The organism is Rhodoferax sp. GW821-FHT10B06 (assembly GCF_059415605.1).
Window position 1 is genome coordinate 57,672 of record NZ_JBWKNO010000006.1, and the last position, 91,256, is coordinate 148,927.

Consider the following 91,256-nt stretch of genomic DNA (forward strand, 5'->3'; position numbering starts at 1 on the left):
TGATCGGCAGCTACCTGTTCGCCATGGGCGTCGGCTCCTACCTGTCGCGCTTCTTCGAACGCCAGCTGCCCGCCCACTTCTTACGCATAGAACTGCTGGTAGCGCTGGTAGGTGGTGCGCTTCCAGCTCTTCTTTTTATAGCAAACGCATATCTGCCCAATGCCTTTCGCCCGCTGCTCTACAGCCTGGTGATCCTGGTCGGCACGCTGGTGGGGCTGGAGATTCCGCTGGTCATGCGCATCCTCAAGCGCAATGTAGCGCTGCGCGACCTGGTGTCGCAGGTGCTGACCTTCGACTACCTGGGCGCTTTGGCTGTGTCGCTGGCCTTCCCCTTGGTGCTGGTGCCCCATCTGGGACTCATACGCACCGGCCTGCTGTTCGGCCTGATGAACGCCACGGTGGCGCTGTGGGCGCTGTGGCTGTTCCGGCACGACCTGCGCCAATTCAAGGCGCACGCGCTGGCCTGCGTGGCGACGCTGGCCGCGCTGGCCGCCGCCATGGCGGCTGCGGACCTGATTACCACCTGGGCCGAAGACAAGCTCTACCAGGACCGCGTGGTCATTGCTCAGACCACACCCTACCAGCGCATCGTGGTGACGCACAGCGCGGGCGAAGGCAAGGCCGGCTACCGCCTGTTCTTGAACGGCAATCTGCAGTTTGCCCAGCGTGACGAGTACCGCTACCACGAGGCTCTGGTGCACCCTGTGATGTCTGCCTTCTCGGCCAGCGGCGCGGCGCCGAAAAAGGTGGCCGTGCTGGGCGGTGGCGACGGCATGGCGGTGCGTGAAATCCTGAAGTACCCCGGCGTGGAAAGCATCACCCTGGTCGAGCTGGACCCGGCCATGACCACGCTGTTCTCCACCCAGCCAGCGCTGGTGCAGCTCAACGGCGGCGCCCTGCTCTCACCCAAGTTGCACATCGTCAACACCGACGCGTTCAACTGGCTGCAAACCGCCACCGAAACCTTCGACGTGGTCATCGTGGACTTCCCCGACCCGACCAATTTCGCCATCGGCAAGCTCTACACCAACTCGTTCTACAGCCTGCTGGACCAGCGCCTGTCGGCCAGCGGCTACGCCGTCATCCAGACCACCTCGCCCCTGGTGGCGCGCAAGAGCTTCTGGACCGTCGCCACCACCATCGAATCTGTAGGCCTGCACACCACGCCCTACCACGCCCACGTGCCCAGCTTCGGCGAATGGGGCTACATCATCGCCAGCCGCCGGCCCTACCGCATCCCCACCACGCTGCCACCCGGCCTGCGCTTCCTCAGCCCGCCCAGCCTGCCCACATTATTCGACTTCCCGCTGGACATGGCCCGCGTGCCCACCGAGGTAAACCGGCTGTCGAACCAGGTGCTGGTGACGACCTATGAAGAGGAATGGGGCAAGGTGGTGGCGCGCTAGAGGCTGGCCATCGCCACCCGTGCTGCTGCTAAGTCCCAGGCCGCTTGGCCCACGGTTTTAAAGACGGGCACGGCAGCTCCTGGGGCGAGTAAAGTGTCCAGCGCGAAGGCCAAATCCCGCACCTGCCCCCAGTCCACGCCAGCCTGCAGCAAATCTCCGGCCTCATGCCGGGCACCACCCAGGTCGTCCACCACGATCTGGCGGCTGTGCAGCAAGGCCGGGGGGAATTCCGCCATGTCCGGCTTGAACGCGCCCACGCCTATGGCCAAGGTCTGCGCACCGATGTGCGCGGGGATCACCGGCGTGCGCGATGTCGTCAGGGCCAGCACCAGGTCGGTCGCTGGCAAGGCGCTTTGCAAGTCATCCACCACCATGGCGGTAGCAACAACTTGCGGATGCCGGGACTGCATAGCGGTGCAGAAGGCCTGCGCCGCCGCCAGGCTACGCCCGGCAATCCAGAACTGGGCGATGCCCAGATGCTCGACCAGCGCGTCCGCATGGGCGGCAGCCTGGGCGCCCGTGCCGATCAGTAGCGCCGTCTTCGGTGTATGCGGCGCCAGCATCTGGATGCCCAGCAGTGTGACAGCAGCGGTGCGGCGCGAGGTGACGGTTGGACCGTCCAGCAAGACCAGGCGGCGACCGGTGGCGGTGTCCATCACCACCACTTCGCCCTGGATAACAGGCAAACCCTGCGCGGCATTGCGCGGGTGGACGGTGACCAGCTTGGTCACGCTGAAGTCGTGCCCCACGGCGGGCATGGCCAACAGCACGCCGCCTTCGGTCATAGGCACGACCAGACGCTCGGGCGCCTGGATCTGTTGCTGCGCCAGCTCGCGCGCGGCCTGGGCCACGGCGGGCACCAGCTGCGCGTAGGGCAAGGCCCGGGCAGTCTGTGCGGCATTCAGTATCTGCATGGCGACCTCAGCGCAAAAAGAAGCCGGTGGGGAATGGGTCCAGCTCTTCCAGCACCCACTGGTGGTGGCCCATGATGTGGGCGCTGCCGGTGACCTCGGTGAGCGCGCCGTCGAAGTCGCCAACCTTTACCGCCTGTGTGACCTTCACCTCGAACTTGCTGCCGACGATGCTGCCGTTCACGTAGTTGGCGCCCAGGGCCAACTGGCCGCGCAGAAATAGCTGGGCCGCCCGACCCGAGGTGCCGGTACCCGTAGGCGAGCGGTCCACCTCGCGGTCGGCAAACACGCAGACGTTGGACTGGTCCACGCCCGCACAGTTGGGTGCGCTGTCGATGATGCTGCCGTAGAGTTGGTCCAGCCCCGGCTCAAGCGGGTGCTGGATCTTCACCTGGGCCATCACTGCAGCCTTGGTTTCGGCGCCCAACTGGATCAGCGGACGGACCAGTTCCGGCTTCACCGTCAAGCCAGCCTGTTCGGCATTCAGGTAGTAATAGAACGCGCCGCCAAACACAATGTCGCCGCGCACCGTGCCAAAGCTGGGGGTCTGCACCTCCAGATCGCGCTGGTAGATGAAGGCCGGCACGTTCTTGAAAGTGACCTTGCCGGCACGCTGGCCGTCCCACTCCACAAAGGCTTCGATAAAGCCGGCAGGCGCGTCAAAGCCTATGCGCGTCAGCGGGCTGGTGCGTTCCACATAGCCCAGCTCCACCAGCACCTTGCCCAGGGCGATGATGCCGTGGCCGCACATATCGCTATAGCCCTCGTTGTGGATGAAAATCACGCCGAAGTCCGCACCCGGCGTGGTGGGCGGCAGCAGGTAGGCGCCGTACATGTCGGCGTGGCCGCGCGGCTCGTTCATCAGGAACTGGCGCAGGTCGTCGCGGTGGGTCTTGAGCCAGGCGCGCTTCTCCAGAATACCGTTGCCCGGCACGGCCGGCATGCCGGACACCAGAATACGCAGCGGCTCGCCGCCGGTATGGGCATCCACGGTCTGGACGCTACGGACTAGATTCAACATGGTGGACTTTCAGTAGAAATTGGGCAAGGCATCTGGTTTTATTTTAACCAAACTGGTTTTAAAATTATGCCAATTCATGAAACACACTGCCCTCCCCGCCACTGAACCCAGCCCGTCACCGCTGCGCGTGCCACAGCTCTACGAACTAGTCGCCGAGCGCATCAAGAAATCCATCCAGGACGGCAGCCACCCGCCTGGCTCGCGCCTGCCGGCCGAGCGCGACCTGGCCACTACCCTGGGTGTGGGCCGCGCCACGGTGCGCGAGGCCATGGGCGAGCTGGTCAACCAGGGCGTGGTGCAGACCAAACCCAACTCCGGCTCCTTTGTGCGCAACAACGCACTGGAAGTGATGCGCAGCATGAAGGTAGCCCCCACCCAGCCCGACACCAGCCCCCTATCCACCCTGGCCGCCCGGCTCGCCATAGAGCCGCTGATTGCCCAGTTTGCCGCCGCCGTGGGCCGGCGCGACGAGGAGATTGAACGCCTGCTGGACCTGATGGAGCGCACCAGCGACCTGGGCGACCCGGCCCAGCGCCGCGACTGGAACGAGGCCGACCGCCAGTTCCACCACCGCATCGCCCTGATGACCGGCAACCCGGTGATGCAGGCCATCGCCCAGGTGGTGGCCGCAGCGGTAGACGAGCCGCTATGGCGCCAACTGCGCGACTACGGCATCCACGACCCGGCCCGTGCCCGGCTGTATGTGTACGAGCACCGGCTGATCTACGAGGCGATTGCCACCGGCAACCAGGACGCGGCCGGCTTCTACGTACGGCAGCACCTGGAGCGGGTGCAAAAGGACATGCTGGCGACCTGAAACCATCTATAACTAGGGTTCAGACAGCCCACAGGAGTCCGTTATGCGCCGCTTCATCTACACACTGCTTACCGCCAGCCTGCTCGCCGCCGGGGCCGCCCACGCCAAGGGCACCATGTCCGAAACCAACTCGGACGACCACCTGAAAGCCGCGCAGGCCGCCATCCAATCTCGCAACTGGGGCCTGGCACAGACCGAGCTGGACACGGCAGTGCGTGCCGACCCGCGCAACGCCGACATCCACAACCTGATGGGCTACACCGCCCGCAAGAGCCCCACGCCGAACCTGGCCAAGGCCTTTGAGCACTACAAGATCGCGCTGCAACTGAACCCCAAGCACCGCGGCGCGCACGAGTACATTGGCGAGGCCTATCTGATGAACCAACAACCCGCCGAAGCCCAAAAGCACCTGGCCGCGCTGGAGCAGATTTGCGGCAACCGCAGTTGTGAAGAATACGAAGACCTGGCCAAGGCGATCTCGGACTACCAGGCCAGCCACCCGTAAATACATCCTCAGGAGCCAACGCCCCGCCCATGCACCGCCGCCAGTTTCTCGCCTCCGCCAGCACCCTGCCCCTGCTGGCTTGCCAAAGCCCATCCGAGATCACGGGCGGCTTCACGGGTATCCACTTCGAGCGTGGCCACCTGCTGCGCAACACCAGCAGCTACCCCGCGCCCAGCATCACCCGCCGCACCCATGTGCTGATTGCCGGCGGTGGCGTGGCCGGGTTGGCGGCGGCGCGGGCCTTGCGCTTGAAAGGTGTTGAAGACTTCGCCCTGCTGGAGCTGGAGGACAGCGCCGGCGGCAACAGCCGGGGCGGCGCGGTAGGCGGTATCGCCTGCCCGCTGGGCGCGCACTACCTGCCCGTGCCCGGCGACGATGCACCCGATGTGCAGGACCTGCTGGAAGAGCTGGGCCTGCGCAAGCGCGTGGCGGGTCGCTGGGAATACGAGGAACGCCATCTGTGCCACAGCCCGCAGGAGCGGCTATACCTGCACGGCGCCTGGCAGGACGGCCTGCTGCCGGTGGCCGGTGTGGGTGCCGACACGCTGTCCCAGTACCAGAAGATGGCCACGCTGGTGGAACAGTTGCGTGCACAGACACACTGGACCATTCCCATGTCAAATCGGCCGCTGGCGCAGGTACAACGTGCGCTGGCAGCTATCACTTTCGCAGCATGGCTGGAGCAGAACGGCCTGAACGACAGCTATCTGCGCTGGTATCTGGACTACTGCTGCCGCGACGACTTTGGTGCGGGTGCCGCTACCGTGTCGGCCTGGGCCGGCATCCACTACTTCGCCAGCCGCCACGGCTTCCACGCGCCGGGGGCGGACAGCGGCGAACGTGACAGCGTACTGACCTGGCCCGAAGGCAATGCCTGGCTGACCCGCCGCCTGGCCGCGCCTTTAGGTGAGCGCTTGCACACCGGCCAGGTGGTGGTGCGCATCGCTGCGACCAAGCAGGGAGTGGAAGTGGATGCCTACAACACCGCCACCCGCGCACTGGAGCGCTGGCAAGTACGCCGCGCCATCGTGGCGCTGCCGGTGTTCATTGCCGCACGCGTGCTGCAGAACCCGCCAGACTTCCTGCGCCAAGCCGCCGCTGCTACCACCTACGCGCCCTGGCTGGTGGCGAACATCCACATTGAGGCGCCGCTGTACGACCGCCCCGGCCCGGCGCCCAGCTGGGACAACGTGCTGTACCAGGCTCCCGGCCTGGGCTATGTGGACGCCATGCACCAAAGCCTGCAGCCGGTGCCCGGCGCCACGGTACTGAGCTACTACCGCGCACTGGGCGATGTGCCGGACGGCCGGCGCATACTGCTGGAAAAACCCTGGGCACAGTGGCGTGATGAGATCCTGGACGAGCTGGCTGCAGCCCACCCGGACATCCGCGGCAAAACCAAGCGCATCGACATCACCCGCTACGGCCACGCGATGGCCATACCCACGCCCGCACTTTCAAGCCAAATCGGCCTACAGCGCACATTTAACCTGCGCGAGCAGCTACAAAAAACAGAGCGTATTACCTTCGCACACAGCGACTGGGCGGGTTACTCGGTGTTCGAAGAAGCCTTCACCCAGGGCCATCTGGCGGGGCTGGCTGGCGCGCTCAGCTAGGCTTTTTGGGGTCGAAATGGGTGGCACCGCTGCCGCCCGCCACCGAGTACAGCGCGCCGGGCGCATTGCGGGTCTGCTGGAACTGCTCCAACGTTTCGCCGCGCATGGCAGCGTAGATGTGCAGATTCGACACGCCCAGCACCGCACCCAGCTTTTCCAGCACAAAGAAGATGGCGCCGTAATGCAGCAGGCCACGCCAGTCGCGTGCGCGCAGCAGGCTACGCTCCTGCTCGGACAGGTCGGCGGCGGCAAAACTGGCCTCGGGGTCGGCCATGAAGGCGGCGCGGTGCGCGGGCTGCACCATGGCGTGCAGATAGCGGTTCAAACGGTAGGCCTGTGCGCTGCGCTGCAGGTCGAATGGGTAGGTGCCCTTGAGCGACTGGGCACCATCCAACTGGCGGGCCATGTGGGCCTGGTGGCGAGCGATCTCGCCGGCCTGCGCGGGGGCGGCCAGATTCTCATAAATAGCGGTGGCAATGCCGGTCATGGACGGCAGGTAGTAGGTCTGGTGCAGCTTGCGCACCTGGCTGGACAAGGCGCCACGCATGGTCAGCCACATGATGACCTCGGCACCCTCCAGGCCACCCAGCTCGGCGTATTCGGCCTGGGTCATCTCGGTCAGGCGCTGCGGGTCGTTTTCAAACATCTCCAGAAAGCGGGCGTCCCAGGCCGGGTTGTTGAAACCGGCGCGCTCACCGTGCACCTGGTGTGACAGGCCACCGGTGGCCACAATGGCCACGCGCAGGTCTTCGGGGTAACTCTCGATGGCGCGGCGCAGTGCCTGGCCCAGCTTGTAGCAGCGGCGTGCGCTGGGTACGGGAAACTGCAGCACGCCCATCTGCAAGGGCACCACCTGCACCGGCCAAGCGGGCTCGTGCGGGCACAGCATGGACAGGGGCGAAAAGCAGCCGTGGTCCAGCGGCTTGTCCTGGAAGAATGACATATCGAACTCATCCGCCACCAGCGACTGGCCGATGTGCGCGGCCAGCGCCGGGTGGCCTGGCACCATGGGCAGGTCGCGCGCGCCGCCGCCCTCGTCGGCCACCTTCCACTCGGGTCCCACGCCCAAGGCAAAGGCCGAGTAGTGGTCGAAGAAGAAGGAGGTGATGTGGTCGTTGTAGATGAACAGCAGCACGTCGGGCTTTTTGTCCTGCAGCCAGGCCTGCACCGGGGCAAAGGCCTCGAAGATGGGCGCCCAGACCGGGTCATCCTGCTTGTTGCGGTCGAAAGCGAAGCCAATCGTTGGCGTGTGGGATGCGGCGATACCGCCAATGATGGTGGCCATGGTTTTCTTTCTAATAAGCGAAGCGCTCAGTGCGCTCTCTGTGATGCGTAGGGAATCGTCGGGGTGTTCACAATGCCGCGGCGGTTCAGCAAAATCGCCAGGCCAGCCAGCACCGCGGGTACGGCCAGCACGGTGAAGATGCCTTCAAAGCCCCAGCCCAGGCTGAGCAGCACGCCGCCAATGGATGAGCCCATGATGCTGCCCAAGCGGCCCACGCCTAGCATCCAGCTCACGCCGGTGGCGCGGGCCATGGTGGGGTAGCAGCCAGGGGCAAAACCGTTCAGCCCGGTCTGCGCACCGCTCAGGCAGATACCCACAGCCACCACCAAAGCGACGATGGAGGCGGACATCAGACCGTTCAGTCCCATCACGACCAGGGCAACAGCCCCCAGGATGTAGGCACCGGCGATAACTTTATTCGGATTCATGCGGTCCATCAGCCAGCCGACCAGCAGCGCGCCCACGGTGCCGCCCAGCTGGAACATGGCCGTCACATTGGCGGCGCGGTCTACCGACATGCCGGCGTCTTTCATCATGGTGGGCAACCAGCTGGTGGTCAGGTAGATCACCAGCAAGCCCATGAAATAGGTCACCCACAGGGTGATGGTGCGCAGGCGAAAGCCCTGGTGGAACAGCACGGCCAGGGGTTGGCGCGCGCCCACGGCGGCTTCGCCGGAGATGAATTCCTGCACGCCGTGCAAGGCGCTTTGGCTGACCTTGGCCAGCACTTTGCTGATCTGGCCCGCGGTGTAGCCGCGCGTCACCATGAAGCGCGCCGACTCAGGCAGGAAGAAGAACAGCATGGGCAGCAGCAGCAAGGGCAAGGCGCCGCCCATCACCAGCACAGACTGCCAGCCAAACGCCGGTATCAGCGCCGCGGCCGCAAAGCCCACCATGGCCGAACCCAGGTTGAAGCCGGTGAACATGATGGCCACCAGAAAGGCACGCCGGCGCTCTGGCACATATTCAGACAGCAGCGTAGTGGCATTGGGCATGGCCGCGCCCAGGCCCAGGCCGGTCAGCAGGCGCAGCAAGGCCATTTCGGTGGGGTTGCGTGCGAATGCGGTAAACAAGGTGCACAGACCAAAGCCCAGCACCGACAACAGCAGCACCTTGCGGCGGCCAAACCAGTCCGACGACGAACCGGCGAACAGGGCGCCCAGCGCCAAGCCGATGGGGGCCGCCCCCATCACAATGCCGAAAGCGGGGCGCGAGATATGCCATTCGGCCAGGATGGACGGGGCGATGAAGCCCATGATGGCCACGTCCATGCCGTCCACGGCGACGATCAAAAAGCACAACACCACCAGCCACCACTGGTTGCGTGAGAGGGGTCTGCTGTTGATGAATTCCCGGACGTTCAGGGTAGGGGCAAGCTGCATGGCGAAAAAAGTCTCCGTTGTAATTTTTGAGAGCTGGCGCTGGAGCCAGATTTGCAAGGACCGCATTCTGGGCAGGCCGCTGACTTCCGCACAGATGCCACGAAACAGGCCGCGATAACCGCTGGCTATCGCGTTTTGCCAATAGGCCGCGAGTCGTTACCATCCGGGCCATGAAACTCACGACGCTACGGGCCCTGATCGCCACCATCGAAGAAGGCAGCCTGCGCAGCGGCGCCAGACGCATGCAGATATCGCAACCCGCCCTGACCAAGATGGTCCGCGAGCTGGAGCTAGAGCTGGCCACCACGCTGCTGGTGCGCACCTCCAAAGGCGTGCTGCCCACGGCCCAGGGCACGGTGCTGTACCAGCGGGCTCTGGCGGTCTGCAAGGAGCTGGGCACGGCGGTGGATGAAATCAACCAGCTGGGCGGCAAGATGGTCGGTTCGCTGCACATAGGCGCAGTGCCACTGGCGGTGATGCTGCTGATTCCTGAAACCCTGCGCACCTTTGGCCGCGAGTTCCCCGAGATCCAGTTGCGTGTCAGCGAAGAGCTGTACCAGGCGCAGATGCAGCGCCTACGTAACGGCCATGTGGACATCGCCGTGGGCGGCATTCCCACCGGGTTGTCATCGGGTGAATTCGTGGTGGAACCCCTGCTGCAAACCAGCATGGTGGTGGTGGTGCGCAAGGGCAGCCCCCTGGCGAGCGCGACCTCGCTGCAGCAGCTGATGGGTGCCAAATGGGTGTACACCGGCGCCTCCAACGACACCGGTTACGCCAAGCTGCTGTTTGAAAGCAATGGCCTGCCCGCACCGCCGGTAGGCGCCATCGTGAACTCCACTCTGGCCCTGTTGTCGCTGGTGGCCACCGGCGACTTCGTGGGACTGATGCCGCAGCAGATCGCCACCCACCCCATGGCCGCACCATTCCTGAGCCTGGTGCCGCTGGCAGAGGGCGGTTTTCCGCTCACTGTGGGCGCCATTGTGCGTAGCGACTCGGTGCTGTCGCCCGCCATACGCCACTGCATTGCCCACCTGCACAGAGCGGCGCACCAGTTGTCACGCCAAAGTGCGGGCACTCTGCTGCCTTAGGGCTGAATCGGCTGCAGGCAGCCCGCCCCCATGACCTGGATCAAATACAAGCTCCGCCAATCCACCTAAGCTGCGGCAGCTTGAAAGGATTCTGAACATGGCACAGCTGGAATGGAGCGACGCACTGGTCTTGGACCTGGCGGAAATGGACCACACCCACCACGAATTTGTAGACCTCTTGGCACTGGTGGAAACCGCGCCGAACGACAGCGTGGTCCGGCACTGGGCCGAGTTGATCACGCACACCGAAGCGCATTTCGGCCAGGAGGACGCATGGATGCGTGACACCGGGTTTTCATCTTCCAACTGCCACAGCCTGCAGCACAAAGTGGTGTTGCAGGTCATGCGCGAAGGTCTGCGCAACGGGCATGACGGCAAGCTGGACGTGGTGCGCGACATGGCCCGCGAGCTGGCCGCCTGGTTCCCTGCCCACGCCCAGTCGATGGACGCGGCGCTGGCCCTGCATTTGCGCGGCATAGGCTACGACCCGTCCACCGGCCAGATCGCCATGCCACAGGCCCTGCCCGAGGCCCCGATACACGGCTGCGGCGGAGCCAGCTGCTCGGACATGGCGCGCCAGGCCGAGACCAGCGCAGCCTAGTAACCATGCCCATCATGTTATGGTTCGAGGTGAACACCCACCCTCGGTAACCTAACTATGTCGGAACCGCAGACGATCACGGATTCTCCGCGCGCAAAAGATACTTCGCTTCAGCAAAACGGTCGCTTGGCTACGCCAATCGCCAGCGCGGCTTTACCCCCGCCACCCACCCTGCCCGCCTGGTTGGAGGCCGGATTGCAATCGGGCGCGGAGCACGTCACCATCCTGGCCCAACGGGCTTACCGATTACACGCCGTTCAAGTCGACACCCCCCTGCTGATGGTGCCCTTGGCCGGACTGAAACGCTTGGAGGTCGATGGCAAGCAGGCCGAGGTGGCGTGTGGTGAGTTTGTCATGCTGCACCATGCTTGCAGCATGGGGGTTGAAAATATACCCCCGCCTGGTACCACGGATGCCTACCGGGCTTGGGCAGTGCCGTTCCCATGGCGAGTGGTAACACTGGCGCGTACCTTGGTGGGCGCGCACAGTGCCACTGCGCCGGCGGCGGCGCTGGCCAAACCCTTCAGTTGCGGGGATTTGACAGCTTTATTGCCTGGCGTACGGGCCTATTTGACCGCCATGTCTCCTGCGGGTTGGGCGCCCGACGCCGCGCAACGTGACCATGCCTTGCTTGGCTTGCTGCTGGCTTTGGTTCGAGCAGGCCATGACCCGTTTTTGTATGCCCAAGACCCATCGGTGGTGGCGCGCATTCGCTTGCTGGTGGCTGCGGCGCCAGAGCGCAACTGGACCTCGGGCGACTTTGAGCTTGCCTTGCATATGAGTGGCGCCACCTTGCGCAGACGCTTGGCACAAGAAGCGACCTCGTTGCGGCACATTTTGCGAGAAACCCGTTTGCTGCACGGCCTGGCTTTGTTGCAGTCCAGCCGTCGCCCGCTCAAGTCCGTCGCTTTGGCTTGCGGCTATCTGTCGGTCGCTAGTTTTAGCCGCAGTTTCATGGCCCAGTTTGGAGTCGAACCCAGCGCGGTATCCAATACCTGAGCGTTTCACGCATTTCTTTGAGCGCCTGGCGTTGGCGAATTCCTGGAACATCAACCCCAACACACGGCATATCACTGTTGCCTGTGTCGGCTTGCGAGATCGGCGATTCAGATCTCGGTTTTTCTACCAGGAACTCTTCATGAAGAAATCTTTTATCCCCTTGCTCTGCGCGTTGGGTTTGAGCGCAGGCGTGTCTTTAAGCGTACATGCTCTGGAGCTGAGCAGTACAGACATCGCCAACGAAAAAACACTGGACAGTGCCCAGGTGTACCAAGGCTTTGGATGCAGCGGCGGCAATGTATCGCCCGCCCTGAACTGGAGCGATGTGCCTGCAGGCACCAAAAGCTTCGCCATCACCGCCTACGACCCAGATGCCCCCACGGGCAGCGGCTGGTGGCATTGGAGCGCATACGATCTGCCCGCGAGCCTGCGCAGTTTGCCAGCAGGTGCAGGCAAACCAGGTGCCTTGCCTGGTGGCGCCAAGCAAGGGCGCAATGACTTCGGCAGCAACGACTTTGGCGGCGCTTGCCCACCCCAAGGGGACAAGCCGCATCGCTACATCTTTACCGTGTTTGCACTGAAGGTGGACAAACTGGAACTACCCGCAGACGCATCAGCGGCCTTGATTGGCTATATGTTGAATGCAAACAAGCTGGCTACCGCCAGTATCACGGCAAGGTTTGGCCGCTAGGGACACCCTGGATCATTCCCTGCGTTCTGCCGATTGAATTCCAATCGACGGTTTGCTGCAGGGCGTTTTGGGCCTGCAGCCAAACCTCGATCTTTGATTGCAGCAGTCGCCGACGGGTAATCCGCCGATCTGAGGCTACGCGGAACGCCGCCGGTGCCTGCACAATGGTGTCATCGCTTGACACCCCCGCAAAGGCAGCACCATGGCAGACGCGCTCATCGCCGTTCCGGTTTACCCTCCTCTAGAACCCTACCGCAGCGGCACGCTGGCGGTGGACGACATCCATACCCTGTACTGGGAAGAATGTGGCAACCCGGACGGCGTGCCCGTGCTGTTTCTGCACGGCGGGCCGGGCTCGGGCATATCGCCCAAGCACCGGCAATTCTTCGACCCTGCGTACTACCGCATCGTGCTGTTCGACCAGCGCGGCGCGGGCCAGTCCACGCCGCTGGGCGAGGTCCGCAACAACACCACCCAGCTGCTGGTGCAGGACATCGAGCAGTTGCGCGAGATGCTGGGCATTGGCAAGTGGCTGGTGTTCGGCGGCTCCTGGGGCTCTACCCTGGCGCTGGCCTATGGCGAAACCCACCCCGAGCGCTGCAGCGGCTTTGTGCTGCGCGGCATCTTCCTTTGCACCCGGGCCGAGGTGGACTGGTTTTTGAACGGCATACGCTGGTTCTTCCCCGAAGCGCATGCGCAGTTTGCCGGCCATATCCCCGAGGCCGAGCGCGGAGATTTACTCAAGGCCTACGTGCAGCGCCTGTTCAGCGATGACCCGGCTGAAAGCCTGGCCGCAGCCCGCACCTGGAGCCGCTATGAAGGCAGTTGCCTGCACCTGCTGCCGCACCCGGAGGTGGCCGATACCTTTGGCTCCGACGCGGTCGCCCTGGGCGTGGGCCGGCTTGAGGCGCACTACATGCGCAATGCGGCCTTTCTGGACGAGAACCAGCTGGTGCGCGACGTGGGCCGCATCCGCCACCTGCCGGCCACCATCATCCAGGGGCGCTACGACGTGGTCTGCCCGCCGCGCTCAGCCAAGGCGCTGCACGCAGCCTGGCCCGAAGCCAGCTTCACGATGGTGGAAGACGCAGGCCATGCGGCGTTTGAGCCCGGCATCGCCAGCGCACTTGTCGCAGCCACCGATCGCTTCAAGCTGACCGGCACGCTATAGGGCTGCAGCGCCCGCCGCCGTTCAGCTACGGCGCGCAGTAAGCCACTGGGTGGACGGCAGGGCTTCGGCCACCACGCGCACTTCGCCGATGTTGCCGAAGAATCCATCCGCGCGATCGCCGTCCCAGGAGCCCGCCCCCACCACCCAGGGAGAGGTGGCGGACAAAGTGGCCAATCCGGGCACATTGCTGGTGTTGCGCAGCACGGGGGCGCCTTCCACATACATCACCGTGTCATGCGTGGCGGGGTCGTTGACGATGGCGATATGCACCCAGGTATCCGCAATGATCTCACCCGACCAGCTAGCCATACCCTCGCGCGACCCGCTGGTGTCGGGCACCACCTCCCACTGCACCTCACGCAGACTGGAGATAGCGAAGAGCATGGGGGGCGACTCTGGATCGCCACCGTCGAAGCCAGACAAATCGCCACGCTTGCCATCGCGGGTCATGATGTTCATCCATGCATGCTTGGCCTTGTCCCATGCCTTGTCGATCTTGATGAAGGCCTCCACCGTATAGCCCGAGCTGGTGAATGTTTGCGCATTGATGGCGGCCGTGGCGTCGGTCAGGAAATAGCTCATGCGTGGCGTGTTTTTATTGGTGTTGATAAACGCCACCGACCCGGGAGCTGCAGACAAATGGTGGTGGTCACTGCTCCACACCACATCGCCTGCCTCCGCGCCCACAATCACGCTGGCATTGAGCTGGTCGCGCTTGAGCGGGTTGGCACCGGTGACATCGGCGATCTGCGTTCCCGGCGCAACGGCCGAGCCTTCGGTGCCGCCAAAAAAACGCCAGTGCGCCACGGTGGAAGCGACCTTGGGGTAGTCGTCCGTATCGCGGGGTGCCACCGGCTGCACAACAGCTGGCTCGGTAAAACCCTGCAACACCAGGGCTTTCGCCTGGTCCACCAAAGACGATGCCACGGTGGCCTTGCCAAGCCCAAAGTTGGGATTGAACCGGGAGAACCGCTTGGCAAAATCCATAGGGATTTCGAAGCTGTGGTTGCTGGCGGTCAACACAGCCTGGTCGAATGCATTCAAGGTGTCCGCAGGCTTCATGGGGACCCAGGGGGAGAACGACAACACCTTGATCAGCTTGTGGGTCAGGTCAAACTCATACAAGCGCATCAGGCCATTGCCGCCCTGGTAGGCCATCTGGTAGTCCACCACCATTTCTTCGACCGCGTTGCCAAAATCGTTCACCTTGGTCAGATGCGCGCCCCCGTGGTGGTGGCCGTTGAGGGTCATGAAAATCTGGTCGTTGTCTCGTATCAATTTCTCCCACAGCATCTTGCCGTAGCCGGTCTCCAAGGGGCTCACGGCGTCGGGTGCAATATTCAACAACTGGTGGTTCACCAAAATGACGGGCAAGCTGGGGTGGGCCGCAATCACGCCCCGCGCCCACGCAATTCCGGCATCAGAAATGCGCCAGGACAAGGACAGCACCAGGAACTGCTGCTCCTGCGCCGTGAAGATGTGGTACTCGTGGAAGCCGGTGCTGTCACGCTCGCCAAAGGTACTTTGGCGCTTGGCGCGCTTGGCACCAAACCATTGCAGATACGGCTCGTTGGCCAGTACGCGCTGGGTGTCCGTGCCGGTGGTTGGGCTGGCATCAAAGTCCACATCGTTCAACACGTCGTGGTTGCCCGCCAGGATCGAATACGGGATCTTGGCTACCTCCAGTACCTGCATGGCGGTATCGGCCACCTTCCATTGCTCGGGCTTGCCCACCTGGTCCACCACGTCGCCGAGGTGGATCAGAAACGGGATATTCAGCTTTTTTGCGTTGTCCGCCACCCATTTGGTTTGTGCGAAATATGGCTCACTGCCGTAGTGCCGCTCGTACTGGCTGCTTTCAGAGGAAGTCGCGTAGCGCGAATAGAACTGGGTGTCGGGCAACACAGCCAGTGCGAAGCTGGAGATCGGGGCAACCGAATCACCGTCACCGCCGCCGCAGGCGCTGAGCGACACACCCGCAGCCAGGGTCGAGGCGGACGCCAGACCCAGCTTCAACACATTGCGGCGCTGCAGCGCACCGCTCGCGTCCGACACACGCTGTGCAAGAGGTTTCGGCAAAAGACTTTTCATGGAACGCATACCCGGTGGTTTGTATGCGCCCAATATATTTACCGAAAATTAAAAAAATATTACAAACCCGTACACAAGACGATTTACCCGCCAATGCGCAAGTAAAGATGGAAGCGGCCCACGCAAGCCGGGCCGTTCCGGGCTGCGCGCGCTATTTCAAGCCCAAGATCCAAGCCGCCAGTTGCCGTGCTTCGGCCTCCGACACCTGGGGGTTGGCCGGCATGGAGTCCATTTGGTCGGTGGGGCCGCCATGGATGATGGTATGGGCCAGCTTTTCCACCATGCCCGACTGGCCTGCGTACTGCACCGCGATGTCTTTGAATGCCGGCCCCACGACAGCCTGGTTGACCGCATGGCAGTCCAGGCAGTTCTTTGCCTGGGCCAGCGCCAGCTCATCGGCCGCGACAGCCAGCACCGGGCCTAACAGCATGCCCACGACCAGCAGCCACTGTTTACGCAATTCCATCTTGATCCCCCCTTTTGAAAACACTGAAACAGCCGGTCCGGTTCAGCTCAGATACGCCGACTCTTTGAACGTCAGATCGGCAGGCCGGCCAATATTCACGGCCCAGTCGGCCATCATGCCGGCCGGCATGGCCTTGGCAAACAGGTAGCCCTGCAGCTCGTCGCAATTCAGCGCCGTCAGCACATCACGCTGGGCGGCGGTTTCCACACCCTCGGCCACCACACTCAGGCCCAGCGCGTGGGCCAGCTGCACCACGGCCGCAACAATGGCACGGGCGTCGGAGCTGCTCTCCAGATCCTGTACAAAAGACTGGTCGATCTTCAGCTGGCTAACATGCAGGCGGCGCAGATAGGACAGGCTGGAATAGCCGGTGCCGAAGTCGTCGATGGACAGCTTGACGCCGATCCGGCCCAGGTTTTCAAAAGCCTTGAACGTGCCTTCCGCATCCTCCATGGCCACGGACTCGGTGATCTCGAAAATCAGCAGCGCCGGGTCTACCGCGTAGCGTTGCAAGGCAAGCTCCACGCGCTGCACCAGATCGTCCTGTCGCAGCTGGTGCACCGACAAATTGATGGCCACGCGTATGCGCAGGCCCTGCGCCATCCAGGCGCGCATCTGCTGGCAGCCTTCTTCTATGACCCAGTTGCCCAGTCGGTTGATCAGGCCAAAACGCTCCGCCACGGGAATGAACACGGCCGGACTGACCATGCCGCGCACCGGGTGGTTCCAGCGCAACAGGGCCTCTACCCCAGTGATGAGACTGCCGCCCGCGCCCACCTTGGGCTGGTAATGCAGGGCCAGCTCACCACCGTTCTCCATAGCCCGGCGCAGGTCGTGCTGCAGCTCGATCTGCTCGCGTATGCCGGCATTCATGTGTGGCTCGAAAAACGCATACGCCGTGCCACCGCCGCGCTTGGCAGCGTACATGGCCGCGTCGGCATGGGCCATCAGCTGGTCGCGCGTGCCGTCTGAGGGGTACATGGCAATACCGATGGAGCAGGACAGGCGCACCTCGTGCTCACCGCCCGTCACCGGCTGGGTCAGCTCGTCGATGATGCGCTGGGCGATCTGTGCCGTGGCGGTGGTGTCCAGCCCGCCCTCCAGCAGCAACACGAACTCGTCGCCACCCACGCGGGCCACGGTGTCCGTGGTGCGGGCCACGCGGGCCAGGCGCTGGGCCATTTCGCGCAGCACCATGTCGCCAAAGCCATGGCCGAAGGAATCGTTGACGGGTTTGAAACCATCCAGGTCCACGAACAGGACGGCCAGCAAGGTGCCGTCGCGCACGCTGCGCTCCACCGCCAAGGCTACCCGGTCGTCGAACAGCAGCCGGTTCGGCAGGCCGGTCAGGGCATCACGGAAGGCCAGTTGCTGCAGCTCGGTATTGGCTTTTTGCAGGGAGGTGGCCAGCACCTCGGTCTTGCTTTGCATGCGCGCGTCGATAACGGAGGTCAGCATGGTCATGGTCAGCAACACCACGGTGGCCACGGACACCAGCAGGCCTAGGCCGTCACCGCCCAGCTCGTTCGCGCTCCGGCACAGCGAACCCAGGGGGAACGACGCCGCCGCCATACCGGTGTAATGCATGCCGCTGATGCCCGCTCCCAGCACCAGTGCAGCCACCAGTTCCCAGCGCCGGGCGGCCCAACCCTTCAGGCCGCGCAGCCAGAAAAAGATCAACAAGGCCACGGCCGAAGCCCCCACTGCCACGGCCACCGAAGCCAGCACCCAGGGCGTGGACCAGCGGATGCCGGGCACCATGTCCATGGCCGCCATGCCGGTGTAGTGCATGGCGCAAATGCCAGCGCCCATGGTGATAGAGCCGCCCAGCAGGCGCGCCATGGTCAGGCGGTTGCGGCTGGCCACATACAGGGCGATCGCCGATACCACCACCGCCGCCACCCAGGACAACGCCGTCACCACATAGCCATAGCCCACGGCAAACGGCAGGCTCATGGCCAACATGCCCACGAAGTGCATGGACCAGATACCTGTGCCCAGGGCCAGCGAACCACCAGCCCACCAGCCTATGCTCAGCAAGCGGTCCTGCACGCGTACACGTTTGGCCAGGTCCAGCGCCACATAGGACGCAAAACTGGCGATCAAATAGGACACCACCACCACCCAAGGGGCATAGCTGACGTCAATAAACGGGGTATCCATGGCGGCCCTAGTGGATAAATGAGGTGCGCCAAAGCGCGCATACGGCCCAGAATTATCCGAGATAGCAAATGCCCTTGTGCGCTCCGTACTACCTATGCGGAGGCACTGTGGGTCAAGGCGCTGCGCCCGGCAATGGCAGATCCAGCACCGCCTCCAGGCCCGGCTGCGCGGGTCGCAAAATGAGCTGTCCGCCATGGGCCTGCGCCACCAGCCGGCACAGGTACAGGCCCAGCCCCACGCCGCCGGTGCCGCGCTGGCGCGCCGCATCGGCCCGGTAGAAGGGTTCGGCCAGTTGGGCCCACTGCACCTCGGCCACGCCGGGTCCATGGTCGCGCACGCGCAACTGCACGCCCTGCCCCACGCGCTGCAAATGCACCTCCACCGGAGCCTGGCCGTGCAATTGGGCGTTGTGCACCAGGTTGCGCAGCAGCAGGCGCAGGCGTGCGCGGTCCAGCGGCCAGGCGGGCAAGCCGGGCTGCAAATGCAGCTGTACGGCCGGATCGGTCACCACCTCCCGCACCAGCGCGGCCAGATCGGTGGGCTCCAGGTACAGGGCCGCATGCGGGCTGGCCAGGCGCTCGCTCTCCAGCAGATCGCTGACCAGGTCGCGCATCAGCGCCAGGTCGCGCAGCAGGGGCTCCCGCAGAGGCTGCAGCTCGGCGGTTTCGGGCAGCAGTTCGGTATTCAATCGCGCCCGAGTCAGGGGTGAACGCAACTCGTGGCTGATGGCCAGCAGCAGGCCGCGTTTGGCCTCCAGCATCTGGTGGATGTCTTGCGCCATGGTATTGATGCGCTGGGCCAAGTCACCTAGTTCGTCCCGGCGGCGCAGCGGTATCGGCTGGCTGAAATTCCCCGAGCCATAGCGCTGCGCACCCAGACGTATATCGTCCAGCGGGCGCAGCAGGCGGCGTACCACCGCATAAGCCACAGCGGTGAGCAGCAGCAAGACACCCAGCGTGCCCCATACGATGAAGTGGCGCGACTGCGGCCAATCCTCCTCCGTCCCGCTCAAGCCCAGGCCTAGCACCACGCGTGTGCCATCGGCGGTGGTGCGCGACAGCAGGCCGGGCTCGCCATCGTCACCATGCCTGCGACCCCAGCCACGGTCGGACTTGCCGGGGTGTGAATCCCAATGTACTTGCGGGCCGTCCAGGCGCACCGACAAAGGCAGGCGCTGCACCAGTGCCTGGGCCCGTTCGATGCTGGGCGGGCTACCCAGATCGGCCACCAAGTGGTCCACATAGTCGGCCAGCAGCGGCCGCGCGGCGGCACGCCAGCCCCCTGAAAAAGCCTGCTGCATGCCGCCCACAAAGGCGACCGACATGGCCAACGCCAGTGCCAGGAACAAGCCCACCAAGCGCCAGCGCAGCGAGTGTTTGAAAGCATGGCGCGCCCTGCGCCAGCGGGCAGGCCGCCTACGCACGAGCCACCGCCAATGAGTAACCGGCGTTACGCCAGGTTTTGATGCAGTCCAGCGGCTCCAGCTTCTTGCGCAGGCGGCTGACCAGCAGGTCTACCGCCCGGGTCTGCAGCTCGGCCTCATGGCCGCGCAGGCGGTTCAGGATGTCATCGCGGCTGAAGACCTTGCCCGGCTCGCGCGCCAGCAGGCCCAGCAACTCGAATTCGGTACTGGTCAGCTCCACCGCCTGGCCGTGGCGCCGCACGCTGCGGGTGTCCAGGTCGATCGCCAGGCCGTCGAATAGCAACTGCTGCAGCGCATCGGGCTGGCGCTGGCGGCGCAGCACGGTCAACAGCCGGGCCACCAGCTCGCGCGGCTCAAAGGGCTTGGGCAGGTAGTCGTCGGCACCCAGCTCCAGGCCGACCACCCGGTCCATCACCTCGCCGCGCGCGGTCAGCATGATGATGGGGATGTCGCTGTCCTTGCGGATGGTGCGGCACAGCGCGAAGCCATCCATCTCGGGCAGCATCACGTCCAGAATGGCGGCGTCCAGCCCGCCCTGGCGCAGCAGTGCCAGCCCGGCGCTGGGCGTCAGCGCGCAGACCAGCTCCAGGCCAAAGCGCTGGAAGTACTGGGCTAGCGGCCCGCCCAGTTCGGCGTCGTCATCGATCAGGAGGATTTTCGGCATACTGGATTCTCTACCCAGGCGTCAGTTAACACGCGCCCCCCCAGAAACACCGCAGAACTGGCTTTGCCAGGCTGCTGGTGGTGTTGCCCCACCTCAGGGGGGTTGGCAAAAGACGCGTAGCGCTGCAGCCTAAGGGGGAACAACAGGCTCATCCGTGGCGCCACATGCCGCCCCGGCGCTGCAAAAAGTCGCGCACCTGCTGCTGCTGTGCCGGGTTGAGCGCGTCATAAAAGTCGGCTGCGGCGGCAATCACCTCGGGGCTCTTGCTGCGCAGGGCGCTGGTCTTTTCCTCCACCATGGCCTGGGCGCGGCTGCGGTTGAACTTCGCGCCGTTGACCAGGTCCAGCATGTCGGCACGCGGATCACCGCCGGCCATCAAGGCCTTGCGCTGCTCCTGCAGCTTGTCGCCGAGCACGCCCAGCAACTGCTTCTGCGCATCGTTCAGCTCCAGCTTCTTGCCGACTTTCTCGATCATCTTGCCGCGCATCTCGGCGCTGCGCTCTTCGGTCATCGGACCGCCGAAGCCGTGCTCTCGGTGGCCCATGCAGGCGCTGAGGCCGCCGGCCAGAATGCCGGCCCCCATCAGGCCAAACAAGCTGCGTTTCAGATTTCTATGGAAGCGAAATTTCATGGTGTGACCCCGTGGTTAATCAAGGCCTCCATGGTGCAGTGCGGTAGCCGGCGGGTCTTCTCGGCGCCGTATCGGTTTGTGTCGTTTTATGTCGCCAGCAACAAGCAACCCATAGGTTTCGCTATATTTTAAAGAGCACCTAGCGCATGTTCCACCTGCGCCAGCGGCCTATTTACCCACTAAGCCAGCTTGAAGGCCGCCACGCTCTGCAACAGCAGCTGGGCCTGGGAATTCAGGCTGCTGGCGGCAGCGGCGCTTTCTTCCACCAGGGCGGCGTTCTGCTGCGTGACCTGGTCCATCTGGGTGATGGCCTCACCCACCTGGGCCACGCCCTGGCTTTGCTCGCCGCTGGCCGAGCTGACTTCGCCAATGATGTCGGTCACGCGGCGGATGGCGGTGACCACTTCGGTCATGGTGCTGCCGGCCTTGGCGACCAAGCTTGTGCCCTGGTCTACCTGGCTCACGCTGTTGTCGATCAGTATCTTGATCTCCTTCGCGGCAGTCGCGCTGCGCTGGGCCAGGCTACGCACCTCGCTGGCCACCACGGCAAAACCGCGCCCTTGCTCGCCGGCACGGGCGGCCTCCACGGCGGCGTTCAGCGCCAGGATGTTCGTTTGAAAGGCGATGCCGTCGATCACGCTGATGATGTCGCTGATCTTCTTCGAGCTGTCGTTGATGCCCTTCATGGTGTCCACCACCTGGCTGACCACCTCGCCGCCCTGCACCGCCACGCTGGAGGCACTCACCGCCAGCTGGTTGGCCTGGCGCGCATTGTCGGCGTTGTGTTTGACGGTGCTGGACAGCTCCTCCATCGAGGCCGCGGTTTCTTCCAGTGCGCTGGCCTGTTGCTCGGTACGGCCGGACAGGTCGCTATTGCCCTGGGCGATTTCGGCACTGGCGGTGGCCACGCTGTCCGAGCCCTGGCGCACATGGGACACCACCGTCACCAGGCTTTCCTGCATGCCCTGTAACGCGCTCAACAGCAGCCCGGTTTCGTCGGTGGAATGGGATTCGATGCGCCGGCTCAGGTCGCCACCGGCCACGCGCTGGATGGCGTCTACAGCCACCGTCAACGGCCGGATGATGGAGCGTATCAGCCACATGGCAGCGGCGATGGCGATCACCAGACCCAGCAAGGCCACGCCGATCAAGGAGGCGCGCGCCGAGCCATAGGCATTCTGGGCCAGCACACCGGCGTCTGTGGCACCCTTGGAGTTCAGTTCGACCAGCTTGTCCAGCTCGGCACTGGAGCTGTCAAAGTACTTCTGTGAATCGCCCTCCAGCAGCTTGCGGGCGGCATCGTTGTCATTCTTGCGCGAGGCGGCCAGCACCTGCTCATGGATCTCCAGGTAACGCTTCCAGTCGGCGGAAAAGCTGTCATATAGCTTGCGCTCTTCGTCGCTGCTGATCATCTTCGTATAGGCTTGGCAGTTCTGCTCAAAACCCGCCAGTACCCTGGCCATGTTTTTTTCAATACCCTGCATCGCAGCTTCCTCGGTATTGAGCACATGCTGGAACTCGGTGATGCGAAAGTCGGAAGTGGCGGTATTCATCCGCCCCAGCACCCCGACGCTGGGCAGCCAGTTGGTGATGATGTCGTCGGTGCCGCGCCACATGGTGGCCATCTGCAGCAAGCCTGCGGCGGAAACCAACAACAACAGGCCCACCATCAGGGAAAAAGCAGCTGCCAGACGCGTAGAAATTTTGACGTTCTTCATGGCAATATCCCTTGTTTTTCGTAGGGTTACTCTAGCGCTTGGGCAGCACCTCCCGCAACAGCGTTTGCCATTAGTTTCTCAATGTCCAGCAAGACCAGCATGCGTGGGCGATCCGCCTCGCCCAGCGTACCAATGCCGGTGATGTAGTCGGCATCCACAGAGGTGTCGAATTGCGGCGCCGGCCGGATCTGCTCTGGTGTGAGCAAGGTCACATCACTGACCGCATCCACCACAGCCCCAACCAAGCCCTGCGCCAGGTGCAGCACGATGGTGACGGTCAGCCGGTCAAACCCTGCCTCCGCCTGGCCCAGGCGCAACCGCAGATCCACGACGGGCACGATCACGCCACGCAAATTCAGCACACCCCGGATATGGGCCGGCGCGCTGGCGATGCGGGTGGGCTGCTCGTAGCCGCGTATTTCCTGCACCTTCAGGATGTCGATGCCGTACTCCACCGTACCCAGCCGAAACGACAGGTATTCCAGCGTGGGACTGGCTTGCACGGCGGCATTGGAAACGGATGGCGAACTCGTAGCGGTCATGGCAGTACCCGGGAATGAAAACTGGTGACCTGATTTTAGTTAAAAATGCAAAATTTAATATAAATGATTTAAAAATCAGTTTTTTTAATCAAATAATTGCCAATTAATCACGCTGCACAAAAAATTCATGGATTTGAGGCGCCACAACAACACGAAGAAAACGCAAATATGATAACTTCAAGCCTCAAACGCTTCGAATGAAACTTGTGGCTCAGCACCGCAGCCTAAGGCTCTTTTGGGGCCGGTGTAAATGCATTTTGTAAACCATAAAAATACCGCTTCTTGAGGTCTCCATGGCTACCCCCCATGGGCAAATCGGCGCTGAGCAATACCTGAAATTGACCAGGCAGGCTATTTAATCCATAGCTGCGAGTGCAGTATGGATAAGTAGCAGCCCAATTTTTGAGCTTGGCATGCTTTACAAATTTCTGATCAAAAACGCGATGGCTTTTGGCAAGATGCGGACCACGCATCGTGTCCAAGAGTGCACCCCTTCTGTTACAAATTACATAAAGTAACATCCATAGATCGAGCAACGTACTAAGTCAGCTAAACGCCGATTATTTGTCTCCACCAGCACATGCCCAAGATCAAAGTCATACGTCCCTGGCTGACGTTGAACACCACCACACGGATGTTTGTTCCGATACTGGTGCTGTTCGCGATCGCGGGTACGGTGCGCTACCAGTTGCTGGTCAAGAACGAAACCGTGGCCGCCCAGGAGCGGTTTCAGCTGGCGTTGCGCCAGGTGCCGCTGCTGCTGGTGCCGGCGCTGGCCGATGCGCTCACCCACCCCACGCCGGGCCGGCTGGAAAGCCTGCTCAGCGCCCAGTCGCAGGCCAACCCCGACTGGGATAGTCTGGTCTGGCAACCGGCCAGCCCGGCCCCATCTATTACCCTGCGCAGCACGGCCGCCATGCTGGCCAACTATCCGTCCTGGTTCACCCACCTGGTACCCGTCCAGCCGTATACCGCGCACTTCGAGGTGCCGGGCCCGTCGGAGAGCGCTTCCAGCGCCGGCGTACTGACGGTACAAATCAGTCCCGTGCCCTCGCTCAACAGCGCCTGGTCCAAGCTGCGCGCCCAACTCTGGGCCGCCGGCCTGACCGTGCTGTCCATACTGCTGCTGATGGGCTGGGTGGCCGGCGCCAACAACCGCATGGTGCGCCGCCTGGTCAGCGCCACCAACCGATTCAAACGTGGCGACCACAACGCGCGCATGGAAGTCACCGGCCCGTTCGAGTCACGCGCACTGGCGCTGACCTTCAACAATATGGCCAACGAAGTGCAGTCCCTGGTTGCCTCACTGACCCAAGCCCAGACCGCGCTGATGAACGAGAAAGAGCGCGCCGAGGTAACACTGGCATCCATCGGCGACGCGGTCATTACCACCGACATGGAGGGCCGCATCGAAACCCTCAACGCCCTGGCGCAGCAACTCACGGGCTGGAGCTTCGAACAGGCCCATGGCAACAGCCTGGGCCTGGTGTTCGAGCTGCTGAACGACGCCATGGAAACCAGCGCCTTCGAGGCCGCCCCGCCCCTGTACCTGACCGAAACCGTGGTGCACGCCACCAACCAGATCCTGCTGCACCCCTCGGGCGAACGCTGCGCCATCGAGTACACGGCCGCCCCCATCCGCCAGGCCGACGGCGGCGTGGTGGGCTGCGTGCTGGTGTTCCGCGACGTCAGCGAAAAAAGCCAGTTGATCCAGGAAATCTCCTGGCAGATCGGCCACGACGTGCTGACCGGCCTGCACAACCGGCCGGCCATGCAGGAGCTGTTCAGCCTGGCCATTCTGCAAGCCCGCCACCACCGCAAACAGCTGGCCATCTGCCTGCTGGACCTGGACCACTTCCAGCCCATCAACGAGCGCTACGGCAGCAACTACGGCGACCGCCTGCTGCAGGCCGTGGCCAGCCGCCTGACCCAGTACGCTGGCGACGACCACGGCCTGGCCCGCCTGGGCGGTGACGAGTTCGTGCTGCTGCTGAAAGACCAGAACGACCAGGCCGAGGTGCTGCAACAGGTCGCCAAGGTGCAGGCCCTGCTGGCCGCCCCCTACGTGCTGGACGGCCACACCATCAACCTCACCTCCAGCATCGGCATCGCCATCTACCCGCAGGACGAAGCCCCGCTGGACACCAACCTCGACATCCTGCTGCGCCACGCCGACCAGGCCATGGTGCAGGCCAAGCAGACCGGGCGCAACCGCTTCCACGTGTTTGACGCCCAGCATGACCAGGAAGTCCACACCCACCACCAGCAGCGCACCCGCGTGCGCCAGGCCATGATGGACGGCGAACTGCGCCTGCACTACCAGCCCAAGGTGAACATGCGCAGCGGCCAGGTCTTCGGCATGGAGGCCCTGCTGCGCTGGCAGCACCCGGAAGACGGCCTGCTCGGCCCCTACCTCTTCCTGCCCCTGGTGGAGGACACCGACGTCATCATCGACATCGGCGAATGGGTGTTGCTGCACGCCCTGCAGCAAATGCAGCGCTGGGCAGCCCTTGGCCAGCGCTGGGTGGTCAGCGTGAACATCGCGGCCCGGCATTTCCAGCAGCCCGACTTTGTGGAGCGGCTGGCCAACATCCTGGCACGCGTGCCCGAGGTTTCGCCACAGATGCTGGAGCTTGAAATTCTGGAATCCGCCGCCCTGGAGGACGTGCAGCACATGCGCAATGTGATGGCCTCTTGCCAGAAGCTGGGCGTGCAGTTCGCGCTGGACGACTTCGGCACCGGCTACTCCTCACTGGCCTACCTGAAGCGCCTGCCCGCCAATACCCTGAAGATCGACCAGTCCTTTGTGCGCGACATGCTGGACGACCCGGACGACCTGACCCTGGTGGACGCCATCGTCGGTCTGGCCAAGGCCTTTGACCGGGGTGTGATCGCCGAGGGCGTGGAAACCATCGCCCACGGCCTTTTGCTGCTGCAACTGGGCTGCGACTGGGCCCAGGGCTATGGCATTGCCCGCCCCATGCCGGCCGAGGCCGTGGCCGGCTGGGCCAGCCGCTTCACGTCGCCCGAGGCCTGGCGCGTCTGGGGCGTAATGCCCTGGGCTCCAGCCGACTTCCCCCTGCTGCTGGCCGCGCACGACCACCAGGCCTGGGTGCAACAGATCGCCGACATCGCATCGACCGAAGGCCACACCGAGCAAACCGCCAGCTACCCGGAACGCTTCAGCAACTGGTACCTGCAACGCGGCCAGGCGGAATACGGCCACCAGAGCGAGTTTGCAGCCGTGGGAACCCATCTGCAGTCGCTGCGCAGCGCCGGCCTGGAAGTGCTGCGCCTGCAGATCACCGGCGCCAGCGCCGAAGCCAAGGCCCAGTTGCCCCGGCTGCAGCAGCTGCAGGCCAGCTTCGCCCAGCAGCTGGACGCGCTGCTGTCGGCCTGCGCCGAAACGGCCGGCCATCGGCCTGCCAAACCGCTACTCTTTTCATAGCCTCCTACGCAGGAAATACCTGCGCTAGAGCCACATTTAACTCACATTCTCCTGCAACCAGGCGCTGACCTGGGCCTGGTCGGTCAGGGTGCGCAGCGCCATGAAAGCCAGCTCCGCCTCGGGGTAGCGGCGGCGCAGAAAGTTCAGCCATTGCTTGAGCCGCCCCGCGCGCTGGCGCGGCTCCAACTGGCTGCACACCAGCTGCCAGAAAGCCATGATCTGTGGCCGTATATCGGTCCAGAGCACATGTGGCAGCGGGCTGTAAGAACCAGCCCCCGAATCAGCGCGGATGGCCCAGCCCAGGCCCGGGTCGGCCACCATGCCACGGCCTAGCATCAACGTGTCGCAGCCAGACTCGGCACGGCAGCGCCGGGCGTCTTCCACGGTCCATATCTCGCCATTGGCGACCACCGGAATCCGCACCGCGGCGCGGATGTCCTGGATGCGGTGCCAATAGGCCGGCGGGCGGTAGCCGTCGGCCTTGGTGCGCGCATGCACCACCAGCTCGTCGGCCCCGGCCTCTGCAATCGCCAGGGCACATTCCACGGCCCGGCTGTCGTCGTTGAAGCCCAGGCGCATCTTGGCCGATACCGGCTGCTCGGCCGGCACGGCACGCCGCACGGCAGCCACGATACGGGCCACCAGCTCGGGCTCGTCCAGCAGGGCCGCGCCGCCGCCGTGGCGGTTCACCACCTTGGCCGGGCAGCCAAAATTCAGGTCAATCCCCATGGTGCCCATGCCGGCCAGGCGCGCCGCGTTCTCGGCCAGGCAGGCGGGGTCGGAGCCCAGCAGCTGCGGGCGCACCGGCACGCCGGCCAGCGTGCGCCCGCCGTTCTGCAACTCAGGCACGTAGCGCACAAACACCCGCTCGGGCAGCAGCGTGCTGGTGATGCGGATGAACTCGGACACGCAGCGGTCCACCCCGCCCACCCGGGTCAGGATGTCACGCAGCACAAAGTCGAGCAGCCCCTCCATGGGCGCAAGGAGAAGTTGGCTCACCCCCAGGCTCCAGCGCTACGCGTCTTCCGCCAACCCCCTTGCAGGGGGCGATACCAGCGGCCCGGCAAAGCCGGTTCCGCGGTATCCCTGGAAAAAGCAGCCCGCCCCTTCATCACGCCTGGCTCAATCAGAACGTACCTACAAAGTCCTTCTTGCCGATTTCCACGCCGTTGTGGCGCAGGATGTCGTAGGCCGTGGTGGTGTGGAAGAAGAAGTGCGGCAGGGTGTAGTGCAGCAGGTAGGTATTGCCTTGCAGGGTCTTCTCGTTGGGCGTGCCGGGGCGCAGCACGATGGTGCGCTCGCTACCGGCATCGATGTCGGCAGCCGGCACGCTCTGGATGAAAGCCAGAGTCTTGGCGATGCGGGCCTGCAGGTCGGCGAAGCTGGTTTCGTTGTCTTCATAGGCCGGCACATCCACACCGGCCAGGCGGGCGGCAGCGCCCTTGGCGAAGTCGGCGGCGATCTGCACCTGGCGGGTCAGCGCGAACATGTCGGGGAACAGGCGCGCCTGCAGCAGGGCATTCGGGTCAATCTTTTTTTCGGTGGCGTGGACTTCGGCCTTACGCAGCACGCTGCTCAGACCACCCAGGATCTGGACGAACAGGGGAACGGAAGCTTGGTAGAGGGAGAGAGACATGGCAAATATCCAGTGAGGGTGAAAGAGGCGAGAGTCTACGGCCTTCCCCACTAGTTTGCTGGCCGGCCTGTGCCAATCACCCGCAGGCCGCCGGTATTCTGCGGCGCTACGGAAGTCATAGCTGGCAGCGCAGGTGCTATCTGCGCTGCTGGCCAATTTGATGCATCTATTCTTCCGCGTCCTCGTCGGTGCCGGGCGTATCGTCGTCTTCGTCGTTCTGTAAACGCGCGTCCAGACGCTCACGCAGCGCGCCGGCCTCCTGCATCCACTGCGCCACCGGCACCGGGTGGGCCAGGCGCCAGCTGGGCGGGTACAACGCGGCCAGATAGGGCGCGCTCTGGTTGCGGTCTTTCCAGACCATGGTGGCGCCGCAGGCCAGGCCCAGGGCCAGCACCAGCACCGCCATGGAGGTGCGCCGGTGCACGGCCACAATGCGCAACTGCAGGTACAGGCCGCCGGCCAGGGCCAGCACATAGGCCAGGCTGTGGTAGCGCGAGAACACATCCCAGCCAAAGGCAAAGCCCAGGTAGGTGCTGAGGTAAATCAGCACGTCCACCAGCACCATGCTGCCCAGCACGATGCGCACATGGCGCCAGAACTGCGGGTAGCCGGTAAACAGCTTGGTGGCCAGTGCCCACACGCCGGCCCACAGCACGGTCACGCCCAGCAGCACGCCGACCGAGAAGCCTAGCTTCTGCATGAACTGCGCGGACTCGGGCACGGCCAGCCAGACCTCGGCCCAGGTCAGGCCCAGCACCAGGGCCAGCAGCACCAGGGTGGCGACCAGGTTGTGCCAGTCAAAGCGCGGCAGCGCCACCTCCGGCGCCACCGGCTGCTCGGCCAGGCGCAGGCGCAGGCGCAATCGGCCCACGCCCAGCTCCTGGCCATGCAGCCAGTTGAACTGGGTGCCACGCGGGTAGTGCTTGCCGCCCTGCTGCACGCCGTTCACGGTGTCCAGCACGTGCACGGCCAAAGCGCCGGGCGCGGTGGCCTCGATGCGCACATGCTCGGGCGCCACATGCAGGTCGTCCAGCACCAGGTCGGTGTGCAGGGCGCGCCCCACCGTCACCGGCCATTGCAGCACCGGCAGGCGCTGCAGAATGTCGCCGCTGCGGTCCAGCACCTCCAGCAGGCCTAGCACGCTGTGCGTGGCCGCTGCCCCGGATATCGCGGGCATGGCGCCTGCGGCCATGGCTTGTTCTACGGTACTCATTGCGCACCCACCCATTTGAAAGCGTTCACGTAATAGCTCGCCAGGGCCAGGCCGTTGTCAAAGCCCACGCCATAGGCATCCATGCGGGCGCGCACGCCCTGGGTGGGCTGGTTCACCGAGGTCACCACCACCGACATGTCGTACAGGCCGCGCAGCTTGCGGAAGGCATTCATGCAAACCACCGCGCGCAGCGCCATGCCGCCCCGGTCGATGTAGCGCTCGGAGCATTCGGCCGCCGTTTTTTGCGCGTTGGACTGGGCCATGAAGCGCTCCGAGGCCATGCGCTCGCCAAACAGGGTGGCAAAGCGCAGCGGCCCCAGCTTGGGCGCGTCATACGCCTCGTGGTGCACCTTGATGAAGCCGGTGGTGATCTGGCCGGCAAACAGCTGGCTGTCCAGCTGGCAGTCTGTCACCTCCACTGAAAAGGATTTGAGGCTGGCATCGCTGGCGCGGCCCCAGCAGCGGGCCATGGCGTCGTCGGGCACCGGCACGCTATAGCCCTGGTAGGTCTGTGCCTTGAAGGGCGTGGCCATGAAGCGCTTGGCCATCGCGTCCTGGTGCAGCAGCAGCTGGCGCGTGACTTCGGCCTGCGCCGTCTTGGTGATGGGCGGCAACGTGGCCGCGCGCGCCACCAGCGCCTGGGCGAACTCGGCCGGCACCAGGAAGCTGACCAGCTCGCCGTCCAGCCGCTTGGACACGTTCACGCCTATCACCTCGCCGGCCTCGTCCAGCACCGGGCCGCCGCTCATGCCGGGGTTGATGGCGCCGCCGAAAAATATGCGCGGGTAGAAGCTGCGCTGCACCGTGCCGTTGTAGGTGCCTTCGGTCACCGCAAAGCCTATGTCCAGCGGGTTGCCCAGCGAATACAGATGCTCGCCACGCTCCAGTGGGCGGTCGGCGGGGCGAAAGTCCAGCGCCGGCCGCTCGCCCGCCGAGTCGCGCACGCGCAGCAGAGCCAGGTCGTGCAGCACGTCGAAGGCAAGCAGGTCCACCTCGGCCTGCTTGCCGTCTACCGACACCATCACACCGCGGTAGCGCTCGGGCTCCAGCGCCAGCTGGCTGGCGACGTGGAAGTTGGTCATCACCAGACCATCGACCGACACAAAAAAGCCCGAGCCCACGCTGGACTGGGTGTTCGTATCGCGCACCAGGGTGCGTATCTGCACCAGCTTTTCACGCGCGCTCTGGTAGGCGCGCTGGGCGTCGCGCGACACGGCATCCGGGTGGGCGGGCACTGGCGGGGCCGCTGGTGCCTGGGCAAAGGCCGCATGGCCGCCCAGCGCAGCGCAGCACAGGGCCAGTCGGCGGAGAAAGGGGTGGAAGAAGGTCATCGGTTCATTCTAGGGGGCGGTACGCACGGGCTTGCCGCGCCAACGCTACCGAATACATAGCATCCAGCGCATGTTTTGCCTGCGCCACAGCCTGTTTTGACCTGAATTTTGAAACTATGTAAATTCCCGTCTCGCGGCACCCGCCGGCCTACAGCAGCAGAGGGTCTTACCACGCGCTGCGCCCAGGGCGGTGCTAGACTGGTTTTACCCCGCCGCCCACAGCTATTCCAACAGGAGACCAACACCATGGGTTCACGCCGTTACTTTCCCCAGACTCTGTTTGTAGCCACAGCCCTGGTGCTGGGCATCGCAGGTTGCAGCACCATGCAACCCTCTACCAAGGTCGCGCTGACCGGCAACATGTCCAGCGCCAACGAGGTGCCACCCAACACCTCACCCGGCACCGGCAAGGCCGAGGCCTGGCTGGACAAAAGCACCAATGTGCTGAGCTGGAAGATCAGCTTCTCCGGCCTGACCGGCCCGGCCACCGCCGCCCACTTCCACGGCCCCGCCGCTGCGGGCGCCAATGCCGGCGTGGTCATCCCCTTTAGCAGCAGCACCAGCCCGCTGGAAGGCCAGGCCACCCTGACCCCCGCCCAAGCCGCCGACCTGCTGGCCGGCAAGTGGTACGCCAATGTGCACACCGCCACCAACAAGGGCGGCGAAATCCGCGGCCAGATGCTGCCCAAGATGTAAGCCGACGCAGCTTTAGTTCGCTACAAAATCCATAGCTCCTGGCGCAGGCAGTACCTGCGCCAGGGGCTATTTTCTTTTGCGGCCTGGCATTCAGCAATATCGTTCAATACTGCCAGCGCCCCGCGGCAGACACTGCACGCACTTGTTCCACCCGGGAGTGCCATGCTGTCGATACTGCTGCCCATGTTTCTGTTTTCCCTGGCCGGCGCCATCTCGCCCGGGCCGGTGAATGTGATCGCCGCCCACCTGGGCGCGCACCGGGGCTTTGTGCGCGCCCTGCCGCATGTGCTGGGCGCCAGCCTCAGCTATGTGGCCATCGTCTGGCTGGTGGGCAGCGGCCTGGGCGGCGTGCTACAGGCCTACCCGGCGCTGGCCCAAGGGCTGCAATACCTGGGCGCGGCCTACCTGCTGTACCTGTCAGCCCGCATTGCCAGTGCAGCCCCCAGCAGTGCCGAAGCCCCCACGGCCGCACGCCACAGCGCCTGGCTGCAAGGCGTGCTGTCGCAAAGCCTGAACCCCAAGGCCTGGCTGGTGGCGCTTGCAGGCGTGGGCCTGTTTGTCAGCGCGGGGCCCGACACGTCGACGCTGCTGCACATCTTCTGCGCCGTGTCAGGGGCCGTGTGCTGCGTTTCGGTGGCGGCATGGGCGGCACTGGGCACCGTGCTGCGCCGCTGGCTGGCGCCCGCGCGCCACCAGTTGCTGTTTAATCGCACCATGGCCTTGATGCTGGTTGCCGCCGTGGCAGCCATGCTGGCCTAGACCCTGAAAGGTAGGCTTATGCAACAGTTGCGCCGCAGCGCGCTGCTGCCCCATGTGGAAATGCGCCGCGTCACGCAGGGCAGCACCTGCTACGACACCCATTCGCACGATGAATTCTCCTTTGGCGTGGTGGACGCCGGCCACGCAACCTACCGCAACCACCGGCACCAGGCTGCCATCCACCAGGGCATGGCGGTGTTCTTCAACCCCGGCGACGCCCATGCCTGCAACCCACGCCCCGGCCAGCCCTGGTCGTACCGCATGCTGTTCGTAGACACGGCCTGGGTTACCCGCCTGCAGGCCGAAAATGCTTGGCATGGCGGCGGCGACTACACCCCGTTTGCGCTGGCGCACAGCGACTCTGCCCGGCTGTACCAGCAGTTTGACGCGCTATTCCACACCCTGGAGCATGGCGACAGCACCCTCGCCGCCGACGAAGCGCTGCAGGGCTTTCTGCTCACCCATTGCTTTGGCCACCCGCGCCAGGCACAGCCCGCGGCCCGGCCCACCGGCGCGCTGCGGCGCACGCGCGACTGCATACTCGACCAGCTGGCCGACAACCTTACGTTGGACGACCTGGCCCACACCGCCGGCCTCAGCCGCTACCACTTGCTGCGCAGCTTCAAACAGGCCTACGGCCAAACGCCGCACGCCTTCCAACTGGACCAGCGCATCAACCAGGGCAAGCAGCTGCTCAAACGCGGCGGCAGCCTGGCCGACGTGGCCCACAGCCTGGGCTTTGCCGACCAAAGCCACTTCCAGCGGCACTTCAAAAGACGCCACGCCGTGACGCCCCGGGTCTACCAGCAGTCGCTGGAATACCCCGCCTGACTACCCGCCCAGCCCATAAAAAATACCCGCCATCAAACATTTTTTGATGGCGGGCATGGTGCAAAAACCTATATAAAGCAATTGTTTAGGCCTTTACCAGGGACTTCTGCCTGCTGTAGGTTTGCAGGCTGGGGGCCACATAAGAGCATTGTGGTTGTCCCCCGAATACACATCCCTGTTTGCGCAGGCATTCAAAACGTAACCACCGTCTTTCCAGGACCATGGCCCAACTTGCTGCGCTCGATGGCAGCACCGAGGTCGGCCAATTCAGCGATCTCCGAGACACGCACGAGTAATTGGCCGCCTGCGACCAAGCCCGCAATCTCGGCCAGTCGCCGCGCGTCCGCCTGCATCTGAAACCACTTACCGCGCTTGCCCTGAGGAGTCTGGCCCATGATTTCCGGTGCCGCCGTGCTGACAATTTGGCCGCCTTCGGCCAGCACTTGCCAAGACTTCACCAAGGTATCGCCGCCGACCAGATCAAGTACCAGGTCCACCTTGCCACAGTGTTCCCAAAAGTTTGCCGTACGGTAGTCGATGACCTGGTCCGCGCCCAAGCCTTGCAGGTAACCCGCATTCACGCCTTGCGCGGTCGCTACCACGCGCGCGCCTGCCTGCCGTGCAAACTGGACTGCGAAGCTGCCAACGCCGCCAGCTGCGCCGTGGATCAAGACGGTCTGGCCTCGCTTGAGTTCGCCTGCGTCGAACAGCGCCTGCCAAGCGGTGAGCGCTGCGACGGGAATCGCAGCGGCCTGGACGTCATCCAAGGCTGCAGGCGTGTGGGCAAGCTTGGAGGCTGCAACCACGACATAGTCGGCATACGCGCCCAAGCCGGACAGTGGCCCCATCACGCGCTCTCCCACCGCGAAATCAACCACGCCTGGCCCCACGCCGGCGACCACACCGGCCAATTCAATGCCCAGCGTCGCGGGAAGGGGCAGTGGGAAGGCGTCGCGCACCAGGCCGTCGCGTATTTTCCAGTCCAGCGCATTGACCCCGGCCGCACGCACATGCACCAGGACTTCGCCTGCAGCAGCAACAGGCCGCTCAACGAGCTCCAGCGTGGCCATATCGGCGCCGCCATAGGCATGGATACGCACAGCGCGATTGCTGGAAGCATTGAGCGTGGGGTAGTCGGTGTAACCCTCTGGGCCTGCTGAATAGAAAGTCTCGCGTTGTGGCTGGTTCAATGGCGCCCCCAACTGGAAGCGCTGAACGAGGTCAGGGTTCGCCAGATACAGTGAACCGAAGACCGCTGCCTCTGCGCGCTGCTCCTGTACCAATGCTTCAGCTTTTGCTTGCGTCAGCCCGCCGCCTATGAGCAAGGCACCCTTGAACAGCGGACGCAGCATGCTGCTGTAGTCGAATTCGACTTTGGCTTGTACCGCGAGATGCAGATATGCCAGGTTCAGCGGCGCGATCTGCTCGACTAGATAACGGTAAGTCTCTTGCGGTGCGGCATCTTTCACGTCATTGAAGTTCATCTCAGGCGAAATCTTGATGCCGACCCGGTCGCTACCAGCCTCGGCTGACATGGCCGCGAGCACCTCCATGATGAAGCGCACACGATTCTCCAGCGATCCGCCGTAGCGGTCGCTGCGCCGGTTGGTTTCGGACGACAGGAACTGTTCTGGCAAGTAGCCTGAAGCGGCATGCAGTTCCACGCCGTCGAAGCCGGCTTCCAGAGCGCGCCGGGTGGCCAGGCGGAATTCGTCGATCACGCCGGCAATGTCTGTCGTGCTTAGCGCGCGCGGTGTCACCATTTCCTGCGGGCCGGTGGCCGTAAATACAGTTCCCTTGGGTTGAATGGCCGAAGGTGCAACTGGCACTGCATGGCCTGGCAGCATGCTGGGGTGGGAAATCCGCCCCGTGTGCATCAGTTGCAGGAAGATGGTGCCGCCCTTGGCGTGCACAGCATCTGTCACGGCCTTCCACGCCTGGACCTGCGCATCGGAATAGATGCCCGGCGTGCGAACGTAGCCCTTGCCCATTGCGGATGGGAATGTGCCTTCCGTGATGATCAGCCCGGCATCGGCGCGTTGGCCGTAATACTGAACTGCAGAGTCGGACGGTACGCCGGTTGCGTCATCGGCGCGTGAACGCGTCATGGGGGCCATCACCAGGCGGTTGCGCAGGGTATGGCGGCCGATTTTGGTGGGAGTGAAGAGCTGATTCATGTCAATTTCCTTGGTGGGTTGGTGTGGGATCGATAGTAGATTGATCCACTCACAAGATAAATAGTCATAATTGAAATCTGTGATCCATACATGGAACAATGAATATGGAAATGCTCACCTACATGCGGCAATTCGTCGAAGTCGCCAAGGTCAAAAGCTTTCGTGCGGCGGCACTCACGCTGGACATGCCCATCTCGACGCTCTCGCGCCATATTTCTGATTTGGAGAAAACCATTGGGCTGCGTCTGCTAAACCGCTCCACGCGCCGCGTGGAGTTGACGGATGCGGGTGAGGTGTACTTCCTGCGCTGCCAAAGCATCGTGGCTGAAGCCATGATTGCGCATGAGGCCTTGCGTGATGTCGCGCATAGACCCACGGGGACTTTGCGGGTCTCCATGCCGGTCGATCTGGCCATCGGCCATTTCGGCCCCATCCTGCGCGACTTCAGCAAGGCCTATCCCTTGATCGACTTTGACCTGGACCTGACCCCACGCCGTATCGACTTGCAAACCGAAGCATTCGATCTCGCTATCCGCATCGGCCCCCTGCCATTGACATCCGCGACCTTGATCGCGCAACCGATTGTGGAACTGCCCCGCTATCTGTACGCCTCGCCGCTGTACTTGAAAAGCGCCCCCCCACTCCAGCACGCGAAAGACCTGGCGCATCACATGTTTTGCACGGTTCCCTCCAGTTCGCAACAGGGTGACTTAAAGGTCTTCTACCGCGGCAACGAAACCGTCGAAACCAAGGTCCCCACGCGCTTCACCGTCAATAGCGTCGGTATGTCGCGCGTGCTAGCCACACTGGGCATGGGAATAGCGGTCATGCATGCGGAACTCGTACGCGAGGAGGTTGCCTTGGGTCGGCTGCGCCGGGTGCTTCCAGAATGGAGCATGGCGCCGTTGCAGGTACACGTGATCACTGCCACACGCTTGCTACCGGCCAGGGCCAGGTTGTTCATTGAATTTCTGAAAGAAAGGATGGCAAAGCCCTTGTGACTCTTCAGTTTGGCCAACCTTGCCTGGGCACAGAGCCCATGTTGCGGGCACTGACGCCCAACGTCAGCCCCATTCGGTGCCCACGCCACGGTGAAATAAAAAAAGGGCCCGCGTGGGGCCCTTTTGCTATGTATTCAGTAGCTGCCTGCGCAGGTACTACCTGCGCTACAGACTACTTTTACTTACTAAATCAGCGGTTCCAGCGGCCGTCGCCATCCCAATCGCGGTGGTGCCCATGGTGGCGACCCCAGCCGGGGTAGACCACTTGCGGCTGGTAGTACACCGGCGCGGGGCGTACATACACCGGCTGCGGCTGGTAGTACACAGGCGCTGGCCGCACGTAAACGGGTGGCGGTGGTTGGTAGTACACCGGGGCAGGCTGGTAGTACACGGGTGCTGGCTGCACATACACAGGGGCATTACCCACCACCATGGAGGCACCAGGGGCGCCTATGCCAACACTCCAGGACACATCGCTACGCGCCTGGGCCACGCTGGCGGCTCCCAAAGCGGCAACAGTCAACACAGCGGCAAAAATCGAACGGTGGAACTTCATACAGATCTCCTTGTTGCAAGTCCTGGGGTTTAGGCCCCGTACATAGACAACGCAGTAGACCGCAACCGGTGGACACAGCCGCCAAGAAAAGGGTTGCCAAACGTAACCACGCCCCTGGACGCCTAGAATTGGAGCATGAGCGCACCCACCCCCTCCCCCGCATCCGCCACAGCAGCGACCGAGCCCACCAAGCCCAGCAACTTTTTGCGACAAATCATCGAGTCCGACCTGGCCGCTGGCACCTACGCCACCCGCCGTTGGGCCGGTAGCCCGGGCGATGGCGCCCACCACGCCGCAGGCCAGCCCGACCCGGCCAAGATCCGCACCCGCTTCCCGCCCGAACCCAACGGCTACCTGCACATAGGCCACGCCAAAAGCATCTGCCTGAACTTCGGCCTGGCGCGCGACTACGGCGGCGTGTGCCACCTGCGCTTTGACGACACCAACCCCGAAAAAGAAGACACCGAATACGTCAACAGCATCATCGACTCGGTCAAATGGCTGGGCTATGACTGGAACGGCAGCGCCGATGCCGCCCCCTACCAGGCCAGCGACTACTTCGACTTCATGTACCGCGCCGCCGAATACCTGGTGCAAGCCGGCCACGCCTACGTGGACGAACAAACCGTAGAGCAAATCAGGATCAATCGCGGCGACTTCAGCAAGCCCGGCGTGGACAGCCCCTTCCGCACCCGCACGCCCGAAGAGAACCTGGCCCGCTTCCGCGAAATGCGCGACGGCAAGCACGAAGATGGATCGATGGTGTTGCGCGCCAAGATCGACATGGCCAGCCCCAACATCAATATGCGCGACCCGGCCATCTACCGCATACGCCGCGCCACCCACCACCACACCGGCGACACCTGGTGCATCTACCCGATGTACACCTTCGCCCACCCCATCGAAGACGCGCTGGAGCAAATCACCCACAGCATCTGCACGCTGGAATTTGAAGACCAGCGCCCCTTCTACGACTGGCTCATGGCCCGCCTGTGCGACGGTGGCCTGCTGGCCAGCCCGCCGCCCAAGCAGTACGAGTTCGCCCGCCTGAACCTCACCTACGTCATCACCAGCAAACGCAAGCTCGCCCAGCTGGTGTACGACCACAAGGTCAGCGGCTGGGACGACCCCCGCATGCCCACCATCGTCGGCCTGCGCCGCCGTGGCTACACCCCTGAAAGCATGCAGCTCTTCGCCGAACGCATTGGCGTCACCAAGAGCGACAGCTGGATCGACTACAGCACCTTAGAGGGCTGCCTGCGCGAAGACCTGGAAACCAAGGCCCACCGTGGCATGGCCGTGCTCAACCCCGTCAAGCTAGTGCTCACCAACTGGGATGAGGTGATGGGCGCCGGCCACCTGGAACCCTGCATACTGCCCGCCCTGCCCCACGTGGTCGAAGGCACCCAGCCCCCGCCACCCCGCCTGTTCACCATTGGCAAAGAAGTGTGGATAGAGCGCGAAGACTTTGAAGAAGTGCCGCCCAAGGGCTACAAGCGCCTGTTCCCGGGTAACAAGGTGCGCCTCAAAGGCGGCTACGTGATCGAGTGCACCGGCTGCGTCAAAGACGACGCAGGTGTCATCACCGAAGTGCAAGCCACCGTGGTGCCCGACACCAAGAGCGGCACCCCCGGCGCAGACAGCGTCAAGGTCAAAGCCGCCATCACCTGGGTCGGCGTAGCCAACGGCGTCAGCGCCGAAGTCCGCCTGTACGACCGCCTGTTCAGCGACGCCCAGCCCGACGCCGGCGGCAAAGACTTCATCGAGAGCCTGAACCCCAACAGCCTGAAAGTCATCACCGCCATCGTCGAGCCCTCACTCGCCAACGCCCAACCTGACCAGAAGTTCCAGTTCGAACGCCACGGCTACTTCGTCGCCGACCGCGTGGACCATGTGGTGGGGCTGAAGCCGGTGTTTAACTTGGCTGTGGGGTTGAAGGATAGTTGGGGGAAGTGATGGCCTCCCGCGCCCCCAAGCCCAAGCAACCCACCATCGTGGTGATTGCTGGGCCCAATGGCGCGGGCAAATCCACCGCAGCGCCCGACCTGCGGGCGCAACTGCCACCCAATACCTTCAGGCAACTCGCTTGATACGAATCTGTACGTTCGACACCGTGACGCCATCGGGCCGAACCAGCGGCAGCTCTTTCACCTCCAAGTACTTCAACGAACGCACCAGCTCACTGAGCTTTTTGAACCCATAGTTTCGGGCGTCAAACGCCGGGTTGATCTTGCCAATATGGCTGCCAACGCCGCCGAGTGCCGCCCAGCCGTCTTCACGTGCATTTGCGTCAATGGCAGCAATGATCAACGGCTGTAGTTTGCGCACATCCGCCACCGCAACAGGCTCAAGCTTGGACGCATCCTTCTCGGGCACAGGCGTTGCCCTCAAGATTTCGGTATAAATGAACTTGTCACACGCGGCCACAAAGGGCTCCGGCGTTTTACGTTCGCCAAAGCCATAAACCACCAACCCTGCCTCGCGGATGCGGGTGGCCAGGCGGGTGAAGTCGCTGTCGCTGCTGACCAGGCAAAAGCCATCCACGCTGCTGGCATGCAACACGTCCATGGCGTCGATGATCAATGCGGAGTCGGTGGCGTTTTTACCGCTGGTGTAGCTGAACTGCTGTATCGGCTGAATGGCCATGGTGTGCAGCACGTCTTTCCAGCCCTTGAGATTGGTGGTGGTCCAGTCGCCATAGGCGCGCTTGATGGTGGCCGTGCCGTAGCGCGACACCTCGGCCAGCAGTTCCTGGATAACGGATGCCTGTGCGTTGTCGGCGTCAATCAAGACGGCGAGCTTTTGGTTGTTATTGGTGGCCATGGTGCTCTCCCTGTACTTTCGGCATCCTACCGAGGAGTAAAGACGGCACGCATCTCTTGTGGTGGAAACGTCATATTTAATAGCTACGTGTGCAGCTAGCATCTACTCCGGCGGCCTATTTGATTGATGAACGAGCCATGCGAAAGCAACCACCGCTGGCAGCGCTATAGTGACGCATTACCCCCTTGCGAATGGAGCCCGCCATGACCACCGCCGCCGAAGCCCTGAGTGCCCAAGCCGCCCAGCTGCCACCCGCAGAACGGATGGAAGTGGTGGAGCGCATTCTCGATAGCCTGGACCAGCCCGATGCAGCGCTAGACGCACTGTGGGCCCAAGAGGCCGACGACCGGCTGGCAGCATACCGGCGCGGGGAAATCAAGGCAGTGGCCTTGTCGGATGTGATCGCCAAATACCAAGTTGCCCGCAAGCACGCATGAGCATCCGCTTGCTGGCACCGGCCCAGGCTGAACTGGACGAGGCCATCACCTGGTACGCAGAGCAGGCCCCGGGCCTGGGTGAGGCCTTCCTGATTGAAACGCTCAAGACGCTCCAGCTCATAGAGCAGTTTCCGCAGGCTTGGCACCCGCTAACACCCCAAATTCGCCGCTGCCGCTTACGCCGCTTTCCTTACAGCGTGGTCTATACCCAGGATGCTGCAGACATTCTGGTACTGGCAATAGCCCACCAGCACCGCAAGCCCGGGTATTGGCGCAACAGGCTGAACTAGCCCCAGCATTTGCTGCGCTTTGGGCGGCTTTTACGCATGGCCTCCAATTACTGTAGATTCCCGCACAATGCCCCGCAAACACCACCACGTCTACGTCATCGAACTCTCCAAAGACGTGCTGCTGGAGCCGCGCTTTCGCAGGGGTAACCCGGGCTATGTGGAGGGCAAGCCCTGCGTGTATGTGGGCATGACGGGGCTGGACCCGGATGTGCGTTTTGACAAGCACAAGGCCGGCATCCAGGCCAACCGCTATGTGCAACAGTACGGCCTGCGCCTGCTGCCGGACCTGTACGAGGGCTTCAACCCCATGGCCTACAAGGATGCGGTAGACAAGGAGATCGAGGTGGGCATCGACCTGCGCTCGGCGGGCTTTGGGGTGTGGCAGGCCTGAGCAGCCGTAGCGCTCATTGCTATATTTTCAATAGCAATAAGCGCAAGTTTTATCTGCGCCAGCGGTATATTTGACCTATGCGCCACCCCAGGGGGGAGGGGGGGTGAATACGCCATCATGCAGATTGCCAAGCATGGCGAGTTGCACCCCCTCAAGGCGATGCCTCAGCGCTGGATTTTGGTGCGCAGCTTTGCCTGGCTAGAGAAGAACAGGCGGTTCTGGACGAACTGCGAATTGCATATCAACACCCGTCTTCAGTTCATTCATCTCGCATTCTTGGCTCTGATCCTCAGGACACCTTGAACACGTTCTTAGCGCAAGGCCAGCGCAGTATGCTCGTCGCCTAGCTTGAACACACTGACCACACTGGCCAAATTGGCGGCTTGATGCTGCATCGCATCAGCAGCAGCGGCGGATTCCTCGACAAGGGCGGCGTTTTGCTGGGTGTTGTTGTCCATTTGGGTGACCGCCTGGTTGATCTGGTCGATGCCCATGGTCTGGTCTTGGCTGGCGGCCATGATGTCGGCCATCACGCCGGTCACCTGTTTCACGCTGTCGACGATTTCGCGCATGGTCACGCCCGCCTGGTCGACCAGCTTGGTACCGGTATCGATCTTTTGCACCGAGTCACCAATCAGCATCTTGATCTCTTTGGCTGCCTGGGCCGACCGGCCCGCCAGCGAGCGCACTTCAGACGCCACCACGGCAAAGCCTCGGCCCTGCTCGCCGGCCCGTGCGGCCTCCACAGCCGCATTCAGCGCCAGGATATTGGTCTGGAATGCAATGCCATCGATCACGCCGATGATGTCCACGATCTTGTTCGACGACTGGTTGATCGAACCCATGGTGTCCACTACCTGCGTCACCACCTCGCCACCCTTGACAGCCACCGCTGAGGCATTGGCCGCCATCTTGTTGGCCAGCTGTGCGTTCTGCGCGTTTTGTTTCACGGTATTGGTCATGTCTTCCATCGAAGCTGCAGTTTCCTCCAACGAGCTGGCCTGCGATTCCGTACGGTTGGACAAATCCATATTGCCGCTGGCGATTTCGTTCGACGCGCTGGCGATGGTGTCGATGCTGACGCGCACCTGTTTCAGGATGCCCTGCAACCGCTCAATAAAGGTGTTGAAGCTGTCCGACACCGCATTGAATTCGCTGCTCTTGCCGCGTGGCAGGCGCATGGTCAGGTCGGCCTCGCCCTCGGCAATGCCGCGCAACGCCTCGCCCACCCGTGCCAACGGATTCAGCACCACGAGGCTGAGTATGTACGACAGCGCCAACACAATGACTATGTCCAGCACCACGATCTGCAAGATGCCCCAGGTCAGTTCAGCGCGCAAGGTGTTCTTGATTTCTTCATAAGATACAAACACGGTTAACTCGCCCACAGGGTTGGTCTTGCCGCTATCCAGATACACCAGTTTCACGCTTTTGCTGGTGTCGGCCTGGGGTGCCGAGTTGCTAGCCACAATCTTCCCATCTGCACTACGCGCACTGCCACTGAGCACCTTGTCACCACTCCGGATGAGGATGCCTTCGATAAAAGGGGCCGACATTTCGGCGGCCAGATTTTGTTCGATCTGCGCCTTGTCGAAGTTCCACAGCGTGGTGGGCAGGCTGGCTGACATGCGCACCAGCGCGGCATCGATCTGCCGGTCCATCGATGCCTCCAACTGACCCTTGGCGCGGAAATAGTTGACGGCACCGAAAGCCAGCAACAGGCATGAGACGATCAGCACAAACAGTGCGTTCAGACGAAAGCGTACGCTGGAAGTATTCATGCTGTCACTCTGGTAGTGAAATCAAAACGGGACGTTTCTGAAACACACAAGCCGGTGCACCTTTGAGGGGGTGGCACCGGCAATGGAACGGTCAAAACAACGTGGCGTTATTTGTACTTGGCAACGATTTTGTCGTACTCGCCGGAGGCTTTGATCTTCTTCAATCCGTCGTTCACGCTTTCGATGAATTTGGCACTGCCAGGCGCTTTTTTGCCGGCGATTACAAACAGCGGCGACACACCTTCGGCCTTATCGACGGTGGCAAACTCGCCCTCCTTGCCGGGGAACATTTTTTTAATCAACGCCCAGCCAACCAACTCGTCGGTGATGAATGCATCTATACGGCCAGCGGCCAGCTTTTGCACGTTTTGGTCGTCCTTGGTCACCATCTCCACCGGCACACCGGCTTTCTTGAAGCTCTCCTCGTACCAGTAGCCGGTGACACCACCGAATTTGTAGGGCTTGAAGTCGGCGTAGGTTTTCCAGTCCAGATTGGCCGGAACCTTGCCGCCCTTCTTGATGAAAATCTTGTTCGTGGCGTTGATTACCGGATCGGAGAACAGGTAAATGGCTTCACGCTCTGGGGTTTTGAACCACGGTACGGTGGCGGTTACTTCGCCAGCCTCGGCCATGGCGGTAGCTCGCGCCCAGGGCACCACATCGTACTGCACCGTACCGCCATTTTTCTTGAGAGATGCATCCAGAATTTCAGTGAAGATGCCGGTGACTTTTTCGCCACCGGTGATGGTGTATGGCGCATAGTTGTCGGTCACCACTTTGAATGTTTGGGCATGAACACCGGCCGCCATCAATACTGCACAGAGAGCTACGGAGAAAGTTTTCATTCGAATTCCCATTTCATGAAAATAGTAACAATGCGAAGCGCCGGGTCAGTGTAGGTTTTTTTAGCGTCCCGAATAGGCCAAAGTCGACGTAAATGAGCTTGATATAGCACAACGAACCTCGAGTTCGGATCCTTTCCAACTCAGCCCGCCTCAAAATCAATAAACCTGCGCTCCACCTTGGTGGCCACCAGCTTCACCCGCTGCTGTTCACCCAACCGCAGTGCGTTAGCGCCGCGCAGCAGCTTGCGCATCTGCCGCTCCCCCTTTTGCGCCGCGTCTTCCTAGCGGGTGCAGTGCGTGACCAGCTCGGCATTCGAATACGGCTGCGGCTGGGTGGGCCAGCGCAACCTTGAGCAGGCGCGCAGTGGGTCGGCCCGGTGGTGCTTGGCCAGGAAATTTTCCAGCGTATTCGAATCGGCGAATCGGATTCACCAGGCAAGACCTCGCCATATTCATTGGCCACGCAACGCGGCGCAGGGATGCAACGCCCCGGCCAGCCAGATAGCACGCTGTGCAGTTGTTGGTGGCAGTCATCACTTCTTCAATCAGTTGGCGCGCGCAATTGAGCATCCAAGCCGGACACGGCAGCGGCTGCACCTCCACTTCGGCGCAAAGCGGCTGGCTTGTAAGATCTCGGCCTTTGCCTGCCTGCATACGGAGATCACATGAACAAAGCCCCCCACAAACCCTTCGTGATCGGCGTTGCAGGCGGCAGTGGCAGCGGCAAGTCCACGGTGACGCGCCAGGTGCTGGCCTCCATCGGCCCGGAGATGACGGCGGTGCTGATGCAGGACGATTACTACTGCGACCAGACGCATATGTCGCCCGAGGACCGGCGCAAGACCAACTACGACCACCCGGACGCATTCGACTGGCCGCTGATGGTGCAGCATGTGCAGGCCCTGCGCCGCGGCGAGGCCATCGAGCGCCCCACCTACGACTTCACCCAGGACAACCGCGCCAGCAAAACCATCACCGTGCAGCCCGCGCCGGTGATCGTGATCGAAGGCCTGTTTGCGCTGTTTGACGCGGACCTGCGCAAGATGATGTCGCTGAAGATTTTTGTCGATACCGCCGCCGATGTGCGCTTCATCCGCCGCTTGCAACGCGACATGGCCGAGCGCGGGCGCAGCGCCGAGAGCGTGATCAACCAGTACCTAGAAACCGTGCGCCCCATGCACAAGCAGTTCATTGAGCCGACCAAGCGCCGCGCCGATGTGATCCTGCCGCACGGCGCCAACGGGCCGGCGGTGGACATCATTACTACCAAGGTGGTGAGCCTGATCCGCGACCTGGAACGCGGATCAGGAATCTAACCCGCTACACTTTTCGCAGCTGCTTGCGCATATTCTACCTGCGCCGGCGGCACATTCAATGGATGAAAAACATAGCTCAGACGGACCACCAACACCGTCCGTCCTGAGCTTGTCGAAGGGCTCCATTGGCAGGCCCTTCGACAAGCTCAGGGCGAACGGGGGCTTTGATGTGCGAGGTTGCAATCTAAGGCATGTACCTCGCTAACCAGGCACATTCAAGCCACAAACTCCACCGCGGCACACACGGCCGCCACCTGGGCGGCAATGCAGTGCTCGGGCGTGGCGCGGGGACTGTCGGGGTAGACCTCGGTGGTGGTGGTGTAGCGGGCACCGCTGATGCCTGCGCACAGGCCCAGGGCTTCCATCGCGTAGTGGATCACGCCGTGGGCCACAAGAGGTGAACCGATGATGCCGCCCTGCTCGTCGGCCGGGGCGATGTGGGTCACCTGCTCCACGGCTTCGATGATGGCCTGCTGGAACGCAGGCTGGGGGTTGGCCGTGTCGTCCACCAGATAAAAGCCGTCGGGGATGCCGTGGGCCTCGAAGGGTTTGCCGTCGCGCGCGGCCACGGCGGGCAGATATTCAGAGCCGTCGCTGTCGGTGGTTTCGTGCAGGTCGATATGGGCCGCAAACTGGCCGCGCAGCGGCGCCACCAGGCGCATCAGGGCGGCGGACTCTTGCGACGGACTGTCCGCCCGGAACGAGCGGTTGGGGTCGATGGCGTCGAAGTTCCAGCGCTGGATACGCTCGTAGGCCCAAGGGCTGACGCAGGGTACGACCAGCAGGTTCACCTGGCCGGCATAGCTTTCGGCATGCGCGTCCACAAAGCGCAGCGCACCCAAGACACCGCTGGTTTCATAACCATGCACGCCGCCGGTGACCAGCACGCTGGGCAAGGCGTTGTTCCAGTTACGGCTGCGTATGGCCTGCAGCGCAAAGCGCTCGTCGCCATACACGACTTCGGCATAGCCCTCCACGTCGAAGCGGTTGCGCAGGCGGTCCACTGCCGCCAGCACATCGTCGGCATAGCTGCGCTGGCGCACCTGGCGTGCGCGCCACTGGGCGAGTTCGGCAACGCCCCAGGCTTGGCCGGGGGTGCCTATGGGGTAGAAATGGGGGGTACTCATGGGGCCTTGGCTAAAGAAAATGACGGGGCATTATCGGGGTCGCCATGCCCGTCGATCCGCAAGCTTTGCAGCCCTTGCAATCCAGGGCCTGCGCCACCAATTAAATGGAATGAGCGAATCTCTGCACATCGTCTGCCCCCATTGCCACACCACCAACCGCGTGCGCGCCGACCAGCTCGGCAGCGCCCCGGATTGCGGAAGCTGCAAAGCCCCGCTGTTCACCGGCAAGCCGGTGGACCTGGATGTGGCCGCGTTTGACAAACATCTGCAACGCAACCAGATCCCGCTACTGGTGGACTTCTGGGCGCCGTGGTGCGGCCCGTGCCGGCAGATGGCGCCAGCCTACGTGCAGGCCGCCGGCCAGCTGGAGCCGCGCATCCGCGTGGCCAAGGTAGACACGGAGGCGCACCAGGCCTTGGGTGCGCGCTACCAGATCCGCAGCATCCCGACCCTGGCACTGTTTGTCGGCGGCCGCGAGGTGGCCCGCCAGGCCGGCGCCATGGGTGCGGCCGACATCGTGCGCTGGGTGCAGCAGCACAGCCCGCGCTGAAGCGCCCAGCTTTAAATACACCAAATTGCATTTGCCCGCAGCGGCACCGATATTCCACGGCTGGTACCGTCCACTTCCCTTTCACCCATCCAACCATTTACACCCACTCAGGTTCAACACCATGCTATTCAACCCACTGAAACTCGGCTCCCTCACCCTGCCCAACCGCATCTTGCTGGCCCCGCTGACGCGCACCCGCGCCGACGCCGGGCACCTGCCCAACGACCTGATGACGGAGTACTACAGCCAGCGCGCCACCGGCGGCCTGCTGATCACCGAATGCACGATGGTGGCGCCCGGCACCTCGGCCTTCATCAACGAGCCCGGCATCTACAACGAAGCGCAGATTGCCGCCTGGAAGAAGGTCACCGCTGCGGTGCACGCCAAGGGCGGCCGCATCTTCCTGCAGATCTGGCACGCCGGCCGCGCCGCGCACCCGGACATCAACGGTGGTGTGCCCATCGTGTCGTCGAGCGCCACAGCGGTGGAAGGTGACATCCACACGCCGAATGGCAAAGTGCCGCATGCCGTGCCGCGCGCGCTGACGGCCGAAGAGATTCCAGCCATCGTCGCCGCCTTCGCCCAGGGCGCAAAAAACGCCATTGCCGCCGGTTTTGACGGCGTGGAAGTGCACGGCGCGAATGGCTACCTGATCGACCAGTTCCTGCGCGACACGCCCAACCAGCGCACCGACGGCTACGGCGGCTCGCTGGAGAACCGCGCACGCTTACTGTTCGAAGTGCTGACCGCCGTAACCGCCGCGATTGGCTCGGACAAGGTAGGCCTGCGTCTGTCGCCGCTGAACAGCTACAACAGCATGAAGGACAGCGACCCGCTGGCACTGATCAGCTTCCTGGCCGACAAGCTCAACGCCTACAACTTGGCCTATCTGCACGTGATGCGCGCCGACTTCTTCGGCGCACAAAAGGGCGATGTGCTGAGCATCGCCCGCGAGAAGTACAAGGGCGTGCTGGTCGGCAACATGGGCTACACCGCAGAAGAGGCCGAGGAAGCCATCAGCGCCGGCAAGCTCGACGCCGTGGCCTTTGGCACCAGCTTCCTGGCCAACCCGGACCTGCCCGCACGCATCCAGCTCAAGGCACCGCTGAACACGCCCGACCAAAGCACCTTCTACAGCCCAGGCGCCAAGGGCTACACCGACTACCCCACGCTGTAAACACGGCGCCGGGCTGCTACGGTTTTAAGAGCTTCTGGCGCAGGTAGCCACTGCGCCAGAGGCCTGAATGTCTTACAACCGTGGCTGCGCGCCCGGCCCCGATTCGGTTACCCTTGGCCCATTCAAACCAAGGAAATCCGCATGAAAAAACTCAACATCACCATCCAGCTGGAATTGTCCGTACCCGATGACTGGGAACTGGCCAAGACTTCGGAGGGTGGTCAGGTGCTGAAGCTGCCAAACGGGCAGTTCATGGACATCGCCATCGAGCCGCTGTTTGCCAGCGATCCGGAGGAAACCTGGAGCAGCACCGACGACGAGGATGTGCTGAACGATGTGCTGGACATGATTGAAAGCGAAGACGTGCGCTACCAATTCGTGACGCACTGAGCGTCTGGCCACAAAAAAAGCGGCACCGGCCGCTTTTTTCATTTTTGCCTGATTAGATACCTACCTCAGACGTACCACCACAACCGTTCGCCCTGAGCTTGTCGAAGGGCTCCATTAGCAGGCCCTTCGACAAGCTCAGGGCGAACGGGGGCTTTAATGTGCGAGGTTGCCATCTGAGGCATGTATCTAATCAGGCATTTTTGATAGCAGCCAGCGCAGATGCTACCTGCGCCGGCGGCCTTTTCCTTTAAAACTACAGTTCTTAGCGGCGATTAGTATGCAGCGAGTCGCGCATCGCCTGTACCTCGCCCTGGTTGCGGCGCACGACCTGGGCCTGGCGCTCCACCACGCTGCGCACGCCGGGCGGAAGATTGGAAGTCAACGCCTTGATGTAGGCCGCCATTTCGGCGTCTTCACCGCGCTCGCATTCCTCCAGCATGGCTTCATCGCTGTAGTGGCTCAAGGTACCGCGCACCGATACCCAGCCACGATGCAAGGCGCCAGCGGTCGAGCCGCCCTCGGCCGCCGCGCCGCCCAGCCGGACGATCAGCGCCTGCAGCTCCTGGCCGGCCTCACGGCATTCGCTGGCGCGGCGGTCCAGCCTGGTTTTGAGGTGCGACGAATCGGTATAACCGGCAGCGGTAGTAAAGCCATAGTCGCCATCGCGGGTAGCCTCCAGCAGGGCGTTCAAGGTATTGATAACCTCTGGGTCACCCATGGGAAGGTCCCCGCCGGGCAAGGTGGGGCCAGGCAGACCCTGCCCGTGGTGGAAGTCCTGGTCATCGTGCAGAAGTGTTTCCTTGGCCATGGTGTGATCCTTTCAAGCGAATCCGTTGGAGTGGCAATTTGCTGAAAGCAGACCACTCGGCTACCCGATGAACGGGGATCTGGGCTGTTTTCAACGCTAAGAACGTTTTTACGATCTAAGCCCATCTTCCCCCTGCTGACGGCCCATGTCCGTCAGGCAAGCCCATGGTGGCGTGTAGGACATAACTTACAAGCGAGGGCTGGTCCGGGCTATTTGACGGGTGATTCGGCGCGCTGTGCGGCATGCATACGGGAATTTGTCTGACAGGCACGGGCGGTCATGGCGGCTGTAATGAAGCTGTCGCACGGCACAGAGTGCATGCCCACTGAGAAAGGATCCCCCATGACCCAGTACGCCACCATCATCGGCCACGTGACCTATACCCCCGGCGACGGAGCCCCCATGACCATTCCGAAGGGCATGGTGGAAATTGAGCTGGCGCCCGACAGCGTCACCCTGAGCTGGACCGCCGACAACGGCGTGGCCGGGCTGACGGCCATACCTCTGACGCAGTTCCAGGAATACCTGCGCGACAACAAGATTGCACTACAGCGCTAGCCTTTGCAGCGCGGCAGGCTCCAGCCAGCCCATGCATTGCGGGCGGCAGGCTGTAACCACACAACGAAATACCTGCAAATACGCTATCGCTTCAGTAGCAGCTTACGCACTGAATATATGCGCCAGCGGCATATTCACGTCCTAATCTACACAGCAGCAACATGCCCAACGTGACGCATGTGGAACAGTCTGTGCTTGAAAAATTCACACGCACGCGCAAACGTCCTGTTACATTTTGATCCGGCTGTTCTGCAAGCAGTTGCGTCTTCTACGTCTTGCCATCCATGCAAAGGAAATGATGACTTCTTATAACTATGGGTTTGCCGATTTTGAATGCATTGCAGCAGGTGCTGCCGTACTGGCCAGCGGCGGTGGCGGCAGCTACCGTGATGCGGTCAGCATCTTGCAGGAGCTGTACGCCAGCGGTTGGGCGGGCAGCGTCACCGTGCAGCCGTATGACGGCGCCACCAACAGCTATGTGGTCGCGATGATGGGCTCGCCCGACGCGGGCGACCAGCTCACACTGGTCGATATCCAGAACTCGGTGGCCAACACCTTGCGGCTGCAACAAGCCACCACCAGCTACGGCGCTGGCTGTGTCATTCCAGTGGAGATTGGGGCCATCAACTCGCTGGTGCCGCTGCTGGGCGCTGCGGCGTCAGCCGGTGGCCTATGGGTCGTAGACGGCGACGGCGCGGGTCGGGCCGTGCCAGAGCTACCGCAGACTACCTTCGTTGGCGGCGCCAATTTGCCCGTCAGCCCCTGCGCCCTAGCCACCGATGTGGCCGACTACAGCACGGTGGAATCGGCTCTGCTGAGCTCACCCACGGCCGCCCAGATGGAGAAGCTGGCCGGTGGCGTGGTGGGCGGGTTTGGCGGGTTTTCCGGCATTGCGTTGTGGCCGTCCAACGCCAGCAACGGCTTTGGCCTGAACGGCAACTACATACCCGATACGCTGACGCAGGCACGCAATCTGGGCCTGTTCCTGCTGGAGGCCGGCACACCGCCGTCATCAGCCAGCGTGGCAGCGCAAATCGCGCAGTTAACCGGGCGCAGCGCCAGCGTCGCCGTAAGCAACTTCTACATCACCAGCATCACCCAGGCCACCACGGCGGCGTCGCTGGATGCTGGGGTGATCCGCCTTGACAACACGCAAGACCCCGCAGAAAGTACGCAAACGTTCAGTATTTACAACATGAATGAAAACCTCATCATGTATTCCAGCCAAAGCGCGGCACCGGTGATCATCGCGCCGGACTCGATCTGCTACTACTCGGAAAGCACGGGGCGGGGCTTCTCGAATGCAAGCGACGATCTGGCGGTGTATTTCGACCCGACCACCGGCAAGAGTACGGGCAAGATGGTCAGCATCATCCAGGTGAGCACCGCGCCCCAGCTGTATGCCACGCCGGGCGTGCTGGCCTCGTTTGCCAGCCTGCTGCGCAGCATCGGTTATGCCGGTGCCATGCCCTCGTACTGAAACCCGGCCATGGACGAAAAAGACCTCAACAAAGAGCGCCTGGAACTGGCGCTGGAGGCAGCCGGTCTGGATTTGTGGGAGAACAACCTACTGACCGGCGAGGTCACCCGCAAGGCGCTGAAGACCTTTGGTGAGCTGGGCTACAACGACGACGAGGTATTGCACCACCTGGACCACCTGTTCGAGTTCGTCCACCCGGACGATCTGGAGATGATCCAGACGGCGGTGGGCGAGCACCTGGAGGGCCGCACCCCGCAGTACCGCTGCGAGTTCCGCTTGCTGGCCAAGGACGGCAGCTGGGTGTGGTACGCCAACTATGGCCGGGTGATGGATGGCGCCGGTTTGCAGCGGGGCCAGCGCTTCATCGGCGTGACCTTCAACATCGATGGTCGCAAACGCAAAGAAGACGAGATCGCCCAAATCAACCGCCAGCTGGCCGAGCAGAACGCCTTGCTGCAAACCATGAACGCCACGCTGGAGCTGCTGGCCGCCAGCGACTCGCTCACCGGCCTGGCCAACCGGCGCACATTGATGGAGCTGGGTGCCAAGGAATGCATACGCGCCGAGCGCTTCCAGCATCCGCTGTCGGTGCTGATGGTGGACATCGACTCCTTCAAGGCGGTGAACGACAACTGGGGGCATTCGGTGGGCGACCGGGTGATCTGCGCCGTGGCCGAAGCCTGCCGCCAGCGCATGCGCGAAGGTCTGGACACCGTGGCCCGCCTGGGTGGCGAGGAATTTGTGGTCATGCTGCCCGAAACCAGCGGAAGCAATGCCCGCCTGGTGGCCGAGTCGCTGCGCCAGGCTGTACAGGAGCAGCAGGTTGCCAATGACGACGGCGACCGCGTGCCCTTCACCGTCAGCATTGGTGTAGCCACGCTGGGCCTGGGTGGCGAGTCGTTTGAGCAGCTGCTCAACCACGCCGACAAGGCGCTGTACAAGGCCAAGCAAACCGGCAGGAACCAGGTGCAGTCTTTCGCCCCCCTGCCCACCAAGCCTCAGCTGGTACCCTCTACCAAGTCAGCCGGTTCGGATTGATCGCTACTGAATAAATAGCAGCCTGCGCACGCCGTGCAAGCGCCAGCACAATTTTTCCTGGCTTGATTGTTGCATTCACTGCGACAGGCCCCGGCCCCCTCAAGGCCGCCACCGCCGACCACCAGGAACGAGCCCATGCCCCCTGTCCTTTTGAAAAGTCTGTTCGCCGGTACGATTTTCAGCAGCGCCTTTCTGCTGTTTCTGGTGCAGCCGCTGATCGCCAAACAGATCCTGCCGTGGTTTGGCGGCTCGGCGGCCGTGTGGTCGGTATGCATGGTGTTCTTCCAGGTGGTGCTGCTGGCCGGCTATGCCTATGCCGACTGGCTGACCCGCCGGCCGGCGCGCGTGCAGGCGGCTGTGCACTGCACGCTGCTGCTGTGCAGCCTGGTGTTTCTGCCCATCATCACCGCCGCGCACTGGAAACCCACGGGCGCGGAAGACCCATCGCTGCGCATCCTGGGCCTGCTGCTGGGCACGATTGGCCTGCCCTATTTTTTGCTGTCTACCACCGGGCCGCTGGTGCAGTCCTGGCTGGCGCGCACCCCCTGGGGTGTGCAGGTGTACCGCTACTTTTCGCTGTCCAACCTGGCGTCGCTGGCTTCGCTGCTGGCCTACCCGGTACTGATCGAGCCCATCACCGCGCTGCGGGAGCAAGCCCTGGGCTGGTCCTGGGGCTATGCGGTTTTTGTACTGATGTGCGGTACCGCCAGCCTGTATGCGGCAGGCTTGAAGCCCTATGCGCCCGGTCCAGGCAGCACACCCACACCCAGTGCAGGCCTGCCGCAGGCCGCCCCCGGCCTGGGCACCTATGGCTTGTGGCTGGCGCTGCCGGCCCTGGCATCCTGGCTGCTGCTGGCCGTGACCAACCACATCACGCAGAACGTGGCCGCCATTCCCTTCCTGTGGGTGCTGCCCTTGTCGGTCTACCTGCTGAGTTTTGTGCTGACCTTTGAAAGCGACCGCTGGTACCGCCGCAGCCTGCTGCTGCCCGCCACCGCCGTGGCGCTGCTGCTGTGCGCCTATGGCCTGCAGGACGGCATAGGCTATGGCCTGGTAACGGGCGTGCCGCTGTATGTAACCGGCTTGCTGGTGCTGTGCATGTTTCTGCACGGTGAAATGGCCAGCATGCGCCCCCACCACGCCTACCTGACGCGCTTCTACCTGATGTTGTCGCTGGGTGGTGCGTTGGGCGGCGTTACCGTGGGCTTGGTCGCGCCGCATGTGCTGCCGGCCTACTACGAGATGGGTATTGGCCTGGTGTTGGTGGCCGTGCTGGGCGCGGTGGTCTTCCGCCGCCAGCGGCTACGCACCAGTATCTGCCTTCTGCTGGTGCTGGCCTGCAGCTACTTCGCCTGGCAGCAGGTACGCGACGAGCAGGATGGCACGCGGCGCATGGCGCGCAACTTCTACGGCACGCTGAGCAGCCTGGACAGCATCGACACAGACGAGCCCGCGCGCAGCGTGCGCCAGCTCTACCACGGCTCGGTCAAGCATGGCGAGCAGTACCTGGCGGCCGACCGACGCCGCGAGGCCACGGCCTACTACGGCAAGACCTCGGGCGTGGGCCGGGCCATTCTGTCGGCACCGGCCACGCCGCGCCGGGTCGGCCTGATCGGCCTGGGCGCGGGCACACTGGCCAGCTATGGCCGCGCGGGCGATGTGTACCGGGTGTATGAAATCAACCCCCAGGTGTTCGACTTTGCCGACAGCGAATTCAGCTTCTTGAAAGACAGCCCGGCGCAGATCGAACGCGTGCTGGGCGACGCGCGCCTGGCGCTGGAGCGCGAGGCGCCGCAGCGCTTCGACGTGCTGGCGGTGGACGCGTTCTCGGGCGACTCCGTGCCCATCCACCTGATCACCGCAGAGGCCATGCAGGTCTATCTGCGCCACATGCAACCCGAGGGCATCATCGCCTTCCACGTCACCAACCGCTTCCTGAACCTGGCCCCGGTGGTGGAAAAAATCGCCCTGGCCCAGGGCCTGCACGTTGCCTTTGTGCGCGACGAGGCCGAAGACAGCGACCTGCGCCGCACCGACTGGATACTGGTCAGCCGCAGCGCCCAGCGCATGCAGGTGGCGCAAATAAACAGCGCCAGCAGCCCCGTGCCGCAGATCCCCGGCCTGCGGCTGTGGACCGATGACTTCAACAACCTGTTCGGGGTACTGAAATAGTGGTTTGACCGATACTGCGGGCTGCTTTTTTTGTTCCGCCCCCATGCCATTTTTATTAAACCGCCGCAGCCTGCTCACTACCCTGGCAGCCCTGCCGACCACCCAGTTATTCGCCGCGCCACCCACCCCCACCGTCTGGCCACAAGACCTGCGTGTACCCGGCGGCGTGGCCCGCCTGTCGCTCGGGCCGGCAACGCAGCGGCCCACAGCGTTCGCCGCCGACGTACCCCTGCTGGTACTGGGCGATGCAATCGAATGGACGGCACTGGTCGGCATTCCGCTGGCGGCCACGGTGGGCGAAGCTACCATCACCGTGCGCAACGCTGACGGAGGCAGCCGACAGGTGGCGTACCACGTGGGCTCCAAGCAGTACCGCGAGCAGCGGCTGAAGGTGGCGCCTGGCACGGTAGACCTGTCGCCCGCCGACGAGGCCCGCTACGAGCGGGAGCACAGCCATCTGGCCGAGGTCATGGCCCGATTCAGCGAACCGCTGCCAGAGTCGTTCGCCATGCGGGTACCGGTGCCGGGGCGACGCTCCAGCTCGTTCGGACTGCGCCGCGTGTTCAACGGCCAGGCCCGCAACCCGCACAGCGGCATGGACATCGCCGCCGCCAGCGGCACGCCGGTGCTGGCACCGCTGCCTGGCCGGGTGCTGGACACAGGCGACTATTTCTTCAACGGCAACACCGTGTGGCTGGACCATGGCGGCGGCCTGCTGGGAATGTTCTGCCATCTGAGCGCGATCGACGTGCGGCCCGGCGAACAGCTGCGCACCGGCCAGCGCCTGGGCGCTGTGGGTGCCACCGGCCGTGTCACCGGCCCACACCTGCATTGGTCCGTCTGCCTGAACCGGGCCATGGTGGACCCGGCGCTGTTTATTGCGGCTTAAAGCCGTTGTCCACTAGCGGCTCCTGCACCGCACAGACTTGGTTGCGGCCCTGGGCCTTGGCCTGGTAGAGAGCCTGGTCGGCCGCGGTGAGCAGTTCCTCCAGAGACTGGTAGGCAGACGCCTCGTGCCAGGTGGCACAGCCGCCGCTGAGCGATACGTGCTGGCCCGCCATACTGGCGGGTATCTGCAGCGCAACCACGGCCAGCCGGGCTTTCTCGGCAAGGCGCAAAGCGGAGTCGCCTGCGGTGCCGGGCAGCAGCATGGCGAATTCTTCGCCGCCGTAGCGGGCCACCATATCGGCCGGCCGCTTGACGGTCTGTGCCAGCGCCTGGGCCACGGCGCGCAGGCAGGCGTCGCCCTGCACGTGGCCGAAATGGTCGTTGTAGCGCTTGAAATGGTCTACATCCAGCAGCACCAAGGACAGCACTTCGCCATTACGCTGGGCACGCAGCCATTCGGCCTGGGCCGCGGTGTCAAAGCTGCGGCGGTTGAACACACCGGTCAGGCCGTCGCGCGCCGAGGTGCGCAGCAAGGACGCGTGGGACACCGACAGCTCCTGGTACAGCCGGGTCAGCTGGAATATCAGCGCGGCAAGCAAGCTCATGGACGACACAATGCTGAGCATGCGCGACACATACCAGCCGGTGCTGTAGCGGGCCGAGGACAGCAAAGTCAGCGATACATCGGCCAGCGAGGCCAGCACGGCCACAAAGAGAAACAGGCTGACGATATCCAGGCTTTTTTTCCGGGGTCGCAGCACCAGTGCCACGGCCAGCAGGTTGAGGCACCAGACCGTCCACCCCTCCGCGCTGGCACTCAGGGTCTTGAAGCTATTGCCATTGATCAGCTGCGGCAAATCCACGCGCAGGGCCAGGTAGGCCGCCAGCCAGGCCAGCAAGGGTGCGCCCAGGAACAGCAACAACCCTTGGCGCGTGGACACGCGCCGCTCCAGTTCTCGCAAGCGGCCCCAGTCGCGCAGCATCACGGACACGCAAATCAGCAGCGGATAGCCGCCATGCCACAGCACCCATAGCCAGACTGCGGACTGGTTATTACCCCCCAGCAAGCCAGCCGGGCCAAACACCCCGGGAAAGACCAGCAGCTGGATGGACACCATCAGAGCCACATACATATAAGCGCAGGCCATGGGCACCAGGTACAGGCGCCGGGTAGTCAGGTACTGGACCATCAGCAGGTAGGCCGTCAGGCCTTCGGTCAGGGACACCACGGCCGCAAATATCGGCAGGAACGGCGCCACCACCGGCAAGGGGGCCTCTGCATGCGGGATGGTGGCCACGGCAACCAACACGATCAACATCACCAACAGGGTCGCAAGCCTGCGCTGCATGGAGGTGGCGACAGACTGGTGAATAGCTTCAGGCATAGGGCTTATGTCTTGGGATGCGTCAGGGGTACAAGCGTCGCGAGGCTAAGCAGGCAGCATGCCCATGCCAGTCCATGCTCGAAAAATGGGGCGAGCTTAAAGCATGAGGCTTCGGCAAGAGATTTCGAACCCCATGCGTGGGCATTGACCGGCACCCTCTTTACTATTCTTTTCATAGCACCCTGCGCACGGTTCACCTGCGCTGGAGGGCATAATATTCAGGAATTTTTTGGATATACCCCGCTCATGACCACGGCCGCCGTGCCCTACCCTACCGACCGCGATGCCGCTGTGCGGATGTTCCAGCTGCTGCAGCAACAGGCGCAGTTGCACGGCACCACCCTGCGCCCACCGCCGCCAGAGCCCAGCAGTTGCTGTGGCCGCGGTTGCAACGGCTGCGTGTGGGAGGGCTTTCTGGCGGCCGCCGTTTTCTGGCGCGAAGACGCGCTGCTGGCCCTGCAGACCGGGGAACCAACTGCCGCTTAGCAGGCTCCGTTCCTTCACCCTCTCATCGATTTCCCGACGACTCCCCATGCTGCGTGCCCTGAAAGATATTTTTGACACCCTGGTCAACACCGAGCCCACGCCCGAAGAGCGCCAGCAAGCCCTGCAACTGGCCACGGCCGTCTTGCTGGTGGAGGTCATGCGGGCCGACAGCAGCAAGCCCGCGCGCGAGCGCCAACCCGTGGCCGCCGCCCTGCGCCAGCGCTTTGCACTGGACGACGCGGCCCTGGCCCAACTGTTGGCCCAGGCCGAGCAAGCTGCCGAAAACGCCTACGACTACCACCGCTTCACGGCCAGCATCAACGACAGCTGCAGCCAGGCGCAGAAGATACAGATCGTGGAATCCATGTGGCAGGTGGCCTATGCCGACGCCCAGGTAGACGCCTACGAGCACCACGCCATCAGCAAGATCGCTGGCCTGCTGCACGTCACCCATGGCGAATACATAGGTGCCAAGATGCGCGCCAAAGAGGCCGCTGGGCTCATCTCTTGAATATCAGTTTTGATAGCAACTAGCGCAGGCAGAACCTGCGCCAGGGGCCTATTCACACCGCCAGATAACGCCCTGGCCGGTGGTTGATGGCCAGGGTCATGTTCATAGCCAGCGCACCCAGTACCGACAGCAGCGCGCGCTGCCAATCGGTGGTCCAGAAGGCGCCCAGCAGTATCAACCCGTCTATGCCCATCTGCAGATGGCCGGCGCGCCAGCCAAAGCGATCTTGCAGGTACAGCACCACGACGCCGATGCCACCCAGGCTGGCCCGGTGGCGAAACAAAATCAGCATGCCACAGCCGCACAGCAACCCGCCCAACACGGCCGCCAGCGGCGACCACAGCTGCGCAAACACCAGGCCATATGGCAGGTAGTGCGCGAACAGCGACAACAAGGCCACAGCGCAAAAGGTCTTCACGGTGAACTGCAAGCCCATGCGCCACCAAGCGAACAGGTAGAACGGCAGGTTCAGCAGGAAGAAGGCCACGCTGAACTCGGTGCCCGTGGCGTAGCGGATCAAGAACGCCAGCCCCGCCGTACCGCCGGTGAGCAGACCCGCGTGGCCAAACATCACCACCCCCAAGGCCAGAAACAAGGTGCCGATGGCCAGGGCTAGGGCATCTTCATAGAAGCGATGCCGCACCAAAGGCGTAGCAGGAGGCGCAGTCACAGAACGGGTCATAGGAAATAGGGGGAACAGGGAAAACAGAAAATGGCAGTACCGGCCACCTCAGCGCATGGCAGCAGGAAGGGAAAAAAGCCACAAATGGTAGCGGACCGGCACACACCAGTCCCGCCACTGCAAGCTGCGACTTATACGCAAACTTCGTGCCCATAGGCCACAGAAAACAGGCGAAACCGACCCATAATCAACAGACGTCCGACACCGTATGCCGAAGTGCGGGCGAACCACCATTTGCCAGCCAATCTGCCACGGAACCACACATGCAAGGGCTCTTGCCATTTCCGGATCATGCACCTTGCGAAGCACCGGCAGTGTGTAGCCAACCCGCTCCCGCTGAACAGCAGGCATGAAGCTGAGCCCACGCCAGAGCGACTACCTGGTCGCCATCACCCGCACCCTGGGCCGATACCCCCGGCTGGTCGGCATGGTGTGCGGCTACTCGCTGGCTCTTACGCTGGCCCTGGCGGCGTGCGGCTTGGTATTCCAGTCCCTGCTGCGCGATGTAGAAAGCGGGCAAGCCATCGTATTGCGCAATATGCAGGCGCTGCAATTCGATGCAGGGCAGATGCTGACCCAACTCAATAGCAACTTCAGTCCCGATTGCAGCGCCAGCAACCTCAACGCGCTGCGCAGCCTGCTGTTTGAATACCAGTTCATCCGCAGCATCCAGCTGCTGGACAGCCAGCACCAGGTGTACTGCACCACCGAGCTGGGCTTGCTCGACGCACCGAGAGCACCCAACGTGGGCGGCATCGATGGTTCCATCGGGCACTATTTCCTGGGTGCGCCGATACAGCTCGCCAAAGGAGAAGTCCGCACCACAGTGATAGAGCGGGGGCCGTTCCAGGTGGCCATAGGTTCCGACCGGGTGCCAGAAAGCTTTCAGCAATACACCGATGCGGTCTGGGCCGGTAACACGCGGCAGCGCACCAAGATCTTCAAAAGCAAGTGGGCCCGCTACACCGACACGATGGCCAGCCCCACCACCCCGCATGTCCGCCTGGACTGGGAAAATGCGCTGTTCCTGGTCACCACCACGGTGCCGGGGGTCAGCCCGATAACGGTCCAGACGATTCTGTGGCCCCAGGTTTTCTTCAAAAAACACCTGTTGCTCAGCCTGGGCGGGGGCGCCGTATGCCTGCTGCTGGCCTTTTTGGCGACCGATTTCGTGACGCGGCGCTGCCGGTACTTCCAGTCCATGGAGCACCGCATCCGTTTCCTGTGCGTAGCCGACAACCTGGTCTGCCACTACCAGCCCATCATCGAACTGGCCACCGGCCGCACCGTGGGCTGCGAGGTGCTGGCCCGGCTGAAAGACGGCGACAAGCTGCTCTTCCCCGACCAGTTCATCCCCGCCGTGCTGGGCAAAAAGCTCGGCTGGGTGTTTGACACCGCCGTCAGCGCGCGCGGCCTGCGTGAGCTGGGCGAAGCCCTGCCGCCGCAAGCTCAAGGGTTCAAGGTGGCCCTGAACTTCTTTCCGCAAAACCTGCGCCACGCCACACTGTCGCCACACCTGAAGCAGGTGCTACAGCCGCTGAACCGCAACGACCTGCAGGTGGAGCTGGAGGTGACCGAATACAACTTCGCACCGGCCATCGTGCCCGAGTTGCAGCGCCTGCAGGCTGACGGCTTCTTGATCTCCATCGACGACTTCGGCACCGGCTACTCCAACCTGGGCATGGTGAAGAAAGTCGCCCCTGACTACCTGAAAATTGACAAGTCCTTCGTGTTCGAGATGGAGGACCTCACCCTGCGCTCCAGCCTGATCCCCGAAATCATCGCCATCGCTACGGCCGTCAACAGCAAGGTGGTGGCCGAAGGCATAGAAACCCAGGGCCAGGCCGAGCAACTACAGGCCATGGGCGTGCGCTACGGCCAGGGCTACCACTACGCCAAACCCATGCCGTTAGCGGCCTTCATCCGGCACTTGCAGATACAGGATGGCCTGGGCGACGACTTCGACCTGCGCACCGCAGACAAGCCCGATAGTGCAGGCCCGACCCGCTCCTTTATTGATAGCTTGGGACGCTTGCTGCGCTAGCGCAGCAAGCTGTTTTATTCCACAAAAGCGGCGCGCTTTCCAGGCGCCACTTCCCATAAGTCCTAACGGCCATGCCAGCGCAAATAACGCCAGCGGCGTGCAGGGTTTGCCCCAGGATAGCTAATACATTAGTAGTTTAGTATTTCAATAACAGCTCGATTTGACCCTTTATCTGCTTGGTTTGGGTCTTTTACTTCGCACGCTCCCGCTCTTACATCAGAGGAGACAAATTTATGCAGGCTTCCCATTTCCGGACTCGCACGACCTGGATGGGCCTTGCGGTCGCCGTCATTTCAGCTACCGCATTTGCTGCATCGGCTGCCGAAGTGCGCGTGATGTGCTACCAGGACGGCAACGAATGCGATGTCACCAATGAGCTGGCTCGGCGGTTCGAGAGCAAGAATCCGGGCACCAAAATCATTGTGGATACGGTTCCATTCAAAACTATTCTGGAACAGCTTCCAGCGCAGTTGGCCGCGGGTGAGGGGCCGGACATTGCGCGGGTAACCGACCTGGGAGGGCTGACACGGTTCTATCTGGACATCGGCCCTTATCTGAAAGACCGCAAGTATTGGACCAACAACTTTGGCAGCACACTTCCGTGGTTGCGCGCGAATGCCGCCGACAACGGCATCTACGGCTTCATGTCGCAGCTGACGATGACCGGCCCGTTCGTGAACAAGACTCTGTTTGACCAAGCCAAGGTTGCACTGCCCGGCCCCAAGGCGAGTTGGGACGAGTGGGTGGAAGCAAGCCGCAAGGTGGCCAAGGCCACACAAACGCCTGCCGCCATGGCCTGGGACCGATCCGGCCACCGCTTTGCAGGTCCGGCCGTCAGCTATGGCGCCAAGCTGTTCGATGCCAAGGGCGAACTTATGCTGGATGAGGGCTACAAGACGGCCATTCGGAAATTTGTCGGCTGGCACAAGGATGGCACGATTCTCAAGGACGTTTGGGGTGGCTCGGGTGGCTCTACCTACGCCGATTCCATCAACGAGTTCAAAAATGGACGCGTGGTGATGGTGCTGTCCGGTTCATGGCAGATAGCCCGCCTGCAAAAGGAAATAGGCAACAATTTTGACTGGATAGCGGCACCCAACCCGTGCGGCCCGGCCGCTTGCTCGGGCATGCCGGGCGGCGCTGCCTGGGTGGCATTGAAGACGACCAAGTCGCCCAAGGAAGTCGGGCAATTCCTGGACTTCATGGCGCAGGAAGCCAATGTTGCCGAGTTTGCATCGCGCACCAATACGATCTCGGCGCATGCAGGCGTAGCCGCCAAGGGCGTCGACTACCCTACTGCCGGCCCACAGGCCAAGGCCGCGCTCACCATCTTCAGCAGCGGCACCAGCACGATCGCACTCGCTGCTTACCAGTACCAGGGCTACAAGTACAACCGCGCCTTGATGCTCCCCACCGTCAGCCGCGTCACCCAAGCCATCGTCGGTGAGATCGGCGTGGAGGAGGCGATCAACAAAATCAACGCCGACATGGCCGAGGCCGTGAAGCAGGCCCAAAAGTAGCTGCGTGCCTGCCCCAACTCCTGGCGAGCACCTTAACGATCTGACTGCAGCAAAAGCACCCTTATGAAACCGTGGAAAACCGAAATCTGGTCGCTGGAAGGAAATGACACTACCCGCGTCGGGCGCGCCCAGCTCGACGATGGGGCCGAATTCAGCGTGCAATTTGTTTCCCCCACCATGGCGCGGGTGATGCTTCGCCCGGCCGATGGCTGGCGCGAGCCACGAACCTGGGCCATCGCCCCGCAGCCAGGTCCCGACGTACCCTGGGAAGGACGCGAGCGTGACGACAGGTCTGGCTTCGAGCCGCCAATTACACACGTCACACAGGGCAGCTTCGGCACCGAACAACTCACCGTCACTTTAGGCGCGGCACCGCTGCACCTGCAATGGCACGCCTTCGGGGCCGACACGCCAGTGGCGAACGACCGCAAAACCACGGCCTATTTGCACCAATCGCGCGGAGGCCTGGTGCGCCACTACCTGGAGCGCCACACCACAGACCGCTACTACGGTTTGGGAGACAAGACCGGACCGCTCAATCTGCACGGCCGCCGGCTGCGTACTGCGGCGTTTGACGCGATGGGCTACGACCCGAAACATGGCGATTCGTTATACAAACACTGGCCATTCGTCATCAGCCGCGCGGCCAATGGGCAGTGGGTGGGGATCTACTATGACACGCTGGCCAACTGCACTTTTGACCTGGGCTGCGAGCACGACAACTACCACGACTTCTACCGCTATGTGGAGATTGAAGATGGCGATCTGGACTACTACCTGATGGTCGGCCGCACGCCAGCCGAGGTGATTGCGCAGTTCGTCCAGTTGATTGGCGGGAGCCACCTGCCACCGCGCTGGACACTGGGCTTTGCGCAAACCGCCATGGGCCTAACCGACCAACCCGACGCCCAGAACCATCTCTCGAAGTTCATTGACGAAGCCGTCGCCAACCGCATTCCCATCTCCTCCTTCCACTACGGCTCGGGTTATTCCAGCCGTGGCAAGCGGCGCTATGTGTTCACCTGGAACCGCGACAAGTTTCCCGACCCCAAGGCATTGAACGCCAAGTTTCACAGCCACGGCATGCACATCGTGGCCAACCTGAAACCCTGCCTGCTGGACGACCACCCGGCCTATGAGGCAGCCAAGGCCCAGGGTGCGTTTGTGGCCGACGCCCACACAGGCAGGCCCATAGTCGAACCATTCTGGGACGGCGTGGGTTCGCACCTGGACTTCACCCAGCCGGCGGCCATTCAGTGGTGGCAGGACGGGCTACGGCAGCAGGTGCTGGACTATGGCATCGACGTGGGCTGGAATGACAACAACGAATATTCGATACAGGACGAAGACGCACAATGTGCGGGCTTCGGGCGCCCTATCCCCATGCACCGCGCGCGCGCACTCCACCCGCTGCTCATGACCCGGGCCACGTTTGAGGCGCAACAGGAACGCGCCAAGGATAAGCAGGTCTACACCGTCACCCGGGGCGGCATGCCCGGTATCCAGCGCTATGCCCAGACCTGGACCGGCGACAACACCACCAGTTGGCGCACGCTGCGCTGGAACCTGCGCATGGGCTTGCAAATGAGCTTGTCGGGCATGTTCAACATTGGCCACGACATCGGGGGCTTCCATGGCCCCCTGCCCGAGCCGGAACTCTTTCTGCGCTGGGTACAGGCCTGCTGCCTGAACCCACGTGCGATCGTCAACTCCTGGAAGGCTGGTGGCGTAACCAGCGTGCCCTGGATGCACCCGGAGGTGACGCCGGCCATCCGCCAGGCGATCGAGCTGCGCTACCGCCTGATGCCCTACCTATGGTCGCTGTTCGAACGCGCCAGCCAGCACCACGAGCCCATCATCCGCCCCACGTTTTACGATTTCCCGGAGGATGCACAGTGCCTGGAAGACTGCGACGACTTCATGTTGGGTCGCTCATTGCTTGTAGCCCCCGTGGTCGAGGCAGGCGCCACCACTCGCCACGTCTACCTGCCAACCTTGGCGGATGACGCGCAATGGTTCGACTTCCAGACCGGTACAGCTTTTGCCAGCGGCCAGTGGCACACCGTTGACGCACCGCTGGCGCAACTGCCTTTGTTTGCCCGTGCCGGCGCGGCCATTCCCTGCGCTCGGCCTCAGACAGGCCAAATCCCCAGGTTCGACGACCCGGTGGCAGAAACCCGCCGGTTCTAAGAACCTGTTCTCGATCTATTTGGGGCCGCGCAGCTGCCTTTTCGGGTGGGGCTGGTAGGCGCGGCTCGCCGCCCATAGCCCCGCTATGGGCAAGAGTCGCAACGCCCCAGACTGCCCGAAAAGGCAACTGCCCTACGGGTTGGGGAGAAATCGGGCGATTTGTCCGCCATCACCCTTGCATGGGCAGGGAGCCCATGCTGCGGGCGCTGACAGCCAACTCATCCCGATTGCTCCCCAACGCGGCCTCAAATAGATCGTGAACAGGCTCTAAGAACGTTCAAGGTCTTCCGGGGACCATGTTGCAAGTCCCCGCTCCTGCTCACACGTGTCAGACAGTAACTTTTCGGCATTGACACTACACCGGGATGTCGACATTCATTTGACTCTGAATTCAAGGGTGATGTGCATCAAGTACTTGCGAAAATTTTGCTCAACCAGCTCTGAACTCTTGTTTCATCTAACTCTGAATTTAGACGTATTTTCATCACTTAACTCTGAACTTATCGAGCTGCAACTGTGGATTGCTGCGCTTGAAGGCCAGCTGTTGTTCGCCAACGATGCACAGCCAGCGGTCGCTAGATACTGCGTTTCGCACGCCGCATGGGTTGGACAGGCAGTCACCTGCCGTTCATGCGCGCTGCACTGACACGGGCTCCCTAAGTCACAAGGAATTTGTCTCAATCTTTGGACCTGGCAATTCATGCCTGGATGCCTTCGATTGCCACCATGGCTATCAGCGCATTGCAGTTATTCCCGAGTTGTTGCACGGCTACCTTTTCGCGGATGTCCAAATACGATCGCCTGGGTCAATCCAAAACTCGTGGTACCCGCAAGAGTCTGTAACCACTGCGACTCGATGGAAGACCGCATTAACGGGTGTTTCACCAACGTAAAACGTCCGCTGACATGTCAGGTCGGAGCCATCCTTAAATTGGACGTGAACACTGTCATCTGAAAAACCTGCCGCCAGCAGGCGGCTATCAAGAATGTCTTCGGCGGAGCGGCCCAGTCGCTTTGAAAGCGCCATCTGCCAGTTCTCCAATATATTGAACCATGGCAAGACAGCCAAGAAATTCGACACACCTGCCGCCCGGAATGAGCAGCCCTGCTCCAGGTTGAGAGCCGGGATGCGCAGTGCAGCCGTTACGACTTGACCCTACAGCGTGTCGAAGATGATGGGCCATCCTTCGCTCGGGACACCTGGCTAGTGGTGCACCGCGACCTGAAAAATGCGGGGCCGGTCCGGACCTTCTTGGTCGACGCTGTCGGCAGCCGTTTCACACAGGATGGAGTGGCTACGCCAGTGTAATGTTGCATCCTGCAACAACAAAAATTATTGCAGTGGGCTGTCCCTAATGTCACATCGGACATTGACTCAAATCAAGTCCCAACCGGTCTTTGCTGACGAAGATAGAAGCATCGACGGGTGGCATCTGACTGCGCGTCAATCGAGGTCAATTCGAGGTCAATATATGCAACAGGATCGAGATACGGGAACCTTGGCGATTTGGCGCCTTGAATCAAAACAACGACGCCGGTGTGATGGCAAGGACATGGGCCGGGAATTTGCTGCCGCCCTGGTAGGCTAACCATGTCTCGCAATAGTCCCCTAATAGACGTCTTTGTCAAGGATCGCATGGTTGGGGATGCGAGTTATCCAATGGACTCGTGGGCACCCGAAATCATTGCATCGGCCCCTGATGGAATTCTGCTGGTGAATTTAGATGGCACGATTCTGCTCACGAACAAAGCCATGGAGAATATTTCCGGGTACACCGAATCTGAACTCGTAGGCCACCCGGTGGAAGTACTCCTGCCCGCAGAATTGCATACGCGTCACAAGGAGAGCTCTCGTCGCTTCGGCCGCAATCCTGTGCGTCGCCCGATGGGAATGGTCAAGGATCTGTGCCTGCAACACAAGGACGGAACATCTGTCGCAGTAGACATTGCGTTGAGCCAGTGTGTGGCACACGGCGCAACTGCAATGATCGCTTTTGTGCGAGATATCTCAAGCATCAAGCTGCTTCAGAAGCAAATGCAATTCCAGGCGACACGAGATGCCCTCACCGGTATGCCAAATCGCTGGATGCTTGGTCAACATTTGGAGCATGCGCTGCTGCAGGCAAAGCAGAATCAGACGCAACTTGCTTTGTTGATGATTGACCTAGATGATTTCAAGTCGGTCAAGGATCTTCACGGACATGGTCTTGGCGACAAGGTCCTGATTGAGGCATCCCAACGCATCGCGGACAGCGTGCGCCCATGCGACACCGTCGCTCGGTTAAGTGGCGATGAATTTGTCGTTCTATTGAACGGACTCAGCATGCCGACAGAAGCAGTCGCGGTCGCCGACACGTTGAATCATCGGCTGGAGCAGCCTTGCTGCGTAGACGGTCAAAAGATTCGCCTAAGTGGCAGTGTCGGCATTGCGATCTACCCTGACGATGCCAAAGACGCGGAAACACTGATGCGCTACGCCAATATGGCCATGTACCGGGCAAAGGCGGAAGGAGGTGGACGGTACGCCTTGTATTCGGTCAGCATGGCGGCGCGGGTGGCGGAACGGGTACGAATCCAAGATCGGCTCGAAACTGCGATCAGGACCAACACCCTTCAACTCCATTATCAGCCGCAGATTCACGTGATGACCGGTGACATTGTCGGGGTCGAGGCGCTGCTGCGATGGACCGACGACGAGCTTGGGGAGATGCCGCCCGATCGATTCTTGCCCATCGCGGAAGAAACCGGTTTAATCATTCCACTAGGCAATTGGGTATTGGACCAAGCCTGTCAGCAGGCCGCGATTTGGTTCCAAACGGGCTTTCCAATTCGCGTCGCCATCAATATCTCTGCACGCCAATTCCGTCAACCGGACTTATCAGAGCATGTACAGCGGCGAATTCGGGAGGCTGGCCTACCACCACATCTAATCGAACTGGAGATCACCGAGTCGGAAGCGATGACCGACCCGCAGCAAACGAAATTGCTGCTGACCGAACTTTCCGGGTTGGGTGTGGCGGTCGCTCTGGATGATTTTGGAACGGGACATTCATCGCTAGCCTACATACGCGACTTTCCGATTTCCCGATTGAAAATCGACCGCACTTTTGTCCAGCCGATGACACAACGCAAAACCGATGCTGCATTGGTAAAGGCCATTCTGGTGTTGGCGCACATGATGGGCCTTGAGGTCGTTGCAGAAGGTGTTGAAACCCAAGACCAGTTAGAGCTTTTGCGCGCGCATGGCTGCAACTATTACCAAGGATGGCTATTTTCCAAAGCAGTTTCCGCCGAGAAGATCAACGCCATGCTGGAACAACCATAGTATTTCCGTGAGGTTAGAGGTTTTTCATGCGGCAATGGCCTGCTCTTGATCGAAACATTCGAGTTGCCGGATATCGAGGATACGGACGTACTTTTGCTGAACTTCGATGGTGCCCTGCGATGCCAGCTTCGAGAAAGCCCGGCTGACCGTTTCCAACTTGAGCCCGAGATAAGAGCCGATCTCCTCGCGGGTCATACGCAGAACGAATTCCGAATCGGAGAAACCGCGCGCATGCAGGCGCTTGGCAAGACTCAGCAGGAATGCCGATAAACGCTCCTCGGCACGCATACTGCCAAGCAGCAGCATCATGCCGTGGTCGCGCACGATCTCCCGACTCATCATTCTGTGCATATGATGCTGCATGGCGGGAATGTCGCGGGTAACCGCTTCCAGCTGGTCGAAGCGCATGGCACAGACTTCCGCATCCTCGAGCGCTACCGCATCGCCGTGGTGGCGCTCGGTGACGATGCCGTCAAGCCCCAGTATCTCGCCCGCCATCTGGAAGCCTGTAACCTGTTCGCGGCCATTTTCATTAGAAATAGTAGTCTTGAAAAAGCCCGTTCGTACGGTGTAGATCGACACGAAGGGATCACCATCGCCGTACAACGACTCCCCACGCTTGATACGGATGCGCTTGGACACCAGATCGCCGATGCGGTCGCGCTGGGATGCGTCCAGGTCGACAGGCATGCAAAGTGACTGAAGCTTGCACTTAGAGCAGTCTACGGCAGTTGATGTGTTCATTGCGGTTCCTTGTAAACGGGCGATGAGCAACTTTAGGCAGCCCAGGGTTGGTTGGCTGTAGGGAGTTCTTGATGGCGGCTGACGGGAGGTATGGCGGCTTTCGAGCAGAAACATCTGCAATGTGATGCACGTAGTCCGCTACCATGGCTTCCGCCGGGCCGGTGCCTGCGCCAGAATGTCGCCATGTCCAGAATAGAAACGACCCAATCCTCCCTGGAGGCAGCAGGACTCCCGACGCCCGGTGACGCCGTGCAAAACCTGGCCGACAGCGAAACACGGCTGGCGGCGCTGTTCGAGTCGGCGATGGACGGCATCGTGACCATTGACGACGCGCAGCGCATCGTGCTGTTCAACAAGGCGGCCGAGCGGCTGTTCCGCTGCGCAGCGGCAGACGCCCTGGGGCAGCCCATCACCAAGTTCATTCCCGTGCGTTATCGTGCCCACCACGACGCCTATGTCCAGTCGTTCGGCGAGAAGGGCATCACTACACGGCGCATGGGTGGCACAGGCGCCATCAGCGGCCTGCGCATGGACGGTGAAGAATTCCCCATCGAAGCCTCGATTTCCCAGGTCGATGTAGGGGGGCACAAGCTTTTCACCGTCATCCTGCGCGACGTGACCGAGCGGGTGCAGGCCGAGCAGCGCCTGCGTGAGCAGCAAGCGACGCTGGCCGCCGTGATCGACGCCGCAAGCGACGCTGTGGTCAGCTGCGATGAGGACGGACGCATCGTGCTGTTCAACCCCGCCGCGGAACGCATTTTCGGCCGTACGGCGGCGAGCATGCTGGGCTCGCCCCTGGACGCGTTGATACCCGCGCGCTACCGCGAGAGGCACGGGGGCGACTTCCAGGGTTTTGTCGACTCCCAGGTGACGCGCCGCGCCATGGGGGCCGGGCGGGTCAAGGGCATCCGGGCGGATGGCGAGGAACTGGAGTTGGAGGCTTCTATCTCACGCGCCACAGTCAATGGCCGCCTGACCCTGACGGCGATCCTGCGCGACGTGACCCAGCGCGCCCGGGCCGAGGCCGCGCTGCTGCGCTACCAGACCGAGCTCTCAGACCTGGCGCAGCAACTCATGAACCAGGAAAAGGTCACCACCCGCAGACTCGCGCAAGCCCTGCACGACCAACTGGGTCAGACCCTCACCGCCATCCGGCTGAGCTTCGATGCGGCCGCGGCCAGGCAGGCCGATGTAAGCATGGCCGGGCCTGGGGCGCTGCGTGTCAGCGGTCTCATCGACCAGGCCATTCGTGAAGTACGCCAAGTGCTGGTAGATCTGCGGCCGCCACTGCTGGACGACGATGGCCTGGCCGCGGCGCTGGACAACGAGCTGCAGGCGCGCGATCGCCTCGCGGTTGGGGTGGACCTGCTGCTGGAGGTGGATCCAGAAATCTCCGCGCTGCGCTGGCCCGCCGACATCGAATACGCGGCCTTCATGGTAGTGCGCGAAGCCATGGCCAACGCCATTCAGCATGCGCAGGCCAGCCTGGTGCGGGTGGTGCTGACCGGGGCCGAGCGGCACATGCGCGTGGAAGTGATCGATGACGGCCGCGGCTGGCCGCTGGAAGCACAAGGCGCACGGCCGGGCCATCTCGGCGTGGTGGGCATGCGTGAACGTGCGCTGGCCATCGGCGCCAGGTTCACCATCAACTCAGGCTTTGGCGCCGGCCCTGGCAATGGCACGGTCGTTCGATTGGAATGGGAGCCTTCGTCATGAGCACGCTGTATCTGGTGGACGACCATTTGATGGTGCGCGAGGGCCTGCGCGCCGTATTGGAAGTGGCCGGCCATGAGGTGGTCGGCGAAACCGCCGACCCCACGGTGGCCATTTCAGAAATCCTCCGTCAAATGCCCCAGGTGCTGTTGCTTGATCTGAGCCTCGGCAGCCGTTCGGGCTTCGAAGTGCTGGTGGAGCTGCAGCGGCGCAATGCCAATGTGAAGACCGTGGTGCTCACCATGTCGGCCCAGCCCCAGCATGTGACCGAGGCATTGCGCATGGGCGCGGTTGGCTATGTACTCAAGGGTGCAGCGTCAAGCGAAGTGCTGCGAGCCATCGAGGTTGTGCTGCAAGGTAAGCGATATCTAGGGCAGGATGTAGCCGATCTGGTGGCGCAGGCCCTCACGGGCAACCAGGACGAGGATCCGTTCGTAGCGCTGTCACCGCGCGAGCGTCAAATAGTGGTGATGGTGGTGCAAGGACAATCTAGCACTGTCATCGGCCGCGAACTGCACCTGTCGTCCAAGACGGTAGATACCTACCGAAGCCGGCTGATGAACAAGCTTGGCGTATCCAACGTCACCGCCCTGGTGCGGCTGGCGATGCGGCACAAATTGATGGGCGCAGACACCTAGCGGCAGTTGAGACCACGCAACTGTCGCACTTGACCGTACGCTATCGGTCAAAAACTCCCCACAGACGTTCGCATTCGTTTTTCCTACAGTTCGATCTGACCCCAGAGCAGCTGGCCGCGACAGGGGTTGTACTGGATCTCGATCAAGGAAAAATCATGCACGCATGTGAGGAGACGACAAGTGCCAACGAAGCTGCGCAATTCAGTTGGGGCTGGGTCAGCGCCACGCCACAGGCGATGCGGGATTCATTGACAACAAGGATGGTGCTCGCGCTCCATTTTTCATCGCTGAAGCTCTGCCACGACCGTCGCACGCGATATTTGGCCATGGCAATGGATCGGCATCAGGTTTCATGCGATCTGATCGGATTCAAGTTGATGGAGACACCGCTGATCGACCGCATGGCCATACCGTTGCGGCGGGCGTTTCGCAAACCCAGCCTACCTTTGAGCACTGGCTATTCTTCGCTGGTCTGCCTGCGGTGCCTTTCGATCCCGACCCTCAAGATTGCTCGCCGATTCGTCTCCGGCATCGCCGTGAACCCAAGCACCTGCAAGATCGCGCGGCTGATCGGGGAGGTGGCGTACCGGCTGAATCTGTGCTGCATTGCCGAAGACATCGAAGCCGAAGAGCAGCAGTGCTTAGTACGCGCTCTTGAAGGCAACGAGCTTCAGGGCATTTTATTGATCCCCCCGATGGAAGTTCAGGTTACGTTCAGCCTACTGGCCAGATGTCTATCCTGGATTGGGCTTACTAACAGGACGTCAGACAGGATGTCAGACGCTGCCAAAAGTATTGACCCAAATCAAACCCGGTGGCCGGCGCATCACCGAAACTCCGCCCAAGAACATCTTTCCGGTTCATGGGGCGAACTGGTGGTATCAGGCGATTCAATGGAAGGAAGAGCGTTGTGTACAACCGGCTGAACAGGCCACGCGGTGATGCACCGAACCTGCATCCACTATGCATCCTGACCGTATTCGAATCGGGGCTGTACCGGGACCAGGTTCGTCAATGGTGCGCTGCGCTGGCACCCGCAAGTCGCGTCCTCGACGTGTCGAGTGCAACCGACGCGGTATTCACGCTGCTGACCGAGCAGGTGGACATAGTGCTCATTGATGCCATGCTGGCCGTAGACATGTTGGGCGCACTCAAGCACCATGCACGTCGATCTTCTCCGTATGCCAGGCTGGCCGTATTTAGCAGCTCCGCGGCCAAGCAGGCAAGCTCTTCGGGGTCCTCACCCGGCGAGACTTTGCCGTGGTCTGAACTGCAACCAATGGTGGAGCAGTTGCTGACTGCGGCATGAAACTGCCGGAGTCAGACTGGGCGGTGTAAGCCACGTGGCAAAGGACGCACGATGTCGCGTCGTAACCGTGAGTGATTTCATTGCACGTTTTTCAATCTGAAACAAGGGGGGCGGCGGAAACCGACACCCGCCCCGATACTCATTCCACAGGCTGCGCCCTGCCCATCCGCAACCAATTTGCCAAATTTGCAGCCTCTGACCTTGAATTGACACAAGAAGCCCTTATCATTAGCACTCGAAGGCAATGAGTGCTAACACTTTTGCTTCATCCCCTTTTTGCAACATTTCATCTTTAGGAGATTCCATGAACCTACGTCCCCTCGGCGATCGCGTGATCGTTAAGCGTATTGACAGCGAAACCAAGACCGCTTCCGGCATCGTGATTCCTGACTCTGCTGCTGAAAAGCCAGATCAAGGCGAAGTGCTGGCTGTAGGCCCAGGCAAGAAGAACGACAAGGGTGAAATCTCCGCCCTGACCGTCAAGGTCGGCGACCGCGTTCTGTTCGGCAAGTACAGCGGCCAAACCGTCAAGGTGTCTGGCGACGAACTGCTGGTGATGAAGGAAGACGACCTGTTCGCAGTCGTCGAGAAGTAATTTCTCGCCTTTCACCGTCCCCTTAATTAATTGAATCCGGAGAAATTCTCATGGCAGCAAAAGACGTAGTTTTCGGCGGCGAAGCCCGCGCACGCATGGTTGAAGGCGTGAACATCCTGGCTAACGCAGTCAAGGTGACCCTGGGCCCTAAAGGCCGTAACGTGGTTCTGGAGCGCTCGTTCGGCGCCCCTACCGTGACCAAGGACGGTGTGTCCGTGGCCAAGGAAATCGAACTGAAAGACAAGCTGCAAAACATGGGTGCGCAGATGGTCAAGGAAGTTGCTTCCAAGACCTCCGACCTGGCTGGTGACGGCACCACCACCGCAACCGTGCTGGCACAAGCCATCATCCGCGAAGGCATGAAGTACGTGGCCGCCGGCATGAACCCGATGGACCTGAAGCGCGGTATCGACAAGGCTGTGGCAGCCCTGGTGGAAGAGCTGAAGAAGGCTTCCAAGCCCACCACCACCTCCAAGGAAATCGCCCAAGTCGGCTCCATTTCCGCCAACTCTGACTCCAGCATTGGTGACATCATCGCCAGCGCCATGGACAAGGTCGGCAAGGAAGGCGTGATCACCGTGGAAGACGGCAAGTCCCTGGCCAACGAACTGGACGTGGTTGAAGGCATGCAATTCGACCGCGGCTACCTGTCGCCCTACTTCATCAACAACCCAGAAAAGCAAGCCGCTTTGCTGGACAACCCGTTTGTTCTGTTGTTCGACAAGAAGATCAGCAACATCCGTGACCTGCTGCCAACCCTGGAACAAGTTGCCAAGTCTGGCCGTCCTCTGCTGATCATCGCTGAAGAAGTCGATGGCGAAGCACTGGCGACCCTGGTGGTCAACACCATCCGTGGCATCCTGAAGGTTGTGGCTGTGAAGGCTCCTGGCTTCGGCGACCGTCGCAAGGCCATGCTGGAAGACATCGCCATCCTGACTGGCGGCAAGGTTATCGCTGAAGAAGTCGGCCTGACCCTGGAAAAGGTCACCCTGGCTGACCTCGGCCAAGCCAAGCGCATCGAAGTGGGCAAAGAAAACACCACCATCATTGATGGCGCCGGTGCAGCTGCCGACATCGAAGCCCGCGTCAAGCAAGTGCGCGTTCAAATCGAAGAAGCGACCAGCGACTACGACCGTGAAAAGCTGCAAGAACGCGTGGCCAAGCTGGCTGGCGGTGTTGCCGTGATCAAGGTTGGCGCTACCACCGAAATCGAAATGAAGGAAAAGAAGGCCCGCGTCGAAGACGCCCTGCACGCTACCCGCGCTGCTGTGGAAGAAGGCATTGTGGCTGGCGGCGGCGTGGCTCTGCTGCGTGCCAAGCAAGCTGCTGGCAAGATCGAAGGCGCTAACGCCGACCAAGACGCCGGCATCAAGCTGGTGTTGAAGGCCATCGAAGCGCCTCTGCGCGAAATCGTGTTCAACGCTGGCGAAGAAGCCTCCGTGGTCGTCGCAGCTGTGTTGGCCGGCAAGGGCAACTTCGGCTACAACGCTGCTAACGGCGAATACGGCGACATGATCGAAATGGGTATCCTGGACCCAACGAAGGTGACCCGTACCGCTCTGCAAAACGCAGCCTCTGTCGCATCCCTGATGCTGACGACCGAAGCCATGATCGCTGAGTCTCCAAAAGACGAAGCTGGTGCTGGCGGCGGCATGCCTGGTGGCATGGGCGGAATGGGCGGCATGGGCGACATGGGCATGTAATTTCGCCGCGAAACGGGCCGCCCGCGTCGTTACCAAGTCTTGCCGTGGCGATGCCACTGTCTGCGACTTGGCGCCTAGCGGACGACCCGTTGCGCAACGAAATCCGTCCCATTCGACACACGTCGAAAAGACCCAAAAAAACCCCGCAGAGTGCGAACTCTGCGGGGTTTTCTTCATGGGCGACAGGAAAGCTTAGGCTAACTTGAAAGCCTTGCGCGCATCCAGTGCGGCCTGGCGCACGTGGCAGCCTTCCTGGTGGTCGTTGACCAGGCCCATGGCCTGCATGAAGGCGTAGACGGTGGTGGGGCCGACGAACTTCCAGCCCTGACGCTTCAGCTCCTTAGACAGCGCCACCGACTCGGGTGACTGGCCCATGGCACGCAGTGCCTCTACTGTCAGGCGGCTGGGGCGTGACGCAGCGCTGGGCTCGAAACGCCAGAAGTAGCTGGCCAGCGAAGCTTCTTTCTCCAGCAGCTTCTCGGCGCACTGGGCGTTGTTGATGGCCGCCTCGATCTTGCCGCGGTGGCGCACGATGCCGGCGTCGCCCAACAGGCGCTCTACATCCTTCGGGCCGAAACGCGCCACGGTGGCGATGTCAAACCCGGCAAAACCGGCGCGGAAGCTTTCGCGCTTGCGCAAAATCGTCAGCCAGCTCAGGCCCGACTGGAAGCCTTCCAGGCAGATCTTTTCAAACAACCGGGTGTCGTTGCCCACGGGGAAGCCCCATTCGCGGTCATGGTAGTTGCGGTAGATCTCGGAGCTGTCGCACCAGAAGCAGCGCTGGGGCTGCGGGCTGTCGGTAGAGGTCGGTAAAGAGTCCATGCGGCATTTTGAACCATCCGTCCTGCAGCCAGGCACGACACACAGGTGTAATGTCTCAAAATGATCGATACTGGTCGCACTTCAAATGGCTTTCCATGCGCTGCCGCACAAAAATAGTACGCACACAACAACCCGTTTGAAAGAAGCTCCCCATGAAAACCTGTCTCATTCTGATCGACGCCCAGGAATCCTTCCGGCACCGCCCATACTTTACGCCAGCCACCCTGCCCGGCTACCTGGCAGAGCAGAACGCCCTGATCGACGGCTGCTTGACCCGTGGCATTCCCATCGTGCGCATCTTCCATGTGGCGGGCCCCCAAACGGCCGACAACGCTTTCGCCGTCGAGTCTGGCCACATCCAGCCGATCGCCGGGCTGGCCGCGTTTGAAGCCGCCGCCACTTTCACCAAAAGCCGCCATAGCGCACTGGTCGACACCGGGCTGCAGGTCTGGCTGACACAGAACGGCATCGGCAAGCTGATCATCAGCGGCATCCGCACCGAGCAATGCTGCGAAACCACCACCCGCCATGCGTCCGACCTGGGCTGGACGGTGGACTACTGCCTGGACGCCACTTTGACCTGGGACATGCAGCACCTGGACGGCTCGGTACTGGCCGCCGCCGACATCAAGGCCCGCACCGCCGCCGTGCTGACCGATCGCTTCGCCCGCATCTGCACGGTAGACCAAGCCCTGGCCGGAGCCGCAGCATGACGCACCATGTTGCCATCCTGGTGTTCGACAATGTGGAGGCGCTGGACTTCGCCGGCCCCTACGAGGTGTTCACCACCGCCAGCCGGGTCCACGCCCGCAGCCACCCCCACGACGGACCGCTGTTTGCTACACAATGCGTAGCACGCAGCGCAGATACTGTCTGCGCCAGAGCCGGATTACGCATTATTCCCGACGCCACCTTCGCCAGCTGTACCGCAACCGACCTGCTAGTCATCCCCGGCGGGGTGATCGATGCGGCCATGGCCTGCAAGCCGACGATTGACTGGATCGCCGCCACCGCAGGCACGGCCAGCACGGTGGCCTCGGTTTGCACCGGCGCCTTTCTGCTGGCGCAGAGCGGCGTCATCCAAAGCGGCCCAGTCACCACGCATTGGGAAGACGTGGCCGATCTGCAGCGCCTGTTCCCAGCGCTGGACGTGCAAACCGGCCCGCGTTGGGTGGATTGCGGACGCACCATTACATCGGCCGGCATCAGCGCTGGCATCGACATGTGCCTGCACCTGGTGGGCAAGCTGGCCAGCCATGACCTGGCAGTGCGCACCGCCCGCCAAATGGACTACGCGTGGCAGCCCCAGCCGTAATCCAGGTGCTGTTCGTGCTGATGCCGAACAGCCTGCTACTCGACTGGGCCGGCCCGGCCGAGGCGCTGCGCATTACCAACCAGTGCTTGCTGGCCCAGGGCCAGCCCGAGCGCTTTGCCTTGCAGTTCGTCGGGCCGGAGGCGGACAACGTGTCTTCCGTCGGCGCCCTGCTGACCGGTCTGCAGCCACTGCCATCCGTACTTCCCGCGCCCAGCTGGGTAGTGCTGGTCGGCCTGCCTGGCAGCACCATCGCCGTGGACAACGCACCGGCCCGTACTGTGCTGCACTGGTTGCGCGGCCTGCGCCCGCAGCGGCAGCAGTTGGAACTGGTCACCGTGTGCGCCGGCACCCTGCTGGCCGCCCACGCGGGCCTGCTAGCCGGTAGACGCGTGACCACGCACCACCAGCATCTGGACGAGCTGCGCAGCGTGGAGCCGCACTGCGAGGTGGTGGCCAACCGGGTGTTTGTGGAAGATGCGCCGGTGTACAGCAGCGCAGGTGTGACCACCGGCATCGACCTGGTGCTGCAGCGCATAGCCGATACCTGCGGCGAGCCGATCGCCGCCCAGGTGGCACAGACCATGGTGGTGGCGCTGCGGCGCGGGCCGCACGACCCCGAGCTATCGCCCTTCTTGAGCTACCGCAACCATATGCACCCTGCCCTGCACCGGGTGCAAGACGCTGTGAGCCTGGACCCGCGCCACGGCTGGACGGTGCCGCGCATGGCCGAGATCGCCCATACCTCGCCACGGCATCTGACGCGCCTGTTCGTGGAATACACGCAGATCGCGCCGCTGCAGTACCTGCGCCGCATCCGTCTGGCGGTGGCCCAAACAGCGCTGCAGTCCGGCCACAGCGTAAACCAGGCAGCAGAGCTGGCGGGCTTCAGTTCTGACACGCAGCTGCGCCGGGCTTGGCACCAGCTGGGGCTGAGCGGTGCCCCCTCGCAGGCGCGGCCGGCCTGAAGCCGCTTTACAGGAACATGCCGCCAGAGGCCTCGATACGCTGCGCATTCACCCAGCGGTTAGCCGGTGTCAGCAAAGAGGCGATAACACCGCCGATGTCATCTGGCACGCCCACGCGGCCCAGCGCGGTTTGTGACGCCACAAAGGCATTCAGCTGCGCGTTGTCACGCACCGCACCGCCGCCGAAGTCGGTCTCGATAGCGCCCGGCGCCACCACATTCACCGCGATGCCGCGCGGGCCCAGCTCCTTGGCCATGTAGCGGGTCAGCACCTCAATGCCGCCCTTCATCGCGCCATACGCGGCATAGCCGGGCAGTGCGAACCGGGCCAGGCCAGACGAGATGTTCACGATGCGGCCACCGTCGGCCATCAGCGACAGCAGCTTTTGCGTCAGGAAGAAAACGCCTTTGAGATGGATATTGACCAGCGTGTCGAACTGGGCCTCGGTGGTCTCCATCAGGCTGGCGTGGATGCCCACACCGGCGTTGTTGACCAGGAAGTTGAAGTTTTCGCGCTGCCACTGCTCGGCCAACACCTGCTTCACCGACGCCGCAAAAGCGGCAAAGCTGCTGCTATCGCCCACGTCCAGTTGCAGGGCGACAGCGCGCCGGCCCAGGGCCTGGATTTCAGTTACTACGGCAGCGGCTTCGGCAGCCTGGCTGCGGTAGGTCAGGATGACATCGCTGCCGGTTTGGGCGATGTGCAGTGCGGCGTTTTTACCCAGGCCACGGCTGCCGCCGGTAACGATGGCGATAGGGGTATTGCTAGAGGATGGCATGCTGTGTCCGTTCAGAGTGGTTAAGGATGGGTGCAAGTCTATTGATCACTTCAACCCAGATAAATATCAAAAATATGATTTGTTTGTTCTCGATAATTGAACAATGAACCCTGTAGACCGCATGCACATCTTCACCCGGGTGGCGGAACTGGCCAGCTTTACCCAGGCGGCAGACGCCCTGGGCCTGCCCAAAGCCAGCGTTTCCACGGCGGTGCAGCAGCTGGAGAACCAGTTGGGCACACGCCTGCTGCACCGCACCACGCGCCGGGTGCAGCTGACGCAAGACGGCCAAACCTTCTACGAGCGCAGCAAAGACCTGCTGGCGGACATGGAGGACCTGCAGACCATGTTCCAGCAACCTGGCGTGCAGGCCCTGCGCGGGCGGGTACGGGTGGACATGGCTACCGGCATGGCGCGCGACATCGTCATCCCCCGCCTGCCCGAGCTGCTACAAGCCCACCCTCTGTTGGAGGTGGAGCTGAGCAGTACCGAGCGCCGGGTGGATCTGGTGCGCGAAGGCTTTGACTGCGTGCTGCGGGGTGGCCCCGTGCTGGACCCCAGCCTGGTAGCCCGGCCACTGGGCGCCATGCGCATGCGCAACTGCGCCAGCCCGGCTTATCTGCAGCGCTATGGCCATCCGCAATCACTGGAAGACCTGGCCGGGCACCAATTAGTGCATTACGCCAGCACACTGGGCACCAAGCCCCTGGGTTTTGAATACGCCATCGGTGCGCAGGACCACTACCTGCCGATGGCCGGCGCCGTGACCGTCAACAATGCCGAAGCCTATACCGCCGCCTGCCTGGCCGGCCTAGGGCTGATACAGGTGCCAGACACGGGCCTCAAGACACTGCTGAGCCGGGGCTCGCTGGTGGAAGTGTTACCCGACTTCGTGCCGCGCCCAATGCCGCTGACGCTGCTTTACGCCCATAGGCGCAACCTGTCCAAGCGCGTACGCACCGTGATGGACTGGCTGGCGCAGGTGATCACACCACACATCCAGCCACCACGGGCAGACATCACATAAAGTGGTAGCGCAGGCCCAGGTTGAACTGGTTCAGGCCTGTACGGCCGGTGTTGGTGTCGTCCCCCATATGGGTGTAATGCACCAGCTCGGCCGTGGCATCCACATTCGGCGTGATGGCATAGGCCGCGCCCGCGCCCAGGGCCAGCGAGGTGTGCGTGCTACTGCCTGAATAGTTGGTGGAACCGCTGGTGGAGGAAAGGTCCAAGTTGGTCTTCCAGCGCTCAACCCCGAGGCGGCCATAGAGCGACCATTTGTTGTCTATCGGCGCAATGCCCAGCACATGCAGACCCAGGCCATGGGCCTTCCACGAGCCCGCCGCGCTATCGGCCGAAGGCGACGATATGGCGGACTGTACGTCCATCTTGCCCACCCGGTCGTAGCTGGCTTCCACGGCCACGTTCGGACTGACGCGGTAGCCCAGGCGGAAATTCGGGTTGGTACTGCTGCTATCGGCAGAGCTGCCACTGGTCACACCTTGGTTGGCCAGCGCCGAATCGATCTTTCCGCCTAGACCCGATGCGCGACTCATGGACAAGCCACCGCCCACGTACACATCGCCCGATGGGTCGGCCGCATGGGCCAGAGGCATGGCCAGAACCAGGCCCAGCGGCGCCAGGGTGGCAAAAACAGTATTCAATTTCATACCTATTCCTTGGTGATGGAGCCGCCGCGCGCACTGCGCCCAGCGGACTCCGCATGCCCGCTCGCACAGGCAGCGGGAGATGCTGAAAAACGGATTGCGTACCGGACACAAAGACCGGTTGCACCTGCACAATGCCATTGAAGCGCCCCAAACTGTCTGCCCGGTACAGGCTGGGTAAAGCCGATGTAATAAAAATCAGCGCGGGTAACGCACTGACAAGGGCGTTGACACGTGCTTTTGCGCCGTTTGACACCTACACGCCGCCTTATGATCGTTATAGATGCAGCATATTTCGCCTGCAATACCGACATGAATCAAGGAGACGCCATGCGTGAGAAGTCGAAAAAGAGAATTTTGGTCACCGGTGGCGCAGGCTTCCTGGGCAGCCATCTGTGTGACCGCCTGGTGGCGCGCGGCGACGATGTGCTGTGTGTGGACAACTTCTACACCGGCAGCAAGAGCAATGTGGCCCACTTGCTGAACAAAAGCAATTTCGAACTGATGCGCCACGATGTGACGTTTCCGCTGTACGTTGAAGTTGACGAAATTTACAACCTGGCCTGCCCCGCCAGCCCGGTGCACTACCAGCACGACCCGGTGCAGACCACCAAGACCAGTGTGCACGGCGCCATCAATATGCTGGGCCTAGCCAAGCGCTGCAAGGCCAAGATTCTGCAGGCATCCACCTCCGAGGTGTATGGCGACCCCGAAGTGCATCCGCAGCAGGAGTCGTACTGGGGCCGGGTGAACCCGATCGGCATCCGCAGTTGCTACGACGAAGGCAAACGCTGTGCGGAAACCCTGTTCTTCGACTACCACCGCCAGCACCAACTGCGTATCAAGGTGGTGCGCATCTTCAATACCTACGGCCCCCGCATGCACCCGGACGATGGCCGCGTGGTCAGCAACTTCATCATGCAAGCCCTGCAGGGCAAGGACATCACGTTGTATGGCGACGGTGGCCAGACGCGCAGCTTCTGCTACGTGGACGACTTGCTGGAAGCCATGATCCGCATGATGGACAGCCCGGACGAATTCACCGGCCCGGTAAACATTGGCAACCCCGGAGAGTTCAGCATGCGCGAACTGGCCGAGCAAGTCATCGCCCTGACAGGCACCACATCCAAGATCGTCCACCTCCCCATGCCCGCAGACGACCCGCGCCAGCGCAAACCCGACCTCACGCTGGCCCGCCAGATGCTGGACTGGTCGCCCACCATTCCGCTAAACGAAGGACTGCAAAAGACCATCGCCTATTTCGCACAGCTAGCCTAAAGACCGGACACGCATGGAACAGCTCACGACTTTTGTGTCTAGCCGGGGCATGCTGAAGTCTTGCGGCAGCCACCACGCCAAGCCGGTCTCCAGCCACCCCGGCCTGGAGCCCGAACTGCTGCAGAACCACCGGCCGGGTGGCTCCATCTATGTCTGTACGGACGCCCTGCTGAACTTTGCCGTGCAACTGTTACCGCAGATTAGCAGCCCGTTCGTACTGGTCAGTGGTGACAGCGATGTACCCATCAACGATGCCCTGCTGGCCCACCCGGCCATAGCTACATTGCTGGCCAGCGACTACTTGCTGGCCTGGCATGCGCAGAACCTGGTGAGCCAGCACCCAAAGCTGTCCCTGCTTCCCATTGGCATGGACTACCACACCATGTGGGAGCGCCCCGGCATGTGGGGCATTACGGCCATCTCGCCGATGGCGCAGGAAAACGCATTGCTCAACACGCTGGCCGCGTCGCCTGACTTCCATCTGCGCTACCTGACGGCTTATTGCAACTGGCATTTCGCGATGGGACGTGGAGACAGGCAGGAGTGCTTTGACAAGGTGGACAAGTCGGTGTGCTTCTTCGAGGCCAATGCCGTGCCACGCAACAGCACCTGGCTACGGCAAGCGGAATGCATGTTCGTCGTCAGCCCTGAAGGCGCGGGCATGGACTGCCACCGTACCTGGGAGGCGATTCTGCTGGGCTGCATTCCTATCGTCAAAAGAAATGCCATGTCCAACCTGTTTGCGGAACTGCCAGTGCTGGTGGTAGAGGACTGGCAGGAAGTCCAACGTGACACGCTGATGCGTTACTTCCAAACACTGGCAGAACGCAAATTCGACTTCTCGCCTCTGTTTCGCCACTACTGGACTCAGAAGCTGGAAGGCCGCACCGCCCGGCTGCTGGACCCCATGGGCTACGCAGACTTTCGCAAACTGCTCACACGAAAGACCGGTTGATGGCCAGCGCCACCCTGCAAGACGCCCAGATATTTAAAGAGCGCTGCGAGGACAGCCCCGGCATCCTGGTGCTGTGCCAGGGCGACTGGAGACCCACCGCAGAACGTGTGCGCCTGTTTGAGGAGCAAAACTACTATGTGCTGACTGCCGCCAATGGCTACCAGGACATTGTGGACTGGCTGCCCCAGCCGCGCTGCATCGGTGCCATGTTCGCGCACCCAGCCACCGTGGCCCAGGCTCGACAGCAGTATCCGGACAAGGTGATTGAGCGCTTCGAGGGCGTGGGCGCCCGATTCCTGCGCACCCTGACGCAGGAATTGCCTTACGGCTTGCATAACGCAGGTCTGCCATTCACTGGTACCGTACCTGCAGCACTAAAGACCGTAGATGTGGTGTCCGTCTTCTCGCCTGTGGCGCTCAAGCGCGGGCAGTTGCTGATCGAGTCCCTGCTGGCGGCAAACGTCACGGCTTACCTGTTCGCCCAGTCGCTAGGTTCCAACCCACAGCTGCTGGAGTCGTTTTTCGAGGTGGTGCGCAAGGCGGGCAAGTCGATTGAATACTTTCACTACCCGTTCGACCCCTATGCGCTAATGCGTATCGATGGGCGCATCGTCATCGATGGCCGCCCTATTGGGGCGAACAACAGCGTGGTCTCTGCCTACCTGGCCCGCGCGCGCCTTTTGGTACATACATCCACTACCGAGGGCATATCCAACTCGGTCATGGAAGCACTATTGAACGATGTACCGGTGCTGGTGTGCGAAGACATACGCGGGCCACTGCAGGACCTCTCGCTACAGCTGCCGGGGTGCATCTCCCGGTCAGAACCCGAAGCCCATGCACTAGTGGCACATATCCAACGCTTGCTGGCAGCCCCAAAGGCACACGGAAGCATCCGCGAAAGCTTTCGGCACGTTATCAACCCCTTCGAAATCAACCGCCAGATGGTGCGCGGCACCCAAGCATGGTTCGCACGCAATGGCCTGCCCTGGAAAGGCCATTGCCTGGGACTGCTGGGGGGCGTGCAATCCAAGCTCGACCTGGCGCACGCAACAGCGGAAGAAAGCTACCGGGGTCATCAGCACATCTACCCCAACCCTACGGAAGCCCTGCAGTGTGCGGCATTCCAGATACAGATTGCCGAGGCCATTGGAGCAACACCCCACGCCGCCAGCCTGCGTGCAGAAATGCAATATATACAAGGCGGCCTGACTACCCCGCCCCAGAGCAAAGCTCTACCTGCACTCATCGCGTTACTCGCAGCGCGTACCGACATACGGCATGTGCTGGCGGTGGGCGCCACCAACAGTCCGCAACTGGAGGTACTGGTAGAGCAGTTGGGAAACAATCCCGTCCATCCGCAGCTGCACTGCATGGAGAGTGCCCACACGCCCTGCACAGCCATGCAGCAACGCCACGGACAGAAGAATTTTGTCCATTGCCACCACGCCAGCACGGTACCGCTGGAAGCCTTCCCCTCGGCTACGGATGTAAGCCAGTTTTACGCAACAACTAGCGGAAAGTTGAGGGACTACCCGCTAGCCAACGTGCTGGACTGGTTGCGGCAGGACAGGGCCGAGATGGAAGCCACGTCCTTGGAGCCCAATGGCATACAGACACTGCTGGGAAATCTGGGCTTCGAGCAGTTCGACATGGTACTGATTGATGGCCGTGAGTTCACCGGCTTTGCAGAACTGCAGCAGCTGTATGGATGCAAGATCATCCTTCTGGCCTGCACACAAACCTTTAAAAACCACCACAGCCTGCAACAGCTGGTGCAAGACCCCAGTTACCAATTGGTATTTGCAGACGCCGAAGTCTCGAATGGCTTCGCCGTATTTGTGAAACGGTAGTGCGCGCGCAGACCTCAGAACCTGCGCTCAAATACCGCGAAGCCGTTTCGCAACTCCATATTCTGGTGGGTCAGCGCATAGGCGACATGGTTGGTCAATATGCGGTAGGCGTTGAAGCATTTGTGTGAGTTCACGTCATCCAATGCAATGACGCGCGCACCCATGCAGTGGTACAGCTCAGCCTCCCCGGTGAATTCTGAGCCGTCGATCAACACCATATCAAAGTCAACAATCTGGTTTTCTTTTTTGATCAGTTCTATACCGTTGTGTGTCAGACCCGCAGCGCGCATATACGCGATGTCCTGCCGCAACCAAGATAACACCTGCTCAAGGGGGTAGGCGTTCAAGGTCGTCCGCGTGCTGGCGTAGAAAAACGCCACTTCCTGCTCTGATGGAAACTCATCCAATGCAGCGGAAGACTGGTTATAGACCTTGACGAAGTCACAGTCCGCATAGGCATTACGCAAAGCGGTAAAGCGCTCGGTACTCAGCTCCATACAGTACAGCCGCGTGCTCTGCGCATCAACGCGATTACGCAGAGCAGAAACAAATGCATGGGTGCTACCCGCGCCACTGGAAGATCCGATCTCCAGAAAACTCTTCAAATCGTCGCGACTGGCCAGTGCATTCAGCACCTTGTAAAAATCGTCGTTGATGATCTCGGCTGGAATGATTTCAGACAGCATATTGGCCCCCGGTTTCTTATACGTTGCGTGTTGCACCACAGTGCTTGGACGCGGTGCTTGCGCGGACAGATCCACCTGCAACAAGGCAGTTTTGACCTCTAAGGCCATTTTCCCCCAGGAGAACTGCGCAGCGCGCTGCAAACCTTTGGCTATCAGCACAGCACGCATGACTGGCCCCTGCACCTGGTACAAAGCATTCGCCATGGCCGCCACGTCCGTGGGATCCACATACAGCACGCCGTCGGCAGCGACCTCCGGTATAGAGCCCGTAGGACAAGTGATGACCGGGCAGGCACAAGCCATGGCCTCGGTAATCGGCATACCAAAGCCTTCGTACAGTGAGGGGTAGACCAAGGCAATGGCTCCGCTGTAGGCGCATTGCAAGCTTGCATCGTCCACCTCAATCATGTGCACACTGGCGTCGCCCACATGGATGCTGAACTCGGGCTCCAGCGCCGACCAGGGACCGGTGCAGACAATCGCATATTGGCCTCGTAGTTCACCCAGAGTGGCAAACGCCTGGAAGAACAAATGGGCATTCTTGTAGGCACCACGGCTACCCACTAGCAAGAAATAGGGTTTCTCGATGGCGTGCTGTGCCTTGAATAACGCAAGCTGTTCAGGCTCCGGGGCCTTGAAGTCCACTCCGCAATGGGCCACCGTCACCTGCTCTGGACGGATGGCTGGGAAAAAACGGCACAGATCATTCGCCGTGTTTTGCGATATGGCTATATAGGCACTGGCATGGCGAATGCCAGCATGCTTTTCCACCCAAATGGCTTTGGTCGCCGTGTCCCAGTTCAGGACCTCAGGAATCATGTCGTAGGCCATGAATACCGACGGCGTCGAAATCGGTGTCGTGTAGTAGCTGGACACAAACAAGCTGGCGCCCTCTTCGTCGCACACTTGTTGCAGCAGTGCCCGATCAGCATCTGGTGCGGCGTAGTTGTGGGAGGGAATGTTGCGGTAAGCAATGCCGGGAATGCGCGGCGCTGTATTTTGGCGGTCCAACACCAATAACTGTGCGGCGAATCCATCTTGTACCCACTCCAACAGCAAGGAGTGCCAGACACGGGCAATGCCGGAGCGGTTGTATTGGAAAAATACCGCATCAATTAAAATTTTTCGCACTGAAGAAGACATATCTGTTGTCGCTTTAAATTATTTCACTTCAGTTACTACATAGCGCTGCCAAATTTGTATATGGGGCTCACTATTGTCCATAAGCCACTTGCACAATAAAAAACTATGCAGTCGCTCCAGCAGATAACCGGCAACCCGCCGCTGGTATCCCGTACGCGCAACCTGGTAATCGGACGAGTAAGCATTCCATACAGCTTTCAATATGCTGATGATTCTCATGAATACATCCACATGTATGCAGCACACGGCGGGAGACGGAATGATTCCACGCAAAGTAGCGAATGCTTTGATGTCCGCCTTGTCCAAAACACCGCTGTCGGCACAGGCGGCAGCAAACATGACCAAATCATCAATCACGTGCACCCGCGCGTAATTGCTAGAAATACTCTCCCCAAAGTCAAAAATGGAACCTACGGCCAAACGCCCGGGAAAAGCATCCAATTGCTCCTGAGTGGGGAAAATAGCCGGAGCCAAATCTGGCGTAAGCACCCGTATCCAGGGAGAAACTGACTCTGCTCCACCCATCAGGGTAGATACAAACTTGCGGTATTGAAACAAGAATAAATGCTCTGCAACCACGTCACCCGACAGCAGCAAATCGTGCAAGCCAAAGAGCTGAGAGTACTCGGCCAAGCCGCCACCATCGATCGCTGTGCCAAACCGGTTGTCGTCAATCACCAGCTCATTCTGTATACCCAGAGAAGCGGGGCATAACATTTCAAAAAAAACAGGCGGCCTGAACAATGGCATGGTATGGCCAATGCAATAAGCCTTCATTATTTTCGACATGTGGTTTTAAATAAATTAAGCTCTATGGCTCTCGCACCGCTTCACCAAGACCCTTGGTCAGCGGCCACACCAAATAAGACATGACAGTGCGTTTACCCACCACAATTTCTGCATTCAAAGTCATGCCCGGCAGAATTCTGGAATTCTCCAGCATATTTTTCAGATTTACTTTGTCGATGCTGACACGGCTCATGTAGTAAGCATCTCCACCGGTTTTGACCTGTGTATCTTTACGAAATGCGTCTTCGCTCAATGTTCGAACCCGGCCATCCAGTGTTCCATGGCGTTGAAAGGGGAATGCATCCAGCTTGATATGGACCGGGTCGCCGAGCTTGATATAACCAACATCGACTGAGTCGATATGCACTTCAGCTTCCAACACCACGTTCATGGGCACCAGGGTAAAAAATGTTTCCGCCTCTTTGACAATGGAGCCGGGAGACAGCTTGGCAATCTCCAGCACAACTGCATCCACGGGAGACACCAAAGTCACCAACCTGCGGCGCTTGTCGGCCTTCTGCAATTGCTCTTTGACCGAGTCGCGCTCGCGCGAGAGAACCAACATGTCCTCCATTGCTTTTTGCCGCCAACTTTTCTCAAAGGCCAACTTTTCCGCCTCAAAAGCACCTAGTTCGCGTCGTATTTCCTGCTCGCGGCTACGGGACAGCTCCAGATCACGCTCGACTTCTTTACTTCTCTGTTGTGCCTCAAGCAATTGCAAGGGTGCACCAATCTTTTGGGCCACCATCTTCTCCTGCATCGCTTCTATTTCTTTCAAAGATTTCAGACGCGAAGCCACAAACTGCTGATCCTGCCGGTTCGTCGCCAATGCAGCGCGTAGCTTCGCGGCAGTTTCCGTCATCTTCATCTGCTGGGCTTTGTAATTAGCCCGTCGCTCAAACGACAAATTGGCCTGCAGTTGACCATCGGCCGTCTGTGTCCCGGTACTGCCGGTGACGCCGCCACCCTCCAGTTCGCGCCCCAGGCTTTGAACCTGGGTTTCCAGACTATTCAATTGGGCCTGCAACTGGGTTTCGTCAGCCTGGGCAAACGTAGCATCCAAAGAGGCCAGCTTTTCACCCTTCTTGACCACCTGCCCCACGCGCACATCGACGCTTTGCACGATGGAAGTTTCCAGCGGCTGCACAACCACATTCGGCAAAGGATTGACCAGGCGGCCCTGAGCCACAATCACTTCGTCCAATTGCGACAAGCTGGCCCATATGGCAAAGATGACCAGGGCGGCAAACAGTACGCGCAAGGTTATTTGCGCGAACTTGGGTACCGGCGTGCGCTCAATTTCGTCCGCGTCTGGCAGATATTCAACGACAGTCTTTTTCTTGGAGCCTTTGCCCCATTTGAAAGAAAGCCATCGCTTCACAAATGGCTTGTTTGTTGATTCCATAGATGTTGGTAAGTCTCACATCGGGTCAGCAACTCATCGTGCCGACCGCTATCAACCAGACGCCCATGCTGCATAACCAGAATGGCGCTGGCATTGACCAGCGTGGATAGGCGGTGGGAAATCATGATCACAGTCCGCCCAACAGCAATACGCGAAAGATTGCTGATAAAAATGGCTTCGCTTTCAGGATCCAAGGCGCTGGCCGCTTCATCCAGAACCAGAATCCGCGGCTTGGACAACAGCGCGCGGGCAATCGATAGACGCTGCTTCTGCCCACCAGACAAATTGGAAGCGTTTTCCTCCAGCAGCGTGTTGTATCCCTGCGGAAGCCGTTCAATAAACTCTGCAGCTCCTGCAGCTTCAGCTGCGGCAACAATCTGCTCGAATGTGGACTCAGGTTTGGCAACTGCAATATTGTCCCGAACCGAACCGCGGAACAAGAAATTCTCTTGCAACACCACTCCGATCTGGCGGCGTAAATGGGCCAGTTCGATCTCGCGTGCATCTGTGCGATCAAAGCGCACAATCCCTTCCTGGACGCCGTACAAGCCCTGGATCAGCTTGGTCAAAGTGGTCTTGCCGGATCCGCTCCTCCCCACAATTCCCACAACAGAGCCTGCCGCAATAGTGAAGCTCGCACGGTCCAATGCAGCATGGCTGGACCCCGGGTAACGGAAGGTGACTTCGTTAAACGAAATTTCTCCAGCCAATTCCGGGCGCAAGCCACCAGCACTGGCCCGCCCCTCCGAAGGACGGTTCATCACCTCCCCCAGCATGCGCACAGACAAAGCGGTCTCTTGATACTCATTCACCAAACTGACAATCGCAATCAAGGGTGCAACAACCCGACCCGAGATCATTTGAAAGCCAATCAATGCGCCAACAGACAAGGTTTGGTCAAACACCTCCTGTGCACCCAACACAATAATCACTACAGGTAACAGCTTGCCCAAAAAATCAGTGACAGCGTTACCAGTAATTGAAATTTTCCCTACCCGAAAATGCATATTGATGGATTGGGCAGAGCGTTGGTCCCACAAACGCCGCTGCGCTGGCTCAATAGCCAAGGCCTTTACCGTCCGCATTCCGTGGATGGTCTCGACCATCATGGATTGCCTCTCACCTTCGGCGCTATACAGATCGTTCAAGCGCTTTTGAAATACCGGCACCATGGCAGCAACCACCCCGGCAATCAAAAAGGTGAAAACCAAAGTGACCAGGGCAAGCTTGACCGAATAGGTAAAAAGTATGGGCAGAAAAATGAACAAAGACAGTGCGTCCAGCACGGTAAAGAACATCCGCCCAGTCAAGAAGCTTCGAATCTTCTCCACTTGTTGCATGTGGCGCGTAATTACACCGGCAGTGGTTGTCTCAAAGTAATCGATAGGCAGCGACAAGAGATGCGCAAAGGTACGGCGCGTCAACCGCATATCAATCTTGTTCGTGGCGGAAAGAGTCAGTATTTGACGTAGAAAACCAAATAGCGAATCAAATACCAAGGCAATCACTATGCCTATCGCAAGCACCCACAAGGTTGCCAGGCTTTGGTGCACCAGCACTTTGTCAATCACCAATTGAAAGAACATGGGAGACGCCAGCGCCAGAACATGCATGGCAATCGCCGCAACCGCAATATCTCTCAGCGCTGCTTTTTGTTTGAGAATTTCGGGAATGAACCAACGAAAGCCGAACGGCTGATTTTGTTCCGGCAGCGCGTAAATGCGCTTCATCAAAAACACGTCACCTTGCCAAAGTGCGCAAAACTTAGCGCGATCCAGGCGCAAGATTTCAGTGGGATTGTCTGCTAGAGGGTTCAGCACTGCCACCAACCCATCACCGTTCACATTCGCGCACATGACAATCATGCAATTGCCATCGGTCATGCGGGCAATCAAGGGAAATACCCCCGCCTGCTCCTGCAGACTCTCCCACGAAAAATGGTCAAACTTCGCCTTCAACCCTATGTCTGCGGCAATGCGCAACACGGTAGCAGGACCGGGTTCCTCTGAAACCAGCGCATAGTCCTCAATCAGGCGCTCAGGATTCACCGGCAACCGGTGATGCTGGGCAAGTGCAGCAATGCACTGTACGGTTGAGTGAGGAAATCGTTCTGACATGGTTGGATCACGCATACATGTCTTTACATTTCAACACGCAACAGTGAATTCAATGGCTTGATATGACGCCTTTTGCAGCGCCAGTTCTGCCACCTGATGCATAAAAAAAGGTGGAGGGTTTTCACCCTCCACCTTGTCCTCAGATAGAAGCAGTAGGACTACTTACCACCAGTGCCCGCCAAGAACCCCTTCTGCGCGGAATCCTGGATGCCGGAGACATTCAAAGGCTTCACAGTTGCAGCCATCGTACTGCCCTGGCCTGCAATCAAATTGCCGTTTGCGTCAAACTGTTTCATGACATCCACCATACTGCCTACAGCCAAAGTGGCGGCAGCGGGTTTGGTGAACGCGGCAGAAGCCAAGTCAATCTGTGGCATCGACGCATCACCTCCTACCCCAGTCCCATCAAATGCCCCCATCACCTGGGCCAGACTACTGACCTTGGAGCGCAAATCGACACTTTGCGTCGAAGCACTGGTCTTCGCAGAATCCAGTACAGGCTGAACAACTTCTTGCAACTTAGACGAAACCACCTCAGTAGCAGCCACCGCAGGCGTTGCCGTCGGATTCAGTGACGCTATCACTTGGTCCACCGTCACAGCTGGGGTGCTGGCATCCTTCTGGTCGGCAACAAACCACACATCAGCTGCTGCGTGGGTTGCACCGTCAGATGTTTCATAGCTGGAAGTCAATCCCACCAAGTTGCCATTGTCCTGACTAATCTGAACCGTTGCTTTGGCACTGATGCTGGTAATACCCAACGACGACAGCGTTTTGACCTCACCTGATTCGCTGACGCCATCAGAATTGCTGTCAATCCACACCCGCAAGTCAGCAAAACCGGCATCTTCGCTATTGACAACGCCATCATGGTTGGCGTCCAACTCACCGAGCGCCGCGTATCCATCACTGGCTTTGGATCCGTTTGCAAGCTTCGTGGACGAGCCAAACAACTCGGAGCCATCGTTGATCAGTCCATCATGGTTTCTATCCATGACCAGCAAGCCATCTCCACTGCTGACCCAACCCGTGTTGACCTTGGAACCATCAGCGAACAGGTCAAAGGTCACACCCGATGAGATGTTCAATGTTTTAACGCCATCTCCATTCAGATCCAGAATAATTGGCGTGCTCAAGGTCAGATGGGATATCTGCGCGGTGGTGAAGGCCGATATCTGCGTAGACGTAAAGCTCTCCGCCTGCGTTGTCGTAAACGCCTGAACCTGGTTGGTTGTCAGCGCTACGATCTCGTTTGTGGTGAGCGCAATGATCTGACTCGTCTTCAGAGCAACTATGTCAATAGTCTCGATGGCAGCAATCTGGTTCGTCGTCAAGGCAGCAACGCTAGCCGTTGTCAACGAAGCCACTTGACCTGTCGTCAATGCCACCACCTGATTTGTCGTCAAAGCAGACACTTGCGACGTGGTAAGTGAGGCAATATCCGCTGTGGTGAGCGCCTGAACTTGGTTGGTTGCCAGCGCAGCGACCCCTGTCGTTGTCAAAGCTGCTATTTGAGCCGTTTTGAGCGCCGCAATATCCACCGTTTCGATCGCAGCAATTTGGCTGGTACTCAACGCAGCCACTCCGGCCGTCGTCAAAGCAGCAATCTGTGACGTCGTCAAAGACACGATCTGGTTGGTGGTCAGAGCAGCCACGCTGTTGGTGCTCAGCGCCGCAATCTGGCTGGTCTTCAGCGCAGCCACGTCCACCGTCTCTATCGCCACG

82 protein-coding genes and 1 pseudogene (1 of these 83 only partly in view) are annotated in these 91,256 nt (G+C 61.5%); 48 read left to right on the plus strand and 35 right to left on the minus strand.

The window, feature by feature from the left end:
• A protein-coding gene (locus AC07O2_RS11515) for a polyamine aminopropyltransferase (protein ID WP_495075879.1) crosses the window boundary here: on the plus strand, positions 1–1,406 show its 3' portion. It extends 148 nt beyond the left edge of the window; the window shows 1,406 of its 1,554 coding nt (coding positions 149–1,554); the start codon falls outside the window, past its left edge; its stop codon occupies positions 1,404–1,406.
• On the opposite strand, the gene AC07O2_RS11520 is transcribed toward AC07O2_RS11515, so the two are convergent.
• Both AC07O2_RS11520 and lhpH read right to left on the minus strand, forming a co-directional pair.
• Positions 1,403–2,320, minus strand: a complete 918-nt coding sequence (locus AC07O2_RS11520) for a delta(1)-pyrroline-2-carboxylate reductase family protein (protein ID WP_495075880.1) — start codon at positions 2,318–2,320, stop codon at positions 1,403–1,405. The genes AC07O2_RS11515 and AC07O2_RS11520 overlap by 4 nt on opposite strands.
• Positions 2,321–2,327: 7 nt before the next feature.
• Entirely contained in the window at positions 2,328–3,338 is a 1,011-nt protein-coding gene (gene lhpH / locus AC07O2_RS11525) for a trans-3-hydroxy-L-proline dehydratase (protein ID WP_495075881.1), read from the minus strand.
• Positions 3,339–3,414: 76 nt separating this feature from the next.
• On the opposite strand from lhpH, the gene AC07O2_RS11530 reads away from it, so the two are divergent.
• From AC07O2_RS11530 to AC07O2_RS11540, 3 genes are read left to right on the plus strand one after another with little or no spacing between them, the layout of a single operon-like run.
• A complete protein-coding gene (locus tag AC07O2_RS11530; protein WP_495075882.1) occupies positions 3,415–4,155 on the plus strand; it encodes a FadR/GntR family transcriptional regulator in 741 nt (246 codons plus the stop codon).
• A gap of 43 nt (positions 4,156–4,198) precedes the next feature.
• Positions 4,199–4,660: a tetratricopeptide repeat protein gene (locus tag AC07O2_RS11535; protein ID WP_495075883.1), complete on the plus strand. Its 462-nt coding sequence runs from the start codon at positions 4,199–4,201 to the stop codon at positions 4,658–4,660.
• 29 nt (positions 4,661–4,689) lie between these two features.
• A complete protein-coding gene (locus AC07O2_RS11540; protein WP_495075884.1) occupies positions 4,690–6,276 on the plus strand; it encodes an FAD-dependent oxidoreductase in 1,587 nt (528 codons plus the stop codon).
• On the opposite strand, the gene AC07O2_RS11545 is transcribed toward AC07O2_RS11540, so the two are convergent.
• Positions 6,269–7,561, minus strand: a complete 1,293-nt coding sequence (locus tag AC07O2_RS11545; protein WP_495075885.1) for a gallate dioxygenase — start codon at positions 7,559–7,561, stop codon at positions 6,269–6,271. The two genes, AC07O2_RS11540 and AC07O2_RS11545, sit on opposite strands and share 8 nt — an antisense overlap.
• A gap of 26 nt (positions 7,562–7,587) precedes the next feature.
• Positions 7,588–8,943: an MFS transporter gene (locus tag AC07O2_RS11550; RefSeq protein ID WP_495075886.1), complete on the minus strand. Its 1,356-nt coding sequence runs from the start codon at positions 8,941–8,943 to the stop codon at positions 7,588–7,590.
• A 170-nt stretch (positions 8,944–9,113) separates the two neighbouring features.
• Here AC07O2_RS11550 and AC07O2_RS11555 point away from each other — a divergent pair, with 170 nt between their 5' ends.
• The 5 genes from AC07O2_RS11555 to pip all read left to right on the plus strand — a co-directional run bounded on the left by AC07O2_RS11555 (position 9,114) and on the right by pip (position 13,496).
• Positions 9,114–10,034 carry a LysR family transcriptional regulator gene (locus AC07O2_RS11555; protein ID WP_495075887.1) on the plus strand — a complete coding sequence of 307 codons (921 nt, stop codon included), beginning with the start codon at positions 9,114–9,116 and terminating at the stop codon, positions 10,032–10,034.
• Between the two features lie 97 nt (positions 10,035–10,131).
• Positions 10,132–10,635 carry a hemerythrin domain-containing protein gene (locus AC07O2_RS11560; protein ID WP_495075888.1) on the plus strand — a complete coding sequence of 168 codons (504 nt, stop codon included), beginning with the start codon at positions 10,132–10,134 and terminating at the stop codon, positions 10,633–10,635.
• Between the two features lie 126 nt (positions 10,636–10,761).
• Complete coding sequence (locus tag AC07O2_RS11565) at positions 10,762–11,634, plus strand: helix-turn-helix transcriptional regulator (RefSeq protein WP_495075889.1); 873 nt, start codon at positions 10,762–10,764, stop codon at positions 11,632–11,634.
• 139 nt (positions 11,635–11,773) lie between these two features.
• Positions 11,774–12,325 carry a YbhB/YbcL family Raf kinase inhibitor-like protein gene (locus AC07O2_RS11570; protein WP_495075890.1) on the plus strand — a complete coding sequence of 184 codons (552 nt, stop codon included), beginning with the start codon at positions 11,774–11,776 and terminating at the stop codon, positions 12,323–12,325.
• 202 nt (positions 12,326–12,527) lie between these two features.
• Positions 12,528–13,496, plus strand: a complete 969-nt coding sequence (gene pip / locus AC07O2_RS11575) for a prolyl aminopeptidase (RefSeq protein WP_495075891.1) — start codon at positions 12,528–12,530, stop codon at positions 13,494–13,496.
• Between the two features lie 21 nt (positions 13,497–13,517).
• On the opposite strand, the gene AC07O2_RS11580 is transcribed toward pip, so the two are convergent.
• From AC07O2_RS11580 to AC07O2_RS11620, 9 genes are all read right to left on the minus strand, one after another.
• The gene (locus tag AC07O2_RS11580; RefSeq protein WP_495075892.1) at positions 13,518–15,587 is read right to left on the minus strand and encodes a laminin G domain-containing metallophosphoesterase family protein; all 2,070 of its coding nucleotides are present in this window, start codon (positions 15,585–15,587) and stop codon (positions 13,518–13,520) included.
• Between the two features lie 151 nt (positions 15,588–15,738).
• A complete protein-coding gene (locus AC07O2_RS11585) occupies positions 15,739–16,053 on the minus strand; it encodes a c-type cytochrome (protein WP_495075893.1) in 315 nt (104 codons plus the stop codon).
• Between the two features lie 42 nt (positions 16,054–16,095).
• On the minus strand, positions 16,096–18,216 hold the full coding sequence (locus AC07O2_RS11590) for a putative bifunctional diguanylate cyclase/phosphodiesterase (protein WP_495075894.1): 2,121 nt from the start codon (positions 18,214–18,216) through the stop codon (positions 16,096–16,098).
• Between the two features lie 112 nt (positions 18,217–18,328).
• Positions 18,329–19,639 carry an ATP-binding protein gene (locus AC07O2_RS11595; RefSeq protein ID WP_495075895.1) on the minus strand — a complete coding sequence of 437 codons (1,311 nt, stop codon included), beginning with the start codon at positions 19,637–19,639 and terminating at the stop codon, positions 18,329–18,331.
• Positions 19,632–20,303, minus strand: a complete 672-nt coding sequence (locus AC07O2_RS11600; protein ID WP_495075896.1) for a response regulator transcription factor — start codon at positions 20,301–20,303, stop codon at positions 19,632–19,634. The genes AC07O2_RS11595 and AC07O2_RS11600 overlap by 8 nt, the downstream gene beginning before the upstream one ends.
• Before the next feature lie 148 nt (positions 20,304–20,451).
• Positions 20,452–20,934 carry a Spy/CpxP family protein refolding chaperone gene (locus AC07O2_RS11605; protein WP_495075897.1) on the minus strand — a complete coding sequence of 161 codons (483 nt, stop codon included), beginning with the start codon at positions 20,932–20,934 and terminating at the stop codon, positions 20,452–20,454.
• A gap of 179 nt (positions 20,935–21,113) precedes the next feature.
• Entirely contained in the window at positions 21,114–22,652 is a 1,539-nt protein-coding gene (locus tag AC07O2_RS11610) for a methyl-accepting chemotaxis protein (protein WP_495075898.1), read from the minus strand.
• Between the two features lie 26 nt (positions 22,653–22,678).
• A complete protein-coding gene (locus tag AC07O2_RS11615; RefSeq protein ID WP_495075899.1) occupies positions 22,679–23,194 on the minus strand; it encodes a chemotaxis protein CheW in 516 nt (171 codons plus the stop codon).
• A gap of 224 nt (positions 23,195–23,418) precedes the next feature.
• On the minus strand, positions 23,419–23,676 hold the full coding sequence (locus AC07O2_RS11620) for a hypothetical protein (protein WP_495075900.1): 258 nt from the start codon (positions 23,674–23,676) through the stop codon (positions 23,419–23,421).
• Between the two features lie 98 nt (positions 23,677–23,774).
• Between AC07O2_RS11620 and AC07O2_RS11625 the strand changes: the two genes are divergently transcribed.
• On the plus strand, positions 23,775–26,642 hold the full coding sequence (locus tag AC07O2_RS11625; protein WP_495075901.1) for a putative bifunctional diguanylate cyclase/phosphodiesterase: 2,868 nt from the start codon (positions 23,775–23,777) through the stop codon (positions 26,640–26,642).
• Between the two features lie 36 nt (positions 26,643–26,678).
• Here AC07O2_RS11625 and AC07O2_RS11630 read toward each other — a convergent pair whose 3' ends face one another.
• From AC07O2_RS11630 to AC07O2_RS11645, 4 genes are all read right to left on the minus strand, one after another.
• On the minus strand, positions 26,679–27,617 hold the full coding sequence (locus AC07O2_RS11630; protein ID WP_495076086.1) for a tRNA dihydrouridine synthase: 939 nt from the start codon (positions 27,615–27,617) through the stop codon (positions 26,679–26,681).
• Positions 27,618–27,768: 151 nt separating this feature from the next.
• Positions 27,769–28,278: a DUF1993 domain-containing protein gene (locus AC07O2_RS11635; protein WP_495075902.1), complete on the minus strand. Its 510-nt coding sequence runs from the start codon at positions 28,276–28,278 to the stop codon at positions 27,769–27,771.
• 166 nt (positions 28,279–28,444) lie between these two features.
• Entirely contained in the window at positions 28,445–29,491 is a 1,047-nt protein-coding gene (locus AC07O2_RS11640; RefSeq protein WP_495075903.1) for an FHA domain-containing protein, read from the minus strand.
• Positions 29,488–30,822: a S1 family peptidase gene (locus AC07O2_RS11645; RefSeq protein ID WP_495075904.1), complete on the minus strand. Its 1,335-nt coding sequence runs from the start codon at positions 30,820–30,822 to the stop codon at positions 29,488–29,490. The genes AC07O2_RS11640 and AC07O2_RS11645 overlap by 4 nt, the downstream gene beginning before the upstream one ends.
• A gap of 246 nt (positions 30,823–31,068) precedes the next feature.
• Here AC07O2_RS11645 and AC07O2_RS11650 point away from each other — a divergent pair, with 246 nt between their 5' ends.
• The 3 genes from AC07O2_RS11650 (at position 31,069) to AC07O2_RS11660 (ending at position 33,108) form a co-directional block, all read left to right on the plus strand.
• Positions 31,069–31,518, plus strand: coding sequence for a CHRD domain-containing protein (locus AC07O2_RS11650; protein WP_495075905.1), 450 nt, complete (start codon positions 31,069–31,071; stop codon positions 31,516–31,518).
• A gap of 162 nt (positions 31,519–31,680) precedes the next feature.
• Positions 31,681–32,277, plus strand: coding sequence for a LysE family translocator (locus AC07O2_RS11655; RefSeq protein WP_495075906.1), 597 nt, complete (start codon positions 31,681–31,683; stop codon positions 32,275–32,277).
• A gap of 18 nt (positions 32,278–32,295) precedes the next feature.
• Positions 32,296–33,108 carry a helix-turn-helix transcriptional regulator gene (locus AC07O2_RS11660; RefSeq protein WP_495075907.1) on the plus strand — a complete coding sequence of 271 codons (813 nt, stop codon included), beginning with the start codon at positions 32,296–32,298 and terminating at the stop codon, positions 33,106–33,108.
• A gap of 191 nt (positions 33,109–33,299) precedes the next feature.
• Here the strand turns inward: AC07O2_RS11660 and AC07O2_RS11665 are convergent, their stop codons facing one another.
• Positions 33,300–35,285, minus strand: coding sequence for an oxidoreductase (locus AC07O2_RS11665; protein ID WP_495075908.1), 1,986 nt, complete (start codon positions 35,283–35,285; stop codon positions 33,300–33,302).
• 104 nt (positions 35,286–35,389) lie between these two features.
• Between AC07O2_RS11665 and AC07O2_RS11670 the strand changes: the two genes are divergently transcribed.
• Positions 35,390–36,286 carry a LysR family transcriptional regulator gene (locus AC07O2_RS11670; RefSeq protein WP_495075909.1) on the plus strand — a complete coding sequence of 299 codons (897 nt, stop codon included), beginning with the start codon at positions 35,390–35,392 and terminating at the stop codon, positions 36,284–36,286.
• Between the two features lie 190 nt (positions 36,287–36,476).
• Here the strand turns inward: AC07O2_RS11670 and AC07O2_RS11675 are convergent, their stop codons facing one another.
• Entirely contained in the window at positions 36,477–36,842 is a 366-nt protein-coding gene (locus AC07O2_RS11675; protein ID WP_495075910.1) for a hypothetical protein, read from the minus strand.
• Between the two features lie 135 nt (positions 36,843–36,977).
• Between AC07O2_RS11675 and AC07O2_RS11680 the strand changes: the two genes are divergently transcribed.
• Positions 36,978–38,798: a glutamine--tRNA ligase/YqeY domain fusion protein gene (locus AC07O2_RS11680; protein WP_495075911.1), complete on the plus strand. Its 1,821-nt coding sequence runs from the start codon at positions 36,978–36,980 to the stop codon at positions 38,796–38,798.
• Positions 38,798–38,932 carry a zeta toxin family protein gene (locus AC07O2_RS11685; RefSeq protein WP_495075912.1) on the plus strand — a complete coding sequence of 45 codons (135 nt, stop codon included), beginning with the start codon at positions 38,798–38,800 and terminating at the stop codon, positions 38,930–38,932. Before AC07O2_RS11680 ends, AC07O2_RS11685 begins: the two co-directional genes overlap by 1 nt.
• Here the strand turns inward: AC07O2_RS11685 and AC07O2_RS11690 are convergent.
• Positions 38,916–39,665 carry an NYN domain-containing protein gene (locus AC07O2_RS11690; protein ID WP_495075913.1) on the minus strand — a complete coding sequence of 250 codons (750 nt, stop codon included), beginning with the start codon at positions 39,663–39,665 and terminating at the stop codon, positions 38,916–38,918. The genes AC07O2_RS11685 and AC07O2_RS11690 overlap by 17 nt on opposite strands.
• Before the next feature lie 203 nt (positions 39,666–39,868).
• On the opposite strand from AC07O2_RS11690, the gene AC07O2_RS11695 reads away from it, so the two are divergent.
• The 4 genes and pseudogenes from AC07O2_RS11695 to AC07O2_RS11710 form a co-directional block, all read left to right on the plus strand.
• Positions 39,869–40,102, plus strand: a complete 234-nt coding sequence (locus tag AC07O2_RS11695) for an addiction module protein (RefSeq protein WP_495075914.1) — start codon at positions 39,869–39,871, stop codon at positions 40,100–40,102.
• Positions 40,099–40,392 (plus strand): type II toxin-antitoxin system RelE/ParE family toxin, encoded by a 294-nt coding sequence (locus tag AC07O2_RS11700; RefSeq protein ID WP_495075915.1) that lies wholly within the window; start codon positions 40,099–40,101, stop codon positions 40,390–40,392. The genes AC07O2_RS11695 and AC07O2_RS11700 overlap by 4 nt, the downstream gene beginning before the upstream one ends.
• Before the next feature lie 67 nt (positions 40,393–40,459).
• Positions 40,460–40,783 carry a hypothetical protein gene (locus tag AC07O2_RS11705; protein WP_495075916.1) on the plus strand — a complete coding sequence of 108 codons (324 nt, stop codon included), beginning with the start codon at positions 40,460–40,462 and terminating at the stop codon, positions 40,781–40,783.
• A 117-nt stretch (positions 40,784–40,900) separates the two neighbouring features.
• A pseudogene (locus AC07O2_RS11710) lies at positions 40,901–41,086 on the plus strand (IS5/IS1182 family transposase); the annotation flags it as partial.
• Positions 41,087–41,094: 8 nt separating this feature from the next.
• Here AC07O2_RS11710 and AC07O2_RS11715 read toward each other — a convergent pair.
• Positions 41,095–42,564: a methyl-accepting chemotaxis protein gene (locus tag AC07O2_RS11715; protein WP_495075917.1), complete on the minus strand. Its 1,470-nt coding sequence runs from the start codon at positions 42,562–42,564 to the stop codon at positions 41,095–41,097.
• Between the two features lie 107 nt (positions 42,565–42,671).
• Positions 42,672–43,409 carry a substrate-binding periplasmic protein gene (locus AC07O2_RS11720; RefSeq protein ID WP_495075918.1) on the minus strand — a complete coding sequence of 246 codons (738 nt, stop codon included), beginning with the start codon at positions 43,407–43,409 and terminating at the stop codon, positions 42,672–42,674.
• A 665-nt stretch (positions 43,410–44,074) separates the two neighbouring features.
• On the opposite strand from AC07O2_RS11720, the gene udk reads away from it, so the two are divergent.
• Complete coding sequence (udk, locus tag AC07O2_RS11725; RefSeq protein ID WP_495075919.1) at positions 44,075–44,725, plus strand: uridine kinase; 651 nt, start codon at positions 44,075–44,077, stop codon at positions 44,723–44,725.
• A gap of 215 nt (positions 44,726–44,940) precedes the next feature.
• On the opposite strand, the gene AC07O2_RS11730 is transcribed toward udk, so the two are convergent.
• Positions 44,941–45,852, minus strand: a complete 912-nt coding sequence (locus AC07O2_RS11730) for a M14 family metallopeptidase (RefSeq protein ID WP_495075920.1) — start codon at positions 45,850–45,852, stop codon at positions 44,941–44,943.
• A 109-nt stretch (positions 45,853–45,961) separates the two neighbouring features.
• On the opposite strand from AC07O2_RS11730, the gene trxC reads away from it, so the two are divergent.
• The 3 genes from trxC (at position 45,962) to AC07O2_RS11745 (ending at position 47,969) form a co-directional block, all read left to right on the plus strand.
• Complete coding sequence (trxC, locus tag AC07O2_RS11735) at positions 45,962–46,402, plus strand: thioredoxin TrxC (protein ID WP_495075921.1); 441 nt, start codon at positions 45,962–45,964, stop codon at positions 46,400–46,402.
• Positions 46,403–46,523: 121 nt separating this feature from the next.
• Positions 46,524–47,579 (plus strand): alkene reductase, encoded by a 1,056-nt coding sequence (locus AC07O2_RS11740; protein ID WP_495075922.1) that lies wholly within the window; start codon positions 46,524–46,526, stop codon positions 47,577–47,579.
• A 141-nt stretch (positions 47,580–47,720) separates the two neighbouring features.
• Positions 47,721–47,969: a hypothetical protein gene (locus AC07O2_RS11745; RefSeq protein WP_495075923.1), complete on the plus strand. Its 249-nt coding sequence runs from the start codon at positions 47,721–47,723 to the stop codon at positions 47,967–47,969.
• A gap of 262 nt (positions 47,970–48,231) precedes the next feature.
• Here AC07O2_RS11745 and AC07O2_RS11750 read toward each other — a convergent pair whose 3' ends face one another.
• Positions 48,232–48,777 carry a ferritin-like domain-containing protein gene (locus AC07O2_RS11750; protein ID WP_495075924.1) on the minus strand — a complete coding sequence of 182 codons (546 nt, stop codon included), beginning with the start codon at positions 48,775–48,777 and terminating at the stop codon, positions 48,232–48,234.
• Positions 48,778–49,119: 342 nt separating this feature from the next.
• Here AC07O2_RS11750 and AC07O2_RS11755 point away from each other — a divergent pair, with 342 nt between their 5' ends.
• From AC07O2_RS11755 to AC07O2_RS11775, 5 genes are all read left to right on the plus strand, one after another.
• Entirely contained in the window at positions 49,120–49,335 is a 216-nt protein-coding gene (locus AC07O2_RS11755) for a hypothetical protein (protein WP_495075925.1), read from the plus strand.
• Between the two features lie 298 nt (positions 49,336–49,633).
• Positions 49,634–50,815: an S-methyl thiohydantoin desulfurase domain-containing protein gene (locus AC07O2_RS11760; RefSeq protein WP_495075926.1), complete on the plus strand. Its 1,182-nt coding sequence runs from the start codon at positions 49,634–49,636 to the stop codon at positions 50,813–50,815.
• A gap of 9 nt (positions 50,816–50,824) precedes the next feature.
• Positions 50,825–51,853 (plus strand): sensor domain-containing diguanylate cyclase, encoded by a 1,029-nt coding sequence (locus AC07O2_RS11765; protein ID WP_495075927.1) that lies wholly within the window; start codon positions 50,825–50,827, stop codon positions 51,851–51,853.
• A 135-nt stretch (positions 51,854–51,988) separates the two neighbouring features.
• Positions 51,989–54,025, plus strand: a complete 2,037-nt coding sequence (locus AC07O2_RS11770) for a fused MFS/spermidine synthase (protein ID WP_495075928.1) — start codon at positions 51,989–51,991, stop codon at positions 54,023–54,025.
• A 43-nt stretch (positions 54,026–54,068) separates the two neighbouring features.
• On the plus strand, positions 54,069–54,914 hold the full coding sequence (locus AC07O2_RS11775; protein WP_495075929.1) for a peptidoglycan DD-metalloendopeptidase family protein: 846 nt from the start codon (positions 54,069–54,071) through the stop codon (positions 54,912–54,914).
• On the opposite strand, the gene AC07O2_RS11780 is transcribed toward AC07O2_RS11775, so the two are convergent.
• Entirely contained in the window at positions 54,901–56,298 is a 1,398-nt protein-coding gene (locus AC07O2_RS11780; protein WP_495075930.1) for a sensor domain-containing diguanylate cyclase, read from the minus strand. The two genes, AC07O2_RS11775 and AC07O2_RS11780, sit on opposite strands and share 14 nt — an antisense overlap.
• A 246-nt stretch (positions 56,299–56,544) precedes the next feature.
• Between AC07O2_RS11780 and AC07O2_RS11785 the strand changes: the two genes are divergently transcribed.
• Positions 56,545–56,784 (plus strand): oxidoreductase-like domain-containing protein, encoded by a 240-nt coding sequence (locus AC07O2_RS11785; protein WP_495075931.1) that lies wholly within the window; start codon positions 56,545–56,547, stop codon positions 56,782–56,784.
• Positions 56,785–56,830: 46 nt separating this feature from the next.
• Positions 56,831–57,295: a tellurite resistance TerB family protein gene (locus AC07O2_RS11790; RefSeq protein ID WP_495075932.1), complete on the plus strand. Its 465-nt coding sequence runs from the start codon at positions 56,831–56,833 to the stop codon at positions 57,293–57,295.
• 52 nt (positions 57,296–57,347) lie between these two features.
• On the opposite strand, the gene AC07O2_RS11795 is transcribed toward AC07O2_RS11790, so the two are convergent.
• Positions 57,348–57,977, minus strand: coding sequence for a YitT family protein (locus AC07O2_RS11795; protein WP_495075933.1), 630 nt, complete (start codon positions 57,975–57,977; stop codon positions 57,348–57,350).
• A 349-nt stretch (positions 57,978–58,326) separates the two neighbouring features.
• On the opposite strand from AC07O2_RS11795, the gene AC07O2_RS11800 reads away from it, so the two are divergent.
• The 4 genes from AC07O2_RS11800 to AC07O2_RS11815 all read left to right on the plus strand — a co-directional run bounded on the left by AC07O2_RS11800 (position 58,327) and on the right by AC07O2_RS11815 (position 67,056).
• Complete coding sequence (locus tag AC07O2_RS11800; RefSeq protein WP_495075934.1) at positions 58,327–60,021, plus strand: EAL domain-containing protein; 1,695 nt, start codon at positions 58,327–58,329, stop codon at positions 60,019–60,021.
• A 233-nt stretch (positions 60,022–60,254) separates the two neighbouring features.
• Positions 60,255–61,541 carry an ABC transporter substrate-binding protein gene (locus tag AC07O2_RS11805; protein ID WP_495075935.1) on the plus strand — a complete coding sequence of 429 codons (1,287 nt, stop codon included), beginning with the start codon at positions 60,255–60,257 and terminating at the stop codon, positions 61,539–61,541.
• Between the two features lie 63 nt (positions 61,542–61,604).
• A complete protein-coding gene (locus tag AC07O2_RS11810; RefSeq protein ID WP_495075936.1) occupies positions 61,605–63,731 on the plus strand; it encodes a glycoside hydrolase family 31 protein in 2,127 nt (708 codons plus the stop codon).
• A gap of 1,591 nt (positions 63,732–65,322) precedes the next feature.
• Positions 65,323–67,056 carry a putative bifunctional diguanylate cyclase/phosphodiesterase gene (locus tag AC07O2_RS11815; RefSeq protein ID WP_495075937.1) on the plus strand — a complete coding sequence of 578 codons (1,734 nt, stop codon included), beginning with the start codon at positions 65,323–65,325 and terminating at the stop codon, positions 67,054–67,056.
• A gap of 24 nt (positions 67,057–67,080) precedes the next feature.
• On the opposite strand, the gene AC07O2_RS11820 is transcribed toward AC07O2_RS11815, so the two are convergent.
• Entirely contained in the window at positions 67,081–67,800 is a 720-nt protein-coding gene (locus tag AC07O2_RS11820) for a helix-turn-helix domain-containing protein (protein ID WP_495075938.1), read from the minus strand.
• A 183-nt stretch (positions 67,801–67,983) separates the two neighbouring features.
• Between AC07O2_RS11820 and AC07O2_RS11825 the strand changes: the two genes are divergently transcribed.
• The 6 genes from AC07O2_RS11825 (at position 67,984) to groL (ending at position 73,758) form a co-directional block, all read left to right on the plus strand.
• Positions 67,984–69,516 carry a PAS domain-containing sensor histidine kinase gene (locus AC07O2_RS11825; protein WP_495075939.1) on the plus strand — a complete coding sequence of 511 codons (1,533 nt, stop codon included), beginning with the start codon at positions 67,984–67,986 and terminating at the stop codon, positions 69,514–69,516.
• Positions 69,513–70,151, plus strand: coding sequence for a response regulator (locus AC07O2_RS11830; protein ID WP_495075940.1), 639 nt, complete (start codon positions 69,513–69,515; stop codon positions 70,149–70,151). The genes AC07O2_RS11825 and AC07O2_RS11830 overlap by 4 nt, the downstream gene beginning before the upstream one ends.
• A 29-nt stretch (positions 70,152–70,180) precedes the next feature.
• Positions 70,181–71,077, plus strand: a complete 897-nt coding sequence (locus AC07O2_RS11835) for an EAL domain-containing protein (protein WP_495075941.1) — start codon at positions 70,181–70,183, stop codon at positions 71,075–71,077.
• Complete coding sequence (locus AC07O2_RS11840; RefSeq protein ID WP_495075942.1) at positions 71,062–71,460, plus strand: hypothetical protein; 399 nt, start codon at positions 71,062–71,064, stop codon at positions 71,458–71,460. Before AC07O2_RS11835 ends, AC07O2_RS11840 begins: the two co-directional genes overlap by 16 nt.
• 304 nt (positions 71,461–71,764) lie before the next feature.
• Positions 71,765–72,055 (plus strand): co-chaperone GroES, encoded by a 291-nt coding sequence (locus tag AC07O2_RS11845; protein ID WP_495075943.1) that lies wholly within the window; start codon positions 71,765–71,767, stop codon positions 72,053–72,055.
• A 50-nt stretch (positions 72,056–72,105) separates the two neighbouring features.
• Positions 72,106–73,758 carry a chaperonin GroEL gene (groL, locus tag AC07O2_RS11850; RefSeq protein WP_495075944.1) on the plus strand — a complete coding sequence of 551 codons (1,653 nt, stop codon included), beginning with the start codon at positions 72,106–72,108 and terminating at the stop codon, positions 73,756–73,758.
• A gap of 192 nt (positions 73,759–73,950) precedes the next feature.
• Here the strand turns inward: groL and AC07O2_RS11855 are convergent, their stop codons facing one another.
• Complete coding sequence (locus AC07O2_RS11855; RefSeq protein WP_495075945.1) at positions 73,951–74,580, minus strand: DNA-3-methyladenine glycosylase I; 630 nt, start codon at positions 74,578–74,580, stop codon at positions 73,951–73,953.
• A gap of 152 nt (positions 74,581–74,732) precedes the next feature.
• Between AC07O2_RS11855 and AC07O2_RS11860 the strand changes: the two genes are divergently transcribed.
• Genes AC07O2_RS11860 through AC07O2_RS11870 form a run of 3 tightly spaced genes read left to right on the plus strand, consistent with a single transcriptional unit; the run spans position 74,733 to position 76,860 of the window.
• Positions 74,733–75,293: an isochorismatase family protein gene (locus tag AC07O2_RS11860; RefSeq protein ID WP_495075946.1), complete on the plus strand. Its 561-nt coding sequence runs from the start codon at positions 74,733–74,735 to the stop codon at positions 75,291–75,293.
• The gene (locus tag AC07O2_RS11865; RefSeq protein WP_495075947.1) at positions 75,290–75,895 is read left to right on the plus strand and encodes a DJ-1/PfpI family protein; all 606 of its coding nucleotides are present in this window, start codon (positions 75,290–75,292) and stop codon (positions 75,893–75,895) included. The genes AC07O2_RS11860 and AC07O2_RS11865 overlap by 4 nt, the downstream gene beginning before the upstream one ends.
• A 20-nt stretch (positions 75,896–75,915) precedes the next feature.
• Positions 75,916–76,860: a GlxA family transcriptional regulator gene (locus AC07O2_RS11870; protein WP_495076087.1), complete on the plus strand. Its 945-nt coding sequence runs from the start codon at positions 75,916–75,918 to the stop codon at positions 76,858–76,860.
• A 7-nt stretch (positions 76,861–76,867) separates the two neighbouring features.
• On the opposite strand, the gene AC07O2_RS11875 is transcribed toward AC07O2_RS11870, so the two are convergent.
• Positions 76,868–77,638 (minus strand): SDR family NAD(P)-dependent oxidoreductase, encoded by a 771-nt coding sequence (locus AC07O2_RS11875; RefSeq protein ID WP_495075948.1) that lies wholly within the window; start codon positions 77,636–77,638, stop codon positions 76,868–76,870.
• Positions 77,639–77,741: 103 nt separating this feature from the next.
• On the opposite strand from AC07O2_RS11875, the gene AC07O2_RS11880 reads away from it, so the two are divergent.
• Positions 77,742–78,665, plus strand: coding sequence for a LysR family transcriptional regulator (locus AC07O2_RS11880; protein WP_495075949.1), 924 nt, complete (start codon positions 77,742–77,744; stop codon positions 78,663–78,665).
• Here the strand turns inward: AC07O2_RS11880 and AC07O2_RS11885 are convergent.
• Positions 78,658–79,308, minus strand: a complete 651-nt coding sequence (locus AC07O2_RS11885; RefSeq protein WP_495075950.1) for an outer membrane beta-barrel protein — start codon at positions 79,306–79,308, stop codon at positions 78,658–78,660. The two genes, AC07O2_RS11880 and AC07O2_RS11885, sit on opposite strands and share 8 nt — an antisense overlap.
• Positions 79,309–79,635: 327 nt before the next feature.
• On the opposite strand from AC07O2_RS11885, the gene AC07O2_RS11890 reads away from it, so the two are divergent.
• The 3 genes from AC07O2_RS11890 to AC07O2_RS11900 are packed head-to-tail and all read left to right on the plus strand — an operon-like array spanning position 79,636 to position 83,391.
• On the plus strand, positions 79,636–80,583 hold the full coding sequence (locus AC07O2_RS11890) for a UDP-glucuronic acid decarboxylase family protein (RefSeq protein WP_495076088.1): 948 nt from the start codon (positions 79,636–79,638) through the stop codon (positions 80,581–80,583).
• Between the two features lie 13 nt (positions 80,584–80,596).
• Positions 80,597–81,538 (plus strand): hypothetical protein, encoded by a 942-nt coding sequence (locus AC07O2_RS11895; RefSeq protein WP_495075951.1) that lies wholly within the window; start codon positions 80,597–80,599, stop codon positions 81,536–81,538.
• Complete coding sequence (locus AC07O2_RS11900; protein WP_495075952.1) at positions 81,538–83,391, plus strand: glycosyltransferase; 1,854 nt, start codon at positions 81,538–81,540, stop codon at positions 83,389–83,391. Before AC07O2_RS11895 ends, AC07O2_RS11900 begins: the two co-directional genes overlap by 1 nt.
• Positions 83,392–83,405: 14 nt before the next feature.
• On the opposite strand, the gene AC07O2_RS11905 is transcribed toward AC07O2_RS11900, so the two are convergent.
• The 5 genes from AC07O2_RS11905 to AC07O2_RS11925 all read right to left on the minus strand — a co-directional run.
• A complete protein-coding gene (locus tag AC07O2_RS11905; RefSeq protein ID WP_495075953.1) occupies positions 83,406–85,208 on the minus strand; it encodes a glycosyltransferase family 4 protein in 1,803 nt (600 codons plus the stop codon).
• A gap of 30 nt (positions 85,209–85,238) precedes the next feature.
• Positions 85,239–86,009: a hypothetical protein gene (locus AC07O2_RS11910; protein WP_495075954.1), complete on the minus strand. Its 771-nt coding sequence runs from the start codon at positions 86,007–86,009 to the stop codon at positions 85,239–85,241.
• Positions 86,010–86,031: 22 nt separating this feature from the next.
• Positions 86,032–87,414, minus strand: a complete 1,383-nt coding sequence (locus tag AC07O2_RS11915; protein WP_495075955.1) for an HlyD family type I secretion periplasmic adaptor subunit — start codon at positions 87,412–87,414, stop codon at positions 86,032–86,034.
• Positions 87,387–89,546 carry a peptidase domain-containing ABC transporter gene (locus tag AC07O2_RS11920; RefSeq protein ID WP_495075956.1) on the minus strand — a complete coding sequence of 720 codons (2,160 nt, stop codon included), beginning with the start codon at positions 89,544–89,546 and terminating at the stop codon, positions 87,387–87,389. The genes AC07O2_RS11915 and AC07O2_RS11920 overlap by 28 nt, the downstream gene beginning before the upstream one ends.
• 143 nt (positions 89,547–89,689) lie before the next feature.
• A partial coding sequence (locus AC07O2_RS11925) for an SPM autocatalytic domain-containing protein (protein WP_495075957.1) occupies positions 89,690–91,256 on the minus strand: 1,567 nt, incomplete at its 5' end.

Bases quoted from the DNA above. Each gene is read 5' to 3' on its own strand.
- AC07O2_RS11860 (WP_495075946.1), top strand. From the start codon at position 74,733: ATGAAAACCTGTCTCATTCTGATCGACGCCCAGGAATCCTTCCGGCAC.
- AC07O2_RS11795 (WP_495075933.1), bottom strand. From the start codon at position 57,977: ATGACCCGTTCTGTGACTGCGCCTCCTGCTACGCCTTTGGTGCGGCAT.
- AC07O2_RS11615 (WP_495075899.1), bottom strand. From the start codon at position 23,194: ATGACCGCTACGAGTTCGCCATCCGTTTCCAATGCCGCCGTGCAAGCC.
- AC07O2_RS11635 (WP_495075902.1), bottom strand. From the start codon at position 28,278: ATGTCTCTCTCCCTCTACCAAGCTTCCGTTCCCCTGTTCGTCCAGATC.
- AC07O2_RS11870 (WP_495076087.1), top strand. From the start codon at position 75,916: ATGCCGAACAGCCTGCTACTCGACTGGGCCGGCCCGGCCGAGGCGCTG.
- AC07O2_RS11705 (WP_495075916.1), top strand. From the start codon at position 40,460: ATGCCCCGCAAACACCACCACGTCTACGTCATCGAACTCTCCAAAGAC.
- AC07O2_RS11715 (WP_495075917.1), bottom strand. From the start codon at position 42,564: ATGAATACTTCCAGCGTACGCTTTCGTCTGAACGCACTGTTTGTGCTG.
- AC07O2_RS11600 (WP_495075896.1), bottom strand. From the start codon at position 20,303: ATGCCGAAAATCCTCCTGATCGATGACGACGCCGAACTGGGCGGGCCG.
- AC07O2_RS11520 (WP_495075880.1), bottom strand. From the start codon at position 2,320: ATGCAGATACTGAATGCCGCACAGACTGCCCGGGCCTTGCCCTACGCG.
- AC07O2_RS11880 (WP_495075949.1), top strand. From the start codon at position 77,742: ATGAACCCTGTAGACCGCATGCACATCTTCACCCGGGTGGCGGAACTG.
- AC07O2_RS11605 (WP_495075897.1), bottom strand. From the start codon at position 20,934: ATGAAATTTCGCTTCCATAGAAATCTGAAACGCAGCTTGTTTGGCCTG.
- AC07O2_RS11805 (WP_495075935.1), top strand. From the start codon at position 60,255: ATGCAGGCTTCCCATTTCCGGACTCGCACGACCTGGATGGGCCTTGCG.
- AC07O2_RS11675 (WP_495075910.1), bottom strand. From the start codon at position 36,842: ATGAAGTTCCACCGTTCGATTTTTGCCGCTGTGTTGACTGTTGCCGCT.
- AC07O2_RS11740 (WP_495075922.1), top strand. From the start codon at position 46,524: ATGCTATTCAACCCACTGAAACTCGGCTCCCTCACCCTGCCCAACCGC.
- AC07O2_RS11650 (WP_495075905.1), top strand. From the start codon at position 31,069: ATGGGTTCACGCCGTTACTTTCCCCAGACTCTGTTTGTAGCCACAGCC.
- AC07O2_RS11690 (WP_495075913.1), bottom strand. From the start codon at position 39,665: ATGGCCACCAATAACAACCAAAAGCTCGCCGTCTTGATTGACGCCGAC.
- AC07O2_RS11770 (WP_495075928.1), top strand. From the start codon at position 51,989: ATGCCCCCTGTCCTTTTGAAAAGTCTGTTCGCCGGTACGATTTTCAGC.
- AC07O2_RS11700 (WP_495075915.1), top strand. From the start codon at position 40,099: ATGAGCATCCGCTTGCTGGCACCGGCCCAGGCTGAACTGGACGAGGCC.
- AC07O2_RS11865 (WP_495075947.1), top strand. From the start codon at position 75,290: ATGACGCACCATGTTGCCATCCTGGTGTTCGACAATGTGGAGGCGCTG.
- AC07O2_RS11845 (WP_495075943.1), top strand. From the start codon at position 71,765: ATGAACCTACGTCCCCTCGGCGATCGCGTGATCGTTAAGCGTATTGAC.
- AC07O2_RS11665 (WP_495075908.1), bottom strand. From the start codon at position 35,285: ATGAATCAGCTCTTCACTCCCACCAAAATCGGCCGCCATACCCTGCGC.
- AC07O2_RS11720 (WP_495075918.1), bottom strand. From the start codon at position 43,409: ATGAAAACTTTCTCCGTAGCTCTCTGTGCAGTATTGATGGCGGCCGGT.
- AC07O2_RS11745 (WP_495075923.1), top strand. From the start codon at position 47,721: ATGAAAAAACTCAACATCACCATCCAGCTGGAATTGTCCGTACCCGAT.
- groL (WP_495075944.1), top strand. From the start codon at position 72,106: ATGGCAGCAAAAGACGTAGTTTTCGGCGGCGAAGCCCGCGCACGCATG.
- AC07O2_RS11750 (WP_495075924.1), bottom strand. From the start codon at position 48,777: ATGGCCAAGGAAACACTTCTGCACGATGACCAGGACTTCCACCACGGG.
- AC07O2_RS11920 (WP_495075956.1), bottom strand. From the start codon at position 89,546: ATGCGTGATCCAACCATGTCAGAACGATTTCCTCACTCAACCGTACAG.
- udk (WP_495075919.1), top strand. From the start codon at position 44,075: ATGAACAAAGCCCCCCACAAACCCTTCGTGATCGGCGTTGCAGGCGGC.
- AC07O2_RS11685 (WP_495075912.1), top strand. From the start codon at position 38,798: ATGGCCTCCCGCGCCCCCAAGCCCAAGCAACCCACCATCGTGGTGATT.
- AC07O2_RS11810 (WP_495075936.1), top strand. From the start codon at position 61,605: ATGAAACCGTGGAAAACCGAAATCTGGTCGCTGGAAGGAAATGACACT.
- AC07O2_RS11895 (WP_495075951.1), top strand. From the start codon at position 80,597: ATGGAACAGCTCACGACTTTTGTGTCTAGCCGGGGCATGCTGAAGTCT.
- AC07O2_RS11680 (WP_495075911.1), top strand. From the start codon at position 36,978: ATGAGCGCACCCACCCCCTCCCCCGCATCCGCCACAGCAGCGACCGAG.
- AC07O2_RS11570 (WP_495075890.1), top strand. From the start codon at position 11,774: ATGAAGAAATCTTTTATCCCCTTGCTCTGCGCGTTGGGTTTGAGCGCA.
- pip (WP_495075891.1), top strand. From the start codon at position 12,528: ATGGCAGACGCGCTCATCGCCGTTCCGGTTTACCCTCCTCTAGAACCC.
- AC07O2_RS11875 (WP_495075948.1), bottom strand. From the start codon at position 77,638: ATGCCATCCTCTAGCAATACCCCTATCGCCATCGTTACCGGCGGCAGC.
- AC07O2_RS11915 (WP_495075955.1), bottom strand. From the start codon at position 87,414: ATGGAATCAACAAACAAGCCATTTGTGAAGCGATGGCTTTCTTTCAAA.
- AC07O2_RS11550 (WP_495075886.1), bottom strand. From the start codon at position 8,943: ATGCAGCTTGCCCCTACCCTGAACGTCCGGGAATTCATCAACAGCAGA.
- AC07O2_RS11830 (WP_495075940.1), top strand. From the start codon at position 69,513: ATGAGCACGCTGTATCTGGTGGACGACCATTTGATGGTGCGCGAGGGC.
- AC07O2_RS11610 (WP_495075898.1), bottom strand. From the start codon at position 22,652: ATGAAGAACGTCAAAATTTCTACGCGTCTGGCAGCTGCTTTTTCCCTG.
- AC07O2_RS11530 (WP_495075882.1), top strand. From the start codon at position 3,415: ATGAAACACACTGCCCTCCCCGCCACTGAACCCAGCCCGTCACCGCTG.
- AC07O2_RS11820 (WP_495075938.1), bottom strand. From the start codon at position 67,800: ATGAACACATCAACTGCCGTAGACTGCTCTAAGTGCAAGCTTCAGTCA.
- AC07O2_RS11900 (WP_495075952.1), top strand. From the start codon at position 81,538: ATGGCCAGCGCCACCCTGCAAGACGCCCAGATATTTAAAGAGCGCTGC.
- AC07O2_RS11590 (WP_495075894.1), bottom strand. From the start codon at position 18,216: ATGGATACCCCGTTTATTGACGTCAGCTATGCCCCTTGGGTGGTGGTG.
- AC07O2_RS11755 (WP_495075925.1), top strand. From the start codon at position 49,120: ATGACCCAGTACGCCACCATCATCGGCCACGTGACCTATACCCCCGGC.
- AC07O2_RS11580 (WP_495075892.1), bottom strand. From the start codon at position 15,587: ATGAAAAGTCTTTTGCCGAAACCTCTTGCACAGCGTGTGTCGGACGCG.
- AC07O2_RS11560 (WP_495075888.1), top strand. From the start codon at position 10,132: ATGGCACAGCTGGAATGGAGCGACGCACTGGTCTTGGACCTGGCGGAA.
- AC07O2_RS11555 (WP_495075887.1), top strand. From the start codon at position 9,114: ATGAAACTCACGACGCTACGGGCCCTGATCGCCACCATCGAAGAAGGC.
- AC07O2_RS11660 (WP_495075907.1), top strand. From the start codon at position 32,296: ATGCAACAGTTGCGCCGCAGCGCGCTGCTGCCCCATGTGGAAATGCGC.
- AC07O2_RS11800 (WP_495075934.1), top strand. From the start codon at position 58,327: ATGAAGCTGAGCCCACGCCAGAGCGACTACCTGGTCGCCATCACCCGC.
- AC07O2_RS11545 (WP_495075885.1), bottom strand. From the start codon at position 7,561: ATGGCCACCATCATTGGCGGTATCGCCGCATCCCACACGCCAACGATT.
- AC07O2_RS11645 (WP_495075904.1), bottom strand. From the start codon at position 30,822: ATGACCTTCTTCCACCCCTTTCTCCGCCGACTGGCCCTGTGCTGCGCT.
- AC07O2_RS11535 (WP_495075883.1), top strand. From the start codon at position 4,199: ATGCGCCGCTTCATCTACACACTGCTTACCGCCAGCCTGCTCGCCGCC.
- trxC (WP_495075921.1), top strand. From the start codon at position 45,962: ATGAGCGAATCTCTGCACATCGTCTGCCCCCATTGCCACACCACCAAC.
- AC07O2_RS11585 (WP_495075893.1), bottom strand. From the start codon at position 16,053: ATGGAATTGCGTAAACAGTGGCTGCTGGTCGTGGGCATGCTGTTAGGC.
- AC07O2_RS11695 (WP_495075914.1), top strand. From the start codon at position 39,869: ATGACCACCGCCGCCGAAGCCCTGAGTGCCCAAGCCGCCCAGCTGCCA.
- AC07O2_RS11625 (WP_495075901.1), top strand. From the start codon at position 23,775: ATGCCCAAGATCAAAGTCATACGTCCCTGGCTGACGTTGAACACCACC.
- AC07O2_RS11630 (WP_495076086.1), bottom strand. From the start codon at position 27,617: ATGGAGGGGCTGCTCGACTTTGTGCTGCGTGACATCCTGACCCGGGTG.
- AC07O2_RS11890 (WP_495076088.1), top strand. From the start codon at position 79,636: ATGCGTGAGAAGTCGAAAAAGAGAATTTTGGTCACCGGTGGCGCAGGC.
- AC07O2_RS11540 (WP_495075884.1), top strand. From the start codon at position 4,690: ATGCACCGCCGCCAGTTTCTCGCCTCCGCCAGCACCCTGCCCCTGCTG.
- AC07O2_RS11775 (WP_495075929.1), top strand. From the start codon at position 54,069: ATGCCATTTTTATTAAACCGCCGCAGCCTGCTCACTACCCTGGCAGCC.
- AC07O2_RS11885 (WP_495075950.1), bottom strand. From the start codon at position 79,308: ATGAAATTGAATACTGTTTTTGCCACCCTGGCGCCGCTGGGCCTGGTT.
- lhpH (WP_495075881.1), bottom strand. From the start codon at position 3,338: ATGTTGAATCTAGTCCGTAGCGTCCAGACCGTGGATGCCCATACCGGC.
- AC07O2_RS11640 (WP_495075903.1), bottom strand. From the start codon at position 29,491: ATGAGTACCGTAGAACAAGCCATGGCCGCAGGCGCCATGCCCGCGATA.
- AC07O2_RS11655 (WP_495075906.1), top strand. From the start codon at position 31,681: ATGCTGTCGATACTGCTGCCCATGTTTCTGTTTTCCCTGGCCGGCGCC.
- AC07O2_RS11785 (WP_495075931.1), top strand. From the start codon at position 56,545: ATGACCACGGCCGCCGTGCCCTACCCTACCGACCGCGATGCCGCTGTG.
- AC07O2_RS11815 (WP_495075937.1), top strand. From the start codon at position 65,323: ATGTCTCGCAATAGTCCCCTAATAGACGTCTTTGTCAAGGATCGCATG.
- AC07O2_RS11730 (WP_495075920.1), bottom strand. From the start codon at position 45,852: ATGAGTACCCCCCATTTCTACCCCATAGGCACCCCCGGCCAAGCCTGG.
- AC07O2_RS11910 (WP_495075954.1), bottom strand. From the start codon at position 86,009: ATGTCGAAAATAATGAAGGCTTATTGCATTGGCCATACCATGCCATTG.
- AC07O2_RS11760 (WP_495075926.1), top strand. From the start codon at position 49,634: ATGACTTCTTATAACTATGGGTTTGCCGATTTTGAATGCATTGCAGCA.
- AC07O2_RS11670 (WP_495075909.1), top strand. From the start codon at position 35,390: ATGGAAATGCTCACCTACATGCGGCAATTCGTCGAAGTCGCCAAGGTC.
- AC07O2_RS11790 (WP_495075932.1), top strand. From the start codon at position 56,831: ATGCTGCGTGCCCTGAAAGATATTTTTGACACCCTGGTCAACACCGAG.
- AC07O2_RS11855 (WP_495075945.1), bottom strand. From the start codon at position 74,580: ATGGACTCTTTACCGACCTCTACCGACAGCCCGCAGCCCCAGCGCTGC.
- AC07O2_RS11765 (WP_495075927.1), top strand. From the start codon at position 50,825: ATGGACGAAAAAGACCTCAACAAAGAGCGCCTGGAACTGGCGCTGGAG.
- AC07O2_RS11825 (WP_495075939.1), top strand. From the start codon at position 67,984: ATGTCCAGAATAGAAACGACCCAATCCTCCCTGGAGGCAGCAGGACTC.
- AC07O2_RS11780 (WP_495075930.1), bottom strand. From the start codon at position 56,298: ATGCCTGAAGCTATTCACCAGTCTGTCGCCACCTCCATGCAGCGCAGG.